Source organism: Pseudomonas sp. P867 (genome assembly GCF_019891455.1).
Taxonomy (GTDB): Bacteria; Pseudomonadota; Gammaproteobacteria; order Pseudomonadales; family Pseudomonadaceae; genus Aquipseudomonas; species Aquipseudomonas synxantha_A.
In genome coordinates this window covers 57,672-173,014 of the sequence record NZ_JAFLXB010000004.1, presented here as the reverse complement: position 1 = coordinate 173,014, position 115,343 = coordinate 57,672, and the positions used below count along the sequence as shown (strand labels likewise).

The 115,343-nt window shown below is 61.4% G+C and carries 94 protein-coding genes (2 of these 94 cut by a window edge); 39 read left to right on the top strand and 55 right to left on the bottom strand.

Features of this window, described 5'->3' with window-relative positions; genetic code table 11:
- Window positions 1-308 carry the 3' end of an amino acid ABC transporter ATP-binding protein gene (locus tag J1G33_RS09450; protein ID WP_032878328.1) on the top strand. Its footprint begins 427 nt before the window's first position, so the window shows 308 of its 735 coding nt (coding positions 428-735); the start codon falls outside the window, past its left edge; it ends in the stop codon at window positions 306-308.
- 4 nt (window positions 309-312) lie between these two features.
- On the opposite strand, the gene J1G33_RS09445 is transcribed toward J1G33_RS09450, so the two are convergent.
- From J1G33_RS09445 to ubiE, 11 genes are all read right to left on the bottom strand, one after another.
- Window positions 313-2,220 carry a methyl-accepting chemotaxis protein gene (locus J1G33_RS09445; protein WP_223017979.1) on the bottom strand — a complete coding sequence of 636 codons (1,908 nt, stop codon included), beginning with the start codon at window positions 2,218-2,220 and terminating at the stop codon, window positions 313-315.
- Window positions 2,221-2,398: 178 nt separating this feature from the next.
- Window positions 2,399-4,315 (bottom strand): methyl-accepting chemotaxis protein, encoded by a 1,917-nt coding sequence (locus tag J1G33_RS09440; RefSeq protein WP_005783986.1) that lies wholly within the window; start codon window positions 4,313-4,315, stop codon window positions 2,399-2,401.
- A gap of 119 nt (window positions 4,316-4,434) precedes the next feature.
- Entirely contained in the window at window positions 4,435-5,142 is a 708-nt protein-coding gene (locus J1G33_RS09435; protein ID WP_223017978.1) for a 16S rRNA (uracil(1498)-N(3))-methyltransferase, read from the bottom strand.
- The gene (gene tatC / locus J1G33_RS09430; protein ID WP_005783990.1) at window positions 5,139-5,930 is read right to left on the bottom strand and encodes a twin-arginine translocase subunit TatC; all 792 of its coding nucleotides are present in this window, start codon (window positions 5,928-5,930) and stop codon (window positions 5,139-5,141) included. Before tatC ends, J1G33_RS09435 begins: the two co-directional genes overlap by 4 nt.
- Window positions 5,927-6,325: a Sec-independent protein translocase protein TatB gene (gene tatB / locus J1G33_RS09425; RefSeq protein ID WP_032878326.1), complete on the bottom strand. Its 399-nt coding sequence runs from the start codon at window positions 6,323-6,325 to the stop codon at window positions 5,927-5,929. The genes tatC and tatB overlap by 4 nt, the downstream gene beginning before the upstream one ends.
- A gap of 10 nt (window positions 6,326-6,335) precedes the next feature.
- Window positions 6,336-6,614, bottom strand: coding sequence for a twin-arginine translocase TatA/TatE family subunit (locus tag J1G33_RS09420; RefSeq protein WP_005783993.1), 279 nt, complete (start codon window positions 6,612-6,614; stop codon window positions 6,336-6,338).
- A 26-nt stretch (window positions 6,615-6,640) separates the two neighbouring features.
- A complete protein-coding gene (locus J1G33_RS09415) occupies window positions 6,641-6,973 on the bottom strand; it encodes a phosphoribosyl-ATP diphosphatase (RefSeq protein ID WP_005783994.1) in 333 nt (110 codons plus the stop codon).
- Window positions 6,974-6,975: 2 nt separating this feature from the next.
- A complete protein-coding gene (gene hisI / locus J1G33_RS09410) occupies window positions 6,976-7,368 on the bottom strand; it encodes a phosphoribosyl-AMP cyclohydrolase (RefSeq protein ID WP_005783996.1) in 393 nt (130 codons plus the stop codon).
- 41 nt (window positions 7,369-7,409) lie between these two features.
- Window positions 7,410-9,014, bottom strand: a complete 1,605-nt coding sequence (gene ubiB, locus J1G33_RS09405) for a ubiquinone biosynthesis regulatory protein kinase UbiB (protein ID WP_005783998.1) — start codon at window positions 9,012-9,014, stop codon at window positions 7,410-7,412.
- Window positions 9,011-9,634, bottom strand: a complete 624-nt coding sequence (locus J1G33_RS09400) for an SCP2 domain-containing protein (RefSeq protein ID WP_005784000.1) — start codon at window positions 9,632-9,634, stop codon at window positions 9,011-9,013. Before J1G33_RS09400 ends, ubiB begins: the two co-directional genes overlap by 4 nt.
- Complete coding sequence (ubiE, locus tag J1G33_RS09395) at window positions 9,634-10,404, bottom strand: bifunctional demethylmenaquinone methyltransferase/2-methoxy-6-polyprenyl-1,4-benzoquinol methylase UbiE (RefSeq protein ID WP_003171186.1); 771 nt, start codon at window positions 10,402-10,404, stop codon at window positions 9,634-9,636. Before ubiE ends, J1G33_RS09400 begins: the two co-directional genes overlap by 1 nt.
- Before the next feature lie 145 nt (window positions 10,405-10,549).
- Here ubiE and J1G33_RS09390 point away from each other — a divergent pair, with 145 nt between their 5' ends.
- The 3 genes from J1G33_RS09390 (at window position 10,550) to J1G33_RS09380 (ending at window position 12,301) form a co-directional block, all read left to right on the top strand.
- Entirely contained in the window at window positions 10,550-10,825 is a 276-nt protein-coding gene (locus J1G33_RS09390) for a polyhydroxyalkanoic acid system family protein (protein ID WP_032878325.1), read from the top strand.
- A 93-nt stretch (window positions 10,826-10,918) separates the two neighbouring features.
- Window positions 10,919-11,341 carry a phasin family protein gene (locus J1G33_RS09385; protein ID WP_032878324.1) on the top strand — a complete coding sequence of 141 codons (423 nt, stop codon included), beginning with the start codon at window positions 10,919-10,921 and terminating at the stop codon, window positions 11,339-11,341.
- Window positions 11,342-11,353: 12 nt separating this feature from the next.
- Window positions 11,354-12,301, top strand: coding sequence for a phasin family protein (locus J1G33_RS09380; RefSeq protein ID WP_223017977.1), 948 nt, complete (start codon window positions 11,354-11,356; stop codon window positions 12,299-12,301).
- Window positions 12,302-12,475: 174 nt separating this feature from the next.
- Here the strand turns inward: J1G33_RS09380 and J1G33_RS09375 are convergent, their stop codons facing one another.
- The 10 genes from J1G33_RS09375 to J1G33_RS09330 form a co-directional block, all read right to left on the bottom strand.
- On the bottom strand, window positions 12,476-13,096 hold the full coding sequence (locus J1G33_RS09375; RefSeq protein WP_005784011.1) for a TetR/AcrR family transcriptional regulator: 621 nt from the start codon (window positions 13,094-13,096) through the stop codon (window positions 12,476-12,478).
- A 27-nt stretch (window positions 13,097-13,123) separates the two neighbouring features.
- A complete protein-coding gene (gene phaC / locus J1G33_RS09370) occupies window positions 13,124-14,806 on the bottom strand; it encodes a class II poly(R)-hydroxyalkanoic acid synthase (RefSeq protein ID WP_223017976.1) in 1,683 nt (560 codons plus the stop codon).
- 90 nt (window positions 14,807-14,896) lie between these two features.
- Window positions 14,897-15,742 (bottom strand): poly(3-hydroxyalkanoate) depolymerase, encoded by an 846-nt coding sequence (gene phaZ / locus J1G33_RS09365; protein ID WP_005784015.1) that lies wholly within the window; start codon window positions 15,740-15,742, stop codon window positions 14,897-14,899.
- Window positions 15,743-15,903: 161 nt separating this feature from the next.
- Window positions 15,904-17,583, bottom strand: a complete 1,680-nt coding sequence (phaC, locus tag J1G33_RS09360; protein ID WP_032878321.1) for a class II poly(R)-hydroxyalkanoic acid synthase — start codon at window positions 17,581-17,583, stop codon at window positions 15,904-15,906.
- Between the two features lie 249 nt (window positions 17,584-17,832).
- Entirely contained in the window at window positions 17,833-18,210 is a 378-nt protein-coding gene (locus J1G33_RS09355; RefSeq protein ID WP_078820086.1) for a DUF971 domain-containing protein, read from the bottom strand.
- 149 nt (window positions 18,211-18,359) lie between these two features.
- Window positions 18,360-19,697, bottom strand: a complete 1,338-nt coding sequence (gene hslU / locus J1G33_RS09350) for an ATP-dependent protease ATPase subunit HslU (RefSeq protein WP_003171208.1) — start codon at window positions 19,695-19,697, stop codon at window positions 18,360-18,362.
- A gap of 37 nt (window positions 19,698-19,734) precedes the next feature.
- The gene (gene hslV, locus J1G33_RS09345) at window positions 19,735-20,265 is read right to left on the bottom strand and encodes an ATP-dependent protease subunit HslV (protein ID WP_003171209.1); all 531 of its coding nucleotides are present in this window, start codon (window positions 20,263-20,265) and stop codon (window positions 19,735-19,737) included.
- A gap of 258 nt (window positions 20,266-20,523) precedes the next feature.
- Window positions 20,524-21,225, bottom strand: coding sequence for an SPOR domain-containing protein (locus J1G33_RS09340; protein WP_005784023.1), 702 nt, complete (start codon window positions 21,223-21,225; stop codon window positions 20,524-20,526).
- Between the two features lies 1 nt (window position 21,226).
- On the bottom strand, window positions 21,227-22,963 hold the full coding sequence (gene argS / locus J1G33_RS09335) for an arginine--tRNA ligase (protein ID WP_078820087.1): 1,737 nt from the start codon (window positions 22,961-22,963) through the stop codon (window positions 21,227-21,229).
- 205 nt (window positions 22,964-23,168) lie between these two features.
- Window positions 23,169-25,388, bottom strand: a complete 2,220-nt coding sequence (locus tag J1G33_RS09330; RefSeq protein ID WP_223017975.1) for a primosomal protein N' — start codon at window positions 25,386-25,388, stop codon at window positions 23,169-23,171.
- A gap of 215 nt (window positions 25,389-25,603) precedes the next feature.
- On the opposite strand from J1G33_RS09330, the gene rpmE reads away from it, so the two are divergent.
- The 3 genes from rpmE (at window position 25,604) to J1G33_RS09315 (ending at window position 28,109) form a co-directional block, all read left to right on the top strand.
- Entirely contained in the window at window positions 25,604-25,837 is a 234-nt protein-coding gene (rpmE, locus tag J1G33_RS09325; protein ID WP_005784030.1) for a 50S ribosomal protein L31, read from the top strand.
- Window positions 25,838-25,851: 14 nt separating this feature from the next.
- Entirely contained in the window at window positions 25,852-26,658 is an 807-nt protein-coding gene (locus J1G33_RS09320; RefSeq protein WP_078820088.1) for a thermonuclease family protein, read from the top strand.
- A gap of 182 nt (window positions 26,659-26,840) precedes the next feature.
- On the top strand, window positions 26,841-28,109 hold the full coding sequence (locus J1G33_RS09315; RefSeq protein ID WP_005784034.1) for a malic enzyme-like NAD(P)-binding protein: 1,269 nt from the start codon (window positions 26,841-26,843) through the stop codon (window positions 28,107-28,109).
- Between the two features lie 207 nt (window positions 28,110-28,316).
- On the opposite strand, the gene J1G33_RS09310 is transcribed toward J1G33_RS09315, so the two are convergent.
- Complete coding sequence (locus J1G33_RS09310) at window positions 28,317-30,782, bottom strand: penicillin-binding protein 1A (protein WP_223017974.1); 2,466 nt, start codon at window positions 30,780-30,782, stop codon at window positions 28,317-28,319.
- A gap of 230 nt (window positions 30,783-31,012) precedes the next feature.
- Between J1G33_RS09310 and pilM the strand changes: the two genes are divergently transcribed.
- The 10 genes from pilM to hemE all read left to right on the top strand — a co-directional run bounded on the left by pilM (window position 31,013) and on the right by hemE (window position 45,486).
- Window positions 31,013-31,669 carry a type IV pilus assembly protein PilM gene (gene pilM, locus J1G33_RS09305; protein WP_032881135.1) on the top strand — a complete coding sequence of 219 codons (657 nt, stop codon included), beginning with the start codon at window positions 31,013-31,015 and terminating at the stop codon, window positions 31,667-31,669.
- A complete protein-coding gene (locus J1G33_RS09300) occupies window positions 31,666-32,220 on the top strand; it encodes a PilN domain-containing protein (RefSeq protein ID WP_005784037.1) in 555 nt (184 codons plus the stop codon). The genes pilM and J1G33_RS09300 overlap by 4 nt, the downstream gene beginning before the upstream one ends.
- Window positions 32,217-33,188 carry a pilus assembly protein PilP gene (locus J1G33_RS09295; RefSeq protein WP_223017973.1) on the top strand — a complete coding sequence of 324 codons (972 nt, stop codon included), beginning with the start codon at window positions 32,217-32,219 and terminating at the stop codon, window positions 33,186-33,188. Before J1G33_RS09300 ends, J1G33_RS09295 begins: the two co-directional genes overlap by 4 nt.
- Window positions 33,189-33,257: 69 nt before the next feature.
- A complete protein-coding gene (locus J1G33_RS09290) occupies window positions 33,258-34,583 on the top strand; it encodes a type IV pilus secretin PilQ family protein (RefSeq protein WP_223018071.1) in 1,326 nt (441 codons plus the stop codon).
- A gap of 4 nt (window positions 34,584-34,587) precedes the next feature.
- A complete protein-coding gene (aroK, locus tag J1G33_RS09285) occupies window positions 34,588-35,106 on the top strand; it encodes a shikimate kinase AroK (protein WP_005784043.1) in 519 nt (172 codons plus the stop codon).
- 125 nt (window positions 35,107-35,231) lie between these two features.
- Window positions 35,232-36,332 (top strand): 3-dehydroquinate synthase, encoded by a 1,101-nt coding sequence (gene aroB, locus J1G33_RS09280; RefSeq protein WP_032878306.1) that lies wholly within the window; start codon window positions 35,232-35,234, stop codon window positions 36,330-36,332.
- A gap of 10 nt (window positions 36,333-36,342) precedes the next feature.
- Window positions 36,343-37,914 (top strand): AAA family ATPase, encoded by a 1,572-nt coding sequence (locus J1G33_RS09275; RefSeq protein WP_223017972.1) that lies wholly within the window; start codon window positions 36,343-36,345, stop codon window positions 37,912-37,914.
- Window positions 37,915-38,269: 355 nt separating this feature from the next.
- Window positions 38,270-42,715: a glutamate synthase large subunit gene (gene gltB, locus J1G33_RS09270; protein ID WP_032878304.1), complete on the top strand. Its 4,446-nt coding sequence runs from the start codon at window positions 38,270-38,272 to the stop codon at window positions 42,713-42,715.
- A gap of 32 nt (window positions 42,716-42,747) precedes the next feature.
- Window positions 42,748-44,166, top strand: a complete 1,419-nt coding sequence (locus tag J1G33_RS09265) for an FAD-dependent oxidoreductase (RefSeq protein WP_003187920.1) — start codon at window positions 42,748-42,750, stop codon at window positions 44,164-44,166.
- Between the two features lie 252 nt (window positions 44,167-44,418).
- Window positions 44,419-45,486: a uroporphyrinogen decarboxylase gene (gene hemE, locus J1G33_RS09260; protein ID WP_032878303.1), complete on the top strand. Its 1,068-nt coding sequence runs from the start codon at window positions 44,419-44,421 to the stop codon at window positions 45,484-45,486.
- 100 nt (window positions 45,487-45,586) lie between these two features.
- Here the strand turns inward: hemE and J1G33_RS09255 are convergent, their stop codons facing one another.
- The gene (locus J1G33_RS09255; RefSeq protein ID WP_223017971.1) at window positions 45,587-46,861 is read right to left on the bottom strand and encodes an MFS transporter; all 1,275 of its coding nucleotides are present in this window, start codon (window positions 46,859-46,861) and stop codon (window positions 45,587-45,589) included.
- Window positions 46,862-46,985: 124 nt separating this feature from the next.
- On the opposite strand from J1G33_RS09255, the gene J1G33_RS09250 reads away from it, so the two are divergent.
- Complete coding sequence (locus J1G33_RS09250) at window positions 46,986-47,879, top strand: LysR family transcriptional regulator (protein ID WP_216090630.1); 894 nt, start codon at window positions 46,986-46,988, stop codon at window positions 47,877-47,879.
- Between the two features lie 122 nt (window positions 47,880-48,001).
- Here J1G33_RS09250 and J1G33_RS09245 read toward each other — a convergent pair whose 3' ends face one another.
- The 20 genes from J1G33_RS09245 to J1G33_RS09150 are packed head-to-tail and all read right to left on the bottom strand — an operon-like array spanning window position 48,002 to window position 65,328.
- On the bottom strand, window positions 48,002-48,397 hold the full coding sequence (locus J1G33_RS09245; RefSeq protein WP_078820097.1) for a hypothetical protein: 396 nt from the start codon (window positions 48,395-48,397) through the stop codon (window positions 48,002-48,004).
- A gap of 26 nt (window positions 48,398-48,423) precedes the next feature.
- A complete protein-coding gene (locus tag J1G33_RS09240) occupies window positions 48,424-49,650 on the bottom strand; it encodes a beta-ketoacyl-ACP synthase (protein ID WP_223017970.1) in 1,227 nt (408 codons plus the stop codon).
- Complete coding sequence (gene fabG / locus J1G33_RS09235) at window positions 49,650-50,378, bottom strand: 3-oxoacyl-ACP reductase FabG (protein ID WP_223017969.1); 729 nt, start codon at window positions 50,376-50,378, stop codon at window positions 49,650-49,652. Before fabG ends, J1G33_RS09240 begins: the two co-directional genes overlap by 1 nt.
- Complete coding sequence (locus tag J1G33_RS09230; protein ID WP_148852987.1) at window positions 50,375-50,836, bottom strand: hotdog family protein; 462 nt, start codon at window positions 50,834-50,836, stop codon at window positions 50,375-50,377. Before J1G33_RS09230 ends, fabG begins: the two co-directional genes overlap by 4 nt.
- Window positions 50,833-51,999 carry a beta-ketoacyl-[acyl-carrier-protein] synthase family protein gene (locus J1G33_RS09225; RefSeq protein WP_223017968.1) on the bottom strand — a complete coding sequence of 389 codons (1,167 nt, stop codon included), beginning with the start codon at window positions 51,997-51,999 and terminating at the stop codon, window positions 50,833-50,835. The genes J1G33_RS09230 and J1G33_RS09225 overlap by 4 nt, the downstream gene beginning before the upstream one ends.
- A complete protein-coding gene (locus J1G33_RS09220) occupies window positions 51,996-52,478 on the bottom strand; it encodes a DUF3261 domain-containing protein (protein ID WP_223017967.1) in 483 nt (160 codons plus the stop codon). Before J1G33_RS09220 ends, J1G33_RS09225 begins: the two co-directional genes overlap by 4 nt.
- Window positions 52,475-53,224 carry a class I SAM-dependent methyltransferase gene (locus J1G33_RS09215; protein ID WP_078820101.1) on the bottom strand — a complete coding sequence of 250 codons (750 nt, stop codon included), beginning with the start codon at window positions 53,222-53,224 and terminating at the stop codon, window positions 52,475-52,477. The genes J1G33_RS09220 and J1G33_RS09215 overlap by 4 nt, the downstream gene beginning before the upstream one ends.
- On the bottom strand, window positions 53,221-54,468 hold the full coding sequence (locus tag J1G33_RS09210; protein WP_223017966.1) for an NAD(P)/FAD-dependent oxidoreductase: 1,248 nt from the start codon (window positions 54,466-54,468) through the stop codon (window positions 53,221-53,223). The genes J1G33_RS09215 and J1G33_RS09210 overlap by 4 nt, the downstream gene beginning before the upstream one ends.
- Window positions 54,469-54,501: 33 nt before the next feature.
- Window positions 54,502-56,832, bottom strand: a complete 2,331-nt coding sequence (locus tag J1G33_RS09205; protein ID WP_223017965.1) for an MMPL family transporter — start codon at window positions 56,830-56,832, stop codon at window positions 54,502-54,504.
- Entirely contained in the window at window positions 56,804-57,499 is a 696-nt protein-coding gene (locus tag J1G33_RS09200) for an outer membrane lipoprotein carrier protein LolA (protein ID WP_262416774.1), read from the bottom strand. The genes J1G33_RS09205 and J1G33_RS09200 overlap by 29 nt, the downstream gene beginning before the upstream one ends.
- Window positions 57,493-57,921, bottom strand: a complete 429-nt coding sequence (locus J1G33_RS09195; protein ID WP_032878289.1) for an acyl-CoA thioesterase — start codon at window positions 57,919-57,921, stop codon at window positions 57,493-57,495. Before J1G33_RS09195 ends, J1G33_RS09200 begins: the two co-directional genes overlap by 7 nt.
- Window positions 57,914-59,455: an aromatic amino acid ammonia-lyase gene (locus tag J1G33_RS09190; RefSeq protein ID WP_223017964.1), complete on the bottom strand. Its 1,542-nt coding sequence runs from the start codon at window positions 59,453-59,455 to the stop codon at window positions 57,914-57,916. Before J1G33_RS09190 ends, J1G33_RS09195 begins: the two co-directional genes overlap by 8 nt.
- On the bottom strand, window positions 59,439-60,374 hold the full coding sequence (locus tag J1G33_RS09185; RefSeq protein ID WP_032878287.1) for a glycosyl transferase: 936 nt from the start codon (window positions 60,372-60,374) through the stop codon (window positions 59,439-59,441). Before J1G33_RS09185 ends, J1G33_RS09190 begins: the two co-directional genes overlap by 17 nt.
- Window positions 60,371-61,105, bottom strand: a complete 735-nt coding sequence (locus tag J1G33_RS09180) for a glycosyltransferase family 2 protein (protein ID WP_223017963.1) — start codon at window positions 61,103-61,105, stop codon at window positions 60,371-60,373. The genes J1G33_RS09185 and J1G33_RS09180 overlap by 4 nt, the downstream gene beginning before the upstream one ends.
- Window positions 61,098-62,768 carry an acyl-CoA synthetase family protein gene (locus J1G33_RS09175; RefSeq protein WP_223017962.1) on the bottom strand — a complete coding sequence of 557 codons (1,671 nt, stop codon included), beginning with the start codon at window positions 62,766-62,768 and terminating at the stop codon, window positions 61,098-61,100. Before J1G33_RS09175 ends, J1G33_RS09180 begins: the two co-directional genes overlap by 8 nt.
- Window positions 62,765-63,310: a membrane protein gene (locus J1G33_RS09170; protein ID WP_032878284.1), complete on the bottom strand. Its 546-nt coding sequence runs from the start codon at window positions 63,308-63,310 to the stop codon at window positions 62,765-62,767. Before J1G33_RS09170 ends, J1G33_RS09175 begins: the two co-directional genes overlap by 4 nt.
- On the bottom strand, window positions 63,307-63,561 hold the full coding sequence (locus tag J1G33_RS09165) for an acyl carrier protein (RefSeq protein ID WP_003187949.1): 255 nt from the start codon (window positions 63,559-63,561) through the stop codon (window positions 63,307-63,309). Before J1G33_RS09165 ends, J1G33_RS09170 begins: the two co-directional genes overlap by 4 nt.
- Before the next feature lie 9 nt (window positions 63,562-63,570).
- On the bottom strand, window positions 63,571-63,840 hold the full coding sequence (locus J1G33_RS09160) for a phosphopantetheine-binding protein (RefSeq protein WP_005784090.1): 270 nt from the start codon (window positions 63,838-63,840) through the stop codon (window positions 63,571-63,573).
- Window positions 63,818-64,630: a lysophospholipid acyltransferase family protein gene (locus tag J1G33_RS09155; protein WP_032878283.1), complete on the bottom strand. Its 813-nt coding sequence runs from the start codon at window positions 64,628-64,630 to the stop codon at window positions 63,818-63,820. The genes J1G33_RS09160 and J1G33_RS09155 overlap by 23 nt, the downstream gene beginning before the upstream one ends.
- Window positions 64,606-65,328 (bottom strand): beta-ketoacyl synthase chain length factor, encoded by a 723-nt coding sequence (locus J1G33_RS09150; RefSeq protein WP_223017961.1) that lies wholly within the window; start codon window positions 65,326-65,328, stop codon window positions 64,606-64,608. The genes J1G33_RS09155 and J1G33_RS09150 overlap by 25 nt, the downstream gene beginning before the upstream one ends.
- A 315-nt stretch (window positions 65,329-65,643) precedes the next feature.
- On the opposite strand from J1G33_RS09150, the gene J1G33_RS09145 reads away from it, so the two are divergent.
- Both J1G33_RS09145 and J1G33_RS09140 read left to right on the top strand, forming a co-directional pair.
- Window positions 65,644-66,414: a ParA family protein gene (locus J1G33_RS09145; protein ID WP_032878281.1), complete on the top strand. Its 771-nt coding sequence runs from the start codon at window positions 65,644-65,646 to the stop codon at window positions 66,412-66,414.
- A 480-nt stretch (window positions 66,415-66,894) separates the two neighbouring features.
- Window positions 66,895-67,113 carry a DUF6124 family protein gene (locus J1G33_RS09140; RefSeq protein ID WP_103733928.1) on the top strand — a complete coding sequence of 73 codons (219 nt, stop codon included), beginning with the start codon at window positions 66,895-66,897 and terminating at the stop codon, window positions 67,111-67,113.
- A gap of 130 nt (window positions 67,114-67,243) precedes the next feature.
- On the opposite strand, the gene trxC is transcribed toward J1G33_RS09140, so the two are convergent.
- From trxC to J1G33_RS09115, 5 genes are all read right to left on the bottom strand, one after another.
- A complete protein-coding gene (trxC, locus tag J1G33_RS09135; RefSeq protein ID WP_032878279.1) occupies window positions 67,244-67,678 on the bottom strand; it encodes a thioredoxin TrxC in 435 nt (144 codons plus the stop codon).
- Between the two features lie 36 nt (window positions 67,679-67,714).
- Entirely contained in the window at window positions 67,715-69,178 is a 1,464-nt protein-coding gene (selO, locus tag J1G33_RS09130) for a protein adenylyltransferase SelO (RefSeq protein ID WP_148852973.1), read from the bottom strand.
- Between the two features lie 48 nt (window positions 69,179-69,226).
- Complete coding sequence (gene mscK / locus J1G33_RS09125; protein WP_103733925.1) at window positions 69,227-72,610, bottom strand: mechanosensitive channel MscK; 3,384 nt, start codon at window positions 72,608-72,610, stop codon at window positions 69,227-69,229.
- Between the two features lie 49 nt (window positions 72,611-72,659).
- Window positions 72,660-74,402, bottom strand: coding sequence for a potassium/proton antiporter (locus J1G33_RS09120; protein ID WP_005784108.1), 1,743 nt, complete (start codon window positions 74,400-74,402; stop codon window positions 72,660-72,662).
- 230 nt (window positions 74,403-74,632) lie between these two features.
- Window positions 74,633-76,258, bottom strand: coding sequence for a methyl-accepting chemotaxis protein (locus tag J1G33_RS09115; protein WP_216090638.1), 1,626 nt, complete (start codon window positions 76,256-76,258; stop codon window positions 74,633-74,635).
- Window positions 76,259-76,535: 277 nt separating this feature from the next.
- On the opposite strand from J1G33_RS09115, the gene J1G33_RS09110 reads away from it, so the two are divergent.
- Together J1G33_RS09110 and J1G33_RS09105 are read left to right on the top strand one after the other, a co-directional pair.
- Window positions 76,536-76,766: a hypothetical protein gene (locus J1G33_RS09110; protein WP_003187970.1), complete on the top strand. Its 231-nt coding sequence runs from the start codon at window positions 76,536-76,538 to the stop codon at window positions 76,764-76,766.
- Entirely contained in the window at window positions 76,763-77,053 is a 291-nt protein-coding gene (locus J1G33_RS09105; RefSeq protein ID WP_032878275.1) for a cell division protein ZapA, read from the top strand. Before J1G33_RS09110 ends, J1G33_RS09105 begins: the two co-directional genes overlap by 4 nt.
- Here the strand turns inward: J1G33_RS09105 and J1G33_RS09100 are convergent.
- On the bottom strand, window positions 77,050-78,852 hold the full coding sequence (locus J1G33_RS09100) for an acyl-CoA dehydrogenase (RefSeq protein ID WP_223017960.1): 1,803 nt from the start codon (window positions 78,850-78,852) through the stop codon (window positions 77,050-77,052). The genes J1G33_RS09105 and J1G33_RS09100 overlap by 4 nt on opposite strands.
- Before the next feature lie 211 nt (window positions 78,853-79,063).
- Complete coding sequence (gene putA / locus J1G33_RS09095; RefSeq protein ID WP_032878273.1) at window positions 79,064-83,017, bottom strand: trifunctional transcriptional regulator/proline dehydrogenase/L-glutamate gamma-semialdehyde dehydrogenase; 3,954 nt, start codon at window positions 83,015-83,017, stop codon at window positions 79,064-79,066.
- A gap of 461 nt (window positions 83,018-83,478) precedes the next feature.
- On the opposite strand from putA, the gene putP reads away from it, so the two are divergent.
- From putP to rlmJ, 4 genes are all read left to right on the top strand, one after another.
- Window positions 83,479-84,963 (top strand): sodium/proline symporter PutP, encoded by a 1,485-nt coding sequence (putP, locus tag J1G33_RS09090; RefSeq protein WP_005784119.1) that lies wholly within the window; start codon window positions 83,479-83,481, stop codon window positions 84,961-84,963.
- Window positions 84,964-85,177: 214 nt separating this feature from the next.
- On the top strand, window positions 85,178-87,199 hold the full coding sequence (gene tssI / locus J1G33_RS09085; protein WP_032878272.1) for a type VI secretion system tip protein TssI/VgrG: 2,022 nt from the start codon (window positions 85,178-85,180) through the stop codon (window positions 87,197-87,199).
- A complete protein-coding gene (locus J1G33_RS09080) occupies window positions 87,199-87,924 on the top strand; it encodes a DUF4123 domain-containing protein (protein WP_223017959.1) in 726 nt (241 codons plus the stop codon). Before tssI ends, J1G33_RS09080 begins: the two co-directional genes overlap by 1 nt.
- A gap of 97 nt (window positions 87,925-88,021) precedes the next feature.
- Complete coding sequence (gene rlmJ / locus J1G33_RS09075) at window positions 88,022-88,858, top strand: 23S rRNA (adenine(2030)-N(6))-methyltransferase RlmJ (RefSeq protein WP_005784124.1); 837 nt, start codon at window positions 88,022-88,024, stop codon at window positions 88,856-88,858.
- A 136-nt stretch (window positions 88,859-88,994) separates the two neighbouring features.
- Here the strand turns inward: rlmJ and msrA are convergent, their stop codons facing one another.
- The 4 genes from msrA to aceE all read right to left on the bottom strand — a co-directional run bounded on the left by msrA (window position 88,995) and on the right by aceE (window position 97,009).
- A complete protein-coding gene (gene msrA, locus J1G33_RS09070) occupies window positions 88,995-89,642 on the bottom strand; it encodes a peptide-methionine (S)-S-oxide reductase MsrA (RefSeq protein ID WP_216090642.1) in 648 nt (215 codons plus the stop codon).
- A 72-nt stretch (window positions 89,643-89,714) separates the two neighbouring features.
- Entirely contained in the window at window positions 89,715-92,408 is a 2,694-nt protein-coding gene (locus tag J1G33_RS09065) for a GGDEF and EAL domain-containing protein (RefSeq protein ID WP_032878268.1), read from the bottom strand.
- 303 nt (window positions 92,409-92,711) lie between these two features.
- The gene (gene aceF, locus J1G33_RS09060; RefSeq protein WP_223017958.1) at window positions 92,712-94,352 is read right to left on the bottom strand and encodes a dihydrolipoyllysine-residue acetyltransferase; all 1,641 of its coding nucleotides are present in this window, start codon (window positions 94,350-94,352) and stop codon (window positions 92,712-92,714) included.
- An 11-nt stretch (window positions 94,353-94,363) separates the two neighbouring features.
- Window positions 94,364-97,009, bottom strand: coding sequence for a pyruvate dehydrogenase (acetyl-transferring), homodimeric type (gene aceE, locus J1G33_RS09055; protein WP_003187985.1), 2,646 nt, complete (start codon window positions 97,007-97,009; stop codon window positions 94,364-94,366).
- Between the two features lie 383 nt (window positions 97,010-97,392).
- Between aceE and glnE the strand changes: the two genes are divergently transcribed.
- From glnE to J1G33_RS09015, 8 genes are all read left to right on the top strand, one after another.
- A complete protein-coding gene (gene glnE, locus J1G33_RS09050; protein WP_078820123.1) occupies window positions 97,393-100,332 on the top strand; it encodes a bifunctional [glutamate--ammonia ligase]-adenylyl-L-tyrosine phosphorylase/[glutamate--ammonia-ligase] adenylyltransferase in 2,940 nt (979 codons plus the stop codon).
- A gap of 222 nt (window positions 100,333-100,554) precedes the next feature.
- Window positions 100,555-101,589: a lipopolysaccharide heptosyltransferase II gene (gene waaF / locus J1G33_RS09045; RefSeq protein ID WP_032878265.1), complete on the top strand. Its 1,035-nt coding sequence runs from the start codon at window positions 100,555-100,557 to the stop codon at window positions 101,587-101,589.
- 1 nt (window position 101,590) lies between these two features.
- Complete coding sequence (gene waaC, locus J1G33_RS09040; protein WP_005784134.1) at window positions 101,591-102,652, top strand: lipopolysaccharide heptosyltransferase I; 1,062 nt, start codon at window positions 101,591-101,593, stop codon at window positions 102,650-102,652.
- Window positions 102,652-103,776, top strand: a complete 1,125-nt coding sequence (locus J1G33_RS09035) for a glycosyltransferase family 4 protein (RefSeq protein WP_005784135.1) — start codon at window positions 102,652-102,654, stop codon at window positions 103,774-103,776. The genes waaC and J1G33_RS09035 overlap by 1 nt, the downstream gene beginning before the upstream one ends.
- A complete protein-coding gene (rfaP, locus tag J1G33_RS09030) occupies window positions 103,773-104,579 on the top strand; it encodes a lipopolysaccharide core heptose(I) kinase RfaP (RefSeq protein ID WP_223017957.1) in 807 nt (268 codons plus the stop codon). The genes J1G33_RS09035 and rfaP overlap by 4 nt, the downstream gene beginning before the upstream one ends.
- Window positions 104,579-105,313 carry a lipopolysaccharide kinase InaA family protein gene (locus tag J1G33_RS09025; protein WP_005784139.1) on the top strand — a complete coding sequence of 245 codons (735 nt, stop codon included), beginning with the start codon at window positions 104,579-104,581 and terminating at the stop codon, window positions 105,311-105,313. The genes rfaP and J1G33_RS09025 overlap by 1 nt, the downstream gene beginning before the upstream one ends.
- Window positions 105,310-106,062 carry a lipopolysaccharide kinase InaA family protein gene (locus J1G33_RS09020; protein WP_223017956.1) on the top strand — a complete coding sequence of 251 codons (753 nt, stop codon included), beginning with the start codon at window positions 105,310-105,312 and terminating at the stop codon, window positions 106,060-106,062. The genes J1G33_RS09025 and J1G33_RS09020 overlap by 4 nt, the downstream gene beginning before the upstream one ends.
- Complete coding sequence (locus J1G33_RS09015; RefSeq protein ID WP_223017955.1) at window positions 106,062-107,507, top strand: lipopolysaccharide kinase InaA family protein; 1,446 nt, start codon at window positions 106,062-106,064, stop codon at window positions 107,505-107,507. Before J1G33_RS09020 ends, J1G33_RS09015 begins: the two co-directional genes overlap by 1 nt.
- A 48-nt stretch (window positions 107,508-107,555) precedes the next feature.
- On the opposite strand, the gene J1G33_RS09010 is transcribed toward J1G33_RS09015, so the two are convergent.
- Window positions 107,556-109,649 carry a TonB-dependent receptor gene (locus J1G33_RS09010; RefSeq protein ID WP_223017954.1) on the bottom strand — a complete coding sequence of 698 codons (2,094 nt, stop codon included), beginning with the start codon at window positions 109,647-109,649 and terminating at the stop codon, window positions 107,556-107,558.
- Window positions 109,650-109,855: 206 nt separating this feature from the next.
- Between J1G33_RS09010 and J1G33_RS09005 the strand changes: the two genes are divergently transcribed.
- From J1G33_RS09005 to J1G33_RS08985, 5 genes are all read left to right on the top strand, one after another.
- Window positions 109,856-110,191 (top strand): YceK/YidQ family lipoprotein, encoded by a 336-nt coding sequence (locus tag J1G33_RS09005; protein WP_032878260.1) that lies wholly within the window; start codon window positions 109,856-109,858, stop codon window positions 110,189-110,191.
- A 119-nt stretch (window positions 110,192-110,310) separates the two neighbouring features.
- Complete coding sequence (locus J1G33_RS09000) at window positions 110,311-112,068, top strand: carbamoyltransferase (protein WP_003187998.1); 1,758 nt, start codon at window positions 110,311-110,313, stop codon at window positions 112,066-112,068.
- Window positions 112,069-112,965, top strand: coding sequence for a GNAT family N-acetyltransferase (locus J1G33_RS08995; RefSeq protein ID WP_032878259.1), 897 nt, complete (start codon window positions 112,069-112,071; stop codon window positions 112,963-112,965).
- Window positions 112,962-114,368 (top strand): PIG-L family deacetylase, encoded by a 1,407-nt coding sequence (locus J1G33_RS08990; RefSeq protein WP_223017953.1) that lies wholly within the window; start codon window positions 112,962-112,964, stop codon window positions 114,366-114,368. Before J1G33_RS08995 ends, J1G33_RS08990 begins: the two co-directional genes overlap by 4 nt.
- Window positions 114,369-114,453: 85 nt before the next feature.
- A protein-coding gene (locus J1G33_RS08985; RefSeq protein WP_032878257.1) for a glycosyltransferase family 4 protein crosses the window boundary here: on the top strand, window positions 114,454-115,343 show its 5' portion. Its footprint extends 259 nt past the window's final position; only the first 890 of its 1,149 coding nucleotides appear in the window; the start codon lies at window positions 114,454-114,456; its stop codon lies off the right edge, out of view.

The window sequence follows — 115,343 nt, the reverse complement described above, 5'->3', positions numbered from 1 at the left end:
GCGGCCAACAGCAGCGGGTCGCGATTGCCCGAGCGCTGGCCATGGAGCCCAAGGTGATGCTGTTTGACGAGCCCACCTCGGCGCTCGACCCGGAAATGGTTGGCGAAGTCCTCGACGTCATGAAGACCCTGGCCCTGGAAGGCATGACCATGGTCTGCGTGACCCACGAGATGGGCTTTGCTCGCGAAGTGGCGGACCGGGTGCTGTTCTTCGACCATGGCAAACTGCTCGAAGATGCCGCGCCCGCAGCCTTCTTTGCAGCCCCCCAGGACCCGCGGGCTCAAGCCTTCCTGCGCCAGGTGTTGTAACTGCTCAGACCTTGAACCGGCCTACCGAGCGCGCCAGGTCTGTGCCCAGGCGCGCCAGCTCGATGCTGGCCGCCGCCGTCTGCTCACTGGCGGTCGAGGTTTGTTCCGACGCATCCTTGACCTTCAGTACGCTGCGGTTGATCTCTTCGGCCACCGCGCTTTGCTCCTCGGCTGCTGCGGCAATCTGTGGGTTCATCTCCTGAATCACCGATACCGTACGGGTGATGTTGGCAAGGGCTGCGCCTGCGCGGCGCGTCAGCTCCACGCTGTTGTCGGTCAGGCTGAGACTGTTGTCCAGGATATCGGCGGTGTGTTGCGTGCCACGCTGCAAACCCTCGATCAACATCTCGATTTCCTCGGCTGATTGCTGGGTGCGCTGGGCCAGGGTGCGTACTTCGTCGGCCACTACAGCGAAACCGCGACCGGCTTCACCCGCGCGTGCCGCTTCGATAGCGGCGTTAAGGGCCAGCAGGTTGGTTTGCTCGGACACCGATTTGATCACCTCCAGCACGCTGCCGATCTTCTGGCTTTCCTGTTGCAAACCTTGCATCGCCAGGCTCGAGCGGTTCATCTGCTCGGCCAGATGTTCGATATGGGTAATTGCTTCGGCCACCACCTGGTCGCCCACACCTGCTTGTTGATCAGCCTCAGTGGCGGCAATCGAGGCTTGCTCTGCATGACGAGCGACCTCTTGGGAGGTAGCGAGCATTTCGTTCATGGCGGTGGCGACTTGCTCGGTTTCCAGTTTCTGGCCATTGACCCCGGCGCGGGTTTGCTCGGTGACGGCGGACAGTTGCTCGGCGGCGCTTGCGATCTGGCGGGCGCTGTCGTTGATACCGCCGATCAGGGCGCGCAGGTTGAGCGTCATCTGGCCGATGCTGCGTTGCAATTGGCCCAGTTCGTCGCGCCGCGAGGTAGTGATATCGTGGCTCAGGTCGCCCTCGGCGATGCGGTTGGCTGTCAGCAGCGCCTGGCGCAACGGCCGCACGATCTGGCCGGCGATCAGCCAGGCAGCGAGGGCCCCGAGCAGCATCGCTGCGCCTGTCACGTAGAGCAACATCAGGCGAGCCAAGTCTGCTTCTTTGTCGCGTTGCAGGGTCTGTTCCTCGCTCAGGCGGTCGCTTTGCGAGAGTAACTGGTCCAGCCACTGCTCCAGTTGATTCTGGGTGTTTTCAACAGTGACCTGCGCGTCCTTGACGCGGTTGAGTTGGGCGCGATAGTCGAGCAGGGCGCTGTTCAGAGCGGTGCTGTCGACCGGTAAAGCCGTCACGGCAGACTGAGCACCGTCGAGGGCCTTGAGCGCGTCGTCCACGCCTTGGGTGTAAATCTGCAGTGTGTCTGCGGCCCATGCCGGTGCCTTGGCGCGGTCTTCGGCTTTTTCCAAGGCCAGGCGCAGGTTTTCCACGCTATCCAAGGCTTTCTCATCGTTCTGGTCGGGCAAGTCACTGGAAAATTGTCCAAGGGTGTCGCTGGCCGCCACAGAACTGCTGGTGAGCCCCTTCTGCGCTTGCTCACGTTGTTGCATCAAGGTGGGTAGCCCGCCCAGTGCGGTCTTGAAGCGCGCGCTGAGGCGACTGGAGTCTTGGACTTGCTGCAGATGTGCCTGGATTTTCAGGCGATCCGCCAACTCGACCAGGTAACCGTCGATTTTTTCCATGTGCCGGCCGATCTTGTCGAAGTTCGTCGGTTCATTGAGGGTGCGGTACAAAATCCGTTCGGCGCGTAGTTCTTCACCGGTCACGGCCAATCGAGAAAGAGTGGTCAAGGTTTGTGCACGGAAGAGCGAGTCGTTCAGTGCCTGCCATCCCGTCAGGGCGACAGCAATGCACAGTGCCAGCACCAGGCCGAAGCCAAGGATAAGCTTGAGGGTGACGCTGGTATTGCCCAATACGCGGGTCAGTGGTCGAAACATGATGCACCTCCATCAGCAAAGAGAAAGCGTCTCGCAGTCCGACTGACGCAGGTCAGGAGGAGTGGGAACGCTAAATCTTTTCGGCACGGGGCGCGTAAGAATTGACCTGAAAGACGTGTAGGAAATTTCACAAGTTGCAGGGAGGACCCCGCACGGGCCACTCCCTGGTGTGAGCGTGTCAGACCCTGAAGCGGCCGACCAATGCTTGCAGATGAATGCCCAGGCGCGCCAGTTCTGCACTCGACGCAGCGGTTTCTTCGCTGGCCGAGGACGTCTGTTCGGATACGTCACGCACATTCAACACGCTGCGGTTGATCTCTTCGGCTACGGCGCTCTGTTGCTCGGCGGCGGTGGCGATTTGTGAGTTCATCGCCTGGATGGTTGAAACCGTGCGGGTGATATTCGCCAATGCGCTGCCGGCGCGACGCGTCAGTTCAACGCTGCTGTCGGTCAGCCCGCGGCTGTTGTCCATGATGGAGGCCACCTGCTGGGTACCGTTTTGCAGGCCGACGATCAGCTCTTCAATCTCTTCGGTGGACTTCTGTGTGCGCTGGGCCAGGCTGCGCACTTCATCGGCCACCACCGCGAAGCCACGCCCGGCCTCCCCGGCACGCGCCGCTTCAATGGCCGCATTCAGCGCCAGCAGGTTGGTTTGCTGGGCGACGGATTTGATCACGTCAAGCACGCTGCCGATCTTGTCGCTTTCGCGCTTCAGATCGCCCATGGCGAGGGTGGAGTTGCCGACTTCGGTCGCCAGGCGTTCGATCTGGGCGATGGCTTCGCCGACCACCTTGTCACCTTCACGGGCCTGTTGGTCTGCGGCTACAGCAGCTTCCGAGGCTTGCTCGGCATTGCGTGCAACTTCCTGCACGGTGGCGGCCATTTCGTTCATGGCGGTGGCGACCTGATCGGTCTCGACCTTTTGGCTGTTGACCCCCGCGCTGGTCTGTTCAGTCACGGCCGACAACTGCTCGGCCGCGCTGGCGATCTGGGTGACGCCGTCGCTGATACCACCGATCAACGCGCGCAGGCCCACGGTCATGCTCTGCATGGCGCGTTGCAACTGGCCCAGTTCGTCCTGGCGGCCAGAGTCCAGGTTGTGGCTCAGGTCGCCGGAGGCCACGCGCTCGGCGACCTTGAGGGTCTGGTTTAGCGGGATGACGATCTGGCGGGTGATGGCCCAGGCTGCGAACAGGCCGAAGACCATCGCCAGTACGGTGGCGAGCAGCAACAGATACTTGGCCTGGGCCACATCGTGGTCGCGCACTGCGGTTTGCGACGTGGTGAGTTTCTCGCTATGGCCCAGCAGAATATCGCCCTGGGCGCTCATGATTTTAAGGGCGGCGGCACTGGCCACTTGGGAGTCGCGATATTGGCTGACGGCGGCGCGATAGGCTTGCAGTGAGACACCAGCCTCTTGCAGGTTGGCCTGGTAGGGCGCTGGCAGTTGGCTTTGCAGTTCGGTGATTTTTTTCAGGGCATTGTCGATGGCATCAAGGGCCGGTTGCTCGGCCTCGACTTTGCCGCTGTAGGTGTAGCCGCGTACCTGGAAGCGCGCTTGCTGGATCAGCTTGCTCAGGTCAACCACGCTGTTGAACTGGGTGACGCTGTCGCCTTGCAGGAGGCTTTTTTCAATCTCGTTGGTTTTGGCCACGGCATTGTCGGCGGTGTCGCCGAGCTTGCTGCGCGCGCCCTCACGCTTGAGGCCCGCCTGGACCATGGCCGCGAAGGCTTTTTTGTATTGGCTCAACGCTTCCTGTTGTTGTTCGACTAGGGCCTTGTCATTGGGCTGTTCGATTAACTGCGCGGCGGTTTCAAGGCCATTGTCCAACTGAGTAATCAGGCCGGTGACCGCGTCAGTGCCTTGTTCGCCGCGGCGCATATCAAAGTCCAGGCGCGCCAGGCGCAGGTCTTTGGTCAGGCCATTGAGGCTGGAGATAAAACCCAGCTTATCGCCGCGATTGATTACGTCGCCCAGGCCGGTCCAGCCGGTAAAGGTGATCAACAGCGTCAGGATCAACACCAGGCCAAAGCCGACGCTCAGCTTGCGGTTGACGCTTACATTCCCCAGTTTCTCGGCTAACCAACGATACATGCTGCGAACTCCCCTGGAACAAGGCTTGGACTTATTCAGAGGCTATCGGCATGGGCATAGGATTCTGTAGCGCCAGAGATCCAATGTGGGAGGGGGCTGTAGTGTTTTTGGATTTGATATCAGAACAGTCGGGCGAGCAGGGCCGTCACGGCGGTTTCAACCCGCAGGATGCGCGCACCTAGCTGCACCGGCTGTAGACCGGCCTTGGTCAGCAGGTCCACCTCATAGGGAATCCAACCACCTTCTGGGCCAATCGCCAGCGTCACCGGCTCATCCAGCCCCCGGGGGCACGCAGGGTAATCACCGGGATGGCCGATCAGGCCCAGGGTGCCTTCAACCATGGCCGGCAGGCGATCTTCGACAAACGGCTTGAAGCGTTTTTCGATAATGATCTCGGGCAGCACCGTGTCCCGCGCCTGTTCCAGACCGAGGATCAGTTGCTCGCGAACCGCTTCAGGTTCCAGGAATGGGGTCTGCCAGAAGCTTTTTTCCACGCGGTAGCTGTTGACCAGCACGACCTTGGGCACGCCCATGGCCGCCACGGTTTGCAGCACCCGGCGCAGCATCTTCGGGCGGGGCAGGGCCAGCAGCAGTGTCAGGGGCAGCTTTGGCGGCGGCGGTTGGTCGAAGCTGACTTGCAGCTCGGCTTCGCCTGCGTCCAGGCGCAGCAGTTGGGCATTGCCCATCAGCCCACCAATGCGGCCCACACGCAGGTTGTCGCCTACGGCGGCGCGGTGGACTTCCTGCATATGCACCAGGCGCCGATCACGCAGCACCACGCGGTCGGCCGCGATGAAGTCGGCGTCTTCCAGCAGCAGCAGGTTCACGGCTGGGTCGCTGGCGGCTGGTCGTCGTCGGCAGGCTGGTCGTCCGGGTGTTCGCCGCGCTTGCTGATCAAGCCGCTGAACAGGATGCCCACTTCGAACAGCATCCACATCGGCACGGCCAGCAAGGTCTGGGAGAAGATGTCCGGCGGCGTGAGGATCATGCCGACCACAAAGCAGCCGATGATCACGTACGGGCGGATCTTCTTCAGATATTTGACGTCGACCACTCCGATCCACACCAGCAACACCACCGCCACCGGGATTTCGAAGGCCACGCCAAAGGCGAAGAACAGCGTCATCACGAAGTCGAGGTAGCTGGTGATATCGGTCATCATCTCCACGCCGGCCGGGGTGGCGGCGGCGAAGAACTTGAAGATCAGCGGGAACACCAGGAAGTAGGCGAAGGCCATGCCGGTATAGAACAGCAGGATGCTCGACACCAGCAACGGCACTGCGATGCGCTTCTCGTGCTTGTACAGGCCCGGCGCAATAAAGCCCCAGATCTGATGCAGGATCACCGGGATCGCCAGGAACAGCGAAACCATCATGGTCAGCTTCAATGGCGTCAGGAACGGCGACGACACGTCGGTGGCAATCATCGTCGCACCGACAGGCAGGTACTGGCGCAACGGTGTGGAAACGAAGGTGTAGATCTGCTGGGTGAACGCAAACAGCCCTGCAAAGATGATGAAGATGGCCGCTACGCAACGCAGCAGGCGGGTACGCAACTCGGTGAGGTGCGAGACCAGCGGCATGTGCTGGTCGTTTTCCGGTTTATCAGCGCTCATGGGGCTCGCGGCGGCAGTGTAGGGTCATTGGGCGCGGGCGACGCGACGGGCGTCGGCGCAGGCGTTATCGGGGCGGGAACGGCTTCGGCAGGGGACACCGGCGCGATGCTCTGCTCGGCCACCGGAGTGACCGGCTTGGCCGGCTCCTGCACCGGGGAAAGAATCTTGCGCGCCTCCTGCTCCAACGACAGGATATGTTCGTTGTGCAATTGCCGGCGGATCTCGTCGGCACCGATTTCACGTTCAACTTCCTGTTTGATCGCGTTGAAACTGCGTTTCAGGCGCCCGATCCACAGGCCGGCGGTGCGTGCGGCACCGGGCAGGCGTTCCGGCCCCAGTACCAGCAGGGCTACCAGGCCGACGAGCAGCAGTTCAGAGAAGCTGATACCAAACATTAGTCAGTGCTCACGAGTCTTTGCGGGTCGGCTCTTGGACTTTTTCAGCCTGCACGTCGAAGGTACGACGCTCGGTGATCGGCTGAGCGGCCTGCGGGTGCACAGGCTGTGCCGGTGGCACCGGGTTTGCGCTTGGCTCGGCGGGTTTCTCGTCGTCGTTCATGGCTTTACGAAAGCCCTTGATCGACTCGCCGACGTCGGTGCCGAGGTTTTTCAGTTTTTTGGTGCCGAACACCAGAACAACCACCACCAGAATGACGATCCAGTGTTTCCAGTCAAAAATGCCCATGCTGCAAATCCTCAAGTCTTGGTTAATCAGGCGGACGGGCGCGAGGCCTTTTCGACGTGCCCGGACAAGCCGAAGCGACGGTCCAGTTCATCCAGCACGGCCTGTGGATGCTGCCCCAGTTGGGCAAGCATGACCAGGCTATGGAACCACAAGTCGGCGGTCTCATAGATTACATCGCTGTAATCACCGCTGATTTGCGCGTCCTTGGCCGCAATGATGGTCTCGACGGATTCTTCGCCGAGTTTTTCCAGAATCTTGTTCAGACCCTTGTGGTAAAGGCTAGCGACATAGGAGCTGTCGGCATCCGCGCCTTTGCGGTCTTCCAGCACCTGGGCCACACGGTTCAGGGTATCGCTCATGTTCAGTGTCCTGCCGAATAAATGGCGTGCGGGTCTTTAAGCACTGGGTCCACTGTCTTCCATTCGCCGTCTTCGAAGACGCGATAGAAACAGCTGTGGCGCCCGGTATGGCAGGCGATGTCGCCGATCTGATCGACCATCAGGATCACCACGTCAGCGTCGCAGTCCAGGCGCATTTCATGCAGAACCTGCACGTGTCCGGATTCTTCGCCCTTGCGCCACAGTCTGCCACGCGAACGTGACCAGTAGATGGCGCGCTGCTCAGTGGCGGTGAGGCTCAGCGCCTCGCGGTTCATCCAGGCCATCATCAATACGCGCCCGGTCTTGTAGTCCTGGGCAATGGCCGGCACCAGGCCGTCACTGTCCCACTTGATCTCGTCCAGCCAGTTTTTCATGTTCGGCTCCGGCAATTTGCGACAGTGTATAACCGGATTGGCTATCGACGCACGATCAGATAAACACCCACCGCCACCATGATTCCGGCTGGCCAGTGACCCAGTTGATTCAGCGGCCCGCCGATCACCAGCATCACACCGCCCACCAGGTGCGCGGCGCCGAGCAGGCGCAGGAACCAGTCGTCCTTGCGCTTGCGCCAAGGCGGCTCGGGGTCTTTGGCGTGGGGCTGGGACATGCGCTCCAGTAGATCGCGGGTCATGTTGGCCAGGTGCGGCAGTTGTTCGAACTGGCTGTGCAGGTTGCCCAACATGGTCTTCGGGCTCATCCGCTCACGCATCCAGCGCTCCAGGAACGGTTGCGCGGTGTTCCACAGATCGAGGTCCGGATATAACTGGCGGCCCAGGCCTTCGATGTTGAGCAGGGTTTTTTGCAGCAGCACCAACTGCGGTTGTACTTCCATATTGAAGCGCCGCGCAGTCTGGAACAGGCGCATCAGCACCTGACCGAAGGAAATATCTTTTAACGGTTTTTCAAAGATCGGTTCGCATACGGTACGGATCGCCGCTTCGAATTCGTTGAGCTTGGTTTCCGCCGGCACCCAACCTGAATCGATGTGCAACTGCGCCACGCGGCGGTAGTCGCGCTTGAAGAAAGCAAACAGGTTGCGCGCCAGGTAGTCCTGGTCTTCCGGGGTCAGGCTGCCGACGATGCCACAGTCGATCGCGATGTACTGCGGGCTCCACGGATTGACGGTGCTGACGAAGATGTTGCCGGGGTGCATGTCGGCGTGGAAGAAACTGTCGCGAAATACTTGGGTAAAGAAGATCTCCACCCCGCGTTCGGCGAGCATCTTCATGTCGGTGCGCTGGTCGGCGAGGGTGGCCAGGTCGGTGACCTGCACGCCGTAGATGCGCTCCATCACCAGCACTTTCGGCCGGCACCAGTCCCAATACACTTGTGGCACGTACAGCAGTTGCGAGCCTTCGAAGTTGCGTCGCAATTGGCTGGCGTTGGCCGCTTCGCGCAGCAGGTCGAGCTCGTCGTAGATGGTTTTTTCGTAGTCGGCGACCACATCCACCGGGTGCAGCAGACGCGCGTCGGCAGAAAAACGTTCGGCCGCCCGAGCCAGGATAAACAGCCACGCCAGGTCCTGGCCGATGATCGGCTTGAGGCCCGGGCGAATGACTTTTACCACCACCTCTTCGCCGGTCTTGAGCTGTGCGGCGTGGACCTGCGCGACCGAGGCCGAGGCCAGGGGCTCGACATCGAAGCGGCTGAACACCTCGCTGATCTTCTGGCCCAGTTGTTCTTCGATCAACGCCATCGACTGCTGTGAATCGAAAGGCGGCACACGGTCCTGCAACAGCATCAGTTCGTCGGCGATGTCTTCAGGCAGCAAGTCGCGGCGGGTGGAGAGGATCTGCCCGAACTTGATAAAGATCGGCCCCAGATCCTGCAACGCCAGGCGCAGGCACGCGCCTCGGCTGAGCTCCAGCTGTTTGCGCGGGAACCAGCGCCACGGCAGCACATAACGCACCGCCAGCAGGAACCAGGGCAGGGGCAGGGCAAACAGCAGGTCATCGAGGCGGTAACGGATTACGACGCGCTGGATACGAAACAAACGGCGGACGGCGAGCAGCTTCATGCGTTATCGCTTGGATCAAGGGAGCGGCTCAGGCGTTCGAAGCGGGCCTCGAGGCGTTCCAGGTCGATTTTGGCCTTGTCGAGCTCACGAAAGCGCGCTTGCGCTTCCCGTTGCCCGACCAGGGTGCGCGATTCTTCGCTCAGGTATTCGGCGAGGTTCTGGTTCAGGCTGGCGAACCCTTGCTGGTACCAGCGCGAGCGGCTGCGCAGGTGCCCGCTGAGCAACTGGGTGGCGACCGGGCCGATCCAGCGCGAGAGTTCGTATTCCCAATCCAGCTCCAGGTCCTGCAGCACGGCGGCCAGGTCCATCAGCACCGCACTGTCGCCTTCCAGCTCCACCTCGGGGCTGTGGAGGATGGCGGTCTTGTTGCGGCTCAGCGCCAGGTGCAACAGGCTGGAGGCCGGCGCACGCAAGGTGCAGTCGGCGTCGGCGGCCCATTGAGTGGCGAGCAGCAAGCCTTCATCGCTGGGCAGGATAAACAGCTGCACAGCGGGGCTGCGGCAGTCGACGGCAATGACTTTGCCGTTCAAGTGCGCGAGCCGTGCCAGGGCGGTGCTGTCCAGGCGCAGAACACGGTTGAGGCCATGTTCGACGCTTGCGAGAAGGCCTGCGAGCAGCATCAGGGTTTGATACCTCGGTGCAATGCAACGATGCCGGAGGTCATGTTGTGATAGGTCACGCGGTCGAAACCGGCCTCCACCATCATTGACTTCAGGGTTTCCTGGTCGGGGTGCATGCGGATGGATTCGGCCAGGTAGCGGTAGCTCTCGGCGTCATTGGTGATCAACTTGCCCATCAGCGGCATGAAGGCGAACGAGTAAGTGTCGTAGACCTTGGACATCAGCGCGTTGGTCGGCTTGGAGAATTCCAGCACCAGCAGGCGGCCACCTGGCTTGAGGACACGCAGCATCGAGCGGATCGCGTCCTCCTTGTGAGTGACGTTGCGCAGGCCGAAGGCGATGGTCACGCAGTCGAAATGGTTGTCGGGGAACGGCAGCTTCTCAGCGTCGGCCTGGACGAACTCGATATTGCCGGCCACACCTTTGTCGAGCAGGCGATCGCGGCCGACCTTGAGCATCGAACCGTTGATATCGGCCAAAACCACCTGACCGGTGGGGCCGACCAGTTTGGAGAACTTGGCGGCCAGGTCGCCCGTGCCGCCGGCGATATCCAGTACCCGGTTGCCGGTGCGTACGCCCGACAACTCGATGGTGAAGCGCTTCCACAGACGGTGCATGCCGCCGGAAAGCACGTCATTCATCAGGTCGTACTTGGCCGCCACGGAGTGAAACACCTCAGCGACTTTTTCCGCTTTCTGGCTTTCCGGGACGTTCTTGAAACCGAAGTGAGTGGTGGGTTCGGCATCGCTGCCTTTGCGCTGATCAGTCATATCGCTGTCACCAAAAGAGAATGCGGGACATGATAATCCCCAAGGCCTGCTTTGTCTTGGCAAGGCTGCAGGTAAGATAGATGCTCACCGAGGCCATTTGCCGCATGGCGGGTGTTCCGAGTCGTTATAAAGAGGAGTCATTGCAATGGCCCGTATTACCGTTGAGCGTGAACATACCCTGGGGAAAGAACAGGCGCGGGCCAAGGCTGAGCAATTGGCGCGCAAACTCGAGGATAAATATGGTGTGGAGTCTTCATGGGCCGGCGATACCCTGAAGCTGAAACGTTCCGGGGTTAAGGGCACCGTCGCGGTGGCCGATGACACGCTGCGCATCGAGGTAGAACTCGGCCTGTTGATGTCGGCCATGAGTGGCACGATCAAGTCCGAAATCGAAAAAGCCTTGGATAAGGCGTTGGCCTGACTTAGGGTGCCGATTCTAATTTTAACCCCTACTTTGTGCCCAAGCCCTCAACTCCTGCGGGCCGTCCTCCACCCTTTTTGCGTGAGGTGCACCATGGCCAAAGTTATTTTGAAGAAAAAAATCGACGTTCAAACCACCCCCCTGAGTGAGGTTAAAAGCTATGCCCGCAAGATCTGGCTGGCGGGCCTTGGTGCCTATGCAAAGGTCGGCAGCGAGGGCGGCGAATACTTCAAAGAGCTGGTCAAGAGCGGCCAACGCGTTGAAAGTAAAGGTAAAAAAGTTGTAGTTGAACAACTTGATGCCGCCAACAGTCAGATTGATCAAGTAAAGAGTAACGTCTCCGGCGTCAGGGGCTTGGTTGAAGTTCAGCTGGATAAAGTTGAAAAAGCTTTTGACACGCGTGTTGCAAGTGCCTTGAATCGAATCGGCATTGCGTCTAAACATGACGTGGAGACACTCTCTGCTAAGCTCGAAGAGCTGACGGCATTGCTCGAACGTGTCGCGCGTAAACACTAAGGAGACATCGGGATGGCTGTTAAAAAGACTACTCAGAAAGAAGGCAGCTCGTGGGTCGGGGAAGTTGAAAAATATTCCCGCAAAATCTGGCTTGCTGGTTTAGGCGTGTACTCGAAGGTTAGCAGTGACGGCGGTAAATACTTCGAGACTCTGGTCAAGGACGGCGAGAAGGCCGAGAAGTTGACCAAGAGCACAGTCGGTAAAAAAGTGGACGCGGCCAAGGCAACTGCCGGTTCTGCCAAGTCGAGCATTTCTGACACTTGGGGCAAGTTGGAAGAAACCTTCGACAAGCGCCTCAATAGTGCAATTTCGCGACTGGGCGTACCCAGCAAGGCTGAATTGAAGACGCTGCACAGCAAGGTCGATACCTTGACCAAGCAAATTGAAAAACTGACCGGCGCCAAAGCGGCTCCTGCCAAGACCGCCGCGGCCAAGCCTGCAGCAAAACCGGCTGCCAAACCTGCGGCTAAAACAGCCGCTGCAAAACCCGCCGCGAAAACTGCCGCCAAGCCTCTTGTTAAAGCCGCCGCCAAGCCGGCTGCAAAACCCGCTGCCAAAGCACCAGCCAAAGCCGCTGCGAAACCTGCGGCCAAGCCCGCGGCTAAAACCGCTGCCGCCAAACCGGCCACCAAGCCTGCCGCTAAGCCAGTGGCCGCTAAAGCCGCCGCGAAACCTGCGGCTAAACCGGCTGCCAAACCTGCGGCTAAAACCGCTGCTGCCAAACCTGCTGCCAAGCCCGCTGCTGCGAAACCAGCAGCCAAGCCTGCGGCCAAACCTGCAGCGGCCAAAAAGCCTGCGGTAGCGAAAAAACCGGCAGCAGCAAAGCCTGCCGCAGCGGCCAAGCCGGCAGCGGCGCCAGCACCGGCCGCTTCTACCGCCAACTCGGTGTCCGCACCGACGCATACGGCTGCTACCCCGACTGCAACGCTGGTCACCCCGACGCCATCCAGTCAGTCCTGATTTTTCCGGGACACAAAAAAACGCCCGGTCTGCGAAGACCGGGCGTTTTTTTATGCAAGCCTAAAAAACGCTGCATTTCCAATGTGGGAGCGGGCTTGCCCGCGATGGCGGAGTGTCAGTCATACAGGCATTGGCTGATCCAACGCTATCGCGGGCAAGCCCGCTCCCACATGTTTAATCAGTGTCATCCAGATATTTCAAGGCGAACTTCTCAGTCGCCTTCCGCGCCGTCGGTAACAGATGGGGGGCCACCAGCATCATGATCTGGTACACCACCACTCGCACCTCACCCTCACGGTCCAGAATCCGTTGGTAATCCAGGGAAAACAGCAGGGTCAGGGTGATCTGTTCCACCAGCTGTCCCAGTGCCTGGGTGTCACTGACCAGCTGCCCCGCGGCTTTCAACCGCGCTAACAATGAGGCCAGGGTGCGCTTGAGCGCCGTGAGCAGGTTGCGAATGCCCTTGGCCAGCTTCGGCAGGCGCCCGGCCAAGTTCGACAGGTCCTGGAACAGGAAGCGGTAGTGGGCCATGCGCTCGACAATCAGGTGCAGGAACAGCCAGTAATCCTCGGCCTCCAGTTGCGCATTGGCGGGAGGATCGAGCAATGGCGCCAACTCGCATTGAAAGCGCTCGAACAGCCCCAGCACCAACGGCTCCTTGCCGTGGAAGTGGTAGTAGAGGTTGCCGGGGCTGATCCCCATTTCATTGGCCACCTCCATGGTCGATACGTTCGGTTCGCCCTTGTGGTTGAACAACTGCAAGGCACATTCAAGGATACGGTCGCGGGTCTTCATCCAGTCTTCTTAATGTGATCGTTGAGCTCAACGCACCCGCACATAAGTGCCTGGCGCTGCTTCCATCGGTGGGTAGTTCTGGTTGCCCAGGGCGGTAAGCGTTTCGCGTTGTACCCCGGAGCGTTGTTGTACCCATTCCAGCCACTGCGGCCACCAGCTGCCTTCGACATGCCGGGCGTCGTAGTACCAGGCACGCGGGTCACTGCTCAGCTTGAGGTTCTCGACGTAGTTGGCCTTGGGGTTGCCCGGCGGGTTGAGGATGCTCTGGATATGCCCGCTGTTGGACAGCACAAAGCGCCGCTCGCCGCCCAGCAGTTGGGTGGAGCGATACACCGCGTCCCACGGTGTGATGTGGTCGTTGATCCCGGCCACGCTGAAGCTGTCCACCGTGACCTTGCGCAAGTCGATGGGCGTGCCGCACACCTCCAGGCCGCCGGGATGGCTCAGGGGGTTGTGCTTGAAGAAGTCCAGCAGGTCACCGTGCAAGGCGGCGGGCAGGCGCGTGTTGTCGTTGTTCCAGTACAGGATGTCGAAGGCCGGCGGCTCCTTGCCCAGCAGGTAATTGTTGATCCAGTAGTTCCAGATCAGGTCGTTGGGGCGCATCCAGGCAAACACCTTGGCCATGTCACGGCCGTCCAGCACGCCCTCCTGGTAGGAGCGGCGCTTGGCGGCTTCCAGGGTTTGTTCGTCAGCGAACAAGGTTGCGGGGCTGTCGATCTGGCTGTCGAGCAGGCTCACCAGGTAACTGGCGCTGGAGATGCGCCGCAGCTGGCGCTTGGCTTGCAGGTGGCCTTGCAGGGCGGCGATGGTCAGGCCACCGGCGCAGGCGCCCATCAGGTTGACCTCGCGGGCGCCGGTGATGGCCCGGCAGACATTCAGTGCCTCCTCCAGCGCCGCCACGTAGGTGGACAGGCCCCATTCGCGATGCCGCACGTCCGGGTTGCGCCAACTGATCATGAAGGTTTGCAGGCCATTTTTAAGGGCATATTGCACAAAGCTGTTGGCCGGGCTGAGGTCGAAGATGTAGTACTTGTTGATCTGCGGCGGCACCACCAGCAGCGGCTTGGCGTACTGTTTTTCGCTCATGGGCTTGTACTGGATCAGCTCCAGCAGTTCGTTGCGAAACACTACCGAACCGGGCGTGGTCGCCACCGTCTTGCCGACTTCGAAGGCGTGTTTGCTGACCTGGCGGGGCAAACCGTTGTTGTGCAGCAGGTCTTCGAACAGGTTACTCACGCCGCGCACCACGCTGTTGCCGCCGGAGTTGAGCAACTCCTTGATCGCCAGCGGGTTGAGCAGGGTGTTGGAAGGGGAGACGGCGTCGTTGAGCAGGGCGAAGGCGAACTGCGCACGCGCGCGATCATCGTCACTGAGGGTGCTGTCATCGATCCACTGCCGCGTCTGTTTCTGCCAGCTCAGATAGGCTTGCAAGCTGCGCCGGTACAGCGGGTTGAGCTTCCAGGTGGGGTCGCTGAAGCGATTGTCCCTGGGGTTGGGCTCGTGCACGGTCTCACCCAGCAGCACACGGCCCAGTTGGCCGCCCAGGGCCAGGGCGTGGCGGGCGGTGTGCACCGGGTTGCGCAGCCCGTGCGCGGCGACGGTGCGCAGGGTTGACAGCAGGTCGCGGCCGCGCAGGCCGGTGATCGCATTTTGTGCGTTGATGAACGCAGCGGGGGTGGGCGCCGGGTTCGTCACGGGTCTTTGTCGCATGAGCCAACACTCCTTCGTCAAGACATCAAGCAGGCACGCCAATCCAGAACCATAGTCGGTTCCTGGCAACTTGCGCGGTGGTGTGGTCCTTCACACCGCCGGTCGCGGATGTATCACTGCGCGCAAGCGCTCCTCTTCGAGAAACTTCATGATGATCGGCGCCACGGCTTCAGCCCGGGTGATCAGGAACAGGTGCCCGTCATCGATGATGTGCAACTGCGCATTGGGGATGCGCCAGGCGAGCATGCGCATGTTGACCAGCGGGATCAGCGGGTCATCGTCCCCGGCCAATACCAGGGTGGGCTGGCGAATCTTGTGCAGCCAATGAATGCTGGTCCAGCCCAGCCCGGCGAACAATTGCCAGTAGTAACCCAGCTTGCCAGCCGAGCGCACTTTGCTCGCATGTTCGGCGGCCAGGTTCGAATCGCGGCGGAACGAGCCGCCATAAATCATCGGCGCGATGCGCACCACATGGGAGGGTTGGATATAACGCCGGGGGCTGGCCATCAGCCACAGCACTTTGGGTTTGCCCGGCACCATAAAGGCCCCGGCAGCTGTGGCCGCCAGGATCAGCTTCTTGCAGCGTTCCGGGTAGTCATAGGCGAACTGCTGCGCCAGTGCCCCGCCCCAGGACACACCCACGGCGTTCACCTGGCCGTAGTCGAGGTAATCGAGCATACGCGCGGTGAGCCTGGCCAGGCCGGGGAAGCGATAGGGCCGCTTCGGCGTCGAGGAACCGCCAACGCCGGGCACATCGAACGCAATCACTTCCAGGTCCGGGTCCAGGGCCTGGACGAACGGGAACACCAGCTCAAGGTTGGCGCCGATGCCGTTGAAGATCAGCAGCGGGGTCAAGTGCGGCTTGCCCGGGCGTACCGCCGTGCGGATGGTCTGGCCATCCAGGTCGATGGTACGGAAGATGAACGGTTGCGCCATGCTCAAGCCCTGTGAAGTGTTACAGCCGGAATGCGATCAAAAATGTGGGAGCGGGCTTGCTCGCGAATGCGGTATTTCAGTTGGCACATCTGATACTGATACACCGCATTCGCGAGCAAGCCCGCTCCCACATCTGAACTCATTTCAATTACAAAAAATGCCTAGCGTTCATGTACATAGGTACCCGGCGCCGCTTCGGCGGCGGCATAGGTTTTATTACCTAATGTCGTCGGGGCTTTTTTCAGTTTTCCCGCCCGCTCCGCCTGCCACACCTGCCAATGCAGCCACCACGAGTCGGTGTGCTTGGTCGCATTTTCCTGCCATTCCAGCGCATTGCCGGCCAAGCCCTCGCTGGTCTGGTAGCGCGCCTTGGGGTTGCCCGGCGGGTTGAGGATGCTCTGGATATGCCCACTGCTGGACAGCACAAACTCGACCTTGCCACCGAACAACTGCGCCGACTTGTAGCACGACTGCCACGGCGTGATGTGGTCGTTGGTGCCGGCCAGGGAGTAGATGTCGGCAGTGACCTGCTTGAGGTCGATGGGCGTGCCGCACACTTCCAGGGCGTTGGCGCGTACCAGTGGGTTGTTCTTGAACAGTTCGATCAGGTCGCCATGGAACGCGGCCGGCAAGCGGGTGGTGTCGTTGTTCCAGAACAGGATGTCGAACACCGGCGGTTCGTTGCCCAGCAGGTAGTTATTGACCCAGTAGTTCCAGATCAGGTCGTTGGGGCGCATCCATGCAAACACCTTGGCCATGTCGCGGCCTTCCAGCACGCCGGCCTGATAGGAATGGCGCTTGGCCGCTTCCAGGGTCTGCTCGTCGACAAACAGTGCCACTTGGGTGTCCAGGGTGGTGTCCAGCACGCTCACCAACAGGGTCAGGGCGTTGACCTTCTTCTCGCCCAGCGCCGCGTAGTGGCCCAGCAGTGCGGTGCAGGTGATGCCACCGGAGCAGGCGCCGAGCATATTCACGTCCTTGCTGCCGGTAATTGCTGTGACCACATCGACCGCTTCCTTGAGCGCCTCGATATAAGTAGAGAGCCCCCACTCGCGCTGGGCCTTGGTGGGGTTGCGCCAACTGACGATAAAGGTCTGTTGCCCATTGCGCAGGCAGAAACGCGCCAGGCTCTTTTCCGGGCACAGGTCGAATACGTAGAATTTGTTGATCTGCGGCGGCACCACCAGCAGTGGGCGCTCGTGTACCTGCTCGGTGATGGGCTTGTACTGGATCAGCTCCAGCACATCGTTGCGAAACACCACCGCACCTTCGCTGGTGCCCAGGGTCTTGCCGACCTCAAAGGCGCCCATGTTGACCTGGCTCGGCATACCGCCGTTGTGCACCATGTCCTTGGCCAGGTGGGACAAACCGTCGAGCAGGCTTTTGCCGCCGGTTTCAAAGAAGCGCTTGACCGCCGCCGGGTTGGCCGCACTGTTGGTGGGGGCCATGGCTTCGGTCATCAGGTTGATCACGAAGTGGCCACGGCTGATGTCTTGTGCCGGCAGGTTGCTGTCGTCGATCCAGTCGTGGAGTTCCTTGCGCCACGCCAGGTAAGTCTGCAAATAACGTTTGTAGAGCGGGTTCTGGCTCCAGGCCGGGTCGTTGAAGCGACGGTCATCGCCTTCAGGCACCAGTTGGGATTTGCCGAACATCACATTCTTCAACTCGACGCCAAAGTGGGCGACGTGCTTGACGCTGTGCAACGGCTGCTTGATGGCTTGGGTCAGCACCATCTTGGCCGAGGCCAATAAATCCTTTTTGCGTAACGCGATGATCGGGTTCAGCCCCAGGGTGTTTTCCGAGGCCTGGCGTTTCAAGTCATCGTTATTCTTGTTACTCATCTACGACGCTCCATTGTCCGAAAGACGAGTACCGGCGATTGCTGCGCACCCAATTTCGATACACGACACCAGCCTGGTACTGCGACCCGGGTGACCGTTGATACCGCATCGTCAAATGCAGGGAACTTGCCAGCTCCATTGGTTACCCGAGTTTATTTTTTTTCGCAAGCGGGCCGATCATTGGCCACGCGACAGGGCATTCAAGCAGATGAAATTAGAAAATGCGCTCTAAAGACCAAGATGCCTGTGCTAGAGCATCAGCCGCACGACCGACTCACTCGGGTCGCGGGTTTTTCCGGCCGCTTTGAGCTCGGCCAGGTAGTCGGCCCATAGCGCGTCCTGACGTACGGCCAACTGGTAGAGGTAGTCCCAAGTGAACAGTCCGCTGTCATGGCCGTCATCGAAGGTCAATTTCAGTGCGTACTGGCCGGCCGGTTCGACCTGGGTCAACCTGACATTGAGCTTGCCGAATTGCAGGATGGGTTTACCGTGGCCCTGAACCTCGGCCGAAGGCGAGTGAACCCGCAGGAATTCGGCGGGCAGTTGGTAGGTTTCATCCGGCCCGTAAGTCAGGCCAAGGGTATTGGAGGTTTTGTGCAGGTTTACTGCAGTAGGAAACTTGACCATATGGGATGCTCCTGAATAAACCGGCTTGAAAATGTGGGAGGGGGCTTGCTCCCGATGGTGGTGTGTCAGTCAGCTCATCTGATACTGATACACCGCCATCGGGAGCAAGCCCCCTCCCACATTTGAAGCAAAGCAGTTCTGTGTGAGGCTTACAGGATATAACGAGACAAGTCTTCGTTCTGCGCCAATTCGCCCAAGTGGCTGTTGACGTAGTCAGCATCGATCTTGATCGCTTCACCATTCTGCGCACCCGCCATGTCGCCGGCACTGAACGACACTTCCTCAAGCAAGCGCTCAAGCAAGGTATGCAGGCGTCGGGCACCGATGTTCTCGGTCTTCTCGTTGACCTGCCAGGCGATTTCCGCCAAACGCTTGATACCGTCCGCCTGGAACTCGATACCCAGGCCCTCGGTTTTCAGCAACTCACGGTACTGCTCGGTGAGCGAGGCGTGGGGTTCGCTGAGGATGCGCTCGAAGTCGCCAGGTGTCAGTGCCTTGAGTTCCACACGAATCGGCAGGCGGCCTTGCAGCTCGGGTACCAGGTCGCTTGGCTTGCTCAGGTGGAACGCACCGGAAGCGATAAACAGAATGTGGTCAGTCTTGACCATGCCCAGCTTGGTGTTGACTGTGCAGCCTTCGATCAGCGGCAACAGGTCACGCTGCACACCTTCGCGGGATACATCGACGCCACCGGAGTTGCCACGCTTGGCCACTTTGTCGATCTCATCGATAAACACGATGCCGTGCTGCTCGACCGCTTCCAGGGCCTTGGCCTTGAGTTCTTCCTCATTGACCAGGCGGCCGGCTTCTTCGTCGCGCACCAGCTTCAGCGCTTCTTTCACTTTGAGCTTGCGGCTTTTCTTCTTGCCCTTGCCCATGTTGGCGAACAGGTTCTGCAACTGGCTGGTCATTTCTTCCATGCCAGGCGGGGCAGAAATATCCACGCCGGACACTTCAGCCACTTCGATCTCGATTTCCTTGTCATCCAGCTGGCCTTCACGCAGGCGCTTGCGGAACAGCTGGCGAGTATTGGAATCCGACGACGGTGCGGCGTCTTCGTTGAAACCCATGCGGGCCGGTGGCAGCAGGGCGTCGAGGATGCGCTCTTCCGCTGCGTCTTCGGCACGGTGGCTGACCTTGGTCACTTCCTGTTCGCGCAGCATCTTCAGGGCGGCATCGGCCAGGTCGCGGATGATCGACTCGACATCACGGCCCACGTAGCCGACTTCGGTGAACTTGGTCGCTTCGACCTTGATGAACGGGGCGTTCGCCAATTTGGCCAGGCGCCGGGCGATTTCGGTTTTACCGACACCGGTCGGGCCGATCATCAGGATGTTCTTGGGGGTTACTTCAACGCGCAGTTCTTCGGGCAGTTGCATCCGGCGCCAGCGGTTACGCAGCGCAATGGCAACGGCGCGCTTGGCATCGTCCTGGCCGATGATATGGCGATTGAGTTCATGGACGATTTCGCGGGGGGTCATGGACATAGTGTCTGGCGGCCTCAAGCGGGAATAAGCCTACGGCTTACTCGGCGAGGTCCTGCTCCTCAATGGTCTGGTTGTGGTTGGTGAACACGCAGATATCGCCGGCGATACCCAGAGCGGTCTCGACGATCTCACGGGCCGACAGGTCGGTTTTCTTCAGCAGCGCACTGGCTGCCGCTTGGGCATAGCCACCGCCGGAACCCATGGCGATCAGGCCATGTTCGGGCTCTACCACATCGCCGTTACCGGTGATGATCAGGGAAGCGTCTTTGTTCGCGACGGCGAGCATGGCCTCCAGGCGGCTGAGGGAGCGGTCGGTGCGCCATTCTTTGGCAAGTTCGACAGCGGCGCGCACCAGGTGGCCCTGATGTTTCTCAAGCTGGCCTTCGAAACGTTCGAAGAGGGTAAAGGCGTCGGCGGTAGCGCCTGCGAAACCGGCAAGTACCTGGCCGTGGTACAGGCGACGCACTTTTTTCGCGTTGCCTTTCATCACGGTGTTGCCCAGGGAAACCTGGCCGTCGCCGCCCATGACGACTTTGCCGTGGCGACGTACTGAAACGATGGTGGTCAAGGGGAGAGTCTCCACGCAGCGGGGCGAAAATGCCCTGATGAGAACTCATATGGGGGTGGCGGGGGGGATTTCAACCGTAGGACGGGTGCGCGGACGAGTGGTGTTTATTGATCCGACACCTATTCAAGAACACCGCAAAACCAAATGTGGGAGGGGGCTTGCTCCCGATCGCGGTGTGTCAGTCGCTGAATATATTGACTGATATACCGCCATCGGGGGCAAGCCCCCTCCCACATTAGCCCTGCTATGTCTTCGAAATCAGCGGCTCTGGCGCTGTTGTAACAACAGATTGCTAAACCCGGCCCCGGCCAATTGTTTCTGCGCCACGGTCAGTTGCTCACGGTTGCTGAACGGCCCCACCAATACGCGATACCAGGTCGCGTCCTTCACCGTGCCGGACTCAACCGAGACCGATTGGCCCAACAGAATGATCTGTGCACGCACACGATCGGCATCCGCCTGTTTCGGGAACGAGCCGGCTTGCAGGAAGAACTTGGTCACAGGCGCGGCCTTGGTCGCTGCCACTGGCGGTGCTGGCGGCGGAGTGATGCCGGCCAGTGCAGCCTGGGCGCGAGCCGTATCGATTTTCGCCGCTTCCGCTGGGGTTACGGGCGTGGTCGGCACTTGCGGGGTCGGCAGGGTTTTCTCCGGCACGGCGTCGGGCGGCACGATCACCTCCGATTCCGGCAGCAGCGTGTAGAAGTCGTATTTCGGCTTCACCGGTGCGGTCGGGCTTGGCGCAGTCTTGTTGGCCTCGGCAATTTTCGTGGCCTTCTGCTGCTCCTGTTTGACGCGCTTGACGTCATCGCCCTGGCCAGGCTCCAGCTTCATCAGAAACACAACGAAGGCACCGACCGTCAGGCCGATGGCCATCCACAGCCAGCCCGGGATCGGCTGCTTCGCCGGGGCCTGATAACGGCTGGCGCCGCGTTTGGGTGCAGGTTTTTTCTTGGCAGCCAACTTACATACGCTCCAGAGTTTCCAGGCCCAAGAGTTCCAGGCCTTGCTTGAGGGTGCGTCCAGCCAATGCGGCAAGGCGCAGGCGACTTTGTTTCTGGGCTTCGTCGTCGGCGGTCAGGATCGGGCAGTTCTCGTAGAAACTGGAGAACAGGCCGGCCACTTCGTACAAATAGGTGCACAGGATGTGCGGCGTGCCTTTTTCGCCAACGCTGTTGAGCACTTCGCCAAATTGCGCGAGCTTGGCCGCCAGTTCCTGTTCGTGGGCGGCGTCCAGCGCGATCTGGCCTTCGACTTCGCTGAAGTCCTTGCCCAGCTTGCGGAATACGCCGGCCACGCGGGTGTAGGCGTACAGCAGGTACGGCGCGGTGTTGCCTTCGAAGTTGAGCATCAGGTCGAAGTTGAAGCTGTAGTCGCTGGTGCGGTGCTTGGACAGGTCGGCGTATTTCACTGCGCCAATGCCCACCACGCGGGCGATATTGCGCAGGTCGGCCTCGGCCAGCTCCGGGTTCTTTTCCTTCACCAGGCTGTAGGCGCGTTCCTGGGCTTCGGTCAGCAGGTCGATCAGCTTTACGGTACCGCCGTCGCGGGTCTTGAACGGGCGGCCATCGGCGCCGTTCATGGTGCCGAAACCCATGTGTTCCATGTGCATCGGGTGGGTGACGAAGCCGGCACGACGGGCCACTTCGAACACTTGCTGGAAGTGAAGGGCCTGGCGTTGGTCGACGAAGTACAGCGCACGGTCGGCCTTGAGCACGCCGCTGCGATAGCGCACGGCAGCCAGGTCGGTGGTGGCGTAGAGATAGCCGCCATCGGCCTTGACGATGATCACCGGCAGCGGCTCGCCGTCGGCGGTCTTGAATTCTTCGAGGAACACGCACTGCGCGCCGTTGCTCTCGACCAGCAGGCCCTTGGCCTTGAGGTCGTTGACCACGTTGATCAGGTCGTCGTTGTAGGCGCTTTCGCCCATCACGTCGGCCATGGTCAGTTTCACGTTGAGCAGTTCGTAGATTTCCTGGCAGTGGGACAGGGAAATCTCACGGAAGCGGTTCCACAGCGCCAGGCATTCCTGGTCGCCGGCTTGCAGTTTGACCACCAGGCCACGGGCGCGGTCGGCAAACTCTTCGGATTCGTCGAAGCGCTTCTTGGCGGCGCGGTAGAAGTTCTCCAGGTCGGCCAGCTCGTTGCTGGTGATCGGGTTTTCCTGCAGGTAGGCCATCAACATACCGAACTGGGTACCCCAGTCGCCGACGTGGTTCTGGCGGATCACGGTGTCGCCGAGGAACTCCAGCACCCGCGCCACACCGTCGCCGATGATGGTGGAGCGCAGGTGACCGACATGCATCTCTTTGGCCAGGTTCGGCGCCGACAGGTCGATGACCACGCGTTGGGTGTCGCCAGCCTTGTGTGCGCCGATTTTGGCATCGGCCAGGGCTGCGTCCAGGCGCGAAGCCAAGGCCTGGGTGTTCTGGAAGAAGTTGATAAAGCCCGGGCCGGCGATTTCGGCTTTGGTGACACTGGCGTCAGCCGGCAGCGCGGCAATGATTTTTTCCGCCAGGTCGCGGGGTTTCATACCGGCCGGCTTGGACAGCATCATCGCGATGTTGCTGGCGAAGTCGCCGTGGGTCTTGTCGCGGGTGTTCTCCACCTGGATCGCCGGCGACAGGCCTTCAGGCAACACACCTTCGTTGACGAGTTGGGTGAGGGCTTGTTGGATCAGCTGGCGAATGGTGTCTTTCATGGTGTTCTCTTTCGACCGCAAGCGGCGGCGCGCGATGCGCAGGTGGAAAAACTGGGCATTATCCGTGGCGAGGGCGAGCTTGCCAACCGTTCAGACTAGATGGCGGACCTGCGGGCCTCTTCGCGGGCAAGCCCGCTCCCACATTTAAGGGGGGGGCACATTTCATAATGTGGGAGCTGGCTTGCCTGCGATGACGTAATTACCCTCAATATAAATCTACCGGGTCTACATCTAACGACCATCGCACCTGCCGGCCGCTGGGCATTTGCTCCAGCTCAAGCATCCAGCTACTTAGCAGTCGATGCAGCGGCGCACGGGAGGTTGCCTGCAAGAGTAGCTGAGCCCGATAACGCCCGGCACGCCGCTCCATGGGCGCAGGCACAGGGCCGAGCAGTTCGATACCGGTCAGGCCCAACTCGCCCAGCAAGCGTTCAGCAACGCTGCAGGCTTGATCGAGGAAACCTTCGGCCTGGCCGGGTTTGTGGGCTTCGGCACGCAGCAACGCCAAGTGCGCAAAGGGTGGCAAGCCGGCAGCGCGGCGTTCACTCAAGGCCTGCTCGGCGAAGGCAAAATAGCCTTGTTCCGTCAGTTGAATCAGCAGCGGGTGGTCGGCCAGGTGCGTCTGGATAATCACCTTGCCCGGCTCTTCGGCGCGTCCGGCGCGCCCTGCCACCTGCACGATCAACTGCGCCATGCGTTCGCTGGCGCGGAAATCCCCGGAGAACAACCCGCCGTCGGCATCCAGGATCGACACCAGGGTCACCCGTGGGAAGTGGTGCCCTTTGGCGAGCATCTGCGTGCCGATCAGAATGCACGGTTGACCTTTCTGAATGGTGGCAAACAACTGGTTCATTGCATCTTTGCGCGACGTGCTGTCGCGGTCGACCCGTAGCACCGGGTAATCCGGGAACAGAATGCCCAGACGCTCTTCGGCGCGCTCGGTGCCGGCTCCTACCGGGCGCAGGTCGACCTTGCCGCACTGCGGGCAATGGCGTGGCACCCGCTCTACATGGCCGCAGTGATGGCAGCGCAATTCGCCGTGGCGCTGGTGCACGGTCATGCGCGCATCGCAGCGCTCGCACTCGGACATCCAGCCGCAGTCATGGCACAGCAGTGTCGGGGCAAAGCCGCGACGGTTGAGAAACACCAATACTTGCTGGCCCGCGGCGAGGGTCTGGCCGATGGCCTGTTGCATCGGACCGGAAATACCGCTGTCCAGCGGGCGGCTTTTCACGTCCAGGCGCAGGAAGCGCGGTTGTTTGGCGCCGCCGGCGCGCTCGTTCATGCGTAGCAGGCCATAGCGGCCGGTGTAGGCGTTATGCAGGCTTTCCAGGGACGGCGTGGCCGAACCCAGCACAATCGGGATGTCTTCCTGACGTGCGCGTACCAGCGCCAGGTCGCGGGCGTGGTAACGCAGGCCTTCCTGCTGTTTATAGGAGCCGTCGTGCTCCTCGTCGATGATGATCAGCCCGGGGTTTTTCATTGGGGTGAACAGCGCCGAACGGGTGCCGATAATGATGTCTGCCTCGCCGTCCCGCGCTGCCAGCCACGACTCCAGGCGCTCACGGTCATTGACCGCTGAGTGCACCAGGGCGATGCGCGCGTTGAAGCGCTGCTCGAAACGCGCCAGGGTCTGTGGGCCCAGGTTGATCTCCGGGATCAGCACCAGTGCCTGCTTGCCGGCCTGCAGGGTTTCGCGGATCAGTTGCAAATACACTTCGGTCTTGCCGCTGCCGGTGACGCCAGCCAGAAGGAAGGCGTGGAAGCTGTCGAAACCGGCGCGAATCGCCTCATAGGCAGCGCGTTGCTCGGGGTTCAGCGGCAGCTCCGGCTGTGCCAGCCAATGTTCGTGGCGTGGGTCTGGGGCGTGCTTGCGGATTTCCACCTGCACCAGTCCCTTGGCCAGCAGCAGGTCGAGGCTGTCCTTGCTCAGCATCAGCTTGCTCAACAACTGGTGGGCCACGCCATGGGGGTGCTGGGCCAATGTGGCCAGGGCTTCGCGCTGGCGCGGGGCGCGGGCGATGCGCGGGTCGTCGAGGCGCGCGCCGGGCACCATCGACCAGAAACGCTCCTGGCGCGCTTCGGCCAGTTCGCCCTGGCGCAGCAGCACCGGCAGCGCCCAGCTCAAGGTATCGCCCAAGCTGTGCTGGTAATACTGCGCAGTCCACAGGCACAGCTTGAACAGTGCCGGCGGCAGTGGCGGTGTGGTGTCGAGGATGGCCAGGGCCGGCTTGAGCTTTTCCGCCGGGACCTCGCTGTGGTCCGTGACCTCCACCAGAATGCCGATCATTTCCCTGCGCCCAAACGGCACACGCACGCGCATCCCCGGCTGCAACTGCGTCCGCAGCACTCCAGCCGGGGCCCGGTAATCGAACAGGCGGCGCAGGGGGGAGGGCAGGGCTAGGCGCAAAATGGCGTCGGGCACGCGGGGCATCTCATATAAAGGCAGGCAGTGGTGCAGGGGCGCGAGCCTAGCAGAGCGGGGAGGGCTTGGGTATGCCATGGTTTTCTGATGAAAGGAGGTTTTTGGTCAGTAGCGCCGCTTGCGCGTTTAAAAAGGTCTGGTAGAATCCGCGGCCTAATTACGTGCGGTATTCGACAATAGTGTCGAGTGGCGGCACGCTAGCCCGAGGAAGTGCCATGAAAGCCGATATCCATCCAGCGTACGAAACCATCGAAGTTACCTGCAGCTGCGGCAACAAGTTCGAAACTCGTTCGAACCTGTGCAAGCCACTGGGTACTGACGTATGCAACGAGTGCCACCCGTTCTACACCGGTAAGCAGAAAACTCTGGACACCGGCGGCCGTGTACAGCGCTTCGCAGATCGCTTTGGTGCTTTCGGCAAGAAGCCTGCTGCTACTCCAGCAGAGTAAGGCTCAAAAGCCTTATGGGCTTTTGCCAGCTGTTGAAAAAGGCGTCCCTTGTGGGCGCCTTTTTTGTGCCCGGGATTTGGCTGGCAACCGCCCAGGCCGCGGTATTCTGCCCGGCACCCGCTTCCGTGGCGCGAGTAGAAGTGCAGCGCGTGGTGGACGGCGACACCGTACGCCTCAAGGATGGCCGCAGCGTGCGGATGATCGGCCTCAATGCGCCGGAAACCGGCAAGAAGGGTCGTACTGACGAGCCGTTTGCCGTCGCCGCCCGCCAGCGTCTACAAGCGTTGGTGCAGGCCAGTGATGGGCGTGTCGGTTTGGTGCCTGGCCGCGAGGGCAAGGATCATTACGGCCGCACCCTGGCCCACCTCTATGGCGCCAATGGCGAGAACCTGGAAGCGCAATTGCTCGCCGAGGGCTTGGGCTTCCAGGTGGGGGTGGCGCCGAATGTAGACCTCGCCACCTGCCAGCAGGCGGCGGAAAACAGCGCCCGCCAGGCGCGCCTGGGGCTGTGGCGCCAATCGCCGGTGCAAACGGTGGCACAACTCAAGCGCTCCGGGTTTGCGCTGGTAACTGGCCGGGTCAGCAAGATCGAGCGCAATCGCGGTGGCATCTGGATTGAAATCCAGGGTTCACTGGTATTACGTATTGCCCCCGAACTGATCAGTCAGTTCGATCCGGCCATGCTCAATGGTCTGCAAGGTCGCACTATTGAAGCGCGCGGCTGGGTGCAGGATCGCTCCCGCCGTGGTGGTTTGAAAAGAGGTCAATCACGCTGGCTCCTGCCAATAACCGATCCCGGCATGCTGAAATCGACGCTTTGAATAAAAAATTGTAGACATTTTTTATTCCGATTGTGAACAGTTGAGCCCTTGTATCCCGTGGCTCTTGGCCAAAAGTCGTAGCCCAGGGCCCTTGACACCTGTGACTGCCCAGTCTTGTAGGGACTTTGCGACACGCGTATCCTCGGCGGTCCGTCGACCAACAGTAAAAGCGGAATGCCGATATGTCTGATTTGAAAACTGCCGCTCTCGAATACCATGCCCATCCTCGTCCAGGAAAGCTGAGTGTAGAGCTCACCAAAGCCACTGCCACTGCTCGCGACCTGTCGCTGGCCTACAGCCCTGGTGTTGCCGAGCCCGTACGTGAAATCGCCCGTGACCCAGAACTGGCGTACAAGTACACCGGCAAGGGCAACCTGGTTGCAGTGATTTCCGATGGCACCGCGATCCTTGGCCTGGGTAACCTCGGCCCATTGGCTTCCAAGCCAGTCATGGAAGGTAAAGGCGTGCTGTTCAAGCGCTTTGCCGGCATCGACGTTTTCGACATCGAAGTCGATTCCGAGAGCCCGCAGGCTTTCATCGACACGGTCAAGCGCATTTCCATCACCTTCGGTGGCATCAACCTGGAAGACATCAAGGCACCTGAGTGCTTCGAGATCGAAAAGGCCCTGATCGAACAGTGCGACATCCCGGTATTCCACGATGACCAGCACGGCACCGCGATCGTTACCGCGGCCGGCATGATCAACGCCCTGGAAATCGCCGGCAAAACCCTGGGTGAGGCGAAGATCGTCTGCCTGGGCGCCGGTGCTGCGGCCATTTCCTGCATGAAGCTGATCATCAGCATGGGCGCCAAGCTGGAAAACATCTACATGGTCGACAGCAAGGGCGTGATCCAGTCCGAGCGTACCGACCTGAACCAGTACAAGGCGATGTTTGCCCACCCGTCCTCCAAGCGCACCCTGGCTGACGCCCTCGACGGTGCCGACGTGTTCGTCGGCCTGTCCGGCCCGAACCTGCTGAGCGCCGAAGGCCTGAAATCCATGGCGCCGAACCCGATCGTGTTCGCCTGCTCCAACCCGGATCCGGAAATCTCGCCTGAGCTGGCTCACGCCACCCGTAGCGATGTGATCATGGCTACCGGCCGTTCGGACTACCCGAACCAGGTCAACAACGTACTGGGCTTCCCGTTCATCTTCCGTGGTGCCCTGGACGTTCGCGCCAAGCGCATCAACGAAGAAATGAAAGTAGCGGCTGCCAACGCCCTGCGTGAACTGGCCAAGCTGCCGGTGCCTCAGGATGTGTGCGACGCCTACGGTGGTGCCAAGCTGGAATTCGGTCGTGAGTACATCATTCCAAAACCAATGGATAAGCGCCTGATCACCCTGATCTCCGATGCCGTGGCCAAGGCCGCGATCGAGACCGGTGTAGCAACCCTGCCGTATCCAAAGAACTACCCGCTGCAAAGCGTGGATGATGTGTTCAACGGCTAAGCCGTTATAGCGCACCAACAAAAAGCCCCGGCTCGAATGAGTCGGGGCTTTTTTTATGGCAATTCTCTTGAAGCCTATAGAGGTCAAATGTGGGAGGGGGCTTGCTCCCGATGGCGGTGTATCAGTCGCCATATTCATTGACTGACAGTCCGCCATCGGGAGCAAGCCCCCTCCCACATTTGGATCTATGTTGCGTCTTGGATCGGGTCAGAACAAATCGATCGGCGCGCCTTCATCCGCCGGCAGCGGGCTGCCCGGTGCCACGCCATTGCCCAACTCGTTAACTGACGGCGGCGTGTCTTCGCTCTTGAACAGCTCGAAGTACGCATTCGGCGTACTCGGCGACGCCGCACGTCCACTCACCGGGTCGATGCGCAGGCTGAGGATGCCTTCCGGTTCAGGCTGGGTGTGCAGCGGCTTGTCCTTGAGCGCGGCGCCCATGTAGCTCATCCAGATCGGCAGTGCGACGGTGCCGCCAAACTCACGGCGGCCCAGGCTTTCCGGCTGGTCGTAGCCAGTCCATACCGTGGTCACGTAGTCGCCGTTGTAGCCGGAGAACCAGGCATCCTTGGACTCGTTGGTGGTACCGGTTTTACCCGCGATATCCGCACGGCCCAGGGCCAGTGCGCGGCGGCCGGTGCCCTTCTTGATCACGTCCTGCAGGATGCTGTTGAGGATATAGGTGGTGCGTCCATCCACGATGCGCTCGGCAACCGCTGGCGCTTGCGGCTCGGTCGTTGCGGGAGCGTTTGCGTCCGGCGCTGTGCCTGGCGTGGGCTCGATGGTAATGCCGCCGTTGCCTGGTGCTGCGAGACCATCGGTTGCCGCCACACCATTGACCACATCACCGGGTACCCGTGGTGGGTTGGCGGTGAACAGGGTGTCGCCGTTGCGGCTTTCGATCTTGTCGATCAGGTACGGCGCAATCTTGTAGCCGCCGTTGGCAAAGGTGCTCCAGCCAGTGGCGATTTCCATCGGCGTAAGGGTTGCGGTACCCAGCGCCAGGGACAGGTTGGGCGGCAAGTCCGACTTGGCGAAGCCGAAGCGCGTCATGTAGTCGATGGTCTTGCCTACGCCCATGGCCTGCAGCAGGCGGATTGATACCAGGTTGCGAGACTTGTACAACGCCTCGCGAATGCGGATCGGGCCGAGGAAGGTGTTGGTGTCGTTCTTCGGCCGCCAGACCTTGTCCAGGTATTCATCGACAAACACGATCGGTGCGTCGTTGACCAGGCTGGCGGCGGTGTAGCCGTTGTCCAGTGCGGCGCTGTAGACGAATGGCTTGAAACTTGAACCCGGCTGGCGCTTGGCCTGTATCGCACGGTTGTAGTTGCTCTGCTCAAAGGCAAAACCGCCTACCAGAGCGCGGATTGCGCCGTTCTGCGGATCGAGGGATACCAGGGCGCCTTGGGCGACCGGCACCTGGCTGAACTTGAGGCTGTCATCCTTCTGGCGTTGCACGCGGATCAAATCACCCACCTTGGCCACGTCGGACGGCTGCTTGGGCATCGGCCCCATGCTGTTGGTGTTCAGGAACGGGCGCGCCCATTTCATGCTGTCCCACGCCACGTGGGCTTCACCGGCGCGGGTCAGCACTTGAATGCCGTCTTTGGTCACCTCGGTGACGATGGCCGGCTCCAGGCCGCTGATCGAGCGCTGTTTGCCCAGTTCGGTGGTCCAGGCACTCAGGGTCTTGCCCGGCAGGCGCGACTCGGGGCCGCGGTAGCCGTGACGTTGATCATAGGTGATCAAGCCTTCGTGTACGGAGTGGTTGGCGATTTCCTGCAAGTTGCTCGGAACCGTCGTGGTCACGCGAAAGCCTTCGGTGTAGGCATCGCTGCCATAACGGCCAACCATTTCGGCGCGGGCCATTTCGGCGATGTACGGTGCATTCACTTCCGGCGTCGGCACGTGATAGCTGGCGTTCAGCGGCTCGGCCACGGCGCTTTCATAAGCGGCCTGGTCGATCTTGCCCAGCTTGTACATGCGCCCCAGGATCCAGTCGCGACGTTCTTTACTGCGCGCCGGGTTGGCCAGCGGGTTGAAGCGCGACGGCGCCTTGGGCAGGCCGGCGATCATGGCCATCTGCGCCAGGCTGGCGTCACGAATCGATTTGCCATAGTAGACCTGGGAGGCGGCCTCAATGCCGTAGGCGCGGTTGCCCAGGTAGATCTTGTTGACGTACAGCTCGAGGATTTCGTCCTTGGTCAGTTGGCGTTCAATCTGTAGCGCCAGCAGGATCTCGGTGGCTTTACGCGAAAAACTGCGCTCGCTGGTGAGGAAGAAGTTCTTCGCCACCTGCATGGTGATGGTGCTGCCGCCGGATTGAATGTGTCCGCTCTTTACCAACTGCGTGGCCGCACGCACCAGGCTGCTGGGGTCGACGCCGTAGTGGTTGGCAAAATTGTCGTCTTCTGCCGACAGCAATGCACTGATGAAATTGGGTGGAATGTCGGCGAAACGGATCGGTGTGCGGCGCATTTCGCCGAACTCCGCGATCAGTTTTTCGTCGCTGCTGTAGACCCGCAAAGGAATCTGCAACTGGATACTTCTGAGGGCCTCTACGGAGGGCAAACCCGGACTAAGGTAGAGGTAGGCCCCGCTGAGTACGAGCAGCAGCCCGCAGACGATCGCGACAATGGAGTACCCGAAAAACTTCAGCAGACGAATCAAGGCTTTTGGATTTCCAGAGAAAAGAATGAGTTACGCGTCGGGGATGCATGGCAAACGATGGATCGACCCGGGCAGCAGATAAAAAAGCGGGAAAAAACGCTGGGCATTAAAGCATTTTTCAGCTTGGGGCGTCATTCGCGTGCCTCGAACAAGCCGACCGAATGCAGGGTGCCTGGCAGCAATCAAGCGAGATGACAGCCGGTATGACAGGGAAAGTTTTGGGGAGTTTTATGGGAAAGGGATTTTTCAGGCGAAAAGCCGACATCGTCTTGGGTGTCGACATCAATGACAGCGGTATCAAGCTGATCGAGCTGAGCCGTTCATCGGGTGGTTTCAGTGTCCAGGGCTATGCCACCCAGGCGCTGCCCGCCCATGCGGTCGTCGATGGCGCCTTGCTGGACGTCGAGGGCGTGGGGCGAGCCTTGCAACAAGCGTTATCCTGCCTGCGCACTTCGGCTCGACACGCCGCTGTGGCAGTGGCGGGCCCTTCGGTGATCACGCGGTTGATCGAGATGGATGCGGGCCTGCGCGACGAAGAAATGGCCTGGAAGATCCAGATGGAAGCCGACCAGTTCATTCCTTATCCATTGGATGAGGTGGCGATCGACTTTCAGGTCCAGGGCCCATCGGCCCAAGGGCCGCAGTGGGTTGAAGTCATGTTGGCGGCCTGTCTGCGCGAGCAGGTCCAGGCGCGAGTGGCGGTTTTAGCCCGGGCGGGGCTGGTGCCGCGGGTGGTCGATGTCGAAGGGTTTGCATTGGAGCGCGCTTGCCGTCAGGATTTTGCCAGCTTCACGCCGGGTCATCGAGTCGATGGTGCACAATGGGCCGTGGATGCCCAAGGGATGGGAGTGGCTTGCGGGTTGGCCCTGAGGAGTTTCGCTGGATGACACGAATCAATCTTTTGCCTTGGCGTCAGGCGCTGGCAGAGCGCAAGCGCAGGTATTTCATGGTGCTATTGCTGGCATTTGCCTGCCTGGCGCTGGCGGCCGTGTGGCTGGCTGACCAGGTGATCGACCAGGCGATAGATCGGCAAGTGAGCCGCAATAGCCGCTTGGGTGAGGAGGTGGCTACCCAGGATTCGCGGATCAGGACCATCGACGACCTGCAGGAACGAAGCCAGCAACTGGCCGAACGCATGAAGGTGGTGCAGGACCTGCACGACGCCCGCTCTTCCGGCGCCCGACTGTTCGAGCAATTGGCTCGTGCAATGCCTGAAGGTGTCCATCTGCATGAGGTGGTCGCAAACGGTGACACCATCAGCATTCGCGGCACGGCTGAAAGCAACCAGGACATTGCCCGGTTGATGCAGCAGCTCAAGCAGTCATCCCAGGGCTCCAGTTCGACTCGTCTGCAGCGCGTGCAGGCTGATGGAGCGCGCGGCGAAAGTGAGTTTCAACTGATGGTGCGCCAGGGGGAATCCAGCGAGGCGCAACCATGAGCCTGCCCAGGCTCGATTTTCCCACGCTCTTCTACAACGCTGCTAAATGGCCCTTGCCTGGCAAGGTCCTGCTTGGCTGTGGGCTGGCCGGCCTGGTGCTGCTGATAGGAGAGGCTGCGTACCTGAGCTCGTCACGTGAGCGATTGCATGGGTTTGAGGCGCGGGAGCAAACGCTACAGCAGCAGTTGGCGGAAAAAGCTGAACTGACCTCCAGCCTTGAGGCGCGCACCGATCAGTTCAGGGCAATGGAGGACAAGGTCACAGGCCTTCTACGTCAATTGCCCGGCCAGTCAGAGGTGCCGGCCTTGCTTGAAGATATCGCCCGATTGGCGATTGCCAATGGAGTATGGGTCGAGGGCATCACGGTGTTGGATGAAGAGCCTCGTCAGCTCTATATCGAGCAACCCATGCAAATCGGCGTCACCGGGGGCTACCACGACTTGGCAGCATTCGTCGGCGCCCTGGGTGGGTTACCGCGCGTCGTCACCGTGCAGGATGTTGCACTGGGGCATGACGGCGCCTTGCTGCGTCTGAACATGCTGGCAAAGACCTATCGGCGTACCACGCAAAGCGCCAAGGCCCGCGAAGCGTTCGACCCGGCCCAGCCATTGGTCTACACCCCATCGTTTGTGCGCGACCCGTTTCAGCCGCCCGGTTTGCAAGTAACTCGCGTGCCGGGGCGACCGGCCCTTGCGCCGGATCTCGCTCGGCCACGGGGGCTGCTGGAAGGCATGAACATCGATCAGTTCAAAATGGTCGGCACGCTGTCGTTGGGGGCGCAGGCTTTTGCCCTGCTGCGTGCCGGATCCAGGGTGCACCGGCTGACGATTGGTGATTACCTGGGGCCGGATCATGGCCAGGTCACGGCCATTCAAGAGGGGTCTATCCACTTGGTCGAACGGTTTCCCGATGAACAGGGCGGCTGGCTCGAACGCCCGCGAACCCTTGTGTTGAACGTCAACTCATAACGGAATCAAACAATGAAAAGGACTTTCTCGTCCTTCGGTGTGGCGCTATGGATAGCGTTCACGGCACCGATGGCTGCTGCTGTGCCCAATCGCCTGGACCTGATCCACCTGCCGCCGCCCGACAGTGCAGCGTCGGTCAGCTATACAGGCACCCGGCTGAACCTGAATTTCCAGGACATCGACCTGCGGGCGGTCTTGCAGCAAATCGCCGATGTCGCCGGGCTCAACCTGGTGACCAGTGATGAAGTGCAGGGCTCAATTACCCTGCGGCTCAAGGATGTGCCTTGGGATCAGGCGCTGGATCTGGTGCTGCAAACCAAAGGTCTGGATAAGCGCGTGAAAGCCGGTGTGTTGCTGGTGGCACCTGCGGATGAGTTGGCCGCTCGCGAACTGCTGGCGCTGGAGTCGCGCAAGCAGATGGCGGAACTGGCACCGCTGCGTCGGGAGCTGCTGCAGGTCAACTATGCCAAGGCGGCGGACCTGGCCAAGCTGTTTCAGTCGGTCACAGGTTTTGAAGGCGCCACGGATGAGCGCGGCTCGGTGGCGGTGGATGATCACACCAACAACATCATCGCCTACCAGACCGGCGAACGGCTCGAAGAGCTGCGGCGTATCGTGGCGCAACTGGATATTCCCGTCCGCCAAGTGATGATCGAGGCGCGAATTGTCGAGGCCAATGTCGACTACGACAAAAGCCTGGGCGTGCGCTGGGGTGGGCGGCTCAGTCATGGCAGGGGAAGTGTCGGAGGTATTTCCAAGCCCGTGGCAGACGGCGCCGAACCGCCGCAAAACCCGCCCAGCTCCCCGTTTGTCGACTTGGGTTCGCTGACCGGCACCTCGGGTCTGGGCGTGGCCTACATCACCGACAATCTACTGCTGGACCTTGAGCTGACAGCCATGGAGAAAACCGGCAACGGCGAAATCGTCTCGCAGCCCAAGGTGGTCACGTCCGACAAGGAGACGGCACGAATCCTCAAGGGCACCGAAATTCCCTATCAAGAGTCCACCTCCCAGGGCGCTACCTCGGTGTCGTTCAAGGAGGCTTCGCTTTCGCTGGAGGTCACGCCGCAAATCACCCCCGACGACCACGTGATCATGGCGGTCAAGGTCACCAAGGATGAGCCCGATTACTTGAACAGGCTCAATGATGTACCGCCGATCAAGAAAAACGAGGTCAACGCCAAGGTGCTGGTCAGGGATGGCGAGACCATCGTCATCGGTGGGGTTTTCTCCAATACCCAAAGCAAAGTGGTAGATAAAGTGCCATTTTTGGGCGATGTGCCGTATCTTGGCCGCCTTTTCCGGCGCGATGTGCTGGCGGAGAAAAAATCCGAGCTGCTGGTATTCCTGACTCCGCGTATCATGAATAACCAGGCGATTGCTGTGAGTCGTTGATTCTGTGCGAAATTTGATTCTTGTAGGGCCGATGGGGGCTGGAAAGAGCACCATCGGCCGTTTGCTGGCCAAAGAGCTGCGCCTGCCGTTCAAAGATTCCGACAAGGAAATTGAATTGCGCACGGGTGCCAATATCCCATGGATCTTCGATAAAGAAGGCGAGCTGGGCTTTCGTGACCGCGAGCAGGCGATGATTGCCGAGCTGTGTGGCTGCGATGGCGTGGTATTGGCGACCGGCGGTGGCGCCGTCATGCGCGACGAAAACCGTCGAGCGCTGTATGCCGGTGGTCGGGTAGTGTATTTGCATGCCTCGGTCGAGCAGCAGGTGGGCCGCACCGCCCGCGATCGCAATCGCCCGTTGCTGCGCACCGCCAACCCGGAAAAAACCCTGCGGGACCTGCTGGCGCTGCGCGATCCGCTGTATCGGGAAATCGCCGATCTGGTGGTGGAAACCGATGAGCGACCCCCTCGGATGGTGGTGCTCGATATTCTGGAGCGCCTGCAGCGGTTGCCACCCCGTTAAAGCCTGGCCCGAAATGCGCTATTCTCGGCGGCGCGCCATAACCTTGTGAGGTGTGGCGTAGAGCCATCAGGTGATGTCGGATTGCGACATTGCCGGTCGTCAATACATCTTCAACGCGGGGAAACATGCAGACACTTAAGGTCGATCTAGGCGAGCGCAGCTACCCGATCCACATTGGCGAAGGTCTGTTGGACCAGCCCGAACTGCTCGCGCCGCATATTGCCGGTCGGCAGGTGGCGATCATCTCCAACGAAACGGTTGCGCCCCTGTATCTTGAGCGTTTGAGCCGCAGCCTTGCGGCGTATTCGGTGATTTCCGTGGTGTTGCCCGACGGCGAAGCCCACAAGAACTGGGAAACCCTGCAACTGATCTTTGATGGCCTGCTGACTGCGCGCCATGACCGTCGAACCACCGTGGTTGCCCTGGGCGGCGGTGTGATCGGCGACATGGCCGGTTTTGCTGCAGCCTGCTACCAGCGTGGCGTGGACTTTATCCAGGTGCCGACCACCCTGTTGTCCCAGGTCGATTCTTCGGTGGGCGGCAAAACGGGTATCAATCACCCGCTGGGCAAGAACATGGTCGGTGCGTTCTACCAGCCACAGGCCGTGCTGATCGACACCGCTACCCTCAACACACTGCCACCGCGTGAGTTGTCGGCGGGCCTGGCGGAAGTCATCAAGTACGGGCTGATCTGTGACGAGCCCTTCCTGAGCTGGCTTGAAGAACATGTAGATGCCTTGCGCGCACTCGACCAGGTGGCCTTGACCGAAGCGATTTCCCGCTCCTGCGCCGCCAAGGCGCTGGTGGTCAATGCCGACGAACGGGAGTCCGGCGTGCGCGCTACCCTGAACCTGGGCCACACCTTCGGCCATGCGATCGAAACGCACATGGGCTATGGTGTGTGGCTGCATGGGGAAGCCGTAGCGGCTGGCACGGTGATGGCGTTGGAGATGTCGCAACGCCTGGGCTGGATCACCGCCCAGGAGCGTGATCGCGGTATCCGCCTGTTCCAGCGCGCCGGCTTACCGGTCATCCCTCCCACAGAGATGACCGAGGCAGATTTTCTCGAACATATGGCAATAGACAAGAAAGTGATCGACGGTCGACTGCGACTGGTACTGCTGCGCCACATGGGCGAGGCGGTGGTGACCGACGATTATCCGAAAGAGATTTTACAGGCCACGCTGGGAGCGGATTACCGCGCCCTGGCCCAGCTTAAAGGTTAATAAGATCCCGATGACTAGTTTGCATGCCGACGAGGCGTTCCTCGGCCATTATCACTTGAGCCATGACCCTTTTGCTCCACGGGTACCTGGTTTCAAATTCTTCCCTGCGCAGCGCAAGCCGGTATTGGGGCAACTGCATCATCTGGCGCGCTACAGCCAGTTGCTGCTGGTGGTCACGGGACCGTTGGGCAGTGGCAAGACCTTGCTGCGCCAGGCGCTGGTCGCCAGCACCAACAAGCAATCGGTGCAGAGCGTGGTGGTATCGGCCCGTGGCGCCGGTGACGCAGCGGGTGTACTGCGCCAGGTTGCGCAGGCCCTGGACGTATCCAACGCCGAGCCGAACGCGATTCTCAAACAGGTGGTGCAACTGGGCCTGACCGGCCAGGAAGTCTACCTGCTGGTCGACGACGCCGAGCAGCTTGACGAATCCGCGCTGGAAGCGCTGTTGGCGCTGGCCGCGGGCACGCCGGAAGGCCGCCCGCATGTGTTCCTGTTTGGCGAGTCGTCGTTGATCGCCGATCTGGAGCAGATCAGCGGTGAGCAAGAGCTGTTCCACGTCATCGAATTGCAGCCGTACGAAGAGGAAGAAACCCGCGAATACCTGGCTCAGCGCCTCGAGGGTGCAGGGGCCGGTATCGAACTTTTCTCCGCTGCGCAGATCTCTGATATTCACGAAAGCTCCGATGGCTGGCCTGGAAACATCAACCAGGTTGCCCGCGATGCAATGATCGAAGCCATGATTGCCAGCCGCTCTGCGGTCAAGCGTCCAAAGATGGGGTTCACTATGCCTAAGAAGCACGTATTGGCTATTTCCGCCGTTGTCGTGGTCGCTGTAGCCGCCGCCTGGTTGATCCCGGGTCGCAACAAGGCACCGACAACAACCGGCGCGCCAACTGAGCAGGCGCAGTTGCCACTGGGCAAGCCCACGCCAAATGTCGAATTCGCCAACTCCGGCCAACCAACCAATCTGCCTATGGTCGGCCAGCCTGTAATGCGCGGCCCGCTGGCTGAAGAAGCCGGTGGCATCTCCGAAGGCGACGACGGCGTGCCGGTGGAAGGCTCCAGCGCCACGCCGCCGACCGTGACCACCACCGCGCCACCAGCGGGCGTACCGGCCGGCACGCCGGCAACCCCAGTAGCGCCTGCCGCACCGGTTGCGCCAGTTGCCAAGCCGACCCCGGCGCCGACAGTAGCGACAGCCAAGCCCGCAGCACCAGTTGCCAAGCCGGCACCGGCACCCGCGGCCAAGCCTGCTGAAAAACCTGCCGCTACCGTGGCCAAGACCGGCGCCGCTGGCAGCAGCTGGTACAGCAGCCAGCCTACCGGCAATTTCGTGGTGCAGATCCTCGGCACCAGCTCTGAGGCCAACGCCCAGGCGTTCGTCAAGGAGCAGGGCGGCCAGTACCGTTATTTCAAGAAAGTGCTCAACGGCAAGCCTCTCTACGTGATCACCTACGGCAGCTTCCCAAGCCGCGCCGCAGCCGATTCTGCCATCAAGGCCTTGCCAGCGAAGGTTCAGGCTGGTAAACCTTGGCCTCGCACTGTTGCCAGCGTTCAACAAGAACTGGCAGCAACTCGCTGAAGATCCGGCGGCCTTACCCAGGCCGCCCTCCCGGCACCTCAAAAAACAATCGCAAGGCGTGCAGTCCCCCGCAAGGACCGCGCGCTTTGTGGTGTCTGCGCCACAGTAGCTTTTGAGTCGTAGCGGTCAGAATTAAAAAAGTTTTGACTAGCACAGCATATCGCTTTAAACCTTTCATAAATGCGACATAGATTTGCGACATTTCGTCGCTAAATTTGTGAGCGTCTGTGTCGGTGTGTACAATGACCTCCCTTTTGCCCCCGCTAAGCCGGCGTACGTTCGGCGTGGAAGGTAACCGGTTGAATTGAAAAGAAATTTGCCTCGATATAAGAGGCAGCCTGGTGAGAAAGTGTCTATGAAAGCAGGTCTGTACCAACCCGATGAATTCAAGGATAACTGCGGTTTCGGCCTGATAGCCCACATGCAGGGCGAGCCCAGTCATACCCTTTTGCAAACGGCCATCGAGGCCCTGACCTGCATGACCCACCGCGGTGGGATCAACGCCGACGGCAAGACCGGTGACGGTTGCGGCTTGCTGATTCAAAAGCCCGACCAGTTCCTGCGCGCTGTCGCCAAAGAGCATTTTGCGGCCGACCTGCCCAAGCAGTACGCCGTGGGCATGGTGTTTTTCAACCAGGACCCGGTAAAAGCCGAAGCCGCTCGCGAGAACATGAACCGCGAGATCGTTGCTGCCGGCCTGCAACTGGTCGGCTGGCGCAAAGTGCCAATCGACACCAGCGTACTCGGCCGCCTGGCCCTGGAGCGCCTACCGCAGATCGAACAAGTGTTCATCGCGGGTGACGGCCTGAGCGACCAGGACATGGCGATCAAGCTGTTCACGTCCCGTCGTCGTTCGTCGGTGCTCAACGCCGCCGACACTGACCATTACATCTGCAGCTTTTCCCACAAGACCATCATTTATAAAGGCCTGATGATGCCGGCGGATCTCACCGCCTTTTATCCAGACCTGAGCGACGAGCGCCTGCAAACCGCGATCTGCGTGTTCCACCAGCGCTTCTCCACCAACACCCTGCCGAAATGGCCGCTGGCCCAGCCATTCCGCTTCCTCGCCCACAACGGCGAGATCAATACCATCACCGGCAACCGCAACTGGGCCGTGGCCCGTCGCACCAAGTTCGCCAACGATTTGATGGACCTCGAAGAGCTCGGCCCGCTGGTCAACCGCGTGGGTTCCGACTCCTCCAGCATGGACAACATGCTTGAGCTGATGGTCACCGGTGGCATCGACCTGTTCCGTGGCGTGCGCATGATCATTCCGCCTGCGTGGCAGAACGTCGAGACCATGGACCCGGACCTGCGGGCGTTCTACGAATACAACTCGATGCACATGGAACCGTGGGACGGCCCGGCCGGCGTGGTCATGACCGACGGCCGCTACGCGGTGTGCCTGCTCGACCGTAACGGCTTGCGCCCGGCGCGCTGGGTCACCACCACCAACGGCTTTATCACCCTGGCGTCGGAAATCGGCGTGTGGGACTACAAGCCTGAAGACGTGATCGCCAAAGGCCGTGTCGGTCCTGGCCAGATCCTGGCCGTGGACACCGAAACCGGGCAGATCCTCGACACCGACGCCATCGACAACCGTCTGAAGTCGCGTCACCCGTACAAGCAATGGCTGCGCAAAAACGCCCTGCGCATCCAGGCGACCATGGAAGACAATGACCACGGTTCGGCTTTCTACGACATCGACCAGCTCAAGCAATACATGAAGATGTATCAGGTCACGTTCGAAGAACGTGATCAGGTGCTGCGCCCGCTCGGCGAGCAAGGCTACGAAGCCGTAGGCTCCATGGGCGACGATACGCCGATGGCTGTGCTGTCCCAGCGTGTGCGCACGCCGTACGACTACTTCCGCCAGCAGTTCGCCCAGGTGACCAACCCACCGATCGACCCGCTGCGCGAAGCCATCGTGATGTCCCTGGAAGTGTGCCTCGGTGCCGAGCGCAATATCTTCCAGGAATCGCCTGAGCACGCCTCCCGTGTGATCCTCAGCTCGCCGGTCGTTTCCCCGGCCAAGTGGCGCTCGCTGATGACCCTGGAGCGTCCAGGCTTCGACCGCCAGATCATCGACCTGAACTACGACGAGAGCCTCGGCCTTGAAGCCGCTGTGCGCAACGTCGCCGACCAGGCTGAAGAAGCTGTGCGCGCCGGCCGCACTCAGATCGTACTGACCGACCGCCATATCGCGCCGGGCAAGTTGCCGATCCACGCGTCCCTGGCGACCGGCGCGGTGCACCACCGCCTGACCGAAAAAGGCCTGCGCTGCGATTCCAACATTCTGGTGGAAACCGCCACTGCCCGTGACCCGCACCACTTCGCGGTGCTGATCGGCTTCGGCGCCTCGGCGGTGTACCCGTTCCTGGCGTATGAAGTACTCGGCGACCTGATCCGTACCGGTGAAGTGTTGGGCGACCTCTACGAGGTGTTCAAGAACTACCGCAAGGGCATCACCAAGGGCCTGCTGAAGATCCTGTCGAAGATGGGCATCTCCACCGTCACCTCCTACCGCGGTGCGCAATTGTTCGAAGCCATCGGCCTGTCCGAAGAAGTCTGCGAGCTGAGTTTCCGTGGCGTGCCGAGCCGTATCAAGGGCGCACGTTTCGTCGATATCGAAGCCGAGCAGAAAGCCCTGGCAGCCGAAGCCTGGAGCGCGCGCAAGCCGATCCAGCAAGGCGGCCTGCTCAAGTTCGTGCACGGTGGCGAATACCACGCCTACAACCCGGACGTGGTCAGTACCCTGCAAGCCGCCGTGCAGCAGGGCGACTACGCCAAGTTCAAGGAATACACGAGCCTGGTGGATAACCGCCCGGTGTCGATGATCCGCGATCTGTTCAAGGTGAAGACCCTGGACACGCCGATGGATATCGCCGAAGTCGAGCCACTGGAATCGATCCTCAAGCGCTTCGACTCCGCCGGTATTTCCCTGGGCGCCTTGTCGCCTGAGGCTCACGAAGCCCTGGCCGAAGCCATGAACCGCCTGGGTGCGCGTTCCAACTCCGGCGAAGGCGGCGAAGACCCGGCGCGTTATGGCACGCTCAAAAGCTCGAAAATCAAGCAGGTGGCAACCGGCCGTTTCGGTGTGACCCCGGAGTACCTGGTCAACGCCGAAGTGCTGCAGATCAAGGTTGCCCAAGGCGCCAAACCGGGTGAGGGCGGGCAATTGCCAGGCGGCAAGGTCAACGGCCTGATCGCCAAGCTGCGTTATGCAGTGCCGGGCGTGACCCTGATCTCGCCGCCGCCGCACCACGACATCTACTCGATTGAAGATTTGTCGCAGCTGATTTTCGACCTCAAACAAGTCAACCCGCAGGCCCTGGTCTCGGTAAAACTGGTCGCAGAAGCGGGCGTCGGCACCATCGCCGCTGGCGTCGCCAAGGCCTATGCCGACCTGATCACCATCTCCGGCTACGACGGCGGCACCGGCGCTTCGCCGCTGACCTCGATCAAGTACGCAGGTGCGCCGTGGGAGCTCGGCCTGGCCGAAACCCACCAGACCCTGCGCGGCAACGACCTGCGCGGCAAGGTGCGGGTACAGACCGACGGTGGCCTGAAAACCGGCCTCGACGTGATCAAGGCCGCGATCCTCGGCGCCGAGAGTTTCGGCTTCGGCACTGCGCCCATGATCGCGCTGGGCTGCAAATACCTGCGTATCTGCCACCTGAACAACTGCGCTACTGGCGTGGCGACTCAGAACGAAAAACTGCGCAAGGACCACTACATCGGCACCGTCGACATGGTGGTGAATTTCTTCACCTACGTCGCCGAAGAAACCCGTGAGTGGCTGGCCAAGCTGGGCGTGCGTTCGCTGGAAGAGCTGATCGGTCGCACCGACCTGTTGGACATCCTCGAAGGCCAGACCGCCAAGCAACAGCATTTGGACCTGACACCGCTGTTGGGCAGCGATCACATCCCCGCAGACAAGCCACAATTCTGCCAAGTGGACCGCAACCCGCCGTTCGACAAAGGCCTGCTGGCCGAGAAAATGGTCGAAATGGCCGGCTCCTCGATCAGCGATGCCAGCGGTGGCGAATTCGCCCTGGATATCTGCAACTGCGACCGTTCCATCGGTGCTCGCATCTCCGGTGAAATCGCGCGCAAGCACGGCAACCAGGGCATGGCGAAAGCGCCGATCACCTTCCGCTTCAAGGGCACTGCGGGCCAGAGTTTCGGTGTGTGGAACGCCGGTGGCCTGCACATGTATCTGGAAGGCGATGCCAACGACTACGTGGGCAAAGGCATGACCGGCGGCAAGCTGGTTATCGTCCCGCCAGCCGGTAGCGTGTACAAGACCCAGGACAGTGCCATCATCGGCAACACCTGCTTGTACGGCGCCACGGGTGGCAAGCTGTTTGCCGCGGGTACTGCCGGTGAGCGCTTCGCCGTGCGTAACTCCGGTGCCCACACCGTGGTGGAAGGCACTGGCGATCACTGCTGCGAGTACATGACCGGGGGCTTTGTCGCGGTACTGGGCAAGACCGGTTACAACTTCGGTTCGGGCATGACCGGCGGTTTCGCCTACGTGCTCGACCAGGACAACACCTTCGTCGACAAGGTCAACCACGAGTTGGTCGAGATCCAGCGGATCAGCGGTGAAGCCATGGAATCCTACCGGAACCACTTGCAGCACGTGCTGGACGAGTATGTCGAGGAGACCGGCAGTGAATGGGGTCGCAACCTCGCCGAAAACCTCGATGATTACCTGCGTCGTTTCTGGCTGGTCAAGCCCAAGGCTGCCAACCTGAAATCGTTGCTTTCCAGCATCCGTGCCAACCCGCAGTGATATGCGCCTGAACAGTTTGATGAGGTTTTAACATGGCTGAACGTCTGAATAACGACTTCCAGTTCATCGATGTCGGGCGCAAAGATCCGAAGAAGAAACTGTTGCGTCAACGCAAGAAAGAGTTCGTGGAAATCTACGAACCCTTCAAGCCCCAGCACTCGGCCGATCAGGCCCACCGCTGCCTGGGGTGCGGTAACCCGTATTGCGAATGGAAGTGCCCGGTGCACAACTTCATTCCCAACTGGCTCAAACTGGTGGCCGAGGGCAACATTCTCGCCGCCGCCGAGCTGTCGCACCAGACCAACACCCTGCCGGAAGTCTGCGGCCGGGTGTGCCCGCAAGACCGTCTATGTGAAGGTGCCTGCACCCTCAACGACGGCTTCGGCGCAGTGACCATCGGTTCGGTGGAGAAGTACATCACCGACACCGCGTTCGCCATGGGCTGGCGCCCGGATATGTCCAAGGTCAAACCGACCGGCAAGCGCGTCGCGATCATCGGTGCGGGCCCGGCGGGCCTGGGGTGTGCCGACGTGTTGGTGCGTGGTGGCGTGACCCCGGTGGTGTTCGACAAGAACCCGGAGATCGGTGGCCTGCTGACCTTCGGTATTCCCGAGTTCAAGCTGGAAAAAACCGTACTGAGTCACCGTCGTGAAGTGTTCACCGGCATGGGTATCGAGTTCCGCCTCAATACCGAGATCGGCAAAGACATCACCATGGAGCAACTGCTCGCCGAATACGATGCGGTGTTCATGGGCATGGGCACCTACACCTATATGAAGGGCGGCTTTGCCGGTGAGGACTTGCCGGGCGTGTATGACGCACTCGACTTCCTGATTGCCAACGTCAACCGCAACCTGGGCTTTGAAAAGTCGCCGGAAGATTTCGTCGACATGAAAGGCAAGAAGGTCGTGGTACTGGGCGGTGGCGACACCGCCATGGACTGCAACCGCACCTCGATCCGCCAGGGCGCCAAGTCGGTCACCTGTGCGTATCGTCGCGACGAAGCCAACATGCCCGGCTCGCGCAAAGAGGTGAAGAACGCCAAGGAAGAAGGCGTGAAATTCCTCTACAACCGCCAGCCGATTGCGATCGTCGGTGAAGACCGCGTCGAAGGCGTGAAGGTGGTCGAGACCCGTCTCGGCGAACCGGATGCCCGAGGCCGTCGCAGCCCCGAGCCGATCCCGGGTTCCGAAGAAATCATCCCGGCTGACGCCGTGGTCATCGCTTTCGGTTTCCGTCCAAGCCCGGCGCCCTGGTTCGAGCAGTTCGAAATCCAGACCGACAGCCAGGGCCGCGTGGTAGCCCCGGAGCAAGGCCAGTACAAGCACCAGACCAGCAACCCGAAAATCTTCGCCGGTGGCGATATGGTGCGCGGCTCTGACCTGGTAGTGACGGCGATCTTCGAAGGCCGCAATGCCGCCGAAGGGATCCTGGACTACCTGCAGGTCTGATCAAATTTCAGTCTGAAATGCGATCAAATGTGGGAGCTGGCTTGCCTGCGATGCAGGCAACTCGGTCTGTCAGCCAGCCCCAGTTGATGCTATCGCAGGCAAGCCAGCTCCCACACAAACCTCATTTCACATTGAGGTTTGTGTTGCCAGTCATTGCGACAAATTGACCCGATAGACAAAAGGCTCCGCTCTTGCCGTGCCTTTTGCGTCGCGCTCTGAGAAAATGCCCGCACTTTTTTTGCGGATGCCGACATGACTGCCCTCAAGAACGACCGTTTCCTTCGTGCCCTGCTCAAGCAACCTGTAGACGTCACCCCCGTGTGGATGATGCGTCAAGCCGGTCGCTACCTGCCGGAATACCGCGCCAGTCGCGCCCACGCCGGCGACTTCATGAGCCTGTGCATGAATCCTGCGTTCGCCTGCGAAGTCACGATGCAGCCGCTGGACCGCTACCCACAACTGGATGCGGCCATTCTCTTCTCCGATATCCTTACCATCCCCGACGCCATGGGCCAGGGCCTGTACTTCGAGACCGGCGAAGGCCCGCGTTTCAGGAAGGTCGTCAGCACCCTGGCCGATATCGAAGCCTTGCCGATCCCTGATCCGCACAAAGACCTCGGCTATGTGATGGACGCGGTCAGCACCATCCGCCGCGAGCTCAACGGTCGCGTGCCGCTGATTGGCTTCTCCGGCAGCCCGTGGACGCTGGCCACCTATATGGTCGAAGGCGGTTCGTCGAAAGACTTCCGCAAGACCAAGGCCATGCTCTACGACAACCCGCAAGCCATGCACCTGTTGCTGGACAAGCTGGCACAGTCGGTGACCTCCTACCTCAACGGCCAGATCATGGCCGGTGCGCAAGCGGTGCAGATCTTCGATACCTGGGGCGGCAACCTGTCGGCGGCGGCGTACCAGGAATTCTCCCTGGCCTACATGCGCAAGATCGTCAGCGGGCTGATCCGCGAACACGAAGGTCGCAAGGTTCCGGTCATCCTGTTCACCAAAGGCGGCGGCCTGTGGCTGGAAAGTATCGCCGATGCTGGCGCCGATGCATTGGGCCTGGACTGGACCTGCGATATCGGCGAAGCCCGCCGTCGCGTTGGCAACCAGGTTGCGCTGCAAGGCAACATGGACCCCACTGTGCTGTACGCCAAGCCGGAAGCGATCCGCACGGAAGTCGGGCGCATCCTCGCTAGCTACGGCAAAGGCAGTGGCCACGTGTTCAACCTCGGCCACGGCATCACCCCGGAAGTGAACCCGGAGCATGCCGGCGCGTTCCTGCGTGCAGTGCACGAACTGTCGGCGCAATACCACGAGTAAAACGCAGAACAAAATGTGGGAGCTGGCTTGCCTGCGATGGCGGTGTTGAATTCACCGCCGCCATCGCAGGCAAGCCAGCTCCCACATAAAGCAAGTAGCCTCAGGTTTCCACATGCCCCAACGGCGGCAACTTCGCCAGCTTCAACGCCACCAGCAACGCGCCGATCAGTAGCGCGATAATGAATCCGCCAATCCCGTTCCACCCGGCAAAATGCCAGAAGAACCCGCCTGCCGTCCCGGCAATACTCGATCCCACGTAATAGCAGAACAGGTAAAGCGACGACGCCTGCCCCTTGGCTTTCACCGCACGGCGGCCGATCCAGCTGCTGGCCACCGAGTGGGCGCCGAAGAAGCCGAAAGTGAAGATCAACATGCCCGGCACCACCAGCCACAGCGGGGTGAACAGCGTCAGGGCCATGCCGGCGAGCATCAGCACGATGGTGGCCCACAGCACCCGACGGCGGCCAAGGCGGTCGGCCAGGGAGCCGATCTTGGCCGAGCTGTAGATGCCCGAGAGGTACACCAGCGACAGCAGGCCGACCACGGCCTGGCTCAGCTCATAGGGTGAGGCCAGCAGGCGATAACCGATGTAGTTGAACATCGTTACGAACGCGCCCATCAGCAGGAAGGCTTCCAGGAACAGCCACGGCAAGCCCGCATCCTTGAAATGCATGACGAAGCCATCCACCAGGCTGCGCGGCTTGAGGCTGCTGGCGCGGAAGTTGCGCGATGGTGGGAGGATCTTCCAGAACACAGTGGCCGCGATCAGGGCCAGGGCGCCGATGATCAACATTGCGGTGTGCCAGCTGACGAAGTCGATCAATACGCCGATGATCAGGCGCCCGCTCATGCCGCCAATCGCATTGCCGCCGATGTACAGGCCCATGGCCAGGCCTATGTGCTGGGGATGAATCTCTTCGCTGAGGTAGGTCATCGCCACGGCAGCCAGGCCGCTCAGGGACAGGCCCACCAGCGCCCGCATCAGCAGAATCCCCTCCCAGGTCGGCATCAGACCGCTGGCGATGGTGGCCAGCGCCGCACAGAACAACGCGGCGACCATCACCGGCTTGCGCCCCAGCCGGTCGGAAATCGGCCCGGTGATTAGCAGGCCGCAGGCAAGCATCGCGGTCGCGACCGAAAGAATCAGGCTGCTTTGCGCCGCATTGATGGAAAATTCATGGGACAGCGCCGGCATCATCGGCTGTACGCAATACAACAGGGCAAAGGTGGCAAACCCGCCGGAAAATAGCGCCAACACCGTGCGCATGAACATCGGCGTGCCTTTTTCGATGTACTCGTCATTGAGCTGCGCCACCACGTCATCAAGGGCTGAGGGCGGGGTGTGTTGGGCAAGTGGAGCAACAGCAGGATTCACGGGGGACCTCGGGGAGGAAAGTCTGCCAGGACTGACAATACGAAAAAGAATATAGCTGGCTAATGATTCTTTCCAATATATTGTTCGACCTGTTTGATAGGTTCTACGACCTAATGAGGTGTGCATGGAATTACGTCACCTGCGGTACTTCATCGCCGTCGCTGAAGAACTGCACTTTGGCCGCGCCGCGCAGGTGCTGGGCATATCGCAACCGCCCTTGAGCCAGCAGATCCAGGCACTGGAGCAAGAGGTGGGGGCGCGGTTATTTGAGCGTACCAATCGTCGGGTCGAGCTGAGCGAGGCCGGGCGCCTGTTCCTGCAAGAGGCGCGGCTGGTGCTGGCCCAGGTCGACAAGGCGGCAGACGTGGCGCGCAGAGCGCAATTAGGAGAGCTCGGGGAGTTGAAGATCGGCTTCACATCTTCCGCGCCGTTCAATTCCAGTATTCCCCAGGCGATCTTTGCGTTTCGCCAGGCTTTCCCGGCAGTGCACCTCAATCTGCAGGAGATGAGCAGCACGGAGGTGGCCGAGTCATTGGTGGATGAGTCGATCCAGGTCGGGCTGATGCGGCCTTTGCCGTTGCCTGATTCGCTGAGCGTGGTCGAGTTGATGCGCGAGCCGCTGGTTGCCGTATTGAGCGCCGGCCATCCGTTGGTGGAAGGCAGCGAGCGCGGCCTGCACCTGGCGCAGTTGGCGCAGGAACCCTTTGTATTTTTCCCACGCACCTACGGCAGCGGCCTGTATGCCCAACTGCTCAACCTGGCCCGCGACGCCGGGTTCAGCCCGCATTTTGCCCAGGAAGCGGGGGAGGCGATGACCATCATCGGCCTGGTGGCGGCGGGGTTGGGCGTGTCGGTGTTGCCGGCGTCTTACCAGCGTATCCGCATTGATGGGGTGGTCTATCGCACCTTGCTGGACCCGGAGGCGATGACAGCGGTGTGGCTGGTGCAGCGCAAGGGCGTGCAAACGCCGATGGCTAAGGGGTTTGTGGAGTTGTTGACGCACAGGGCATCTGAATAACGCCCTTGAGAACATGGCATATCTCATGTGGGAGGGGGCTTGCTCCCGATAGCGGTGGTTCAGTTAGAGAGACTGAGACTGACACACTGCTATCGGGAGCAAGCCCCCTCCCACATTTGGCCTTACTGCATCCCGGCCGAGCGTATCCCCGCCAGAATATCCCGGTCCAGCATGCTCACCCAACGGTTGTAATTGCGATGGATCTTGCCGTCCTTGTAGCCCAGGTCGCGGCTGTCGCGGTAGGTGATGGCGTAGCTGTTGCGGGTGTAGCGGATATCGATTGCTGCATAGAACTGGCCGCGCACGGTGATCTCGGCCTGCACCAGTTGCGGGCTCAGGCGTTGTACTGTCCACTCACGTTTTTGCAGGGCAGCGACGATCACCTGTTTCATTTTTTCTTCGCTGACCTGGGTCGTGGCCGGCAGTTCGTGCTGGGTGTTGAGCACTGGTTTGCTGGTGCAGCCGGCAGTGGTCAACAGGGCCAGGGTGATCAGGGTAGCGCGTAGCAGGGAAGACATTCCGTTTTCTCCAATCGATTAAAAAGTCAGGCCCAGCGGCGGAAGATCAGCGAGGTGTTGACGCCGCCGAAGGCAAAATTGTTGTTCATCACGTAGTCGTTGTGCATCTGGCGAAAGCCCCCTTGCAGGTAATCGAGCTCGCCGCATTGCGGGTCGACCGAATCCAGGTTGAAGGTGTGCACGTAGTGGTCGCGGTTCATCATCTCGATGCTGAACCACGACTCCAGCGCGCCGCAGGCACCCAGGGTGTGGCCGAGGAAACTCTTCTGCGAGCTGATCGGCATACGGCTGCCGAACAGGCTGCTGGTGGCCAGGGTTTCGGCGATGTCACCTTGGTCGGTGGCGGTGCCGTGGCCGTTCACATAGCCGATGGCAGAAGGTGCAAGCCCAGCGTCTTCCAGTGCCAGTTCCATGGCACGGCGCATGGTTTTCTGTTCCGGGCGGGTGGTGTGCTGGCCGTCGGCATTGCTGCCAAAGCCAACCAGCTCAGCGTGAATATGCGCGCCCCGCGCCAACGCGTGTTCCAACTCTTCCAGTACCAGGATGCCGGCGCCTTCCCCAATCACCAGGCCATCACGGCCGCTGTCGTAGGGGCGCGGACTGGTTTGCGGCGCATCGTTTTTCAGGCTGGTGGCGTAGAGTGCATCGAACACCATGGCTTCGGTGGGACACAGTTCTTCGGCGCCACCGGCGAGCATCAAGGGCAGGCGCCCGAACTTGATCGCTTCATAGGCATAGCCGATGCCCTGGCTACCGCTGGTGCAGGCGCTGGACGTGGGGATCAAGCGCCCGGTGAGGCCAAAGAAAATGCTGATATTCGCCGCGGTGGTGTGCGGCATCATCCGCACATAGGAGTTGGCGTTTAGCCCCTCGGCCACGGAATTGAGCAGCATATTGCCGAACGCCTTGATCTCATCGGTGCTGCCGGTGGACGAGCCACAGGCCACGCCCATGCGCCCGTCCTTGATCGACGGGTCACCGAGCAAGCCGGCATCCTGCAGTGCCTGCTCCGCTGCCCACACCGCCAGGCGCGAGACACGGCCCATGCTGCGCAATTGCTTGCGGGTCCAGTGCGCAGGCACCACAAATTCATCAATCGGCCCGGCCAGGCGCGTGTTCAATTCGGTAAAGCGGTCCCATTCATCCATGCGCCGGATACCGCTGCGGTTGGCGCGAAAGTTGGCGGCGATGGTGTCCCAATCGCTGCCCAGGGACGTCACGCCGGCCATGCCGGTGACAACGACGCGCTTCATCAGCACAAGCCTCCGTTCACGGCCAGCACCTGGCGTGTGATATAGCCCGCTTCGGCCGACATCAGGAAATTTACCGCGCCAGCCACTTCTTCCGGCGTGCCCATGCGCTGTGCCGGGATCATTTTCATCAGTTCTTCGACGGGGACGTTTTCATCCAGCATCGCCGTGTCGATCAACCCCGGCGCCACGCAGTTGACGGTGATCTTGCGTTTGCCCAGTTCGATCGCCAGCGCCTTGGCTGCGCCGATCAGGCCGGCTTTTGAAGCACTGTAGTTGACCTGGCCGCGGTTGCCGATCAACCCGGACACCGAGGTGATGCACACGATACGCCCAGCGGCGCGACGTCGAATCATCGGCATCATCACTGGGTGCAGCACGTTGTAGAAACCATCGAGATTGGTGCGCATCACCACGTCCCAGTCGTCTTCCGACAGGGCAGGGAAGGCGCCGTCGCGGGTCAGGCCGGCATTGAGCACCACGCCGTAGTAGGCGCCATGTTGCTCCACGTCGGCTTCAAGGGTGGCCTTGCAACTGGCGCGGTCGGACACGTCGAATTGCAGCACCCGCGCCTTGCGACCCAGGGCCTCGATCTCGACCTGCACGGTGTCGGCTTCGGCGCGGCCACTGCGGCAATGCAGCACGATGTCATGGCCGGCCTGGGCCAGGCGCAGGGCAATGGCGCGGCCGATGCCACGGCTGGAGCCGGTGACCAGTACGGATTCAGTCATGACGTTGGGTCCTTCGATTCATCTAAATAGTTGGCCGCCTGGGGCGGTCGAAATACGTTCAGGCGCGCACTGGCCTGGATACCCTTACCGGTGAGGTGGCATTCGAACACACCCATGCCGTTGTCGTCTTCCAGGGAGCGCAGGCCGTGGATATTCAGCTCGGCGCCTGCCGGGAAGTACTCGACATTGCACTCGAACTTGCGTGTACCCAACAGGAAGCCCAGTTCCACCGCGCGGCCGTGCTGGCGTGCATGGCAGCCGGCATAAGCGGCGACGCTTTGCGCCATCAATTCCAGGCCGACCCAGGCCGGCAGGCTACCGTCAGGGCGGTTGAACAGGCCGTCGGGCTTGACGGTGACGCGGGTGCGGACTTGCTCATCATCGAACGACAGCACCTGGTCGATCAGGATCATGTCGCCCGCGTGGGGTAGCAGCTCGGCAAGTGGCCAATCGTTCATGGGGCCTCTGCGATTATCAGGCTGACGTTATTACCGCCGAAGGCAAACGAGTTGCTCATCAGGCAGGTTTTTTTCAAGGTGTCGCCGCTGTGCGTCCATTGCAAGGGCGGCAGCGCCGGGTCGGCGTGGCCATCCCACACGTGAGGCGGCAGCTGGGCGTGAGCCAGGCTCAGCCAGCAGAACGCCGCTTCCAGCGCTCCGGCGGCGCCAAGGGTGTGGCCGGTCATGGGCTTGGTCGACGAACAGGCCACACCGCCGGGGAACAGGCTGGCGACCGCCAGGCTTTCCATGGCGTCGTTGTGTTGAGTGGCGGTGCCGTGCAGGTTCAGGTAGCCGATCTGCTCGGGAGCCAGCTTTGCGTTGGCCAGGGCCTTGCGCATCGCTTGCAACGCGCCCTTGCCGCTGGGCTCGGGCGCGGAGATATGGTGAGCGTCGCAACTGGCACCGCTGCCCAGCAAGGCGATCGGTGCCGGCTCGCGGCTCATCAGGAACAGTACCGCCGCCTCACCGATATTGATGCCGTTGCGGTTCACCGAGAACGGGTTACAGCGCTCGCTGGATACCGCCTCCAGCGAGGTAAATCCGTTCAGGGTCAGCTTGCACAGGCTGTCCACGCCGCCACAGATCACCGCATCGCATACCCCCAGGTTCAGCAGGCGCTGGGCGCTCATCAAGGCACGGGCGCTTGAGGTGCAGGCGGTGGAAATCACATAGGCCGGGCCGCTCAATTGCAGCCAGTCGGCGAGGAAGTTTGCCGGGGCGCTGAGTTCCTGTTGCTGGTAGTCGTAGTCGGCAGGGAACTGCTTGTCGCGCAGGTAATGAGCAATGCCACGGCTGGCTTCGTCGATGCCCGAGGTGCTGGTGCCAAGCACCACGCCGACTCGCCCTGGGCCATAGGTTTGAATGGCCTGACGGATCTCATCTTCAATCTGCAACGCCGCTTCCAGCAACAACTGGTTATTGCGGCTGCTTTGTTGAGCCAGTTCCACCGGCAGAGGCACCAGTTCGCCCTGGACGGCAGCCACCGGCACCACGCGCTCCGGCACCCAGCCGCTTTCGGCGCGCATCCCTGAGCAGTCACCGGCAAACAGGTTGCGGCTGACTTCGGCCTGGCCGCGGCCAAGGGCGCAGATCACACCGAGGGCATTGAGGTAAGCGGTCATCGGCTGATACCCAGCGGGGTGATGCGATAACTCAACGGCTGGCCGGCCATGTTCACGCTGAACACCTCGGAAGACTGATAGATGATTTGCCAATGGCCCGGCAGCGTGCGCGTCAGGTCCATGGCCTGGGCGTGCGGATACAGCGCCGGCACATCACCGGCCGGGGTCAGGGCAAACAGCAGCGCGGCAAACAGCTCCCGCGCCTGGGGATTGGGTGGCAGCAAGCCGTCGGCTTGCCACTGCCCATCGAGCAGTTTTTGCCGGGCCAGGGGAATGCCCAAGGGGTCCATCATCGACCAGCGAATCGCGTGGCCTTCGCGCTGGATCACCAGCAGCCAGTCCTGGCGCTGCCCGTCCGCCAGGCGCTGCACATGCAGTTGCATCGGTAAGGCCATGGCCGGGATTTTTTCCGGCAGCGGTGCCTGGCTGGCGCAGGCACTGAGCAGCAACAGGCAACCCATTAACAGCAGGCGCATCATGAGGCGGCGTTCTCCAAAGGTTTGCGCGCTACGCAGTTGACCAGGGTTTCCTCGCGCTGGCCCACCGGCGGCGCCTTGCGCAGGCCCCAGCGCTCCAGCAGGCCGAAGTCGCTGGAGCGGCTCCACCACAGGTAGGGGTACGAGACATTCTGCGAGTCGAATTCAAAGCCTTGCTCGCGCAGCATCTCCAAGTACTCTTCGGCGCTTTTTTGCACATGCATCGGGTGGCGGAACAACCAGCGAATCACCCAGGTGTCGATATAGGCTTCGGTGGATTCGGCAAACAGCAGATAGCCGCCCGGTTTGAGTACCCGATAGAACTCCTTGAGTGCGCGATGTTGCTCGACCAAGTGGTGAAAAGTCTGGTGGCAAAACACGATATCGACGCTGGCGTCCGGTACATCGAGGGTGGCGCAGTCACTGCCGATCAGCTCGACAGCCAGGCCCTGGCGCGCAGCCTCTTCACGGCTCAGCTCCAGACTGTGGGGGTCGGCATCCAGGCCGATCAGGCGTGAAGGCGCAAACACCTGCTGCAGCAACCGGAAGGACTTACCCTGGCCACAACCGGCGTCCAGCAACACCGGGGCCACCGGCAGCGGTTCGCTGAACAGGCTGCGCAGGTCGTTGATCGCCACGCGCAATACGTGATGCTGCCAGGTGTGGCTGCGCAGGAACCAGAAGCCGAACCTGGTTTCCTCGACATAATTTTTGCTCAGGTAGTTTTTTTCAACGGCAGGACTGCTCATACCGCTTCACTCGCACAAATATCCGACAACATCCGCAATCGCCGTTTCGGCTCGCTGACAAACGGGTTGCGCTCATCCCAGGGGTAACCGGCCAGGATCGAACTGATCATGCGGCGAATCTCCGGTGAGCTGCCTGGATGGAAAATCACATCCTGGAACGTACCGGCATACCAGCCTTCGACGTAGCAGCGGAAGGTATCGACACCGCGCTTCAAGGGTTCGGCGAATTCGCTTTGCCAGTCCACGGTCTCGCCGTTGAGCTGACGGTGCAGCACAGCGGCGGCCATGCTGGCCGACCGCATGGCGATGGTCACGCCGGACGAGAACACCGGGTCGAGAAATTCCGCCGCATTGCCCAGCAGCGCAAAGCCTGGGCCGTGCAGGCTTTTGACGTTGGCCGAATAGCCGCCGATGCTGCGTGCCGGGGTGTCCCAGACGGCGTTTTGCAGCACGGCGGCCAGGCTTGGCGTTTCATCGACAAAGCTGCGCAGGCAGGCATCAAGGTCGCTGTCGCGGCCATCGAAATGCTCTTTGGCCGCGACCACGCCCACCGAGCAACGGCCGTTGCTGAACGGGATGGTCCAGAACCAGATGTCGCGCTGGGTCGGGTGGGTGGTGACCAGAATTTTGCTGCGATCAAAGCCTGGGTGTTCGATGCGGTCTTCGATGTGAGTGAACACGGCCTGGCGCAGCGGGAAGTTCGAGGGCGCCTCAAGGTCCAGCAGGCGCGGCAGCACGCGGCCATAGCCGCTGGCGTCGAGCACGAACTTGGCTTTGATGTGGTACTCGCTGCCGTTCTGTCGGCGCACATGCAGGTAGCGGCACTCGCCGGAGAAATCCACACCGACAATGCTTTGGCCATAGCGGATTTCCACACCTTGCAGCGCCGCCTGATCGGCCAGCAACTTGTCGAACTCGCCGCGCTGCACCTGGAAGGTGGTGGGCTTGCCGTTGCTGAAGGTGTCGCCAAAGTCAAACGCACTGTAGCGCTCGCCCCAGGCGAACGCGGCGCCGGTTTTTACCTGGAAGCCCGCCGCTTGCACAGCGTCGAGCATCCCGGCTTCTTCGATGAAGTCGATGCAGTGCGACAGCAGGCTTTCGCCAATCGAAAAACGCGGGAAATGCTCGCGTTCGATGATCAATACATCATGCCCTTTGCACTTTAGCAGCGCGGCCGCAATGGCACCGGATGGCCCGGCACCGATCACCACCACCTGGCGACGTTCCATTTCAACTGTGGGCACGAGGGCTCCTTGCCGCATGGGCGATAATCGCATTCATAAGGTGTGTTTCTGCTGGGCTGCCCAGGGCGCCAGCATAAAGCTGAATGCCAGGCCCAGGCTGACCGATAAACCGAAATTACTCACGGCCGGTGTGCTCGACACCGCCAGCAGGCCGAACGACAACCAGGTTGTCAACGCCGCCAGCAGTGTTCCCAAGAGGCTGACGGCCGGGCCGCCGATCTGCTCGCGCATCAAGATCGCGTAGTCAACGCTGATGGCCGTGACCAGCAACAGGCCAAACAGGCTGAACAAGGTCAGCGGCTGGCCCAGCCAGCCGAGGCTGGCCAGGCTGCACAGCGCGGCCAGCAGGGGCAGGGCGACGATACGCAAGGCGCCGCCAAAACCGAAGGGCGCAATCAGCAACAGCACGATCAGCACGCACGACAGCAACTTCAATTCGGCTGCGCTGATTTGCGTGTCGGCAAACACGCGGTTCAAGTCGCCCAAGCGATTGACCAGTTGCACGCCGGGCAAATCCAGCGCCTGCACCCGCAGCAACGCCGGGTTGTTCAAGCCTTGCAAGCTGACCATGGCCGCCACGCCGCCGTCGACCGGGCCGAGCCAGAGCGTGCGCCAGGGTTCGGCCAGCGGGCCTTGCAGCGCTGCGTCAATGTCTTGAGTGGGCAGCGCCTGCAACTGCGCGACTTCAGCCTGCAGGGCACTGACGGGCACGCCGAGGTCCAGCAGCGGTTGCCAGTGTTGCGCCAGAGTGTTCAGCGCATCGCGCAGTTGTTGCTGCTCCTCGGGCAGGTTCACCAGTTGACTGAGCGCCAGGTAACCCTGGAGCTTGTCCATGTTCACCAACTGATCCAGGCGTTTGCCCAAGGCGGCCTGGCGTTCCAGCAACTGCTGCTGATTATCTGCGCGCACCAGGAAAAACTGGCTGGTGGGCTGGAACCCGGTGATGCGCGCTACGGCCTGTGCTTCCTGGAGCAATTGCGGCGGCGCGCCGATCCATTGGCGAATATCGTTCTTGCTGTTGAGCTGCCACAGGCCGGCGGCGCAGAACACCAGCACCGCCACCAGCAGCACTGAACCGGGCACGCGTTTGATCAAGGCGGTACGCAGTTGCCATAGGGCCTGGGCGACACGCAGCGGCCATTGCGCCGGGCGCAGCTCCACACCCTTGAGCAGCGCAGGCAGCAGGCACACCGCACACAAATAAGCCCCCACCAGCCCGGCGGCGGAGAACACCGCGATTTGCGTCAGCGCCGGGAAGGGTGTCCAGGCCAGCGCCAGGTAGCCGATGCAACTGGTGGCCAGGCTCAGGCTCAGCCCCGGCAGGGTCAGGCGCAACGCCGGCCAACTGCGCCAGGGTTGCAGGCTCCAGCTTTTGGACAGGTAGTGCAGTGGGTAATCCACCGCCACGCCGATCAGGCTGGAGCCCAGCACCAGGGTCATCACATGCATATGCCCAAACAGTGCCACACAAGCGACTGCGCCAAACAGCATGCCCACCAGCACCGGCACAAATGCCAGCAACACCCTCCAGCGTCGGAAAGCCAGCAACAGCAACAACAGGATGCCGATGGTTGCGCCACCGCCGACCCAGGTGATTTCCCGCGTGGCTTGCTGCTGCCCATTGGCCGCGTAGAGCAAGCCGCTGGCGGCGAGCAATTGCGCGCCGTGCTCACCCGCCTGCTCGCGGCTGGCCTGGAGTAAATCCGCCACTTGCAACGGCAATTTCATATCGAAGGCATTGCCGTTGGTGCGTGCCCGCACCAGCACCCAGCTTTGGCCGTCGGCTTCGGCGATCAAGGCGCCGCTGCCGATGTCCAGCTGAACCGCGCCGTGTTGTGGCTGGCTGTTCTGGATACGCCCGGTCAGGCCGAGCCAGTCGTCCTGGCTCGGCACCAGGCTGAAGCCGGTGAACGGGTCGAACAGTGCTTGTACCCGCTGCTGGATAAAAGCGCCGGGGCGTTCGATCAGTTGCTCACGGTCGTTGGCCGAGAGCATCGACAAACGCCCACGCAGCAGTTGCTCGCGCAACGCCGGCAAGTCGGCTTGCAGGTTCCATTGCACCTGTTCAAACAGACCGCTGGCCTGCCAACGCTCGCCCATTTGCTGCGCCGCGGCCAGTGCTTGCTGGCGGTCGGCATGGCCCACCAGTACCAGCATCTCGCGGTTCAGCGGTTCTTGCATACGCTGTTCGGCCTGCTGTTCCAGGGCGTCCGGCGTACTGCCCGGCACCAGTTCCATCAGGTTGGCCGACAACGGCGCGCCATGGCGCCACTGCCAGCCGGCCAGGGCCAGCACGGCCACCAGCAGGATCAGGAACAGGCGCGGCAGCAGGCGCTCACTGGGCAAAGTCGTGTTGCTCCGCATCGCTCAAGGGTTGGTCGGCCGTGCTGTCCTGCATACGCAATACGGTGCTGTCGCCCTGGGTTTCCAGCAGCTCGATGGTTTGCACCAGTTCGCCGCCGTCGATATTGATCCGGGTGAACACTTGCTTGAGCAGCAATGAGCGCGGGGTCAGCGTGAGCTTCCAGTTGTGGGGCTGGCCTTGCAGTTGCAGTTCGAAGTCACGCTGCAAGCCGCTGCTGTCGCCCTGGAGTACGGCGAGAAACAGGCGATTCTGTTCGGCCCCGGCGCTCTTGTTCGGCAGCGGTTGCCAGCCGTTGGCGTCACGCCGGGCGATGCCTTGGCCTGTGATGCGGTAGTCCTGTTGCAGCGGGGTCTTGAGCAGCCATAACAGGCCGTGGTCCTTGGCGAGCACGAAGGTGCCTTTGCTGACCAGCGGCTGGGGCAGGGCGCGCAGGTGTTTTTCCTGAGTGAAGCTGCCGTGGATGACAGAGGGTTTTGCAAGCTGATCGCTCAACTGCTGCAAGTCGAACGCCTGGGCCAAGCCTGGAACGCCCAACAGCAGGATAAGCACAATCCCTGTGGGAACGGGCTTGCCCGCGAAGAACCTGAGGACGCTGCGTAGTGTCAGGCGTCGTGCGTTATCGTTAACGACCATCGCGGGCAAGCCCGCTCCCACAGGGGTCAGCATTTCAGGGCCCTTTCTACGGCATCGGTGAATATCTTGGGCGAGGCAAGTTGCATCTCGCGGTTGGCGATTTGCACCGCCACTTGCACGGTGCTGGCGCGGGTCAAGCGCTCGCCGCTCGCCAGGTCAGTGATCAGGTAGTTGACCTTCAAACGGTTCTCCCACTCCACCAGGCTGGCACGCACATTGAGCGTCTGGCCGAAGGTCGCGCCACGTACATAGCGTAGCTGCATGTCGATCACCGGCCAGGCGTAGCCGGACTCGAGCATCGCCGTGTAGTTATGGCCGATCTTGTCCAGCAGCGCACAGCGCGCCACTTCCAGGTACTTCACGTAGTGCCCGTGCCACACCACGTTCATGGTGTCGATATCGAAAAACGGCACGAGGATTTGCGTGTCGCAGTGCAATACGCCGGGGCTACGCATGCAGCCTCCAGTGTTGCGCGGCGATGCGTTGCAGGCACAGGCGCAGTTCGCCTTCCAGGGCACGGTCTTCGATGACTGGCGGGAAGTCCATGGCCAATTCTGCGTGCATTGCGGCCAGTGCCGGTGGCAGCGCTCGGGCATCTTCTGCTTGGGCTCGCAGCCACACGCCCTGGTTGGCGGCGAGCAGGGCGGCGGCGGCTACTTGTTCGGTCAGCTCCAGTACGCGGATTGCATCGCGGGCAGCGATGGTGCCCATGCTCACCTTGTCCTGGTTGTGGCACTCGGTGGAGCGTGAGAACACACTGGCCGGCATGGTGTTCTTCAATGCTTCGGCGGTCCAGGCGCTGGTGCCGATCTGCACGGCCTTGAAACCGTGATTGATCATCGCGCGGTCGGCGGGGGCGCCCGAGAGGTTGCTTGGCAGGCCATGGTTGTAACGCACGTCCACCAGCAGCGCGAGCTGGCGGTCGAGCAGGTCGGCGACGTTGGCCACCAGGGTCTTGAGGCTGTCCATGGCGAAGGCGATATGCCCGCCGTAGAAGTGCCCGCCGTGCAGTACGCGTTCTTCTTCAGCGTCGATGATCGGATTGTCGTTGGCGCTGTTGAGCTCGATCTCGATGAACGAGCGCAACCAGCTCAGGCTGTCGGCCAACACGCCGAGCACATGGGGCGCGCAGCGCAGCGAGTAGCGATCCTGCAAGCGATGCAGCGGCGCGGTCGGTGCATCGATCGCCAGGTCATTGCGCAGCCACGCGGCCACTTGCATCTGCCCAGGGTGAGGCTTGGCGGCGAACAGGCGCTCGTCGAAGTGTTCCGGGTTGCCTTGCAGCGCCACCACATTGAGCGCGGTGATGCGCGTCGCCAGGTGGAGCAGGTAGTCGGCGCGGGCGAAAGCCAGGCAGGCCAGGCCAGTCATCACGGCGGTGCCGTTCATCAAGGCCAGGGCTTCCTTGGGGCGCAGCACCAAAGGCTCCCAGCCCAGTTCGCGGTGCACGTCGACCGCCGGGCGGCGTTCGCCACGAAACAGCACTTCACGTTCGCCGGACAAGGTCGCTGCCACGTAGGACAGCGGCGTCAGATCACCGCTGGCGCCCACCGAGCCTTCTTCCGGGATCAGTGGCAGCACATCGTGTTCAAGGAAGGCGTGCAGGCGTTCCAGCAGTTCCACGCGTACGCCCGACACGCCATGGCACAGCGACTGCAAACGCGCCGCCAACACGGCGCGGGTGGCTTGGGCGTCGAGCAGCTTGCCCAGGCCGCAACCGTGAAAGGTGTACAGGTGACGCGGCAAGGCTTCGACGTGTTCCAGCGGTACCGCCACCACGCAGGAGTCGCCGTAGCCGGTGGTGACGCCGTAGATCACGCCTTCCTTGTCCAGCAGCGAGTCGAGAAACTGCGCGCCCTTGGCGATGCGCTGACGATAGGCAGCATCACCCTGCAATTGCGTGGGCGCCTGACGGTTGGCCAGGGCCAGCACGTCTTCGATGCGCAAGGGGCGTTCGCCAAAGGTTACCGGCTCAAGATGCGTCGTCATCGGTCTTCCAGAAAGGGTAAAAGTTGAACCATTGTTGGGGCGCTTGCAGGCAGAACTGGCCCAGGCGTGCGGCGTAGCGGGCGGTCCACTCGGCAATCACCTGCTCACGGGTGCTGCGCTTCCATTCGATCAACGGCGCGAAAGGCTCGATGGTCAGGCGATAGCGGCCTTGGTGTTTCAGACACATCAGCAGGTTCACTGGGCATTTGAGCAGCCCGGCCAGCAGCCACGGGCCTTGGGGGAACGCAGCCGGGTGGCCGAGGAAATCCACGCGCACCGTGCGCCCACCGTGCAACGGTATGCGGTCACCGGCAATTGCCAGCCATTCGCCGTCGTCCAGGCGCTGGCTGAGCAGCAGCATGGTGGCCGGGTCCAGCTCGCTGACCTGGATCAGGCGCAAATGGCTGGCCCCGGCTTCGCCCAACAGGCGGTTGAAACGCTCGGCGTGCTTGGTGTGCACCAACACGTTCATGGTGACCTGTTCACCGATCTCCGCCAGTGCACGGCACACTTCCAGGTTGCCCAGGTGCGCGCCTACCAGCATCTGCCCGCGTTCGCCACGCAGTTGCCCGCGCAATTGCGCCGGGTCGTTGATTTCGATCTGTTCCAGGCCCAGCTTGCCGTTCCATACGTCGAGCTTGTCGAGCAGGGAATCGGCGAAGGCCATGAACTGGCCGAAGACTTTCCGGTGGCTGGGCAGCAGTTCATCGCGCCCGCTCCATTGGGCCAGGCGCTGTTGATATTGCCAGGCGCTGTGGCGCGCCGTGCGGCCAAACAGAAAGAAGTAGAAAACGATGCTGTAGAGCAAAGGGCTCAACAGGCGACGACCCAGGACTTTTGCGGCGAGCGCCGTGAGCTTCATCAGCCAGAAGCTGCCGCGTTCCTCGCGGTCGGCCCAGTGCTTGGTGCTGTCGCTCATGCCTGCCACCGTCGCCACAGGATCATCGGCGCACGCACCAACATGCCGAAAAACAGCCGCGCGTGCATGGCGCTGATGCGAACGTTGTCGCGGAACAAGCGAAAGTGCGACAGGCCGTCGGCCGGGTAGTGCACCTGGGTCGGCAGCCAGCGCATCGGTTGGTTGCGCCAGGCCAGGCGCACCAGGATGTCCGAGTCGAAATCCATGTGCGTGCCGATGTAGGCCGAGTCCATCAAGGCCAGGGTTGGTGCCAGCGGGTACACGCGAAAACCGCACATCGAGTCGCGAATCTGCAACGACAGGGTGTTGATCCACACCCATACGTGGGTCAGGTAACGCGCATACAAACGGCCTTTGGGCACGCTGTCGTCGTATTCGGGGTAGCCGCAGATGACGGCGTCAGGGTGCCGGCGCGAAGTGTCGATAAAGGTCTCGACTTCACGCAGGTCGTGCTGGCCGTCGGCGTCCACTTGCAGGGCGTGGGTGTAGCCCTGGCGCGCCGCTTCGCGAAAGCCGGCCATCACGGCGCCGCCCTTGCCCTGGTTGCTGGGCAGGGTCAACAGGGTGACGTTGTCGAGGGTGGCCAATTGCGCCAACACCGCTGCGCAGGCCGGGCTGCTGCCGTCGTCGACCAGCAGGCACGGCAGGCCGCTGTCCAGCAGGCTGCGGACCACGGCGGGTACGGCAGTTTCGTGGTTGTACACCGGAATCAGGGCGCAGGGGTTATGCATTCGCAGTCACCAACTGTATGCGACCGCTGGAACAGGCGGCAACGCCGTTGCGGTAGGTGAAATAAAGCTTGCTGCGTTCCGGGTCAAAGCGCAGGTGCAGTTCAATCTGATCGCCCGGGCGCACCAGTTGCTGGAACTTGAGCACTTCCATGCCGGCGAAGGTGCTCGGCAAGTCGAGCAGTTGCTGGCCCAGGTTGAACGCCCATTCCACTTGCACCACGCCCGGCAGCACGGGCGTTACCGGGAAGTGTCCGCTGAAATAGGCCAGGTCCGGCGGAACGCTCAGTTGCACGGTCCATTCGCCATCGGCTTCGACCTGCTCCAGCACTTCGGGGGCTTTTGGCCGGGGAGCCAGCAGAAGTGCTTCGATATCGGCCTGGGGCAGCTTGCCCTGGCTGTTGAGCGGCAATTGGCGCAGCAACCGCCAGCGACGGGGCAGGGCCAGGGCTACGCAATGTTGGCCCAGGTGCTGGCGCAGGGTTTGGGTGAGCGTGCGCCGGCCCTGGTTGCGCAGGGCATGCAGGCCATCGCTGCTGAGCACCACCAGCGCGCCAAGGGAGGCGCGGTTTTCCTGCACTACACCCAAGCGGGTTTCGGCGACCCAGGGATGGGTCATCAATGCCTGTTCGAGCATCGGCAGGGAGATGCGTTTTTCTTCCAGCTTGACGATGCGGTCCAGGCGGCCCAGCAATTCGAAGCGGCCATCGGCATGGATGCGTGCAGCGTCGGCGGTCTGTTCGATGTGCCCTTCGGGCAGGTACTTTGATGCGATGCGCAGCGCGCCGTCGGCATCCTGGCTCAGTTGCACATCGGCAAACGGCTGCCAGGGTTGCGCGCCCTGGCGCCAGGCGATGCCGCCGGTTTCCGAGCTGCCGAGAATTTCCGTCGGCCATTGCTGCAAGCGGTCATACAGACTGCCGGCGGCTTCAACGGGCAGCGCGCCACCGGAGGAAAACACCCGCGCAACCTGGCTCAGTGCCGGCCAGTCGAGGTTGTCGCCCATGCGTTTGAGCAGCGCCGGGCTGGCGACCCAGGCAAATTGTGGGTGCTCGCGGCTGGCGCGCTGCATGTCTTCGGGGAACGCCAGTTGCTTGCGCACAAAGGTGCGACCTGCGCACAGCGGCCACAGCACGCGAAACAGCAAGCCGTAGATGTGCTGGGTGGCGACGCTGCCGATGATGCAGGCGTCTTTGAGGTCCGCCCCCCACAGGGCTTCCAGCGCCTCCACTTCATTGGCCAACTGGCGCAGGGACTTGTCGATGCGCTTGGGCTCGCCGCTGGAGCCGGAGGTGCACAGGCTCAGTTGGCAGGTGTCCAGGTCGAGAACCGCAGGGCTCAGTGGCGCCTGGTACAGCGCCTCGAGATCAGCGGCTTCGATCAACCAGGCGTCGACGGCAGGATCCCAGCGATGGCGGGTCTGGGGCTGCAGGTCGGCCGGCAGCAGTACGCTGGCACCGGCGCGCCAGGCGCCCAGCAAGGCAATCGCCAGGACGCCCGCGTCTTCCAGGTACACGGCCAGGCGCTGGATGCCTCGCGCCTGCAGGCCGGCCGCCAGGCGCAGGGATGCTTCCCACAGCTGGGCGTGATTCATGTCAGGCTCGGTGGTGACCCAGCGCTGTTGCAGCGGCTCAAGCAACAAGTGCTCAAGTTTCAACCCATTCATACGCGGCCTCGAACCCTTTGTCGTACCAGCCATTCCACGGCAAACAACAGCGCTATCAGCCCGTAGGCGATCAAGCCGTTGTACAACGTCCACCAGCTCAGCGGCGCCCACAGCGTGAGCGCGGCGGCGAGCAAGCCGTTACACAGAAAAAATGCACTCCACACCACGGTGACCTGGCGGGTATACACGATTGCCTTCGGCGGCAGTTGCGGGTCAGTCATGCGTGCCAGGCGCTCGACCATCGGCGGGCCGTATTTCAGGCTCAGGCCGAACAGCGCCAACATGAACGCGCTGACCAGGCTGGGGTACCAACGCAGCCACTGCGGGTTATCGAACCAGGCCAGCAGCACGCAGAACACGATCACCGTCACCGCCATCCAGCGGCTGCCCGGGCGCCGCCCAGCGGTCAGGGCGCGCAACAGCCACAGGCTGCCCAGCAACAGGCCGAATTGCCACGGTGCAAAATGCTCGGTGCCGTAATACACCGCAAAGGGGTACAGCAGCCCCGCCAACAACAGGCCAAGGCCGATCAGCCGGCTCATGCGGCGGGCTGGACCAGACGGTATACCGCCTCAACCACGTCGTTCACGGTGCGCACCGCCTTGAATTCTTCGGCGGCGATCTTCTTACCGGTCTGGCGCTTGATGTGGTCGATCAGGTCCACGGCGTCGATGCTGTCGATTTCCAGGTCTTGATACAGGTTGGCGTCGAGGGTGACGCGCTCCGGGGGCAGTTCAAACAGTTCCACCAAGGCATCGCGCAGGGTGTTGAAAATATCGTCACGAGTTTGCATGGTACGGTCTCAAGCTGCCTGTCGGGCCGTGACGAACGCCGCAAGGCTGGCCACGTTGGTGAAATGATTGCGGGTGTCCTTGGCGTCGGCATCGATCTTGATGCCGTAGGTTTTCTGGATCGCCAGGCCCAATTCCAGGGCATCGACCGAGTCCAGGCCCAGGCCTTCGCCAAACAGAGTCTGTTCGCTGCCAATGTCGTCGGCGCTGATGTCTTCCAGGCCCAGGGCCTCGATGATCAGCTCTTTTATCTCGTGCTCAAGGCTTTTTTGGTCGCTCATCTTCGGCGAGCTCCTTAATGAAATAGTGATGCAGGTAATCGTTGAGCTTGCGTGAAGCCTGGGGCGCGGCGCCGAGCGCGGCAAACGCTTGTGGCTCTATATCGGCCCCCACGCGCAAACTGAAGTGAAATCGACGTTTGGGGATGCGATACCAGGGTTCGGCCTTGGTCAGGGTGGTGGGGCTGACCTTGATCACCACCGGGGTGATGATTGTCGCACCCCGCAGGGCAATGGCCGCGCCGCCGCGATGAAAGGCGGGGGCCGCGCCGGGTGTGGTGCGGGTGCCTTCGGGAAAGATGATCAGGGTCTGGCCGGCGCGCAGGGCATCGGCAGCCGCATCGAGCATATCGGCGCTGCCGTCGTTGCTGATGTAGCCGGCATCACGCACCGGCCCGCGGGTGAAGGGGTTCTGGAACAGGCTCTGCTTGACCACGCAGTTGGTCTGGCGCATCAGGCCGATCAGGAACACCACATCGATCAGCGACGGGTGGTTGGCAACGATCATCTGCCCTGGGCGCCCGAGCTTCTCGGCGCCTTCCACGCTGTAGGTCAGCACGCCGACACGCTGCATCAACCGCACAAAGAACCAGAACAGCCGGCTGATGGTGTGACGTGCACGGCGCTGGTGCTGTTCGGCACTGCCCGGCAAGCAACTGAGCAATGGAAACACCAGCAAACGCAGGCACAGCCCGCCCACGCCGAACAGGAAAAAGCTCGCGGCGGTAGCGAGCAGGCGCCAGTAATAGGCGTCCCGAGGCTTGTCGGTCAGGGCTTGCGTTGCCAGTTCCATACTCGGTTCTTCCAGGCATGTTGGCAGGCGCCCTGTTCGGTCAGCAGGGTGCGCAGCAGGTTCAGGGCGTGGGGCCACTGGGCGATGGTGGAGGGTTGGACAGTGCCGGTGGTAAGTTCCAGCTGCCACTCGTCGCCCGGTGTGAGCAACAGGCCGAGGGCATAGGGGAACGGTACGTCATGGATCCAGCCGGCGTAGGCTTCGGGCGGCTGTTCTTCAGTGATCACCAGCAGCACCGCCGGGGCGCCTTCGTTGAGCAGTGCGGCGGCTTCGAGGAGGCCGTGCTCCAGGCCATCGCCAACGGCGGCGAGGGCAGTCATCTCGGCGGTTTCATTGCGCAGGATCGACCACAGGCCGATCACCGCGTTGTGCACCGACAGGCTGAACTGGGTGGGCGACAGCGGCTGCTCGTTGGCCAGATCACTGAGGATATCCAGGGTGCGCGGGGTTTCGCCGTGGCGGGAAATGAACACCAGCGGCAGCTCTGCAAGGCCCTCGGCCAGCGGCCAGCCGACGCTGAACGCCATGCGCGCCAGCCGGCTCAAGCGGCGGCGCTGCATAGCTGGCAGAAATGACACATCCGGGCAGGCTTCGCTGACGGGCGGCAACACCGGGTCCCGGCACCAGGCGTGCCAGTCGTGCGCACTCTCAAGGCCAGGAGCCCAGGCGCGCCATTGGGCGATGTTGAAGTTGATCACTGAGAAGTTATCCCGCCCCTGCGGGCTTCCATGTGCGGCCAATGGCCCCGGATTCCGGGACAGAGAGCAATAGCCGAATGGCGCGCATTATCCCGGTGCCGCGGGGTTCTAGCAAATAGTGGTGAAAATTTGTTCACTATTGATCACAAATAAGTTGGAAGAATTTACAGATTGTCGGCGATCACAGGCCAGGCTGGGTCGTCGGAGATTTCCCATTCATTTGTGAGCCAGGCACAGCGTATGGATGAACGAGGTAGCTAACTGGCGCTTTTGCGCTCTACACTCGGTCATTCATTGATACACGGAGGTTTTTCCATGCGGCGCGTGGTGTTCAATCAAAAAGGCGGCGTGGGCAAGTCCAGCATCGCCTGCAACCTGGCGGCGGTCAGCGCCAGCGAAGGTTATCGAACCTTGTTGGTGGACCTCGATGCGCAAGCCAACTCGACCCAGTACCTCACCGGGTTGACGGGCGAAGACATCCCCATGGGGATCGCGGATTTTTTCAAGCAAACGTTGTCTTCCGGGCCGTTTTCGAAGAAGAACAAGGTTGATATCTACGAAACGCCGTTCGACAACCTGCACGTCATCACCGCCACCGCCGAGCTGGCAGACCTGCAGCCCAAGCTCGAAGCCAAGCACAAGATCAACAAGCTGCGAAAGCTGCTGGATGAGTTGAGCGAGGATTACGACCGGATTTACCTCGATACTCCACCCGCGTTGAACTTCTATGCGGTTTCTGCGCTGATTGCGGCTGATCGTGTGCTGATCCCCTTCGATTGCGACAGCTTTTCGCGCCAGGCCCTGTATGGCCTGCTGGCGGAAATCGAAGAACTGAAGGAAGACCATAATGAAGGCCTGGAAGTGGAAGGTATCGTGGTCAACCAGTTTCAGGCCCGGGCCAGCCTGCCGCAGCAGATTCTGGATGAACTGATTGCCGAAGGGCTGCCGGTGCTGCCGGTGTACCTGGCCAGCTCGGTGCGAATGCGCGAGTCGCACCAGGAGAGCAAGCCGCTGATCCACCTCGACCCACGGCACAAGCTGACTCAGCAGTTTGTGGAGTTGCATAACCTGCTGGAAAACGCCTGACCCCACAGGCAGCGCAGAACACTGTGGGAGCTGGCTTGCCTGCGATGGCATCACCTCGGTGTACCAGGCAGACCGAGTCGCCTGCATCGCAGGCAAGCCAGCTCCCACAGTTTGGATTGCATTTCGGCAGGTGGGTTGGATTTGTCCCACAGGGTCTGTAGGAAGGGTCTGGCAATTGGGCTTGTGCCTTGTAACCTTGCCTACAGCTACGCCAGAATCCGCCGGCTTGTGCGTCTGGATGGGCGTCTCTAAGGTTTGCCGGTCGCTGAATGTTCAGTGATCGGGTTTAGTAGCCCGACCGACCAAAGCATGTGCACCTGCTCCAAAAGCATGGCGTTATCGCCTATCTGATGGTGGCTGTGCGCAGGGCACCTTCGGGTGCGCCGGTCTTTGCTTTGTTCCCCGGTCTACTAACCTGCGTACAGCTGCCACCCTTCGTTTAGTAGCGAAACGGTAGTGGCCCTATCAGGGAACAAATGCATGTCTATCCGTCTTTTCAATGTTTCACCCAACCTCCCCACCGAAGCCCTCGTGCTCAACAGCTACGAAACCTTCTCCTCCGTGCGCACGCTATTACTCAACTTGTCCAACGACCTCACAGGCGAACATCGCGATGTGGCTCTGGCGATTCACCAATTAAGCGAACTGGGCGTCATGCTGGTCGGCCAGATGATGGACCGCGAAGCCCCCCTGACCTAAAGCTGAAATGCATTCAATGTGGGAGCTGGCTTGCCTGCGATAGCATCGCCTCGGTGTACCAGGCAGACCGAGTCGCCTGCATCGCAGGCAAGCCAGCTCCCACATTGACCGAGTTGATGGCGGGGGATGTTTATACGCCCTGGCTACGCAACCAGCTCATCAGCTGCGGCAACGGAAACGCCCCGCTCTGGCGCGCCACTTCGCGACCGTTCTTGAACAGAATCAAACTGGGAATAGAACGAATCCCCAACTGCGCCGACAGCTGCTGATTAGCCTCACTGTCCAGCTTCGCCAGCCGGCACTTGCCTTCAAGCTGCCCGGCGGCCTGCTCGAATACCGGCGCAAACGACTTGCACGGCCCGCACCATTCGGCCCACACATCGACCAGGAGCGGCAGGTCGCCCTTGATCTGGCTGGCATAGTCGCCCTGTTTCAAATCAAAGGGTTTGCTCAGCAACACCGACTGCTTGCAACGCCCGCACTTGGGCGCATCACCCAGGCGTTCGCCGGGGATGCGGTTGAGGCCGTTGCAATGTGGGCAGGGGATGACAAGAGATTCGGACATCGGGGGCTCCTTGGGGGTGGCTATGGGTTTCAGGACTTACGACGAACAACTAATCTCCAAATGCTTACCCCAATCCGGCGGCCGTTGCGCGTACTGCTCCATCCCCGCTTGCTCTTCAAACGGCCTGGTTAGCACTTCATGCAGCCGTCGCACTTCGCTGTAGTCGCCTGATTCGGCGGCGGCGATGGCGTTTTGGGCCAGGTAGTTACGCAGGATGTAGAGCGGGTTCACCGCATGCATCCGCTCACGGCGCTGTTCCTGGGTGAAATCCCCGTCCCGCGCAACGCGGGCCTTGTACCGCTCGGCCCAGGTATCAAACCCGGCCAGGTCGACAAAGTCGTCACGTAGCCGCGTCACGGCCAGCGCCGCGGATTCATCGCCCAGGCGTCGGAAGAACAGTGTGTAGTCCACGCCGCTGTTCTGCATCAGCTTGAGCAAGTCTTCCACCAGTTTCTGGTCATCCTCTTCAGCGCTCGTGAGCCCCAGCCGGCGGCGCATCAGGTCCAGGTAGTGGGCCTGGTAGAACGGCAGGTACAGGCCAAGTGCCTCCTTCAAGGCATCAACGCTGATGAACGGCGTAAGCGCCTGGGCCAAGGCGCTGAGGTTCCACTGCCCGATAGGCACCTGGTTGCTGAAGGAGTAGCGCCCTTCATGGTCGGAGTGGTTGCAGATGAAGTGCGCGTCAAAATCATCGAGAAACGCGAAGGGCCCGAAGTCGAAGGTGATGCCCAGAATCGACATGTTGTCGGTGTTCATCACCCCGTGGCAAAAGCCATAGGCCTGCCACTTGGCGATCATTTCGGCATTGCGCTCGACGATTTCGCGGAACATCGCCAGGTACGGCTCAGGCTGCTCGCGGCACTCGGGGTAATGCAGGTTCAGCACGTGTTCGGCCAACTCGGCCTGCTGTTCGGGCTTCTTGGTGTAGTAGAAGTATTCGAAATGCCCGAAGCGGATATGGCTATGGGCCAGGCGCAACACCATGGCGCCACGTTCCTGTTTCTCACGCCAGACCGGGGTGCTGGAGCCGATCACGCATAGAGCGCGGCTGCTGGGGATGCCCAGCGCATGCAGGGCTTCAGAGGCAAGGAATTCGCGAATCGAAGAGCGCAACACCGCACGCCCGTCGCCCATGCGCGAGTAAGGCGTCATCCCCGCGCCCTTGAGGTGCAAATCCCAATGCTCGCCGGCCTCGTTGTAGACCTCGCCCAGCAACAACCCGCGGCCATCGCCCAATTGCGGGGTGTAGCCGCCAAACTGATGCCCCGAATAGACCATCGCCCTTGGTTCGGCTTCGGCCCACAGCTTGTGGCCGCCAAACAGTTCGGCAAACACGGGCGTTTCAGCCACGGCCGGGTCGAGGTCGAGCAGCGCCATGGCGGCCTTGCTTGCCACGACCAGGCGCGGCTCGTCCAGAGGCTCGGGCAGAACGTGGGTTGAGAACGCATCGCCCAAGCGTGCGAAGCGGTTGTCGAAGGTCAGTTCGTCGAGGGCTTTCACCGGCCATCTCCAGCAGAATGTCCGAGCATTCTGCTGGGGACAGGGCGTTTAGTCGAGTTTGCTCGGTGGCGGCTCCGGCGCATCCACCACTTTGCCGGCGGGTGGCTCTGGTGCGTCGGGCTTGTCGACGGGCTCGACGATGGTCTTGCGCTCATCCTCGGCCGGCACCAGCTTGTATTCCTGGCCGTGGAGGTTTTTCAGGTAGATCTCCATCTGCCGGAACGAGATGTTGATGTGCTGTTTCTTGAACTCACGGTTGATAAAGCGGTTGACCTCGTCGAGCACCGGGTTGCGGTCGCCGAGGTCGCGCACATGCATGCGCAGCTCGTGGTCCAGGGTGCTTTCGCCGAAGTTGAGGAAGTACACATGGGGTTCGGGTTCTTTCAGTACCCGCGGGTTTTCCCGTGCGGCTTTGAGTAACAATTCCTTCACCAGATCCAGATCGGAGCCGTAGTCCACGCCGAGTTTCAAGGTGACGCGAGTGATGGTGTCGGTCAGCGACCAGTTGATCAGTTGCCCGGTAATGAAGGTCTTGTTCGGGACGATGATGTCCTTGTTGTCGAAGTCGGTGATGGTGGTGGCGCGAATGCGGATCTTGCTCACCGTACCTGACAGGTTGCCGATGGTGATGGTATCGCCAATGCGCACCGGGCGTTCGAACAGGATCATGATGCCGGAGATGAAGTTGGCGAAGATCTCCTGCATACCGAAGCCCAGGCCCACCGACAGCGCCGCAACCAGCCATTGCAGCTTGTCCCAGCTCACGCCGAGGGTGGACAGGGTGGTGACAAACCCTACGCCGGCAATGATGTAGGACAGCAAGGTGGTGGTGGCATAGGCGCTGCCCTGGGCCAGGTCCAGCTTGGACAGCACCAGCACTTCCAGCAGGCCGGGCAGGTTGCGCGCCAGGGCGAAGGTGATGCCGATGATGATCGACGCGCCGAGCAGGTCGCCGATACTGATGGGCACCATGCTGATATTGGTACCCGTACCGCTGGTGTATTCGTACAGGGTGACGTTATCCAGGTACGAAAACACCGAGATCAGGTCCGACCACACCCAGTACAGCGCCGCGATAAAGCCGCCGAGCAAGGCCAGGCGGATCAGGCGCATGGACTGTTCGTTGACCTGTTCGATGTCCAGGGTCGGCTCCTCGATCACCGTTTCGCCATCACCGGCTTCCTTGGCGGCCTGGCGTTTGGCCAGGGCGCGGGCATAGGCCAGGCGCCGGGCGGCCACGCCGAGGCCGCGCACGAAGGTGGCTTCGATCACCAGCCAGAACATCAGCAGGTACAGGGTGTTGATCAGCCGGTCGCTGAGTTTCAGGGCGGTGTAGTAGTAGCCAAAGCACACGGCGATGAACAGCGCGATCGGCAGGGCGGTGAACACCAGCCCGATGGCCTTGCGAAACAGCGAGGCCTTTTCATGGGTGGGGCTGTTGAGCAGCAGGCGACTCAGCAGCCACGCCATCAAGCCATAGCAGGTGAGCACCACGGCAATGCCCAGCACGTCTTCGGCCAGTGCCGCCGGTTGGTGTTCGGCAATCGCCACCACCGCCACCAGGGCCAGTACCACCAGCCCGAGCTTGCGTATCCAGCCCTGGAGGAACTGGACCTGAGGTTTCTCCCAGCGAAAGTGCAGTTCGGCCACGCCGCCCGGCGCAAGGATGCGGTAGGCGGTGTAGAACACCAGCCACGCCTGGGCGATCTGCAGCAGGGCCGAGCCCAGGTTGGCGTTTTGCCCGCGGGCGTCGATCTGCAATGCATAGCCGCACAGCGCCAGGCCCAGAGACACCGGCATTGCCAGCAGGATATTGATCAGGATCGCCTGCGGCGTATGCCACTGGCTGTCGCGCTTGAAGTGACCGATGTCCAGGTGGACCTTGTTCAGGCGCTGATACAACGCCTTGCGCCGCCACAACAGCGCGCCGAGCAACAGCAGCAGCGGCAGGAACAGCAACGGGCGCTGGGTCAGGCCGTCATACAGTTCGCTGACACTGGACGCCCAGGGCAGCGTGGCGACTTGCTTGCTCAGGTGCGCCGGCACGGTTTCCAGCCATTCGGTGTCCAGCGGCTTGTTGCTCGGGATCCAGAACATCTGCTCATCAAGCGTCGCGCGCAGTGTAGTGGCGGTGCTCAGCAGTTGCTTCTGGTTCAGTTGCAGGGTGATCGATTCGTTCAGTAGCGCACTCAGCTCGCGGCTCAGGCGCTCCAGCAGGTCGCTGCGGGTGATCGCCAGTTCCAGCAAGGTGCGACGCAGTTGCGGCGTGACTTCGTCCGGTGGCTGGTTGGCCAGCAGGTTATCCACATAGGCGCTGGGGGAACTGATCAGCTCACGCTGCTGGTTGACCTCGAACTGGTACAGGCGAATGTTGGCGATATCGTCGGCCAGGTCGCGGTCGACGGTAAGGCGCGGCAGGGCCTGTTTTTGCTTATACAGAATCTTGGAAAGCAGCAGGCTGCCCTTGAGCACGTTGATCTGCTCGTCCAGGGCCGAATCGCTCTGGTTGACCGTGTCCAGTTGCTGCTTGGTCTGCAGGTTCTTCTGGGTCAGGTCATTGAGGCGGTCAGTGCTCTTGAGCAGGTAGTCGGACAGCTTCAGGTTGTCGGCGCTTTCCTTGGCAAGGATGCTGCTGCCCCCGGCTTTCTGGGCTTCGATGGACTGTTGCGTCACCGTCTGCTGGGACTGGGCCAGGCGTTTCTGGTTGATCAGGGTTTGCAGGTCCTGGATTTCCTGCTCCAGGCGCGCGGTTTTTTCCTGGATCAGGTCGTGCTGGCTGTTGCCCAGGTCTTGCAACTGGCTGTTGCCGGCCAACTCCTGGCGGCGCAGGGGGATCAGCGCATTCAGGGCTGCCAGTTCAGCGTTCAGCTGGTTGCGCTGGTCGCCGCTGAGGGCTTTGCCGTTGTCTTTGCCCAGCTTGAGCGTGGCGTTGATCTGCTGGATGCGCGTCTGGCTGCTGCTGATTTCGGTCTGGGCGCGCTCGGGGCGGGTCTGGGCGGCGATGGTCAAGCTGTTGGCGTCGGCCAGCTCTTTTTGCAGGTCGCCTTGCTGGGTGCTGCGTTGCACCAGCAATTGCTCAAGCTGCGGCACGGGCAGCGAGGCGTAGCGTTGGGCTACGGGGATGATTTTGGTGGCCTTGAGCCGGGCCAGCTCGCGCTGGTTGTCGGCGGTCTGGCGTGGGGCCTCTTCCAGCTGGCGCTTGAGATCGGCCAGGCGCTGCTCGTAATCCTGCTGGTTCGCCAGGTACGTCAGGGTCTGCTGCAGGATGCCCTGCAACGCCTTCATGTCAGCGTCGGGCAGCTTGCGGTCGGGCAGTTTATCCAGGGTTTGCTGGATGGCGTCGGCGCTGGGCGGGTCGGCAGCGTGAACGGCGCCGACGCAAAGGGTCAGGCCCAGCAGGGCAGTGGCGATAAAAGTGCGCAGGGTTGGCATAGAGACCGGTCTTGCAAGGTGAAGAATCGGGGCGTTGTTGCCCCGCAGTTTAGAGGAAGAGTCCGGGGCCCGGGCGACTTCCTTCGGGGAATCTGACGCCGACTTTGCCAATCTTGTTCCCGTCCATGACCGCGACAGTCCAGATGGTGTTGTTCCATTCCACCTGGTCGCCCACCACCGGTGCACCGCCGACCTTCTGGGTGATGAAGCGACTCAGCGGCATGTCCGGGTCGATACCCTCGAGCTTGAGCCCGTACAAGGCCGAAACCGCGCCCAGCTGGGCGTCGCCTTCGAGCACGAAGTCGCCGAAAAAGCGCAAATCGAGGCCCCGTTGCGGTGCCTGGCTGAACAGTTTGCCCAGGGCCGGCAGGTTGTGTTCATGGCCGATCACACAGAGCAAATCATCGACTTCCAGCACGGTACTACCCGACGGATGGAGCAGTTGCTGGCCGCGAAACAGTGCAGCGATGCGCGTGCCTTCGGGCATTTTCAGCTCGCGCAGGGCCGCGCCGATGCACCATTTCTCGGCGCCGAGGCGGTAGACGAACAGCTCCCACTCGCTGGTGACGTGCACTTCCAGGGCTGCGCGGGAAATCGGTGCCGGGTCCGGTGGTACGGTGACTTTGAGCAACTTGGCCACCCACGGCAGACTTGTGCCCTGCACCAGCAGCGACACCAGCACGATAAAGAACGCCAGGTTGAAGTACAGCTGCGCATGGGGCAGGCCAGCCATCAGCGGGAACACCGCGAGGATGATCGGCACCGCGCCGCGCAGGCCGACCCAGGCGATAAAGGCCTTTTCGCGACCGTGGAATGCCTTGAACGGCAGCAGGCCAACCATCACCGAAAGAGGCCGCGCAAACAGGATCATCCACAGCGCCAGGCCCAGCGCGGGCAGGGCGATGGGCAGCAGGTCATGGGGCGTGACCAACAGGCCCAGCACCAGGAACATGCCGATCTGCGCCAGCCAGGCCATGCCATCGAGCATATGCAAAATGCCATGGCGGCTGCGCACCGGGCGGTTGCCAATCACCAGGCCGCACAGGTACACGGCCAGGAAGCCGCTGCCGTGCAGGGCGTTGGTCAGGGCGAAAACGAACAGGCCGCCGGCGATTACCAGAATCGGGTACAGGCCGTTGGCCAGGTTGATGCGGTTGACCAGCTGCAGCATCAGCCAGCCGCCGCCCAGGCCCACCAGGCCACCGATGCCGAATTCGCGAATCAGATGAGTCAACAGGCTCCAGTGCAGGCCGGTCTGGCCGCTGGCGAGCATGTCGATCAGGGTGACGGTAAGGAACACCGCCATCGGGTCGTTGCTGCCGGATTCGATTTCCAGGCTGGCGCTGACCCGTTCGTTGAGGCCCTTGCCGCCCAGCAGCGAGAACACCGCTGCAGCGTCCGTGGAGCCGACGATGGCGCCGATCAGCAAGCCCTGGATGATATTGAGGTCGAACAGCCAGGCCGCCGCCATGCCGGTGAGGCCGGTGGTAATCAACACCCCCACCGTGGCCAGGGACAAGGCCGGCCACAGCGCCACGCGGAAACTCGCCACCCGTGTGCGCAAGCCGCCGTCGAGCAGGATCACGGCCAGGGCGAGGTTGCCCACCAGGTAGGCAGTCGGGTAGTTATCGAAAATGATACCGCCGCCATCGACACCGGCGGTCATGCCCACGGCCAGGATGATCACCAGGATCGGGATGCCCAGGCGGGACGAAAGGGAACTCACCAGAATGCTCGCACTTACCAGCAACGCGCCGATCAAGAACAGGCTGTTGATGGTCGTCGCATTCAAAGGCAGTACTCCAGAGCAGGGAAGACGGGGCGCAAACTGACCATGCAGTCTGCGTGCCAGCGATTCTAACCTGTTGAATTGCTGCGCTGTCAAAAAGCTTTTTCTGAATTTTTGCAGAAGCAAATGTGGGAGGGGGCTTGCCCCCGATAGCGGTGGGTCAGCCGCAGATAAGTTGACTGATATACCGCAATCGGGAGCAAGCCCCCTCCCACATTTTCAAGTGCCGTCAATTAGAGACGGAAGCGGCCTACCATCCCATTCAGATCCACCGCCAGGCGCGACAGTTCGTTGCTCGCGGCGCTGGTCTGGCTGGCACCCGTAGCGGATTGCACCGACAGGTCGCGAATATTCACCAGATTACGGTCCACTTCCCGCGCCACCTGGGCCTGTTCTTCCGCCGCGCTGGCGATCACCAGGTTGCGCTCGTTGATCTCGACAATTGCGGTGTTGATGGTGTCCAGCGACATGCCCGCGCCCTTGGCGATGTTCAGCGTCGACTCGGCCCGCTCGGTGCTGTTTCGCATCGAATCCACTGCGTGCTCAGTACCCGTCTGGATACTGCCGATCATGCGCTCGATCTCGCTGGTGGACTGTTGCGTGCGATGGGCCAGCGCTCGCACCTCGTCGGCCACTACGGCGAAACCACGTCCGGCTTCCCCGGCGCGTGCGGCTTCAATCGCCGCGTTCAGGGCCAGCAGGTTGGTCTGGTCGGCCAGGCCGCGAATCACGTCCAGCACCTTGCCGATATCCCGCGATTCATTGGCCAGGTCGCCAATCAGGGAGGCGGTGGCCTGCACGTCAGCGCTCATGCGTTCGATGGCGCTGACGGTTTCCTGCACCAGGTCCCGACCATCACCGGCAGAGGTGGTGGCGTTGCGCGAAGCTTCGGAAGTGCTGACCGCATTGCGTGCGACTTCTTCAACGGCGCTGGTCATCTCGTTGACGGCGGTGGCGGCTTGTTCGATTTCGTTGTTTTGCTGGGTCAGGCCACGGGCGCTTTCGTCGGTGACGGCGTTCAGCTCTTCGGCGGCAGACGCCAACTGAGTGGCGGAGCCGGCGATGCGTTGCAGGGTATCGCGCAGTTTGTTTTGCATCTTGGCCATGGCGGCGAGCAGGCGGCCGGCTTCGTCGTTGCCGTCTACGGTGATCGGGCGCGTCAGGTTACCTTCGGCCACTTCTTCGGCGGCTTCAAGGGCACGGGCGATGGGCAGGGTGATGCTGCGGGTCAGCAACCAGGCGAACAACACGGTCAGCGCCGTGGCAACCACCAGCAGGCCCACCACCAGGTCGAAGGCCATGTCGTATTGGTCTTTGGCTTGCTGGTTGGTGGCGTTGGCGTCGTCGTTATTGATATCCAGCAAGCGGGTCAATACGGCGTTGACTTGCTCGGAGTTGCTCAGCAACTCGGTGTTCAGCAAGTTGCGCAGCTCGTCGACCTGATTGGCGCGTGACAGGCTCTTCATGCGCTCTTCAATCTGGTGGTACTGGCCCAGCAGGCGCACGTATTCGTCGTAGGCGTTGCGCTCTTGAGTGCTGGTGATCAATTTTTCGTAGATGCCCTGGGCCGTGCGAATCTGCTGATTGCGCAACTCGAAGGCTTCCAAAGTCTTTTGCTGTACATCCGGCTCGCGGTTGGTCAGCAAGCGATACGACAGCACGCGCAGGCGCAGGGTCAGTTGGGTGAATTCGTCGAGGGCACGAATGCTTGGCACGCTGGCTGAGGTGATGTCTTCGGTGGCTGCGCGAATCTTGCTCATCTGGTTCAGGGCGAACACACCCAGCAACAACATCAGGGCGCCAATAAACGCGAAGCCGAGGAAGGCCCTCGGGGCGATATTCATATTACGAAGAGACATGCTGGAATCCTGGGGGGAAGCGCGATCCGTGCGGCCATGAGACGAGGTGTGCCTTCGTTATCGGCCCTGCGACTAAAGTCTTAAGGGGCTGCGCGCTTTTGTCGCATCTGACGAAGGGTTGGGGGCATTGGAGGAACCAGATCGGGTAATTGCAGTCACTAAGGCTCGAAAGTGCGGCCCGGCCCCGATAAATCGGGCTGCACGCCGGGGATATCCCTGGCATCCGAGGTGAATTTTCTTTATCGTCACCGCCCTTTTAAAAGCCCGGGAAATCAAAATGTTAGAAGCATCTCTCAGCCAATTGGAACAACTGGTCAGCGACCTGGTACAGCAGAATCAAGAGCTGCTGGGCAGCAACGAATCCCTCAAGGCCGAACTGGCTCGCGCCAAGGATGAAAACGACAGCCTGCAACTGAACCTGATGGAGCAGGAAGAAAAGCACGGCGCCACCGCCGCCCGCATCCAGGCCCTGGTTGAGCGTGTGAGTGCAGGGCCTGTCAGCGCATGAATGAGGGGATAAAGGTCGTTTCGATTCTCGGAGAGGATTACTCGATCAAGGCACCGGCCGGCGAAGATCAGACCCTGATGCATGCCGTGACCATGCTCAAGGCTTCCCTGGCGGTTACCAAGAAAAAGTACCCGACCCTGATCGGTGACAAATTATTGGTACTGGCCGCGCTGAACCTGTGCGCCGAGCAGATCGAAATGCAACAGGCTCACCAGCAGGAACTCGACCGTTACCAAGAGCAAGTCAGCGCCACGGTCGAGGTGATTGCCAAGGCGATCCAGCCTTAGAACCACTCATCCTGCATCCCCAGGCACGTATCGTCGCGTGCCTCCAGAATTGCCAGTTCGTGATGGCAGCTCGGTACTTCCCAGGTCAGGAAGTACCGGGCGGCCTGGAGCTTGCCCTTGTAGAAGGCCGCATCGGCCGCGTCACCCTTGGCCAGCCCTTCTTCAGCGCGGATCGCCTGTTCCAGCCAGCGCCAGCCGATCACCGTATGCCCGAATACTTTCAAGTACAGCGCCGAGTTCGCCAGGCTGCTGTTGACCTTGCCCTGGGCGAGATCGGTCAGCAGGCCAATGGTGACGCCTTGCAGTCGATTGACCAGTTGCTCCAGCGGCTCTCGCAGTGCCGTAAGTGACGGGTACTTCTGCGCACGGGCTCCGGTTTCGGCAATCAGGCGAATCAATTGCTTCAAGCCGGCGCCGCCGTTCTGCGCCAATTTGCGCCCAAGCAAGTCCAGAGACTGGATGCCGTGGGTGCCTTCATGGATCGGGTTCAAGCGGTTGTCGCGGTAGTACTGCTCCACCGGGTATTCGCGGGTGTAGCCGTGGCCGCCGAGAATCTGGATCGCCAGTTCGTTGGCCTTGAGGCAAAACTCCGACGGCCAGGATTTGACGATGGGGGTGAGCAGGTCCAGCAGTTCGTGGGCGTGCTTGCGCTCGGTGTCGGTTGCCAGGGTGGTGGTGTCGTCAAACAGTCGGGCTGAGTAAAGGCCCAGGTCAAAGGCGCCTTCCACATAGGCTTTCTGGGTCAGCAACATGCGCTTGATGTCGGCGTGCTGAATGATCGCCACTGGTGCGGTGCCTGGGTCTTTGCTATCGGGCAGGCGACCCTGGGGCCGTTCGCGGGCGTAGTCCAGCGAGTAGAGGTAGCCGGCGTAACCAAGCATCACCGCGCCCATGCCCACGCCAATGCGTGCTTCATTCATCATCTGGAACATGCAGCTCAGGCCCTGGTGCGGTTTGCCCACCAAGTAGCCGACGCAGTTGCCGTTATCGCCGAAGTTGAGCGCCGTGGACGTGGTGCCGCGCCAGCCCATCTTGTGAAACAGCCCGGCCAGCAACACATCGTTGCGTTCGCCCAGGCTGCCGTCATCGTTGACCAGCAACTTGGGCACGATAAACAGCGAAATGCCCTTCACGCCCGCGGGTGCGTCCGGCAATTTGGCCAGCACCATATGCACGATGTTTTCCGACAGCGAGTGGTCGCCACCGGAGATGAAGATCTTGTTGCCTTTGAGGCGATAACTGCCGTCAGCCGCCGGTTCTGCGCGGGTACGAATATCTGACAGCGAGGAGCCGGCGTGGGGCTCGGTCAGGGCCATTGTGCCGAAGAAGCGCCCGTCGATCATCGGTTGCAGGAAGCGCTGTTTCTGCTCCTCGGTGCCGAAGCTTTCGATCAGATTGGCGGCGCCCATGGTCAGGAACGGGTAGGAGGTCGATGCGGCGTTGGCCGCTTGAAAGTGGGCGAAGCAGGCTTGGGACAGCAAGGTCGGCAGTTGCATGCCGCCTGCTTCGAAACTGCGGGCTGCGTTGAGGAAACCGGCCTCCAGGAAGGCGTCTACGGCGGGTTTGACTTCCGGGATCAGGATCGCTTGGCCGTTCTCATAACGCGGTTCGTTTTCGTCGTTCTTGCGGTTGTGGGGGGCGAAGTACTTTTCGGCGATGCTGCGCGCCGTGCTGATCGCAGCGTCGAAGGTTTCGCGGTTGTGTTCGGCAAACCGCTCACGCTGGGTCAGGCCCTCGGCATCGAGGACTTCGTACAGCTCGAAAGCCAGATTGCGGGAACTGAGCAGCGTCTCGGACATGGCGGATTACCTTTGAAGGAATTGGCCTGAGTCTAAGCGCGTGAATAAAGGCTGGATAGCAAGATTGATCTGGGTGATGGAAGGGCAAAACGCAGGCAGGGAATTGAAATGCAGTCAATGTGGGAGGGGGCTTGCTCCCGATAGCAGTGTGTCAGTGTCCAATGTGCTGACTGACACTCCGCTATCGGGAGCAAGCCCCCTCCCACAGGTTTTAACCTATAGTCATCAGGCTGGCGTTACCGCCTGCCGCTGCGGTGTTGACGCTCAACGCCCGCTCGATCACCAATCGCTCCAAGGCAATGGCCGTCTCACCCTGAGACATCCCATGCACCCCAACAATCGCCCCACCGCGCTGCGCCACTTGCTGGCACACCGCACGCAATTGGTCGGAATCACCGTGATGCAGCACGGCGTCAAACACTACGTCGTCCTTGGTCCAGTCGGCCACGCGCTTGATCTTCGCCTGAATGTCTCGCGGCAGGCGTGGGAACAGAGCCTTGGTCAGCTCGGTTTCCGGCCATACCGCCGAACCGCCGACGGCCAGCACTGCCGCCAGTTGGGTCAGCAGATCACCTTCCACTTCAGCCAGGCACAGCACGTGTTCACGCGGCAGGATTGCGTAGCTGTTGCGCTCACCGGTCGGGCCGGCCAGTTGCCGTGTGACACCGCTTTGCGACTGCGCCGCGAATTGCGTGCACAGCGCGCTCAGCTCACTGAACTTATGGCTGTCGGCCCAGGTTTTCAGGGCGGTCAGCGGTTGGCTCATGGCGTCGCGCAGGCGTACGTCGGGTGCAGTCAATGCGTCGCCACGTACGAAGGATTGCTCGATCGCGTCGGTAGGACGAGTCGACAGCAGGCGGTACAGATACAACGGGCCGCCGGCTTTCGGGCCAGTGCCCGACAGGCCTTCGCCGCCGAACGGCTGCACGCCGACCACGGCACCCACGATGTTGCGGTTGACGTAGACGTTACCGGCGTTGACGTTGTCGATCACCTTGGCGATGGTCTCGTCGATGCGGGTATGCACGCCCAGGGTCAGACCGTAGCCCGACGCATTGATCTGGCCTATCAACTGGTCGATCTCTTTGCGCTTGTAGCGCACCACGTGCAGTACCGGGCCGAAAATCTCACGTTGCAATTCGTCGAAGCTTTCCAGCTCGATCAGGGTTGGCATCACAAAGGTGCCGCGCTTGATCTCTTCGCCATCGGCAATTGCAACCTGATAAACGTTGCGGCCTTTGTCGCGCATGGCCTGGATGTGCTTCTCGATGCCGGCCTTGGCTTCGGCGTCGATCACCGGGCCGATATCCACCGACAGGCGTTCCGGGTTGCCCAGACGGCATTCAGCCATGGCGCCCTTGAGCATTTCGATCACGCGGTCTGCCGAATCTTCCTGCAGGCACAGTACACGCAGGGCCGAGCAGCGTTGGCCGGCGCTGTCGAAGGCCGACGACACCACGTCGATCACCACCTGTTCGGTGAGCGCCGACGAATCAACGATCATCGCGTTCTGGCCACCGGTTTCGGCGATCAGCGGGATCGGGCGACCCTGGGCATCCAGGCGCCCGGCGACATTGCGTTGCAACAAGCGAGCAACTTCGGTGGAACCAGTGAACATCACGCCTTTGACGCGATCATCACCCACCAGTCGGGCACCGACGCTTTCGCCTTGGCCGGGTAGCAGTTGCAGCACGCCCTCGGGAATGCCGGCTTCGAGCAGGATGCGCACGGCTTGGGCGGCGACCAGCGGGGTCTGTTCGGCAGGCTTGGCCAGTACCGGGTTACCGGCGGCCAATGCCGCAGCCACCTGGCCGCTGAAGATGGCGAGCGGGAAGTTCCACGGGCTGATGCAGACCACCGGGCCCAGTGGGCGATGGGCATCGTTGGTGAAGTCGTTGCGCGCCTGCACCGCGTAGTAACGCAGGAAGTCCACGGCTTCACGCACTTCGGCGATGGCGTTGGCGAAGGTCTTGCCGGCTTCACGGGCCAGCAGGCCCATCAGCGGCTGGATCTCGCCTTCCATCAGGTCGGCGGCACGCTCCAGAATCGCGGCGCGTTCGGCGGGCGGGGTGGCCTGCCAGATCGGCGCGGCGCTGATCGCGCACTGGATCGCGTTGTCGACGTCTTCGACGGTAGCTTCCTGTACGTGGCCGACCACATCCCGCAGGTCGGACGGGTTCAGCACCGGTTGGGCCGCTTCCTGGCTGGAGGCGCAACCGAGCATCGGCGCGGCTTTCCAGTTGTTGTGCGCGGTAGCCAGCAGGGCGCAGGACAGCGACGCCAGACGGTGTTCGTTGGCCAGGTCGATACCGGCCGAGTTGGCGCGGTCGCTGCCATACAGGTCACGCGGCAGCGGAATACGTGGGTGCGGCAAGCCGAAGCCACCTTCCAGCGTAGCCATCTGCTCGATGCTGGCCACTGGATCGGCCACCAGCTCCTGAATCGAGATCGATTGGTCGGCGATGCGGTTGACGAACGAGGTGTTGGCGCCGTTTTCCAACAGGCGGCGTACCAGGTAGGCCAGCAGTGTTTCGTGGGTACCGACCGGCGCGTACACACGGCACGGACGGTTCAGCTTGCCTTCGGAAACCTTGCCCACCACTTGTTCGTACAGCGGTTCACCCATGCCGTGCAGGCATTGGAACTCGTACTGGCCGGGGTAATAGTTCTGACCGGCGATATGGTAGATGGCCGACAAGGTGTGGGCGTTGTGCGTGGCGAACTGCGGGTAGATGGCTTCCGGCACCGACAGCAGTTTGCGTGCGCAGGCAATGTAGGAAACGTCGGTGTACACCTTGCGGGTGTACACCGGGTAGCCTTCCAGGCCCTCGACCTGGGCGCGTTTGATTTCGCTGTCCCAGTACGCGCCTTTTACCAGGCGGATCATCAGGCGATGGCGGCTGCGGCGGGCCAGGTCGATGACGTAGTCGATCACATACGGGCAACGCTTCTGGTAAGCCTGGATCACAAAACCGATACCGTTCCAGCCGGTCAGTTGCGGCTCGAAACACAGACGCTCCAGCAGGTCCAGGGACAGTTCCAGGCGGTCGGCTTCTTCGGCGTCGATGTTCAGGCCGATGTCGTATTGCTTGGCCAGCAAGGTCAGCGACAGCAGGCGCGGGTACAGTTCGTCCATCACGCGCTCGTACTGCGCACGGCTATAGCGCGGGTGCAGGGCGGAGAGCTTGATGGAGATGCCCGGGCCTTCATAGATCCCACGGCCATGGGAGGCTTTGCCGATGGAGTGAATGGCTTGTTCATACGAAGCCAGGTACTTCTGGGCATCGTGTTCGGTGAGGGCGGCTTCACCGAGCATGTCGTAGGAGTAGCGGAAGCCCTTGGCTTCGAACTTGCTCGCATTGGCCAGGGCTTCGGCGATGGTTTCGCCGGTGACGAACTGTTCGCCCATCAGGCGCATGGCCATGTCGACGCCTTTGCGGATCATCGGCTCGCCGCTTTTGCCGATGATGCGGCTCAGGGAGGAGGTCAGGCCCGCTTCGTTGTGGGTGGCGACCAGTTTGCCGGTCAGCAACAGGCCCCAGGTGGCGGCGTTAACGAACAGCGACGGGCTGTTGCCCAGGTGCGGCTGCCAGTTGCCGGTGCTGATCTTGTCGCGGATCAGCGCGTCACGGGTGCCTTTGTCCGGGATGCGCAGCAGCGCTTCGGCCAGGCACATCAGCGCCACGCCTTCCTGGGACGACAGGGAGAATTCCTGCAGCAGGCCCTGGACGATACCGGCACGGCCGCCGGCGCTCTTCTGGTTACGCAGTTTCTCGGCAATGGTGGCAGCCAGCTTGTTGGTGGCTTCGGCCATGTCTGCCGGCAGGCGTGCCTGCTCGATCAGCATCGGTACCACTTCCGGTTCCGGGCGACGGTAAGCGGCGGTGATCGATGCGCGCAGTACCGATTGCGGCAGGATGCTTTCAGCGAACTCAAGGAAGCACTGGTGGGCGTGGTCAGCCTGGATCTCGCCCGCGTCTTCGGCGTCCTTGCTGCTCAAGCCATTGAGCTCGGACAGGGTTGCACCACCCTCGAGTTTCTCCAGGTAATTGAAAATTGCCTGCTTGATCAGCCAGTGCGGCGTGCGATCAATGGAGGTCGCGGCGGCTTTCAGGCGCTCGCGGGTTGGGTCGTCGAGTTTGACCCCAAGGGTGGTCGTTGCCATTTTCTTATCCTCATGGGTGCCACTACCGAGTGGCATCTGCTGGCGGCAAGATTAGCTTTGCCCATGCAGAGGTGCAACCGGGTGCAACCCTTTTGTTCAGGAAATTTTCGACGGTTGATCGGAAAAAAATTGGCCTTCGACAAAATCCGCTCGGCATTGGTGCGTTTGCTTCTGAGATCGGCTGTTCTTGCTCCGAAAAGGAGCAAAAACACGGCGTTTGTCCTAAATCACACCTGGGTGCAACTTATTCGCAAGAAACTGGTTGCACCTTATTTGCTTTGTTGAATAGCATTCGCGCACCAAGGTGCAACCACCTCTAAGGTTTGGTTCATCGGCTGGCGGCTTTCCTGGGGAAACGCCAGTCATAAATGCGCGGCTAGCAGGCTCGTCTACTCGGTTATCCACCAGTGGCGATCTGACAGACCGTCGCTACATAAAAACAAAGCCAGGGCGTCACTCATATGAGCGTTAGCAATCCAACCCTGATCACGTTCGTGATCTACATCGCAGCAATGGTGCTGATCGGCTTGATGGCCTATCGCTCCACCAACAACCTTTCCGATTACATCCTCGGCGGTCGCAGCCTCGGTAGCGTGGTGACAGCCTTGTCGGCCGGTGCTTCCGACATGAGCGGCTGGTTGTTGATGGGCCTGCCGGGCGCCATCTACATGTCCGGCCTGTCGGAAAGCTGGATTGCCATCGGCCTGATCGCCGGTGCTTACCTCAACTGGTTGTTCGTGGCTGGCCGCCTGCGGGTGCAGACCGAACACAACGGCGACGCCCTGACCCTGCCGGATTACTTCTCCAGCCGCTTCGAAGATAAAAGCGGCCTGCTGCGGATCATCTCGGCAGTGGTGATCCTGGTGTTCTTCACCATCTATTGCGCCTCCGGCATTGTCGCCGGTGCCCGCCTGTTCGAAAGCACCTTCGGCATGTCCTACGAGACCGCGCTGTGGGCCGGTGCTGCGGCAACGATTGCCTACACCTTTATCGGTGGTTTCCTGGCGGTCAGCTGGACCGACACCGTACAAGCCACGCTGATGATCTTCGCGCTGATCCTGACGCCGATCATCGTGCTGCTGGCCACCGGCGGTGTGGACACCACGTTCCTGGCCATCGAAGCCAAAGACCCGACCAACTTCGACATGCTGAAAAACACCACCTTCATCGGCATCATCTCGCTGATGGGCTGGGGCCTGGGCTACTTCGGCCAGCCGCACATCCTGGCGCGTTTCATGGCGGCCGACTCGGTGAAGTCGATTGCCAACGCACGTCGCATCTCCATGACCTGGATGATCCTGTGCCTGGGCGGCACCGTGGCGGTGGGCTTCTTCGGTATCGCTTACTTCTCGGCGCATCCGGAAGTGGCTGGCCCGGTCACTGAAAACCCTGAGCGAGTGTTTATCGAACTGGCCAAAATCCTGTTCAACCCATGGGTTGCCGGTGTATTGCTGTCGGCGATCCTCGCGGCGGTGATGAGTACCTTGAGCTGCCAGTTGCTGGTGTGCTCCAGCGCCCTGACCGAAGACTTCTACAAGGCGTTCCTGCGTAAAGGCGCTTCCCAGCTTGAGCTGGTTTGGGTCGGTCGGATCATGGTGCTGGTAGTGGCCTTGATCGCCATCGCCATGGCCGCCAACCCGGAAAACCGCGTCCTGGGCCTGGTCAGCTACGCCTGGGCCGGTTTCGGCGCTGCGTTCGGCCCTGTGGTGCTGATCTCGGTGATCTGGAAAAACATGACCCGCAACGGCGCACTGGCCGGCATCCTGGTCGGCGCGATCACCGTGATCGTGTGGAAGCACTTTGAACTGCTGGGTCTGTACGAAATCATCCCAGGCTTCATCTTCGCCAGCCTGGCGATCTACTTCGTGAGCAAGATGGGCGCACCGACGGTTGGTATGGTCGAGCGTTTTGATGCTGCGGAAAAAGACTACAACCTCAACAAATAACTGCGCCGGGCGTTGAGCGCCTGTCCAGTTGAAACAAAAACGGCCCGCGTCCTTTGGATGGCGGGCCGTTTTTGTTTCGGCCAGTTCGCCTGGTTGCCTTCGAGGGTGGCTGGATGAAGGCACAGGTAGGACCTTACTGATTTGCCGGCGATACGCCCGGCCGGGCAAAAAGCTGGTGCAGAATCGGCTGCCACCCTTCGCAGAGAAACACCGGATGTTCGCTCCTGCCAACCAAAGTGCATTTACCCTGGCCCTGGATGGGGCGCCCAGTGACCTCAAGGTGTATGAGTTCAGTGGCTCCGAGGCCATCAACCAGCCTTACCGTTTCGAACTTGAGCTGGTCAGCGAGCAGCCGGATATCGACCTGGAGAGCTTGCTGCATCGTCAGGTATACCTGGGTTTCGATGACCGCGGCCATGGTGTGCATGGCCTGGTGTACCGGGTCGCCCAAGGCGATTCCGGACGGCGCCTGACACGCTACCAGCTCAGCCTGGCGCCGCACCTGGCATATCTGGCGCACAGCAGTCATCAGCGGATTTTCCAGCATCAGACGGTGCCGCAGATCGTTGCGCAGGTGTTGGCGGGGCAGGGCATCCACAGTGACAGCTTTGAGTTCCGGCTGAGCGGTCAATACCCTGAGCGCGAGTATTGCGTGCAATTCGGTGAGACGGATCTGGCGTTCATCCAACGCCTGTGTGCCGAAGTCGGCATTCACTATCACTTTCAGCATTGCCCCGATGCTCATTTGCTGGTGTTTGGCGATGACCAGACGGTATTTGCCCAGGTCGATCAGCCCACGCCGTACCGGCCTGGGTCGGGCATGGTTGCCCAGGCGCCGGCTATCAAGCGTTTCACACTGCAATTGGCAACCCGCACCACGGCGGTCAATCTGCGCGATTACGATTTTTGCAAACCGCACCTCGAGCTGCAAAGCACGGCGGCCGACGCGCAGTTGCCCAAGCTTGAGGCGCAGCAGTTCCCCGGCTATTTTTCCGACCGGGCCCATGGCAAATACCTCGCCCAGCGTAGCCTGGAGCGGCACCGCAGCGACTACCGCATCGCCCAGGGGCAAAGCGACGAACCGGCCTTGGCCGGCGGCAGGTTCCTGCAATTGAGGGAGCACCCGCGCGAGGAGTGGAATGACTTATGGCTGGTCACCCAAGTCACCCACGAAGGCAAACAGCCCCAGGTGCTGGAGGAAGCGGTCACCGAGGTGGTTGGCGGGGCGTTTCGTCAGGGGTATGGCAACACCTTTGTTGCCACGCCGTGGGATGCAATCTTTCGCCCGCCCTTGGCTGAGCAGCCGCGCCCGACGATATCGGGTTACCAAAGCGCAGTGGTCACTGGCCCGGTTGGCAGTGAGATCCATTGCGACGAATACGGACGGGTAAAGGTGCAGATGGCGTGGGATCGCATCGGCGAGCACAACGATCATTCCAGTTGCTGGCTGCGGGTGGCCAGCGGCTGGGCCCATGACCGCTATGGTGTGGTGCTGATACCCAGGGTCGGCATGGAGGTGCTGGTGGGCTTCGTCAATGGTGATTTGGATATGCCGCTGGTGGTGGGGTGCCTGCCTAATGCCGCCACGCCGATGCCCCTCGACCTGCCGGCGGACAAGACCCGCAGTATCCTGCGTAGCCAGAGCAGCCCGGGCGGTGGAGGCTACAACGAACTGCGCATCGAAGACCGTAAGGGGGCCGAGGAAATCTACCTGCGCGCCCAGCGGGACTGGACCCAGCATGTGCTCAATGACCAACAGGTGCAGGTCGATAACCAGCGTCGTGTGCGGGTGGGCGGCGAGTCGCACCATGAGTTGCAGGGTGAAGAGCGGCGCATCACCCATGGCAACCGCCTCACTGAACTCAAGCAGGATGATCATCTGGCGGTCGGCGGTTCGCAGTACATGCGTGCCGGGCAGACCATTCAATTGGGCGCTGGGCAAAGCATCGTCATTGATGCGGGGGCCAGCGTGACGATTCAAGCGGGCGGGCAGTCGATCACGCTGTCGGCGGGCGGGATATTCAGCAGTGTGCCAATCCAGCCAGGCGGCGCGCCTGTTCCGGCGGCGCCGCCGTTAATGCCGGGGGTGAAGGAAACATTGTTGGCCGTTATTCCCGCGCCGCTAAGCCCTGCGCAAGTGGCCAGCCTCAAGCGCAGTGCGCCGTTTTGCGAAGAGTGTGAGCGCTGCAAAAACGGGCAGTGCGATATCAGCGCCCACGCACGGAGTTTCCCCTGATGGCCTCACCCTTGACGCCCCGCGCCTGGCTGGCCCAAAAACCGTTGCAGCCTGATGAGCAGCTATACGTCGTCATGGGCAACACCAGCGAGGCCAAGCCGTTTGCAGCCTGGCAAACCATGGCGGTCGCACCACCGCCGCAACCGGTGTGGGCGGGCACGCCCTATGCCGATTGGAATGAGGTGATGCCTTATGTTGGCATTGTCGAGCCTGGCAGTGCTTTTCTCGACTGGGTAGCCACCACCCAGGCCGTGGACTGGGGCTGGCTGGCGGTGTCTTCGTGCTCGTTGGAGGTTGTGATCGATCACTTGAAGGGTTTGACCCAGGTGTACCTGCCTGAAGACCAGCCGGTATTTTTGCGCTTCTGGGATGGCGCGCAGTTTTTGCCGATGTTGCAGCAGTTGGGTGACGATGCCGCAACTGTGCTGCCCGTATTCCAGCGTTACTTAATCAATGGACAGTCGTTGGCAGTCTCGCCCCGCCAGGTGGCTGCGGCCAAACCCAGCCCTTGGTGGCGAGTGCCGGCGCCATTGTTGGCAAGCCTGGCGCAACACTCGCCCCAGGTGCTGATCGACAACCTGTTGCAATGGCTCCAGGAGCAGCGTCCCGACTTATACACTGCGTTTACACTCACGATCCTGCAGCACAAGGTCGCCTACTTCGCACGCAGGCCGGATATCAGCCATGCCGAGGTGGCGGACTACCTTGGCGTACAACTGAGTTAAACCCATGAGGCTCGCGTGATATCCGTACCGCCCGCCATGCGGCCCTGCACCTTTGCACCGGTAGAAGGTAAACTTCGCCCCCTGCGCAGGAGCAACCATGAATTATCGTCACGCCTTTCACGCCGGCAACCACGCCGATGTCTTCAAACACCTGACCTTGACCCGCCTCATCGCCCTGATGTCGCGCAAGGAGCAGCCGTTCGCCTACCTCGACACCCATGCCGGCATTGGCCTGTACGACTTGCAGGGCGACCAGGCCAACCGCACCGGTGAATACCTGGAAGGCATCGCTCGCCTGTGGGGCGCAAGCGACCTGCCGCCGCTCACCGCCGACTACATGCGCGTGCTGCACGAGATGAACCCGGACGGCCAGTTGCGCTACTACCCGGGCTCGCCGGAGCTGGCGCGACGCCTCACGCGTCCCCAGGACCGTGTGCTGCTCAACGAGAAGCACCCCGAAGATGGCGTGCTGCTCAAGGACAATATGAAGGGTGATCGCCGGGTCAAAGTGCATCTGGGCGAAGGCTGGCATGTGCCGCGTGCCCTGTTGCCGGTGCCGGAAAAACGCGCGTTGATGCTGATCGATCCGCCGTTCGAGAAGCTCGACGAAATGCAGCGTTGTGCGGCGTCCCTCAAGGAAGCCGTCAGCCGCATGCGCCAGACGGTCGCGGCGATCTGGTACCCGGTGAAGGACCAGCGCATGTTGCGCCGCTTCTACCAGGACCTGGCCGGTACCGGTGCGCCGAAGTTGCTGCGGGTGGAACTGCTGGTGCATCCACTGGACACGCCCAACACCCTGACCGGCTCGGGCCTGGCGATTGCCAACCCGCCGTGGGGTCTGGAAGAGGAGTTGCGTGAGTTGCTGCCGTGGCTGTCCAAGAAACTTGGGCAGACCCAGGGTGGGTGGCAGATGGATTGGCTTATCGCTGAATAGTCAGCGCTCAGGCCACACACAAAACTAAATGTGGGAGGGGGCTTGCTCCCGATTGCTGAGTGTCAGTCAGTACTTCTGTAACTGACACACCGCAATCGGGAGCAAGCCCCCTCCCACATTTGGTTCTATGTTGACCTTAGATCGGGCAGGTCACGCCTGTGCCGCCGATCCCGCAATACCCCTGCGGATTCTTCGCCAGGTACTGCTGGTGATACGCCTCGGCAAAGTACACCGTCGGTGCTTCTTCGATTTCCGTGGTGATCTCACCCAGGCCGGCCTTGTTCAGCTCTTGCTGATAAGCCTCGGCACTGGTTTTGGCCGCCGCCAGTTGTTCAGGCGTGGTGGCATAAATCACCGAGCGGTATTGGCTGCCAATATCATTGCCCTGGCGCATGCCCTGGGTCGGGTTATGCAGTTCCCAGAACATCTTCAACAGGTCTTCATACTTGAGCTTGGCCTGGTCATACACCACCAGCACCACTTCGCTGTGGCCGGTCAGGCCTGAGCAGACTTCTTCGTAGGTCGGGTTCGGCGTGAAACCGCCGGCATAGCCGACCACCGTGCTGACCACGCCGTCGCGTTCCCAGAATTTACGTTCAGCGCCCCAGAAACAACCCAGGCCGAAGATCGCAAAACCGACATCATCAATAAACGGACCCAGCAGCGGGTTGCCGTTGACGAAGTGCGTTTCCGGCAACTTCATCGGGGTTTCACGGCCAGGCAAAGCTTGTTCTTGAGTAGGCAGCACGTTTTTGTTCACCAGAATTTCCGAGCGCAAGACCATGATCAGTCCTCTCGTCAGGTTGAGTAACAGTAAATTGTCAGACAGTCAGTGTGCCCGAGTGTTACAGCGCTGTCAGGCGATTGGCCCGCGCGGGTAGCGTTTAAGCATTGTCAGCAGCTCTGCACCGGGGATCGGTCGGTCGAACAGGTAGCCCTGGCCGACATCGCAGCGGTGTCTGCGCAGGAACGCCAACTGTTCGGCTGTCTCGATGCCTTCGGCCACCACCTTGAGCTTGAGGTTGTGAGCCATGGCGATCACTGCCGAGGTGATTTCCATGTCGTCCTGGTTATCCGGGATCTCGTGGATAAAGCTGCGATCAATCTTAATGATGTCGATGGGGAATTTTTTCAAGTAGCTCAGCGACGAGTAACCGGTGCCGAAATCGTCCATGGCCAGGGTCAGGCCAAAGCTTTTCAACTGGTCCAGTTGCAGGCGCGTGTCTTCGGTGGCTTCCAGCAGCAAACCCTCGGTCAGCTCCAGCTCCAGCAGGTTGGCCGGTAGCTGTTCTTCCTTGAGGATGGTGGCAATCGAGGTCACCAGGTCCGGATCGGAAAATTGCTTGGGCGACAGGTTGATCGCCACCTGCAAATTGCCCATGCCGGCGGCGCTCAACTGCCTGCTCATGCGGCACGCCTGGCGGGCGATCCATTTGCCGATCGGAATGATCAACCCGGTCTCTTCGGCCACGCTGATGAACTGGTCGGGGCGGATCATGCCCTTTTCCGGGTGGTTCCAGCGCAACAGGGCTTCCATGCCCAGCAGACGGCCGCTGCGCAGGCACAGTTTGGGCTGGTAGAACACGTCCAGCTCGTTCTGGGTCAGGGCGCGACGCAGGTTGTTTTCCACGAACAGCTTGTAGCTGGCTTCGGCATTCAACGCTTCGGTAAACACTTGCACCTGGTGTTTGCCGTTGGCCTTGGCCTTGTGCAGCGCCAGCCCTGCGTTACGCATTAGCGTCTGCGGGTCGCGGCCATGCAGCGGCGCGCAGGCCAGGCCCACGGAGCCGGTGACGCTGATCAACTGGTTGTCGACGAACATCGGCTTGTCGAGCGTGGCCAGCAACTGGCTGGCGACCTGCTGGCCGGTCTCCAGGTCGGAATCATCCAACAGCACTGCGAACTCGTTACTGGCAAAGCGTGCCAGGCTGCCGCCGCTGCTCAAGCTATTGCGCAAACGGCGGGCCAGGCTGATCAGCAACTTGTCGCCGGTCTGGTGGCCGAGGCTGTCGTTGATGCGCTTGAAGTTGTCGATGTCCACCAGCAGCAGGCTGATCGGGCTGTCGCTGTCGCGGGCAAAGCGTTCGTCGAGGTTACGGATGAACGCCGGTCGGTTGCCCAGGTTGGTCAGGTTGTCGGTGTAGGCCAGGCGCTCGATGCGCTGTTGCGCCAGCTTGGTCTGGGTGATGTCTTCGTAGATGCCGATGTAGTGGGTCAGCTCGCGGTTATCGCCATACACCTTGGAAATCGACAACTGGCCCCAGTAGGGCTCCAGGTTCTTGCGCCGGCTTTTGAACTCGCCTTGCCAGCTGTTGCTTTTGGCCAGGGCCGACGGCGCGTCGAACAGCAACTCACTGAGATTTTCCAGGGCCGGCAGTTGCGCCAGGCGATGGCCGTGGACTTCTTCCGCGCTGTATTGGGTAATTGCGGTGAAGCTGGGGTTGACGTACTCCACCACGCCGTCGCAATTGACCAGCAGAAAGGCATTGGCGCTTTGCTCCACAGCACGCTGGAACAGGTGCAGGGCGCTGGTGGCGGTACGGCGGTTGTGGTTGTTGATGACTTGCGCGAACTGGTCTGCCAGCTCGCCGGCAAACGCGATTTCATCGGACTGCCAGGCACGTGAACTGCCGCTTTGTTCCAGGCACAGCACGCCGACGACCTGGCCGTCGACACGAATACTGGCGTCGAGCATCGCGTGGATATCGTTGGCGCGCAGGCTTTCGGCCATTTCCCGGGTGCGCGGGTCACGTTGGGCATGAGTGGCGTCGATGGCGCGGCTGGAGTGCAGGGCTTCCAGATAATCCGGGAAACCGCTGGCGTCGATGGCTTGGGGCAGGCGGTGCTGTTGGTCGGCGCGGTGGTACGCCGAGATAGGCACCAGATGTTGGCCTTCGAGGTGCCAGATGCTGGCGCAGTCGATCTGGTAAATGTCGCACGCGCTACGGGTGATCAGCTCAGCGGCTTCTTGCAGCGAATTGGGCGTGGTGTAGCGCTGTCGGGCCAGCAGCAGGATCAGCTCCTGCTGGGCGCGCACCCGTTCCAGGTGTTGCAACTGTTCCTGCTGCGCACGCTGGTTGAGCTCCAGGGCGATCTGCAGGCGGCTGTTCTGGTTTTCCAGGTCAGCGGTCGGGGCGGGCGCGGTGGTATCGCTGAACAGCCCGTCGACCACCATCAGGTAGCCGCGCAGCAGATGGCGGTTGTGTTGTTTGTAGGCCTCGCCCATTTCCAGCAGGCTCATCGGGCCGTCATGGGTGTGTAGGGTATAGCGCACCAGGTAATGGGGGCTGTGGGTCAGTTGCTGCTGGATTGCGTCGTGCAGCTGATAGCGGGCCTGGGGCTCCATCAGGCTGGCGTAGGGCGTGCCGATCAGCGCACAGAGTTCCACCGCTGGCAGGCCGAACTGGCGCTCGCAATTGGGATCGAGGTACAGCAGGGCCCAGCTTGCCTCATTAAGCCGCTCGAAACGCAGCATACCGAGGCGCGAAGGCACCGGTAATTGCGTCACTACCTCGGCCGCCATACGGGCGACATCGGGTTGGCTTTTCATGGGGAAACTCGCTTGGGAAAATGCGCGTGGCGCCCGGCTCACGCCCTCTTTACTGTCGCCTACGGCAAGGTTGCATCATGCGGCACGCACTGACAAGAGAGGATGAAGGCTAAGTGCTATAAGGCAGTTATCGGCCGTGCGGGGGATTTCTGCAATCGAAGTGACAGAAGGTGTACAAACCTGTTCTGTGCGTACACCGAGCGCACAAAAAAAGCCCCGCCAAGTGGCGGGGTTGAGGTACGAGCGTGGCGCTCGGAAATCGGTGCGGCAAGGGCCTTCCCCGTAAAGGGAAGGCTCTGCGGCTTACAGCAGGATGGTGCGGATGTCGTTCAGCAACTGGCTCAGGCGCTGGGTGAAGCGTGCAGCGGCGGCGCCGTTGATCACACGGTGATCGTAGGACAGCGACAGTGGCAGCATCAGCTTGGGCTGGAACGCTTTACCGTCCCACACAGGCTGGATGGTGGCCTTGGAAACACCCAGGATCGCCACTTCCGGCGCGTTGACGATTGGCGTGAAGCCAGTGCCGCCAATGTGCCCGAGGCTGGAGATAGTGAAGCAGGCGCCCTGCATGTCATCCGGGGTGAGCTTCTTGTCGCGGGCCTTGGCAGCCAGCGCAGCCGCTTCGCCAGCGAGTTGCAGCAGGCTCTTCTGGTCGACGTTCTTGATGACCGGTACCAGCAGGCCATCCGGAGTGTCGACGGCAAAGCCGATGTTGACGTACTTCTTGCGAATGATCGCCTTGCCGCTTGGCGCCAGCGAGCTGTTGAAGTCCGGCAGTTCCTTGAGCAGGTGCGCGCAGGCCTTGAGCAGCAGTGGCAGCACGGTCAGCTTCACGCCGGCCTTCTCGGCCACGGCTTTCTGCGCAACGCGGAAAGCTTCCAGGTCGGTGATGTCGGCCTGGTCGAACTGAGTCACATGCGGGATGTTCAGCCAGCTGGCATGCAGGCCGGCCGCGCCGATTTGCATCAGGCGGGTCATCGGCACTTCTTCGGTTTCGCCGAAGCGGCTGAAATCCACGGTACGGATCGGCGGAATGCCCGAGCCGCCCGTCGCGCCGGCAGCCGGTGCTTCCTTGGCCTTTTGCATCATGGCTTTGACGTAAGCCTGCACGTCTTCCTTCAGCACACGACCGTGCGGGCCGCTGGCCGAGACGGCGCTCAGCTCGACGCCGAACTCGCGGGCCAACTGACGCACGGCAGGGCCGGCGTGCACCTTGGCACCGCTTGGCGCAGGTGCGGCAGCCGCAGGGGCCGGTGTGGCCTCGGCTTTTGCAGCAGGTGCCGGGGCAGCAGCGGCCGGAGCGGCTTCAGGCTTGGCAGCCGGAGCAGCCGCCGGTGCTGGAGCGGCGGCCGGGGCAGCGCCTTGTACTTTCAGCTTGAGGATGAAGTCACCGGTGCCGACTTCGTCTTCCAGCTTGACCGCGATGCTTTCCACTACGCCGGCAGCCGGCGAAGGGATTTCCATGGAGGCCTTGTCGGACTCCAGGGTGATCAGCGACTGATCGGCTTCGACGGTGTCGCCGACCTTGACCAGCAGCTCGATGATCTTGGCCTTGCCCGACGAGCCGATGTCCGGGACGTGAATGTCCTGGACGGTGGCGGCGGCAGGTGCAGCAGCCGGGGCCGCTGGGGCCTCGGCAGCAGGTTTTTCAGCGGCAGGCGCAGGTTCAGCAGCGGCAGCCGGAGCCGCCGCAGGGGCTGCATCAGCGGCGCCTTCGATTTCCAGTTCCAGCAGTTCGTCGCCTTCTTTCAGGCGGTCGCCCAGCTTGACCTTCAGGCTCTTGACCACGCCGGCCTTGGGAGCAGGAATTTCCATGCTCGCCTTGTCCGACTCCAGGGTCAGGATGCTCTGGTCGGCTTCGACGGTGTCGCCGACCTTCACAAACAGCTCGATTACTTCACCTTCACCGCTGCCGATGTCAGGTACGCGAATGAGTTCGCTCACAAAAAATCTCCTCAGCAGTCCAGTGGGTTGCGTTTTTCCGGGTTGATCCCGAACTTGACGATGGCGTCAGCCACCACCTTGGGTTCGATCTCACCACGGTCAGCCAAGGCTTCCAGGGCTGCCAACACCACGAAGTGACGGTCGACTTCGAAGAAGTGACGCAGCTTCTTGCGGCTGTCACTGCGGCCGAAACCATCGGTGCCCAGGACTTTGAATTCCTTGGACGGGACCCACTGGCGAATTTGTTCAGCAAACAGTTTCATGTAGTCGGTAGAGGCAATGACTGGACCTTTACGGCCGGCCAGGCACTCTTCGACGTAGCTCTTGGCTGGCTTCTGGCCAGGGTGCAGACGGTTGCTGCGCTCTACGGCCAGGCCGTCGCGACGCAGTTCGTTGAAGCTGGTCACGCTCCACACGTCGGCGCCGACGTTGAATTCGTCACGCAGGATCTTCGCCGCTTCACGCACTTCGCGCAGGATGGTGCCGGAGCCCATCAGCTGTACGTGGTGCGCCGCTTCCTTGGTGTCTTCTTCGAGCAGGTACATGCCCTTGATGATGCCTTCTTCCACACCGGCCGGCATGGCTGGCTGCTGGTAGGACTCGTTCATCACGGTGATGTAGTAGAAAACGTCCTGCTGCTCTTCGGTCATCTTCTTCATGCCGTCCTGGATGATCACCGCCAGCTCATAGCCGTAGGTTGGATCAAAGGTGCGGCAGTTCGGGATGGTGGCAGCCAGGATGTGGCTGTGACCGTCTTCGTGTTGCAGGCCTTCGCCGTTCAGCGTGGTGCGCCCGGCGGTACCGCCGATCAGGAAGCCACGGGTACGGCTGTCGCCTGCTGCCCAAGCCAGGTCGCCAATACGCTGGAAGCCGAACATCGAATAGAAGATGTAGAACGGCAGCATCGGCTGGTTGTGGCTGGAGTACGAAGTACCGGCAGCGATGAAGGAGCTCATGGCACCCGCTTCGTTGATGCCTTCTTCGAGGATCTGGCCCTTCTTGTCTTCCTTGTAGAACATCACCTGGTCTTTATCGACTGGCTCGTAGAGCTGGCCGACGGAGGAGTAGATGCCCAACTGGCGGAACATGCCTTCCATACCAAAGGTACGGGCTTCGTCCGGGATGATCGGGACGATGCGCGGGCCGATGTCCTTGTCCTTGACCAATTGCGCGAGGATGCGCACGAAGGCCATGGTGGTGGAGATTTCACGGTCGCCCGAGCCGTCAAGGATGGCCTTGAGGGTGCTCAGGTCCGGCGTCGGTACGCTGAAGCTGTTGGCGCGGCGCTGTGGCACGAAGCCACCCAGTGCGCTGCGGCGCTCGCTCAGGTAGCGGGCCTCGGCGCTGTTTGGCTCAGGCTTGAAGAACGGCAGGTTCTCCAGCTCTTCGTCCTTGACCGGAATGTCGAAGCGGTCGCGGAACAACTTCAGGCTGTCGACATCGACTTTCTTGGTGTTGTGCGCGGTGTTCTTCGCTTCGCCGGCACCGGTGCCATAACCCTTGATGGTCTTGGCCAGGATGACGGTCGGTTGTTCTTTGTGGTTGACCGCTTCGTGGTACGCCGCGTAGACCTTGTACGGGTCGTGGCCGCCACGGTTGAGCTTCCAGATTTCGTCGTCGGACAGGTCGGCAACCATCGCCTTGAGTTCAGGCGTGTTGAAGAAGTGTTCGCGAACGAACGCGCCGTCTTTGGCCTTGTAGTTCTGGTACTCGCCGTCGATGACTTCGTCCATGCGACGTTGCAGGATGCCGTCGACGTCCTTGGCCAGCAGTGGGTCCCAGAAACGGCCCCAGATGACCTTGGTCACGTTCCACTGAGCACCACGGAACACGCCTTCGAGTTCCTGGATGATCTTGCCGTTGCCGCGAACCGGGCCGTCGAGGCGCTGCAGGTTGCAGTTGATGACGAAGATCAGGTTGTCGAGCTTCTCGCGGCCGGCCAGGGAAATGGCCCCCAGGGATTCCGGCTCGTCGCACTCGCCGTCGCCCAGGAAGCACCAGACTTTCTGCTTGCCTTCCGGGATGAAGCCACGGGCTTCCAGGTACTTCATGAAGCGTGCCTGGTAGATCGCCTGGATCGGGCCCAGACCCATGGAAACGGTCGGGAACTGCCAGAAATCAGGCATCAGCCAAGGGTGCGGGTAGGACGACAGGCCCTGACCGTCGACTTCCTGGCGGAAGTTGTTCATTTGTTCTTCGCTGATGCGACCTTCCATGAACGCACGGGCGTAGACGCCTGGCGAGGTGTGGCCCTGGAAGTAGATCAGGTCGCCGCCGTGTTCGTCGGTCGGGGCCTGGAAGAAGTAGTTGAAGCCGATGTCATACAGGGTGGCGCTGGAAGCGAAGCTGGAAATGTGACCGCCCAGGTCCGAATCTTTCAAGTTCGTGCGCATTACCATCGCCATGGCGTTCCAACGTACCAGCGAGCGAATGCGGCGTTCCATGAACAGGTCGCCAGGCATGCGTGCTTCGTGGGTAACGGGGATGGTGTTGCGGTATGGCGTAGTGATGGCGTAAGGCAGTTGCGAGCCGCTGCGGGTCGCGAGTTCGCCCATACGGGTCATCAGGTAGTGAGCACGGTCTTCGCCTTCTTTGTCGAGAACCGATTCCAGGGCGTCCAGCCATTCCTGGGTTTCGACGGGATCGAGGTCTTGCATGGCTTGCTCCAGGGCGGAAAGGCTACCAGAATCGGTTGCCTGAAGTTTGCGACTGGCCTTGTGGGCAGACGACATAAATTCTTGGATGGCCGAAGGTTGCTTCGGCGTCCTGTAGTTTTACTACAAATCGTCGGCCATTTCAGCCTTTCGAATGTATATACGAGTAGTAAAACTACACAAGACTGAGCGTATGGCTCGGTCTTGCTGGTGAGCATAATCGTTATTGTTGGTCTATTGCGAACAAGAAAAGGTGAAAGTTTGATGTTGCCTGCCAAGATTAATTTAATTTCAGCTATTTCTAACTTTTGTTCGACAGTCCTTCATCGAGCATGGCTCTTGCGTTCACAACTACACGCCAATTACACGCCGATCAAGGATAGACCATGAGCCTTCCAACGCTGGCCGAACTGCCGGCCATTCTCTTGCCTTATGCCCAGCGGGCCGAGCAGTCATTTCGTGACGCGGTGGCCGCGCTGGACGACGATCATGGCCTTTCTGCGTGGACGCCGCAACGGTGGGCCGACTTCGCCCGCGTGTGCGCTGCCAGTGATTTTGTCATTGAACAGAGTGTTCGTGACCCTTTGATGTTGCTCGAACTGGTGGCCTGGGGTGAGCTGGACCGCAGCTTTGCGCCCGGTGAGCTGTGCAGCCAGATTGCCGGCGCCGTGCAACAGGCCGAAACAGAAGATGAGTTGGGCCGCGTGCTGCGCCGCCAGCGCACGCGCCAGCAGGTGCGCATCATCTGGCGCGACCTGACGCGCCAGGCCGACCTGGTGCAAACCTGTCGCGACCTTTCCGACATGGCCGACGCCAGCATCGACCAGGCCTACCAATGGCTGTACCAGCGCCACTGCGCGCAGTTCGGCACGCCGACCGGGCGGCGCAGCGGTGAGGCGCAGCATATGGTCATCCTCGGCATGGGCAAGCTCGGTGCGGTGGAGCTGAATCTCTCGTCGGATATCGACCTGATTTTTGCCTACCCCGAAGGCGGCGAGACGGTGGGGGTAAAGCGCTCCCTGGACAATCAGGAATTCTTTATTCGTCTTGGTCAAAAATTGATCAAGGCCCTTGATCCTATGACGGTCGACGGTTTTGTCTTCCGTGTGGATATGCGCCTGCGTCCCTACGGCTCGGCCGGTGCGCTGGTGCTCAGCTTCAACGCGTTGGAGCAGTACTACCAGGATCAGGGCCGGGATTGGGAACGCTACGCCATGATCAAGGCGCGCGTAGTGGCCGGTGATCAAGTGGCCGGCGCGCAGTTGCTCGATATGCTGCGCCCGTTCGTCTACCGCCGCTACCTGGACTTTTCCGCCATCGAAGCGCTGCGCACCATGAAGCAGTTGATCCAGCAGGAAGTACGGCGCAAGGGTATGGCCGAGAACATCAAGCTGGGCTCAGGCGGCATTCGGGAGGTGGAGTTTATTGCCCAGGCGTTCCAGCTGATTCATGGCGGCCGCGACCTCAGCCTGCAACAACGCCCACTGCTGAACGTGCTGGGTACGCTTGAGGGGCAGGGTTACCTGCCGGCTGCGGTGATCACCGAACTGCGCAATGGCTACGAATTCCTGCGCTACACCGAGCACGCCATCCAGGCGATTGCCGACCGCCAGACCCAAATGCTGCCGCACAATCCCGAAGATCAGGCGCGTATCGCCTTCATGCTGGGCTTCAGCGACTGGGCTGCGTTCCACGAACGCCTGATGTACTGGCGTGGCCGCGTGGACTGGCACTTTCGTCAAGTGATTGCCGACCCTGATGAAGAAGAAGGCGAAGAAAGTGAATTGGTCGTCGGTGGTGAGTGGTTGCCGCTGTGGGAGGAATCCCAGGATGACGACGCCGCATGCCGTCAATTGGCCGAGGGCGGTTTCACCGATGCACCCAAAGCCCTCAAGGCCTTGGCCGGCCTGCGTGGCAGCCCGCAGTTGCGTGCCATGCAGCGGCTGGGGCGCGAGCGTCTGGATGCATTCATTCCGCGCCTGCTGGCCCAGGCGGTCGAGCACGCCAACCCGGACCTGGTGCTGGAGCGCGTGTTGCCGTTGGTGGAGGCCGTCGCCCGGCGTTCGGCCTATCTGGTGTTGCTCACCGAGAACCCGGATGCGCTGCGTCGCCTGCTGACCCTGTGCGCCGCCAGCCCGTGGATCGCCGAACAGATCACCCGTTTCCCGTTGTTGCTCGATGAGCTGCTCAACGAGGGCCGCCTGTTCAAGCCGCCGCTGGCGCCGGAGCTGGCTGCCGAGCTGCGCGAGCGCCTCACCCGCATTCCCGAGGACGACCTTGAACAGCAAATGGAGGCCCTGCGTCACTTTAAATTGGCGCACCGCCTGCGAGTCGCGGCCTCGGAAATCGCTGGCAGCCTGCCGCTGATGAAAGTCAGCGACTACCTCACCTGGCTGGCCGAAGCCATTCTTGAGCAAGTGCTGGCCCTGGCCTGGCGCCAGACTGTCGCCCGCCACGGCGCGCCGCAGCGCCTGGACGGTACCCTGTGCGATCCTGGGTTCATCATTGTCGGTTATGGGAAAGTCGGCGGCATCGAACTGGGGCATGGTTCGGATCTGGATCTGGTGTTTATCCACGATGGCGACCCCCAGGCCGAGACCGATGGCGCCAAGCCGATTGACGGCGCGCAGTTCTTCACGCGTCTGGGCCAGCGCATCATTCACCTGCTGACCACCCAGACCAACTCCGGCCAGCTGTATGAAGTGGACATGCGCCTGCGACCTTCCGGCGCATCCGGCTTGCTGGTGAGCTCCCTGGGCGCCTTCGATCGCTATCAACAAAATGAAGCCTGGACCTGGGAACATCAGGCGCTCATCCGCGCACGGGTGCTGGTGGGCAGCCAGGATGTGGGCCATGCATTCGAGCAGGTACGTGCCAACGTATTGGGGCGTGAACGGGACTTGGCGAAGCTGCGCCAGGAGGTCAGCGAGATGCGCACCAAGATGCGCGATAACCTGGGTACCAAGGCCACGGCGGCCGGCAGGGGCGCCAATGCCTTCGAGGCCACGGCGGTGTTCGACCTCAAGCAGGACGCCGGAGGTATCGTCGATATTGAATTTATGGTGCAATACGCGGCTTTGGCGTGGTCTGCGCAACATCCATCGTTGCTGCGCTACACCGACAATATTCGCATTCTGGAGGGCCTTGAGCAGGTCGGGCTGATGCCCGCCGCCGATGCCCATTTGCTGCGTGAGGTATATAAGGCCTACCGCTCCGCCGCCCACCGCCAGGCCTTGCAGAACGAGGCCGGCACGGTCGCCGGGGACCAGTTTGCCGACGAACGGCGACAGGTGATGCGAATCTGGCAAGCGCTGGGCTTAAATTGAAACTCGACTGATTGGGCGACGCCAATTTTTATATGGGATGCGGATTAATGTGGGAGCCGGGCTTGCCCGCGATGCAGGCGCCTCGGTTTATCAGTGATACCGAGGTGATGCAATCGCAGGCAAGCCAGCTCCCACATAAAGATGCTCCCTGGCGCGCCGCGATCTACAGTCATTATCGAGGCGGGGAGGCATAAGCCTCCCCGCATCGTTTGTGGAAACTACATGAATATTCTGATCGTTGGGCCCAGTTGGGTCGGTGACATGGTGATGGCACAGACACTTTTCCAGTGCCTGCGCCAGCGCTATCCAGACTGCCAGATCGACGTGCTCGCCCCTGAGTGGAGCCGGCCGATCCTGGAGCGCATGCCCGAGGTGCGCAAGGCCTTGAGCTTTCCGCTCGGCCACGGTGCCCTGGAACTGGCGACCCGCCGACGCATCGGCAAATCCATGGCCGGCCAGTACGACCAGGCGATCCTGTTGCCCAACTCGCTCAAGTCGGCGCTGGTGCCTTTTTTTGCCGGCATCCCCAAGCGCACCGGCTGGCGCGGTGAGTTTCGCTATGTGCTGCTCAATGACGTACGCACCCTGGATAAAGCCCGCTACCCGCTGATGATCGAGCGCTTCATGGCCCTGGCCTACGAGCCCGGCACGCAATTGCCCACGCCGTACCCGCGGCCCAGCTTGCAGATCGACCCGGTGACCCGCGATGCGGCGCTGGCCAAGTTCGGCCTCACCCTTGATCGGCCGGTTCTGGCCTTGTGCCCTGGCGCCGAGTTTGGCGAGTCCAAGCGCTGGCCGTCGGAGCATTACGCCAAGGTCGCCGAGACCAAGATCCGCGAAGGCTGGCAGGTGTGGCTGTTCGGTTCGAAGAACGATCATTCGGTAGGTGAAGATATTCGTCAGCGCCTGATTCCCGGCCTGCGCGAAGAGGCGGTGAACCTCAGTGGCGACACGTCCCTGGCCGAGGCTATCGACTTGTTGTCCTGCGCCGACTCGGTGGTGTCCAACGACTCCGGCCTGATGCATGTGGCGGCGGCGCTGAACCGCCCGCTGGTAGCGGTGTACGGCTCCACGTCCCCAGGCTTCACCCCGCCCTTGGCCGACAAGGTCGAAGTGGTGCGCCTGGGCCTGGATTGCAGCCCGTGTTTTGATCGCACCTGCCGCTTCGGCCACTACAACTGCCTGCGCCAATTGCTGCCGCAGCCGGTAACCGATGCCTTGCAGCGGTTGCAGGGCGATGTGGTCGAGGTTCACTGAGTTGCGGGTACTGGTAGTCAAGACCTCATCCCTGGGCGATGTGATCCATGCCTTGCCGGCGTTGACCGATGCAGCACGGGCGATTCCCGGCATTCGCTTTGATTGGGTGGTGGAAGAAGGCTTTGCCGAAATCCCGACCTGGCACCCGGCGGTGGACAAGGTGATCCCGGTGGCGATTCGCCGCTGGCGCAAGAACCTTTGGCAAACCATCAAGAGCGGCGAGTGGCGCCGTTTCAAGCAGGCCGTGCAGTCGACCAAGTATGACTTGGTGATCGACGCCCAGGGCCTGCTGAAAAGCGCCTGGCTGACCCGCTATGTGCGTGCTCCAGTGGCCGGCTTTGATAAAAACTCGGCCCGTGAGCCGATCGCTGCGCGTTTTTATTCACGACGCCTGGCCGTGGCCCGCGGGCAACACGCGGTAGAGCGCTTGCGCCAACTGTTCGCCGTGGCCCTGGGCTACGACCTGCCCAAAGGCTTGGGCGACTATGGCCTGAGCGTTGAAAAGCTGCTGGGCCTGCCGCCGAAAAAACCCTTTGTGTTGCTGCTGCACGGCACTACCTGGGACACCAAGCACTGGCCCGAAGCCTATTGGCGTGAGCTGGCCGAACGCATGGGGCGCCTGGGCGTGGACGTGAAATTGCCGTGGGGTAACGCCGCCGAAAAGGCTCGGGCCGAGCGCCTGGCCCAAGGCCTGCCCAACGCCGAAGTGCTGCCCAAACTCAACCTGGCGGGCGTGGCCGGCGTGTTGGCGGGCGCCCGCGCCTGTGTGGCGGTGGACACCGGCCTCGGTCACCTGGCGGCAGCGCTGGATGTGCCGACCATTTCCCTGTTCGGCCCCACCAATCCGGGCCTTACTGGCGCTTACGGCAAGGGCCAGATCCATTTGGCCAGCGACTGGCCGTGTGCGCCGTGCCTGCAAAAGCAGTGTACCTATCAACCTACCGCCGACGACCTGCGGCGGTTCGACATCAAGCGTGAGTCGCCCCTGTGCTTCACGCGCTTGAATCCTGAGCGTGTAGCAAGCCGGCTGAGCACGTTGTTACTGGCTGAGGAGCAGCACTGATGCAACTGGCTTTTGTTCTGTACAAGTACTTTCCCTTCGGTGGCTTGCAGCGCGACTTCATGCGCATCGCCCTGGAGTGCCAGCAGCGCGGCCACAAGATTCGTGTCTATACGCTGATCTGGGAAGGCGACATCCCACCCGGCTTCGAAGTACTGGTGGCGCCGGTCAAGGCGCTGGTCAATCACCGTCGCAATGAAAAGCTGTATGCCTGGATCCAGGCCGACCTGGCCAAGCGGCCGGTGGATCGCGTGGTGGGCTTCAACAAGATGCCGGGGCTGGATGTGTATTTTGCCGCCGACGGGGTGTTCGAAGACAAGGCTCAAAACCTGCGCAATCCCATGTACCGCTGGTTCGGGCGCTACCGGCACTTCGCCGAATACGAGCGCGCGGTGTTCGATAAGGACGCCAAGACCCAAATCATGGTGCTGTCCGAACATCAGCAGAAGTTGTTCACCCAGTATTACGGCACCCAGGCCGAGCGTTTCCACTTGCTGCCGCCGGGCATTGCCCGCGACCGGCGCGCTCCGCCTGACGCGGCCGAAATCCGCGCTGAGTTTCGTCGTGAGTTCGGCCTGGCCGAGGACGACCTGTTGCTGGTGCAGATCGGTTCGGGCTTCAAGACCAAGGGCGTCGACCGCAGCCTCAAGGCCGTGGCCGCCTTGCCTTCCAAGCTGAAGAAGCGCACCCGACTGTTTGTAATCGGTCAGGACGACCCCAAGGTATTCCAATTGCAGAGTGCGGCATTGGGCCTGGGCGATCAGGTGCAGTTCTTCAAGGGCCGCAGTGATATCCCGCGTTTCCTGCTGGGCGCCGACCTGCTGATTCACCCTGCGTACAACGAGGCGGCCGGCATGGTGCTGGTCGAAGCGGTGGTCGCCGGCCTCCCGGTACTGGTGAGCCGGGTGTGTGGCTACGCGTTCTACATCGACAAGGCCCAGAGCGGCCGGGTGTTGGACGAGCCGTTCGAGCAAGCCCAGCTCAACCAGTACCTGGTGGATATGCTCGACGATCCACACGCGCGTGCGACCTGGAGTCGCAATGGTCTGGCCTTCGCCGAGACGGCCGACCTCTATAGCATGCCGCAGTACGCTGCGGACCTGATTCTGGCGGAGCCAAACCGATGAAGTTGATTCTAGCCGAACCCTTCAAGACCCTCTGGGCCGGACGCGATGCGTTCGCCGAGGTCGAGAAGCTGCAAGGCCAGGTGTTCCGCGAGCTGGCCGCTCGCCGTACGTTGCGTACGGTGGTCGAAGGCCAGCCTTACTTTGTGAAGATTCACCGTGGCATTGGCTGGGGCGAAATCCTCAAGAACCTGGTCACGGCCAAGTTGCCGGTACTGGGCGCAGGCCTGGAGTGGCTGGCGATCCAGCGCCTGCAAGCGCTGGGCGTGCCGACCATGACCGCCGTGGCCTTTGGCGAAAAAGGCAGCAACCCGGCCGACCAGCATTCGTTCATCATTACCCAGGAACTGACGCCGATTATCAGCCTGGAAGACTTGACCCTCGATTGGGTCAAGCAACCGCCCGTGCCGGCCATCAAACACGCCTTGACCCGTGAGCTGGCGCGCACCGTCGGCGCGATGCACCGCGGTGGCGTGAACCATCGCGACTGCTACCTCTGCCATTTCCTGTTGCACACGGACCAGCCCATTACCGTCGACAATCTGAAATTGTCGGTGATCGACCTGCACCGTGCGCAGGTGCGTCCGACGACTCCACTGCGCTGGCGTAACAAGGACCTGGCCGGCCTGTATTACTCCGCATTGGAGATCGGCCTGACCCAGCGCGACAAGCTGCGCTTTCTCAAGACGTACTTCCAGCAGCCGTTGCGCCAGATCCTGGCGGAGCAAGCTGCGCTGCTGTCTGAGCTTGAGCGCATGGCCGCCAAGCTTTACGCGCGCAAGCAACGATACGGGGATGCGCTCTGATGGCGGGTTGGAACCTGGAACCTGCCTATGCCGCCCTGGCGGATGACTTTGGAAGCCTGGAGGCGGTATTTGCCTTGCAAGGCGAGCGATTGACCCGCGACCCGCTGTCGGAAGTCATCCGGGTCGAGCGCGGCGGGGTCAATTATTACGTCAAGCGCTACGTGGGCGCCGGCAAAGGCTTGCGCCGTTACCTGGGCAGGCCGCGGGTGAAATCCGAATGGCAGAACCTCAAGCGTTTCGCCAAGTGGGGCATCCCGACGGCTGATGTCGTCGCCTGGGGCCTGGACCGCAAGGGCCTGGCTTATAACCGGGGCGCGATGATTACCCGCGAGCTGCCCAAGACGGAAGACTTGTCAGTGCTGGCCGAGCGCAATGACGAACGCCTGAAAGACCCCCGGTGGGTCGATGGCATCAGCCGCCAGCTCGCCGAATACACGCGCACCATGCATGAGCACCGCTTCACTCATAACGACTTGAAGTGGCGCAACCTGCTGGTGGACGACCAACGAACCCTGTACCTGATCGATTGCCCCAACGGTGATTTCTGGCGTGGTTTCTGGCTCAAGTACCGCATCACCAAGGACTTGGCTTGCCTGGATAAGGTCGCCAAATATCACCTGTCGGCCACCCAGCGCCTGCGTTTCTACCTGCAATACCGCCAGCGCACGCACTTGTCGGCGTCGGACAAACGGCGAATTCGTCACGTGGTGAAGTTTTTTGAGGGACGCGAATGAGTGACTTCCTGGCGGCCGAAGACCGAGCCTTGCTTGAGCGCAACGGTCTGGCGACGTTTGACGCCCTGTGGGCCAAGCAACTGGACGCAGTGGACGAGCCCAATACCAGTCACGGCGGCTGGAGCAGTGTGTATCGCCTGGAGCTTGAAGGGCAGGGCTATTACCTCAAGCGCCAGAGCAACTACCTGACGCGCACCTTGCACCGGCCGCTTGGCGAGCCGAGTTTTGCGCGCGAGTTCCGTAATATCAGCCTGTATCGAAAGCTCGGAATCCCTGCTCTGCAGGCGGCGTTCTTCGGTGAGCGCAAGGTCGAGGGCGAGCGCCGGGCAATGCTGCTTACCCGTGCTCTGGATGGTTGGAACGACCTGGATTCGTTGCTGGAGCAGTGGCAGCAATTGAGCGTCGCCCAGCACAGTGCGATCCTGTCGGCGTGCGGCAAGCTGGCGCGTCATCTGCACAGCGTCGGGCAGGTGCATGGCTGTTTTTACCCCAAGCATATTTTCCTGCAGGCCACCGCTGAGGGTTATGCCGCGCAGCTGATCGACCTGGAAAAAACCCGTCCGTTGCTGTTTGGCTGGCGTGACCGGGTCAAGGACCTGGAACCGCTGCTGCGTCGCGCGCCCCAATGGTCGGACGCGCAGGTGCGCCAGCTGCTGGCGGCGTATCTTGAGCAGCCCGAGGACAGCGACCTGGTCTCCACTTGGCACCAGCGCCTGACCGCACGCCGCAGCCACAAGGAGAACCGCTGATGCGTTTATCCGAGCTGAAAAATGCCGGCCGTAGCCCCAGCCTGCCGTTGACCATCGATCTGGCGGATGCGGCAGGTTCGGGGCAGTTGCAACTGCTGAGCCTGCTGCGGGTGTTGCCCGGGCAGCGCTACGTGGGCGCGGCAGTGTGGCGTGGTCGCCCGGTATTGGCCAAATTGTTGGTTGGCAGCAAGGCGGCGCGGCATTTTCAGCGTGAACTCAAGGGTGTGCGTTTGTTGGCTGAGCAAGGCCTGACCACACCGTTGTTGTTGGCCGATGGCTTGCAGGACGGCGAGGGCGGCTGGCTGCTGTTTGAGTTTATCGAGGGCGCCCAAAGCCTGGCCGATGCGTGGCACGCCGTCGAACATCTGCCGCCGTTGGCGGACGAACAAACCGCCGTGCTCGCCGAAGCATTGGGCGCGATTGCGCAAATGCATGCCAAAGGCCTGTGGCAGGAAGACCTGCACCTGGACAACCTGCTGCGCCAGGACGGCAAGCTGTACTTGATCGATGGTGCAGGCATTTGTGTCGAGGAGGCGGGTAAGCCGTTGTCGCGCAATCGCGTGCTGGAAAACCTCGGCGTGTTTTTCGCCCAGCTGCCGAAAAACCTTGAGCCGTTTACCGAAGAATTATTGGTGTACTACCTGCTGGGTAATGGTGAGCACGCCTTGCCGCTGCAAGCCCTGGAAAAGCAGGTGCGCAAAGTCAGCGCCTGGCGCTTGAAGGACTTTCTGGACAAGACTGGCCGCGAATGCACGCTGTTCAGCGTGGTGCGTGGCGCCTTTGGCTTGCGTGCGATTCGTCGCGAAGAAGAAACGGCCATGTTACCGGTGCTGGAACAGGCAGACGCCTTGCTCGACCAGGGCCACCTGTACAAGACCGGCGGCGCGGCCAGTGTGGCCAAGGTCGAAGTGGCTGGTCGGCCGTTGGTGATCAAGCGCTACAACATCAAAGGCTTTGCCCACTGGCTCAAGCGCTTCTGGCGCCCGAGCCGAGCCTGGCATTCCTGGCGCGAGGGTAACCGCCTGGCGTTTCTCGGCTTTGCTACGCCCAAGCCACTGGCGGTGCTGGAGAAGCGCTTTTTATGGCTGCGCAGCCGTGCGTATCTGGTCACCGAGTTTCTGCCGGGGCCGGACATCATCGAGCGCTTTGCGCCGTATGTTGAAAACGGCGATGCGCCTGAGAGCGAGCTGCTCGCACTGGAACAGTTGTTTACCCAGTTGATTGGCGAGCGCATCAGTCATGGCGATTTCAAAGGCCATAACCTGTTCTGGAATGACGGGCGTTGGGCGATGATTGATCTGGATGCCATGTGTCAGCACAGTTCCGTTGCCAGCTTCGCACCGGCCTATGCCAAGGATCGCGCACGGTTTATGCGCAATTGGCCGCAGGGCAGTGCGTTGTATCAGGTGATCGATCAGCGGTTGCCTAAAACCATCGTGGGTTAAGCGGGCACTTGATACCCAAATGTGGAAGGGGGCCTGCCCCCTCCCACATCAGAATTGATATTCAGCTCCAGCGCCGGCATACCACGAGCGCCCCGGTGCTGCTTCGTAGTAGCGCCCATTGCCGTCACCCACAATCACCGACCCCACATATTGACGATCCAGCAGGTTATCCAGGCGCAAGGTCTGGTGAAAGGTCCAGTGCTCCACCTTCTGCTCAAACCGTGCCCGCCAGTTGAAGACGCTGTAGCCCGGTGCGGCATGTTGGCTATTGGTGTCTTCGACATAGACTTTGCTGCGGTACATACCTTCGATGGCCGTGCTGACCCAGTCCCGTGGCTTCCAGTTCAGTTCGGCGAACAGTGTGGTTTGGGGGACGCCGGGGAGGTAGTTGCCCTTGTCGATGGTGTTGGCGCCGCTGGCGAAGTCGCTGTCGTAGGTGGCTTGGAGGCGGGTATAGGCGAGGCTGGTGCTCCAGTGCTCGTTCAGTTGGCTTTCAACACCCAGTTCGAAGCCGCGACGTAGTGTGCGACCGGCGTTCTGGTAAGTTGTGCGGCCCCCGCTTGCCTGTTGCACGACCAGTTCGTCTTCGGTGGTGATTTGGAACACTGCGGCGTTGATGCGGGTGTCTTGACCTAGACGGGCCTTCAAGCCGACTTCGAACTGCTTGCTGACAGACGGCTTGAGAGCAAAGTTGAAGCCGTTGGCGGTGCTTGAATAGGCTGATTCAGCTTGAGTGGGGGTTTCGAAGCCTTTGCCCGCACTCACGTAGCCGTGCAAGTCAGGGGTGAAGGCGTACATCACGCTGACCGATGGTGTGTTTTTTTGATAAGTCTTGCTGCCGCTGTCGTTGCCATCATTTAGGAAATGGTCGTCGACCTGCATTTTCATGGTGCTGTGCCGCAGGCCAGCTTGCAGGGTCCAATCGCCCAGTAACCAGTTGGCTTGCACGAAGGGATCAACGCTGGTGGCGGTGTCGATTTCGTCGCGGCCCAGGGCGCCTTTGACTCCATGTATGCCGTTCAAAGTGTTGGAGTAGCCTTGGCGATCATCTTCGCTTCGGTCGTAATCGAGGCCGCTGATGATTGTCAGGTCGCCCGGTATGCTGCTGATGGGTTGCAGCCAATGAATGGAGCCGCCGTAGAACTTTCGGTCAAATGCCACGACGCCACCACGGGCGTTAGCAGGGTTGGTTGCGCCGCTGGGAAACTTGTCCGGGATCGACAGGTACTGAATCACACTGCGGCGCCCGGTATACGCATTGACCTGCAACGTCGCAGCACCGAAATACCGCTCGTAATTCATCCCAAGTTGCTGATGATCGATGCTTTTGCGCGTGTTGTATTGCAGGGCCGTTGGCGCTACCGAGCGTGGGTCCGCCTTGTAATCGTCCCATTTTTGCCCCAGCGGATCCTGCGTACCGTTCTGCTCCAGGCTGCTGTAGATCAATGCCAGCTTGCTGTCGTCATCCGGCTGGAAGTTGAGCTTGGCGAAGGTCTGGTCGCGCCGGGCGCTGCTGTGGTCGCGGTAGCCGTTGGTGTCCATGCGTGAGGCATCGAGCACGAACCCGGCACCATTCGCCGCGCCTTCCGCGCTAAGGTGGTTCTTGTTCAGCCCGTCGCTGCCCACCAGCGTTTCTGCGCCGATGCGCGGTGGGCCTTCGCCGTCGCGGGAGAACATTTGGATCACACCGCCGGCGTTACTGCCATACAGAGTCGCCGCCGGGCCGCGCAGCACTTCGATGCGCTCGGCAGTGTCGAGGTTGAACGTTGCGGCCTGGCCCTGGCCGTCGGGGGTGCTGGCGGGGATGCCATCGGCGATCAGCTTGATGCCTCGTACGCCAAACGCCGAACGGGCGCCGAAGCCGCGGGACGAGATCTGCAAGTCCTGTGCATAGTTCTGGCGGTTCTGCACCACCAGGCCGGGCACGCGGGACAGGGCTTCGGAGGCGTTGATGCCCAGTTGGCCGTTGCTGATTTGTTCACGATTAATGCCGTCTACCGAATACGGCAGGTCGAACGTCGGGCTGGCGCTGCGCGAGCCGGTGACCACGCTGGGATCCAGGATCAGGGGCGCATTGTCGGCTTGGGCGGTGTTGCACAGGCCCAGCAGTAAGGCAAGGCAGGTTGGAGCAGAAGGAGTCATGAAAAGGCCGAGTGGGTAGCGCACGCAAGTAAGGGGTGTAAGTGCAAATGTGACAAGTTTAACGACTCGTCCTCTGATTTGCCGAACTCCTTACCGCCTGGCGCATTGGGACGCTTCCTACGCTTAGCGTCGACTGCGCAAGCCTGAAGTCTTGGTTTTGTGGTGCTAGGTTTTCGATCTTTATCAAACGAAAAGAAGAATCAACTATGTGGACTCCTATCCTGCGCTTGCTGATGTTGCTGGGAATGTCGTTGATCGTTGCAGGCTGCGGCACGGCGACCACCGTGCTGCGTGGCGATGACGTTACTGTTCGTGACCTCAAGGGCAAGAAAACCTACTGTCAGTCCGTTTCGCGAATCTACAGTGGCGTAGCTTACGACCTCTGCGTCTTGCATGGGCCTCCCAACTCTGCGGGTGGGCTCTCGTTGAACGGGATTCCATGGGTCATTCTGGATGCGCCGGTTTCCGCGGTGCTGGACACGCTCGTCTTGCCCTACACCATCTACCGCCAAAGCGCCGACGGTAGCATCGAGCTGCGCTAACAGCTTCCTACTGCTTTTAAGCTATAATCCCGCCCTTTAGCTGTTTCCCGCCCGGGCGGGAAGCACACTTTTTTCAGGCGCGATGCGCCTGCATGCAGACTAAAAGAGGCTAGACCCCAGTGGCATTGACGATTCTTGGCCTGTCCGGCGCCCTTAGCCATGATCCTTCCGCAGCCCTGTATATCGACGGCAAGCTGATTGCGGCCGCCGAAGAAGAGCGCTTCGTACGCGACAAACATGCAAAGAACCGCATGCCCTACGAGTCGGCGAAGTTCTGCCTGGAACAGGCTGGCATCAAGCCTTCGGACGTTGACGTGGTGGCGATCCCATTCGCCCCGATCAGCCTGTTCGGCGAGGCACGCTGGCACTACGCCAAGCGCTACTGGTACGCCCCGGACCGCGCCCTCGACGCGATCCTGATGGGTAACCGTCGCTACAAGCGCTATCGCAACAAGATTGTCTGGTGCCTGGAACAACTGGGCTTCGATCCGAAGAAAATCAAGATCGAACCGGTTGAACACCACCTGGCCCACGCTTCCAGCGCCTACCACTGCTCGGGTTTCCAGGAAAAAACCGCGATCCTGGGCATCGACGGCAAGGGTGAGTACGCCACCACGTTCTTCGGCTATGGCGAAAACGGCAAGATCCACAAGATCAAGGAATTCTACGACCCGGATTCTCTCGGCGGCCTGTACGGTGCGATCACCGAGTTCCTCGGTTTCGAGATGCTCGACGGTGAGTTCAAGGTCATGGGCATGGCGCCGTACGGTGATGCCAGCAAGTACGATTTCTCGCGTTTGGCGTCCTTTGAAAACGGCGAGCTGGTGATCAACACCGACTACGCCAACGTCATCGGCCTGCGTCGCTACAAAGAGAAGGGCAAGGGTTTCTACTTCTCGCCAAAACTGATTGAGTGGCTGGGCCCCAAGCGCGAAGGCGACATTGCCGACGAGCCGTACATCCACTACGCCGCCAGTATGCAGGCGTTGTTCGAGAAGCTGGCCTTGCAGATGATCGACCATTACCTGGGCGACATCCTCAAGGACACCGGCAAGCTGGCCTTCGCCGGCGGCTGTGCGCTGAACGTCAAGCTGAACCAGAAGATCATTGCCCGCGACGACGTGAAAGAGTTGTTCGTGCAGCCGGCGTCCGGTGATGCCGGCACGGCTGTCGGCGCGGCCGCCTATGTATCCCACGCTCGTGGTGTACCGGTGGAGAAGATGGAGCACGTGTACCTCGGCCCGTCCTATAGCAACGAAGACGTGATCGCCGCTTGCGCCAAGCACGAGAGCAAGCCGAACTGGCGCAAGATCGAAAACATGCCCAAGCGCATCGCCAAGATCATGGTCGACGGTAACCCGGTGGCCTGGTTTCAGGGCCGCATGGAGTTTGGCCCGCGTGCCTTGGGTGGGCGTTCGATTATCGGCTGCCCAAGCGCCACCGGCGTGGCTGACCGCATCAACCACCAGATCAAGTTCCGCGAGCGCTGGAGGCCTTTCTGCCCGTCGATGCTCGACACCGTGGCCCCGCAGATGATCAAGGTCGATCACCCGGCGCCGTTCATGACCTTCACCTTTGAAGTGTCGGAAGAGTGGAAGACCCGCGTGCCTGAAGTGGTGCATGAAGATGGCACGTCCCGCGCCCAGGTGCTCAAGCGCGAATACAACCCGCGCTACTACGACATGATGAAAGAGCTGGAAGTGCTGACCGGTAACGGTGTGTCCCTGAACACCTCGCTCAACCGTCGTGGCGAGGCGATGATCTGCTCGCCGACCGACGCGCTGAACATGTTCTTCGGCTCGGACCTGCAGTACCTGATCATGGAAGACATCCTGGTCGTGAAAGACGGCGTGGACCCTTATGACGCCGTGGTTTAAATGCTGAACCGCTTCCAGGGCTGGCGTGAACGTGGCTGGGCGCCTGTCGAGGCCGAGGTTTACGCCCAGGCCTGGCAGCGTTACGGCGGCAGCGTGGCGACCCACCCGCAGGTTATCGAGCGGTTGGCTGGCCTGGCGCAGATTCCGGTACGCTACCTGGGCTGGGAACAAGGTGGCGAACTCAAGGGGGCGATAGCCACCTGGGGGCGCGATCTGGCTCTCTCCAAGGACGTGCTCAAGCGCACCGGCAAGAAAGGCCTGTTTGACCTGGGCAATGCCGAGGTCATCCTGCCCATTGCCGCCGATGCTCAGTTGCCGCTGCGCCACCGGGCGCGCTACCTGTCGGCTCTTAACGAAGGGCGCGTCAGTACCCTCAAGCCCCAGGCCGAGCAATTGGCCATGGCGCGCACGCCCGAAGAGCTGTCGAAGAAGTTTCGCTACAACCAACGACGTGAATTGCGTTTGCTGGAAGAAGCGGGCGGCGTGGTGCGGGCGGTCAGTGAGTTCTCCAGCGTGGAGCTGGCGGCGATTTATTGCGATCTGTTCCAGCGTCGCTGGGGGTTCCCGGCGGCTGGTGCGGCGCGTTTGGCCGAGGTGCTGGAGCTGCTCAAGGAGTTTGTGTTCGGCTCGGTGCTGTTTCTCAATGACGCCGCGATTGCGGTGCAATTGGTGTATCAGGTGCAGTCCAATGAATGGTTCAGCGCCGAGTACGTCAACGGCGGCGTCGACCCGCAAACCCGCGCGTTCAGCCCTGGCAGCGTGTTGAGTTTCCTCAATACCCAAAGCGCCTGGGAGCAGGCGCGGGCGGCGAACAAGTCGCTGCGCTTTTCCTTCGGTCGTTCCGACCGTGAGTATAAGGAGCGCTGGTGCAACCCGGTGCCGGTGTTCAGCGTATGAGTCGCAAACAGCAACTGCTCAAGCGCCATCGGCGCAACAAGCGCATCGCGCTGTTGATCGGCTTGGCGGTGCTGGTTGCCACCGGTGTAATGGTGGCCTGGTGGTTGCCGCCGATGTTGGCGGTGTTGCTATGGGCGGCCCATGAAGCGTGGTTTGCCGATCACCTGTTCTACTCGCCCAGCGACCACTATGAGTACGCATTCCCAGCCGGCAGCGAGCAGCCCGGTTTGCGCCTGGAGTCGGGGCGGCTGTTGCTGGATGCGCCGCTGGCGAACGATGAAACCCTGATTATTGGCGTTGAGTTGAAAAGTTCGTGGCTGGGGCGCTTCCTAGACCCGGCGGTGGACCTGTTGGGCCTTGACTCAGCGGACCGCCAAACCTTTGAACGTGGCGTCAACGGGCGTCGCTATCTCAACCTGACCGGCGCTGCACAAGCACTGGTGGCGGGCAACATCAGCTTGCGCGGGCGCTTTTGCCGGATCAAGGGGCAGCCGATTCTGTGGCGTTTCCACCAACCGGACTATCGCCAGCAACGTGTGATGGTGATCGCTCCTCACGCCGACGATGCCGAGCTGGCCGCGTTCAGCCTTTACAGTCAAGCGGCTGAAAGCTGGATCGTGACCCTGACCGCCGGGGAGATCGAAGCCGAGCACTATCAGCAGATGGGTTTGCCCAAGGCCCAAGCATCACGCCTCAAGGGCCGCTTGCGTGCCTGGGACAGCGTTGCCGTGCCGCGTTGGGCCGGGGTGCCCGAAGCACAATGCGTGCAGTTGGGTTACTTCTGCATGCAATTGCAGGCCATGCAGGCTGCGCCGGACCAGCCTCAGGCGTCGCGCGAAGCGGATTTGGCCGACACGCGGCTATTTCGCCAGTTCAACGGCTTTGCCCTGCCGGGTGATGCAGATGGCGCACCGACCTGGCACAACCTGATCGCCGACCTGCGCGCACTGCTGCTCAAGGCGCGCCCTCAGGTGATCGTGTTGCCCACGCCATTGCTGGACCCCCACGCTGACCACATCTGCGCCCATGCGGCGGTGCTTGAAGCTCTGCAGGGCCTGGAGTGGCAGCCCGACACGTTGCTCGGTTATGCCAACCACCTGCATGATAATGACCGCTGGCCCATGGGTGACTCCGGTGCTGGGATGGCGCTGCCGCCACGTTTCGATTCATCGCCCGAGATGGTGCCGTGCAGCTTTGCACTCACCTTGAGCCAGCAGCAGGACAAGGCCATGGCCCTGGGCATGATGCACGACTTGCAGCCGCGCGCGCCGCTCAAGCGCCGGGTGCGCAAGTGGTTGCAGCAAGTGCTGGCCGGACGTAGTCCATCGCCTTACGGCGAGAACGAATTCTTTCGCAAAGCCGTGCGTCGTCACGAGCTGTTGTGGGTCCTTAAGCAGGACTGAAACCCTCTCGAAGGCAGGCCAGCGTGGGTCTGCCGCCCATTTTACCGGGCCGTGCGCCCGTAGCCAGATCGCTGCATGGAGAGTTATGAAGCCGCGTTTCAAGGTTTTGCAGTTACAGCCGGACTACAACGTCAAGACCCATGACTTCGCCGACCTGGGTGAGCAAATCGTCAAATCCCTGCCGCCTGAACGTTTCGAGGTGACCTCCGGGTTTCTAAGCGGTCGTCCGCTGCCCGGCCAGCCCCTGAGCGTGGCTGAGCATTCCCACTATTTCGAGCTGCCGGAGAAGTCTCTCAAGGGCATTCGTTTTGGCGCCATGTGGCAGATCTACAAGTATTGCCGCGAGCAGAAGTTCGATGTGGTCATCTGTAACCGCTTCAAATCGGTGAACATGATGCTGTCGCTCAATCGCTGGTTGAAAATCCCTCTGTGCATCGGTATCTCCCACGGTTTTGGCGAATATGCCCGTGGTTACCGTCGGCGTCAGACCCAGCGCTGGGTCAGCCCGGCCTGGCGTTTTGTCGGCGTGTCGGAAGCGGTGAAGGACTACCTGGTGGACCTCAACTGTGGGTTCACCCGTGAAAACACCAGCTACGTCACCAACGCCATCGACATTCCCCAGGCAGAAGCCTTGCAACTGTCCCGTGAGGACGCACGCAAGGCCCTGGGCCTGCCAATGGAAGCACGGATGATCGGCGCTCTGGGCCGCCTGGTGCCGATCAAGGGCCATACTCATCTGCTGCAGGCTTTCGCCACGCTCAAGGATAAATACCCTGAGGCGCAGGTGGGCATCATTGGTTCCGGGCGCGCCGAAGCCGATTTGCGTGCCGATATCGAACGCCTGGGCCTGAACGGTCGTGCGCACTTACTGGGCTTTCGCGAAGACGGCATGAAGTACGTGCGCGGCTTCGACATCTGGACCATGCCGTCGCTGTTCGAGGGCCTGGGCCTGGCTCTGCTGGAAGGCATGAGCGG

What these genes read in the sequence shown, in the direction of transcription:
- J1G33_RS09445 (WP_223017979.1), bottom strand. Translation starts at nt 2,220, where the DNA reads ATGTTTCGACCACTGACCCGCGTATTGGGCAATACCAGCGTCACCCTC.
- J1G33_RS09440 (WP_005783986.1), bottom strand. Translation starts at nt 4,315, where the DNA reads ATGTATCGTTGGTTAGCCGAGAAACTGGGGAATGTAAGCGTCAACCGC.
- tatC (WP_005783990.1), bottom strand. Translation starts at nt 5,930, where the DNA reads ATGAGCGCTGATAAACCGGAAAACGACCAGCACATGCCGCTGGTCTCG.
- tatB (WP_032878326.1), bottom strand. Translation starts at nt 6,325, where the DNA reads ATGTTTGGTATCAGCTTCTCTGAACTGCTGCTCGTCGGCCTGGTAGCC.
- J1G33_RS09420 (WP_005783993.1), bottom strand. Translation starts at nt 6,614, where the DNA reads ATGGGCATTTTTGACTGGAAACACTGGATCGTCATTCTGGTGGTGGTT.
- J1G33_RS09415 (WP_005783994.1), bottom strand. Translation starts at nt 6,973, where the DNA reads ATGAGCGATACCCTGAACCGTGTGGCCCAGGTGCTGGAAGACCGCAAA.
- hisI (WP_005783996.1), bottom strand. Translation starts at nt 7,368, where the DNA reads ATGAAAAACTGGCTGGACGAGATCAAGTGGGACAGTGACGGCCTGGTG.
- ubiB (WP_005783998.1), bottom strand. Translation starts at nt 9,014, where the DNA reads ATGAAGCTGCTCGCCGTCCGCCGTTTGTTTCGTATCCAGCGCGTCGTA.
- J1G33_RS09400 (WP_005784000.1), bottom strand. Translation starts at nt 9,634, where the DNA reads ATGCTGCTCGCAGGCCTTCTCGCAAGCGTCGAACATGGCCTCAACCGT.
- ubiE (WP_003171186.1), bottom strand. Translation starts at nt 10,404, where the DNA reads ATGACTGATCAGCGCAAAGGCAGCGATGCCGAACCCACCACTCACTTC.
- J1G33_RS09390 (WP_032878325.1), top strand. Translation starts at nt 10,550, where the DNA reads ATGGCCCGTATTACCGTTGAGCGTGAACATACCCTGGGGAAAGAACAG.
- J1G33_RS09385 (WP_032878324.1), top strand. Translation starts at nt 10,919, where the DNA reads ATGGCCAAAGTTATTTTGAAGAAAAAAATCGACGTTCAAACCACCCCC.
- J1G33_RS09380 (WP_223017977.1), top strand. Translation starts at nt 11,354, where the DNA reads ATGGCTGTTAAAAAGACTACTCAGAAAGAAGGCAGCTCGTGGGTCGGG.
- J1G33_RS09375 (WP_005784011.1), bottom strand. Translation starts at nt 13,096, where the DNA reads ATGAAGACCCGCGACCGTATCCTTGAATGTGCCTTGCAGTTGTTCAAC.
- phaC (WP_223017976.1), bottom strand. Translation starts at nt 14,806, where the DNA reads ATGCGACAAAGACCCGTGACGAACCCGGCGCCCACCCCCGCTGCGTTC.
- phaZ (WP_005784015.1), bottom strand. Translation starts at nt 15,742, where the DNA reads ATGGCGCAACCGTTCATCTTCCGTACCATCGACCTGGATGGCCAGACC.
- phaC (WP_032878321.1), bottom strand. Translation starts at nt 17,583, where the DNA reads ATGAGTAACAAGAATAACGATGACTTGAAACGCCAGGCCTCGGAAAAC.
- J1G33_RS09355 (WP_078820086.1), bottom strand. Translation starts at nt 18,210, where the DNA reads ATGGTCAAGTTTCCTACTGCAGTAAACCTGCACAAAACCTCCAATACC.
- hslU (WP_003171208.1), bottom strand. Translation starts at nt 19,697, where the DNA reads ATGTCCATGACCCCCCGCGAAATCGTCCATGAACTCAATCGCCATATC.
- argS (WP_078820087.1), bottom strand. Translation starts at nt 22,963, where the DNA reads ATGAAAGACACCATTCGCCAGCTGATCCAACAAGCCCTCACCCAACTC.
- rpmE (WP_005784030.1), top strand. Translation starts at nt 25,604, where the DNA reads ATGAAAGCCGATATCCATCCAGCGTACGAAACCATCGAAGTTACCTGC.
- J1G33_RS09320 (WP_078820088.1), top strand. Translation starts at nt 25,852, where the DNA reads ATGGGCTTTTGCCAGCTGTTGAAAAAGGCGTCCCTTGTGGGCGCCTTT.
- J1G33_RS09315 (WP_005784034.1), top strand. Translation starts at nt 26,841, where the DNA reads ATGTCTGATTTGAAAACTGCCGCTCTCGAATACCATGCCCATCCTCGT.
- pilM (WP_032881135.1), top strand. Translation starts at nt 31,013, where the DNA reads ATGGGAAAGGGATTTTTCAGGCGAAAAGCCGACATCGTCTTGGGTGTC.
- J1G33_RS09300 (WP_005784037.1), top strand. Translation starts at nt 31,666, where the DNA reads ATGACACGAATCAATCTTTTGCCTTGGCGTCAGGCGCTGGCAGAGCGC.
- J1G33_RS09295 (WP_223017973.1), top strand. Translation starts at nt 32,217, where the DNA reads ATGAGCCTGCCCAGGCTCGATTTTCCCACGCTCTTCTACAACGCTGCT.
- J1G33_RS09290 (WP_223018071.1), top strand. Translation starts at nt 33,258, where the DNA reads ATGGCTGCTGCTGTGCCCAATCGCCTGGACCTGATCCACCTGCCGCCG.
- aroB (WP_032878306.1), top strand. Translation starts at nt 35,232, where the DNA reads ATGCAGACACTTAAGGTCGATCTAGGCGAGCGCAGCTACCCGATCCAC.
- J1G33_RS09275 (WP_223017972.1), top strand. Translation starts at nt 36,343, where the DNA reads ATGACTAGTTTGCATGCCGACGAGGCGTTCCTCGGCCATTATCACTTG.
- gltB (WP_032878304.1), top strand. Translation starts at nt 38,270, where the DNA reads ATGAAAGCAGGTCTGTACCAACCCGATGAATTCAAGGATAACTGCGGT.
- J1G33_RS09265 (WP_003187920.1), top strand. Translation starts at nt 42,748, where the DNA reads ATGGCTGAACGTCTGAATAACGACTTCCAGTTCATCGATGTCGGGCGC.
- hemE (WP_032878303.1), top strand. Translation starts at nt 44,419, where the DNA reads ATGACTGCCCTCAAGAACGACCGTTTCCTTCGTGCCCTGCTCAAGCAA.
- J1G33_RS09250 (WP_216090630.1), top strand. Translation starts at nt 46,986, where the DNA reads ATGGAATTACGTCACCTGCGGTACTTCATCGCCGTCGCTGAAGAACTG.
- J1G33_RS09245 (WP_078820097.1), bottom strand. Translation starts at nt 48,397, where the DNA reads ATGTCTTCCCTGCTACGCGCTACCCTGATCACCCTGGCCCTGTTGACC.
- J1G33_RS09240 (WP_223017970.1), bottom strand. Translation starts at nt 49,650, where the DNA reads ATGAAGCGCGTCGTTGTCACCGGCATGGCCGGCGTGACGTCCCTGGGC.
- fabG (WP_223017969.1), bottom strand. Translation starts at nt 50,378, where the DNA reads ATGACTGAATCCGTACTGGTCACCGGCTCCAGCCGTGGCATCGGCCGC.
- J1G33_RS09230 (WP_148852987.1), bottom strand. Translation starts at nt 50,836, where the DNA reads ATGAACGATTGGCCACTTGCCGAGCTGCTACCCCACGCGGGCGACATG.
- J1G33_RS09225 (WP_223017968.1), bottom strand. Translation starts at nt 51,999, where the DNA reads ATGACCGCTTACCTCAATGCCCTCGGTGTGATCTGCGCCCTTGGCCGC.
- J1G33_RS09220 (WP_223017967.1), bottom strand. Translation starts at nt 52,478, where the DNA reads ATGATGCGCCTGCTGTTAATGGGTTGCCTGTTGCTGCTCAGTGCCTGC.
- J1G33_RS09215 (WP_078820101.1), bottom strand. Translation starts at nt 53,224, where the DNA reads ATGAGCAGTCCTGCCGTTGAAAAAAACTACCTGAGCAAAAATTATGTC.
- J1G33_RS09205 (WP_223017965.1), bottom strand. Translation starts at nt 56,832, where the DNA reads ATGCGGAGCAACACGACTTTGCCCAGTGAGCGCCTGCTGCCGCGCCTG.
- J1G33_RS09200 (WP_262416774.1), bottom strand. Translation starts at nt 57,499, where the DNA reads ATGCTGACCCCTGTGGGAGCGGGCTTGCCCGCGATGGTCGTTAACGAT.
- J1G33_RS09195 (WP_032878289.1), bottom strand. Translation starts at nt 57,921, where the DNA reads ATGCGTAGCCCCGGCGTATTGCACTGCGACACGCAAATCCTCGTGCCG.
- J1G33_RS09190 (WP_223017964.1), bottom strand. Translation starts at nt 59,455, where the DNA reads ATGACGACGCATCTTGAGCCGGTAACCTTTGGCGAACGCCCCTTGCGC.
- J1G33_RS09185 (WP_032878287.1), bottom strand. Translation starts at nt 60,374, where the DNA reads ATGAGCGACAGCACCAAGCACTGGGCCGACCGCGAGGAACGCGGCAGC.
- J1G33_RS09180 (WP_223017963.1), bottom strand. Translation starts at nt 61,105, where the DNA reads ATGCATAACCCCTGCGCCCTGATTCCGGTGTACAACCACGAAACTGCC.
- J1G33_RS09175 (WP_223017962.1), bottom strand. Translation starts at nt 62,768, where the DNA reads ATGAATGGGTTGAAACTTGAGCACTTGTTGCTTGAGCCGCTGCAACAG.
- J1G33_RS09170 (WP_032878284.1), bottom strand. Translation starts at nt 63,310, where the DNA reads ATGAGCCGGCTGATCGGCCTTGGCCTGTTGTTGGCGGGGCTGCTGTAC.
- J1G33_RS09165 (WP_003187949.1), bottom strand. Translation starts at nt 63,561, where the DNA reads ATGCAAACTCGTGACGATATTTTCAACACCCTGCGCGATGCCTTGGTG.
- J1G33_RS09160 (WP_005784090.1), bottom strand. Translation starts at nt 63,840, where the DNA reads ATGAGCGACCAAAAAAGCCTTGAGCACGAGATAAAAGAGCTGATCATC.
- J1G33_RS09155 (WP_032878283.1), bottom strand. Translation starts at nt 64,630, where the DNA reads ATGGAACTGGCAACGCAAGCCCTGACCGACAAGCCTCGGGACGCCTAT.
- J1G33_RS09145 (WP_032878281.1), top strand. Translation starts at nt 65,644, where the DNA reads ATGCGGCGCGTGGTGTTCAATCAAAAAGGCGGCGTGGGCAAGTCCAGC.
- J1G33_RS09140 (WP_103733928.1), top strand. Translation starts at nt 66,895, where the DNA reads ATGTCTATCCGTCTTTTCAATGTTTCACCCAACCTCCCCACCGAAGCC.
- trxC (WP_032878279.1), bottom strand. Translation starts at nt 67,678, where the DNA reads ATGTCCGAATCTCTTGTCATCCCCTGCCCACATTGCAACGGCCTCAAC.
- mscK (WP_103733925.1), bottom strand. Translation starts at nt 72,610, where the DNA reads ATGCCAACCCTGCGCACTTTTATCGCCACTGCCCTGCTGGGCCTGACC.
- J1G33_RS09115 (WP_216090638.1), bottom strand. Translation starts at nt 76,258, where the DNA reads ATGTCTCTTCGTAATATGAATATCGCCCCGAGGGCCTTCCTCGGCTTC.
- J1G33_RS09110 (WP_003187970.1), top strand. Translation starts at nt 76,536, where the DNA reads ATGTTAGAAGCATCTCTCAGCCAATTGGAACAACTGGTCAGCGACCTG.
- J1G33_RS09105 (WP_032878275.1), top strand. Translation starts at nt 76,763, where the DNA reads ATGAATGAGGGGATAAAGGTCGTTTCGATTCTCGGAGAGGATTACTCG.
- J1G33_RS09100 (WP_223017960.1), bottom strand. Translation starts at nt 78,852, where the DNA reads ATGTCCGAGACGCTGCTCAGTTCCCGCAATCTGGCTTTCGAGCTGTAC.
- putA (WP_032878273.1), bottom strand. Translation starts at nt 83,017, where the DNA reads ATGGCAACGACCACCCTTGGGGTCAAACTCGACGACCCAACCCGCGAG.
- putP (WP_005784119.1), top strand. Translation starts at nt 83,479, where the DNA reads ATGAGCGTTAGCAATCCAACCCTGATCACGTTCGTGATCTACATCGCA.
- tssI (WP_032878272.1), top strand. Translation starts at nt 85,178, where the DNA reads ATGTTCGCTCCTGCCAACCAAAGTGCATTTACCCTGGCCCTGGATGGG.
- J1G33_RS09080 (WP_223017959.1), top strand. Translation starts at nt 87,199, where the DNA reads ATGGCCTCACCCTTGACGCCCCGCGCCTGGCTGGCCCAAAAACCGTTG.
- rlmJ (WP_005784124.1), top strand. Translation starts at nt 88,022, where the DNA reads ATGAATTATCGTCACGCCTTTCACGCCGGCAACCACGCCGATGTCTTC.
- msrA (WP_216090642.1), bottom strand. Translation starts at nt 89,642, where the DNA reads ATGGTCTTGCGCTCGGAAATTCTGGTGAACAAAAACGTGCTGCCTACT.
- J1G33_RS09065 (WP_032878268.1), bottom strand. Translation starts at nt 92,408, where the DNA reads ATGAAAAGCCAACCCGATGTCGCCCGTATGGCGGCCGAGGTAGTGACG.
- aceE (WP_003187985.1), bottom strand. Translation starts at nt 97,009, where the DNA reads ATGCAAGACCTCGATCCCGTCGAAACCCAGGAATGGCTGGACGCCCTG.
- glnE (WP_078820123.1), top strand. Translation starts at nt 97,393, where the DNA reads ATGAGCCTTCCAACGCTGGCCGAACTGCCGGCCATTCTCTTGCCTTAT.
- waaF (WP_032878265.1), top strand. Translation starts at nt 100,555, where the DNA reads ATGAATATTCTGATCGTTGGGCCCAGTTGGGTCGGTGACATGGTGATG.
- J1G33_RS09035 (WP_005784135.1), top strand. Translation starts at nt 102,652, where the DNA reads ATGCAACTGGCTTTTGTTCTGTACAAGTACTTTCCCTTCGGTGGCTTG.
- rfaP (WP_223017957.1), top strand. Translation starts at nt 103,773, where the DNA reads ATGAAGTTGATTCTAGCCGAACCCTTCAAGACCCTCTGGGCCGGACGC.
- J1G33_RS09025 (WP_005784139.1), top strand. Translation starts at nt 104,579, where the DNA reads ATGGCGGGTTGGAACCTGGAACCTGCCTATGCCGCCCTGGCGGATGAC.
- J1G33_RS09020 (WP_223017956.1), top strand. Translation starts at nt 105,310, where the DNA reads ATGAGTGACTTCCTGGCGGCCGAAGACCGAGCCTTGCTTGAGCGCAAC.
- J1G33_RS09015 (WP_223017955.1), top strand. Translation starts at nt 106,062, where the DNA reads ATGCGTTTATCCGAGCTGAAAAATGCCGGCCGTAGCCCCAGCCTGCCG.
- J1G33_RS09010 (WP_223017954.1), bottom strand. Translation starts at nt 109,649, where the DNA reads ATGACTCCTTCTGCTCCAACCTGCCTTGCCTTACTGCTGGGCCTGTGC.
- J1G33_RS09005 (WP_032878260.1), top strand. Translation starts at nt 109,856, where the DNA reads ATGTGGACTCCTATCCTGCGCTTGCTGATGTTGCTGGGAATGTCGTTG.
- J1G33_RS08995 (WP_032878259.1), top strand. Translation starts at nt 112,069, where the DNA reads ATGCTGAACCGCTTCCAGGGCTGGCGTGAACGTGGCTGGGCGCCTGTC.
- J1G33_RS08990 (WP_223017953.1), top strand. Translation starts at nt 112,962, where the DNA reads ATGAGTCGCAAACAGCAACTGCTCAAGCGCCATCGGCGCAACAAGCGC.